General features: G+C 49.6%; 107 protein-coding genes, 2 pseudogenes and 1 riboswitch (1 of these 110 only partly in view). Of the genes and pseudogenes, 29 read left to right on the forward strand and 80 right to left on the reverse strand.

Features of this window, described 5'->3' with window-relative positions; all coding sequences use genetic code 11:
* Positions 1-2,356, reverse strand: a pseudogene (locus AC3WT9_RS08920) (xyloglucanase); the annotation flags it as partial.
* 214 nt (positions 2,357-2,570) lie between these two features.
* Positions 2,571-3,821 carry a purple acid phosphatase family protein gene (locus AC3WT9_RS08925; RefSeq protein WP_341378285.1) on the reverse strand — a complete coding sequence of 417 codons (1,251 nt, stop codon included), beginning with the start codon at positions 3,819-3,821 and terminating at the stop codon, positions 2,571-2,573.
* A gap of 278 nt (positions 3,822-4,099) precedes the next feature.
* Here AC3WT9_RS08925 and AC3WT9_RS08930 point away from each other — a divergent pair, with 278 nt between their 5' ends.
* The 3 genes from AC3WT9_RS08930 (at position 4,100) to AC3WT9_RS08940 (ending at position 7,596) form a co-directional block, all read left to right on the forward strand.
* Complete coding sequence (locus tag AC3WT9_RS08930) at positions 4,100-4,813, forward strand: polyphosphate polymerase domain-containing protein (RefSeq protein WP_492407542.1); 714 nt, start codon at positions 4,100-4,102, stop codon at positions 4,811-4,813.
* Between the two features lie 95 nt (positions 4,814-4,908).
* Entirely contained in the window at positions 4,909-5,568 is a 660-nt protein-coding gene (locus AC3WT9_RS08935; RefSeq protein WP_341380360.1) for a DUF4956 domain-containing protein, read from the forward strand.
* Between the two features lie 21 nt (positions 5,569-5,589).
* Positions 5,590-7,596: a CotH kinase family protein gene (locus tag AC3WT9_RS08940; protein WP_492407543.1), complete on the forward strand. Its 2,007-nt coding sequence runs from the start codon at positions 5,590-5,592 to the stop codon at positions 7,594-7,596.
* Between the two features lie 724 nt (positions 7,597-8,320).
* Here the strand turns inward: AC3WT9_RS08940 and AC3WT9_RS08945 are convergent.
* The 3 genes from AC3WT9_RS08945 to AC3WT9_RS08955 are packed head-to-tail and all read right to left on the reverse strand — an operon-like array spanning position 8,321 to position 10,459.
* Complete coding sequence (locus AC3WT9_RS08945) at positions 8,321-8,971, reverse strand: YcnI family copper-binding membrane protein (RefSeq protein WP_341378282.1); 651 nt, start codon at positions 8,969-8,971, stop codon at positions 8,321-8,323.
* Positions 8,972-8,999: 28 nt separating this feature from the next.
* Positions 9,000-9,665: a response regulator gene (locus AC3WT9_RS08950; protein WP_341092295.1), complete on the reverse strand. Its 666-nt coding sequence runs from the start codon at positions 9,663-9,665 to the stop codon at positions 9,000-9,002.
* Entirely contained in the window at positions 9,662-10,459 is a 798-nt protein-coding gene (locus AC3WT9_RS08955) for a sensor histidine kinase (protein ID WP_341092294.1), read from the reverse strand. Before AC3WT9_RS08955 ends, AC3WT9_RS08950 begins: the two co-directional genes overlap by 4 nt.
* A gap of 271 nt (positions 10,460-10,730) precedes the next feature.
* On the opposite strand from AC3WT9_RS08955, the gene AC3WT9_RS08960 reads away from it, so the two are divergent.
* The 4 genes from AC3WT9_RS08960 (at position 10,731) to AC3WT9_RS08975 (ending at position 14,103) form a co-directional block, all read left to right on the forward strand.
* A complete protein-coding gene (locus AC3WT9_RS08960) occupies positions 10,731-11,426 on the forward strand; it encodes a response regulator transcription factor (RefSeq protein ID WP_341378281.1) in 696 nt (231 codons plus the stop codon).
* Positions 11,419-12,513: a sensor histidine kinase gene (locus tag AC3WT9_RS08965; protein WP_341092291.1), complete on the forward strand. Its 1,095-nt coding sequence runs from the start codon at positions 11,419-11,421 to the stop codon at positions 12,511-12,513. Before AC3WT9_RS08960 ends, AC3WT9_RS08965 begins: the two co-directional genes overlap by 8 nt.
* Positions 12,514-12,700: 187 nt before the next feature.
* Positions 12,701-13,567 (forward strand): M15 family metallopeptidase, encoded by an 867-nt coding sequence (locus AC3WT9_RS08970; RefSeq protein WP_341378280.1) that lies wholly within the window; start codon positions 12,701-12,703, stop codon positions 13,565-13,567.
* A 38-nt stretch (positions 13,568-13,605) separates the two neighbouring features.
* Positions 13,606-14,103 (forward strand): VanZ family protein, encoded by a 498-nt coding sequence (locus AC3WT9_RS08975; protein WP_341092288.1) that lies wholly within the window; start codon positions 13,606-13,608, stop codon positions 14,101-14,103.
* 39 nt (positions 14,104-14,142) lie between these two features.
* Here the strand turns inward: AC3WT9_RS08975 and AC3WT9_RS08980 are convergent, their stop codons facing one another.
* The 7 genes from AC3WT9_RS08980 to AC3WT9_RS09010 form a co-directional block, all read right to left on the reverse strand.
* Positions 14,143-15,138, reverse strand: coding sequence for a DUF3558 domain-containing protein (locus tag AC3WT9_RS08980; RefSeq protein WP_341378279.1), 996 nt, complete (start codon positions 15,136-15,138; stop codon positions 14,143-14,145).
* Positions 15,139-15,161: 23 nt separating this feature from the next.
* A complete protein-coding gene (gene cysK / locus AC3WT9_RS08985) occupies positions 15,162-16,082 on the reverse strand; it encodes a cysteine synthase A (protein WP_341092286.1) in 921 nt (306 codons plus the stop codon).
* 284 nt (positions 16,083-16,366) lie between these two features.
* Positions 16,367-20,218: a galactose-binding domain-containing protein gene (locus tag AC3WT9_RS08990; RefSeq protein ID WP_341378278.1), complete on the reverse strand. Its 3,852-nt coding sequence runs from the start codon at positions 20,216-20,218 to the stop codon at positions 16,367-16,369.
* A gap of 1,115 nt (positions 20,219-21,333) precedes the next feature.
* Positions 21,334-21,813 carry a DinB family protein gene (locus AC3WT9_RS08995; protein ID WP_341092283.1) on the reverse strand — a complete coding sequence of 160 codons (480 nt, stop codon included), beginning with the start codon at positions 21,811-21,813 and terminating at the stop codon, positions 21,334-21,336.
* A 165-nt stretch (positions 21,814-21,978) separates the two neighbouring features.
* Positions 21,979-22,740: a GNAT family N-acetyltransferase gene (locus tag AC3WT9_RS09000; RefSeq protein ID WP_341378277.1), complete on the reverse strand. Its 762-nt coding sequence runs from the start codon at positions 22,738-22,740 to the stop codon at positions 21,979-21,981.
* Positions 22,741-22,760: 20 nt separating this feature from the next.
* On the reverse strand, positions 22,761-23,459 hold the full coding sequence (locus tag AC3WT9_RS09005) for a Crp/Fnr family transcriptional regulator (RefSeq protein WP_341092279.1): 699 nt from the start codon (positions 23,457-23,459) through the stop codon (positions 22,761-22,763).
* Positions 23,460-23,548: 89 nt separating this feature from the next.
* On the reverse strand, positions 23,549-25,048 hold the full coding sequence (locus tag AC3WT9_RS09010; RefSeq protein WP_341378275.1) for a DUF4153 domain-containing protein: 1,500 nt from the start codon (positions 25,046-25,048) through the stop codon (positions 23,549-23,551).
* A gap of 113 nt (positions 25,049-25,161) precedes the next feature.
* Here AC3WT9_RS09010 and AC3WT9_RS09015 point away from each other — a divergent pair, with 113 nt between their 5' ends.
* Positions 25,162-26,838: an ABC transporter substrate-binding protein gene (locus tag AC3WT9_RS09015; RefSeq protein WP_341378274.1), complete on the forward strand. Its 1,677-nt coding sequence runs from the start codon at positions 25,162-25,164 to the stop codon at positions 26,836-26,838.
* 80 nt (positions 26,839-26,918) lie between these two features.
* Here the strand turns inward: AC3WT9_RS09015 and AC3WT9_RS09020 are convergent, their stop codons facing one another.
* Positions 26,919-27,413 carry a DinB family protein gene (locus AC3WT9_RS09020; RefSeq protein ID WP_341092275.1) on the reverse strand — a complete coding sequence of 165 codons (495 nt, stop codon included), beginning with the start codon at positions 27,411-27,413 and terminating at the stop codon, positions 26,919-26,921.
* A 148-nt stretch (positions 27,414-27,561) separates the two neighbouring features.
* Between AC3WT9_RS09020 and AC3WT9_RS09025 the strand changes: the two genes are divergently transcribed.
* Positions 27,562-27,786: a DUF2651 family protein gene (locus AC3WT9_RS09025; RefSeq protein WP_341378273.1), complete on the forward strand. Its 225-nt coding sequence runs from the start codon at positions 27,562-27,564 to the stop codon at positions 27,784-27,786.
* A 68-nt stretch (positions 27,787-27,854) separates the two neighbouring features.
* Here AC3WT9_RS09025 and AC3WT9_RS09030 read toward each other — a convergent pair whose 3' ends face one another.
* From AC3WT9_RS09030 to AC3WT9_RS09055, 6 genes and pseudogenes are all read right to left on the reverse strand, one after another.
* Positions 27,855-28,298: a GNAT family N-acetyltransferase gene (locus tag AC3WT9_RS09030; protein ID WP_341378272.1), complete on the reverse strand. Its 444-nt coding sequence runs from the start codon at positions 28,296-28,298 to the stop codon at positions 27,855-27,857.
* Positions 28,299-28,318: 20 nt separating this feature from the next.
* A complete protein-coding gene (locus AC3WT9_RS09035) occupies positions 28,319-28,867 on the reverse strand; it encodes a histidine phosphatase family protein (RefSeq protein ID WP_341378271.1) in 549 nt (182 codons plus the stop codon).
* Positions 28,868-28,870: 3 nt separating this feature from the next.
* Positions 28,871-29,356, reverse strand: a complete 486-nt coding sequence (locus tag AC3WT9_RS09040) for a hypothetical protein (RefSeq protein ID WP_341092269.1) — start codon at positions 29,354-29,356, stop codon at positions 28,871-28,873.
* Between the two features lie 31 nt (positions 29,357-29,387).
* Positions 29,388-29,933: an AAA family ATPase gene (locus tag AC3WT9_RS09045; RefSeq protein ID WP_341092268.1), complete on the reverse strand. Its 546-nt coding sequence runs from the start codon at positions 29,931-29,933 to the stop codon at positions 29,388-29,390.
* A gap of 164 nt (positions 29,934-30,097) precedes the next feature.
* Positions 30,098-31,507, reverse strand: coding sequence for an NAD-dependent malic enzyme (locus tag AC3WT9_RS09050; RefSeq protein ID WP_341378269.1), 1,410 nt, complete (start codon positions 31,505-31,507; stop codon positions 30,098-30,100).
* A gap of 161 nt (positions 31,508-31,668) precedes the next feature.
* A pseudogene (locus AC3WT9_RS09055) lies at positions 31,669-31,752 on the reverse strand (TetR family transcriptional regulator); the annotation flags it as partial.
* A 74-nt stretch (positions 31,753-31,826) separates the two neighbouring features.
* Between AC3WT9_RS09055 and AC3WT9_RS09060 the strand changes: the two are divergent.
* The gene (locus AC3WT9_RS09060; RefSeq protein ID WP_341378268.1) at positions 31,827-32,819 is read left to right on the forward strand and encodes an acrylyl-CoA reductase family protein; all 993 of its coding nucleotides are present in this window, start codon (positions 31,827-31,829) and stop codon (positions 32,817-32,819) included.
* A 72-nt stretch (positions 32,820-32,891) separates the two neighbouring features.
* On the opposite strand, the gene AC3WT9_RS09065 is transcribed toward AC3WT9_RS09060, so the two are convergent.
* The 11 genes from AC3WT9_RS09065 to AC3WT9_RS09115 form a co-directional block, all read right to left on the reverse strand.
* Entirely contained in the window at positions 32,892-35,231 is a 2,340-nt protein-coding gene (locus tag AC3WT9_RS09065; RefSeq protein WP_492407544.1) for an ABC transporter permease, read from the reverse strand.
* A gap of 1 nt (position 35,232) precedes the next feature.
* Positions 35,233-35,994, reverse strand: a complete 762-nt coding sequence (locus AC3WT9_RS09070) for an ABC transporter ATP-binding protein (protein ID WP_341378266.1) — start codon at positions 35,992-35,994, stop codon at positions 35,233-35,235.
* A gap of 98 nt (positions 35,995-36,092) precedes the next feature.
* The gene (locus tag AC3WT9_RS09075; protein ID WP_341092257.1) at positions 36,093-37,352 is read right to left on the reverse strand and encodes a HAMP domain-containing sensor histidine kinase; all 1,260 of its coding nucleotides are present in this window, start codon (positions 37,350-37,352) and stop codon (positions 36,093-36,095) included.
* A complete protein-coding gene (locus tag AC3WT9_RS09080; protein WP_341378265.1) occupies positions 37,349-38,032 on the reverse strand; it encodes a response regulator transcription factor in 684 nt (227 codons plus the stop codon). The genes AC3WT9_RS09075 and AC3WT9_RS09080 overlap by 4 nt, the downstream gene beginning before the upstream one ends.
* 149 nt (positions 38,033-38,181) lie before the next feature.
* On the reverse strand, positions 38,182-38,925 hold the full coding sequence (locus AC3WT9_RS09085; protein ID WP_445935330.1) for a cupin domain-containing protein: 744 nt from the start codon (positions 38,923-38,925) through the stop codon (positions 38,182-38,184).
* Positions 38,926-39,095: 170 nt separating this feature from the next.
* Positions 39,096-40,688, reverse strand: a complete 1,593-nt coding sequence (locus AC3WT9_RS09090; RefSeq protein ID WP_341092254.1) for a sensor domain-containing diguanylate cyclase — start codon at positions 40,686-40,688, stop codon at positions 39,096-39,098.
* A 186-nt stretch (positions 40,689-40,874) separates the two neighbouring features.
* Positions 40,875-41,429 carry a YfiT family bacillithiol transferase gene (locus AC3WT9_RS09095; RefSeq protein WP_341092252.1) on the reverse strand — a complete coding sequence of 185 codons (555 nt, stop codon included), beginning with the start codon at positions 41,427-41,429 and terminating at the stop codon, positions 40,875-40,877.
* Positions 41,430-41,516: 87 nt separating this feature from the next.
* The gene (locus tag AC3WT9_RS09100) at positions 41,517-42,191 is read right to left on the reverse strand and encodes an HAD family hydrolase (protein WP_341092250.1); all 675 of its coding nucleotides are present in this window, start codon (positions 42,189-42,191) and stop codon (positions 41,517-41,519) included.
* A 102-nt stretch (positions 42,192-42,293) separates the two neighbouring features.
* Positions 42,294-43,034, reverse strand: a complete 741-nt coding sequence (locus tag AC3WT9_RS09105) for a GTP pyrophosphokinase (RefSeq protein ID WP_038590140.1) — start codon at positions 43,032-43,034, stop codon at positions 42,294-42,296.
* A 203-nt stretch (positions 43,035-43,237) separates the two neighbouring features.
* Entirely contained in the window at positions 43,238-44,272 is a 1,035-nt protein-coding gene (locus AC3WT9_RS09110) for an HD-GYP domain-containing protein (protein ID WP_341378264.1), read from the reverse strand.
* A gap of 161 nt (positions 44,273-44,433) precedes the next feature.
* Positions 44,434-44,895, reverse strand: coding sequence for a hypothetical protein (locus AC3WT9_RS09115; RefSeq protein WP_341378263.1), 462 nt, complete (start codon positions 44,893-44,895; stop codon positions 44,434-44,436).
* 199 nt (positions 44,896-45,094) lie between these two features.
* Between AC3WT9_RS09115 and AC3WT9_RS09120 the strand changes: the two genes are divergently transcribed.
* Positions 45,095-45,400, forward strand: a complete 306-nt coding sequence (locus tag AC3WT9_RS09120; protein WP_341378261.1) for a Dabb family protein — start codon at positions 45,095-45,097, stop codon at positions 45,398-45,400.
* Positions 45,401-45,404: 4 nt separating this feature from the next.
* Here the strand turns inward: AC3WT9_RS09120 and lepB are convergent, their stop codons facing one another.
* Genes lepB through pgsA form a run of 4 tightly spaced genes read right to left on the reverse strand, consistent with a single transcriptional unit; the run spans position 45,405 to position 47,826 of the window.
* Positions 45,405-45,899, reverse strand: coding sequence for a signal peptidase I (gene lepB, locus AC3WT9_RS09125; RefSeq protein WP_341092243.1), 495 nt, complete (start codon positions 45,897-45,899; stop codon positions 45,405-45,407).
* Between the two features lie 21 nt (positions 45,900-45,920).
* Entirely contained in the window at positions 45,921-46,322 is a 402-nt protein-coding gene (locus AC3WT9_RS09130) for a DUF4265 domain-containing protein (protein WP_341092241.1), read from the reverse strand.
* A gap of 30 nt (positions 46,323-46,352) precedes the next feature.
* Positions 46,353-47,219: an SDR family oxidoreductase gene (locus AC3WT9_RS09135; protein ID WP_341092240.1), complete on the reverse strand. Its 867-nt coding sequence runs from the start codon at positions 47,217-47,219 to the stop codon at positions 46,353-46,355.
* A gap of 16 nt (positions 47,220-47,235) precedes the next feature.
* Positions 47,236-47,826, reverse strand: a complete 591-nt coding sequence (gene pgsA, locus AC3WT9_RS09140) for a CDP-diacylglycerol--glycerol-3-phosphate 3-phosphatidyltransferase (protein WP_341378259.1) — start codon at positions 47,824-47,826, stop codon at positions 47,236-47,238.
* Between the two features lie 249 nt (positions 47,827-48,075).
* Between pgsA and AC3WT9_RS09145 the strand changes: the two genes are divergently transcribed.
* Complete coding sequence (locus AC3WT9_RS09145) at positions 48,076-48,888, forward strand: hypothetical protein (protein WP_341092237.1); 813 nt, start codon at positions 48,076-48,078, stop codon at positions 48,886-48,888.
* A gap of 61 nt (positions 48,889-48,949) precedes the next feature.
* Here the strand turns inward: AC3WT9_RS09145 and AC3WT9_RS09150 are convergent, their stop codons facing one another.
* The 15 genes from AC3WT9_RS09150 to AC3WT9_RS09220 form a co-directional block, all read right to left on the reverse strand.
* Entirely contained in the window at positions 48,950-49,741 is a 792-nt protein-coding gene (locus tag AC3WT9_RS09150) for a lipid II flippase Amj family protein (protein WP_038590118.1), read from the reverse strand.
* Between the two features lie 149 nt (positions 49,742-49,890).
* A complete protein-coding gene (locus AC3WT9_RS09155) occupies positions 49,891-51,402 on the reverse strand; it encodes a serine hydrolase domain-containing protein (protein ID WP_341378257.1) in 1,512 nt (503 codons plus the stop codon).
* Positions 51,399-52,754, reverse strand: a complete 1,356-nt coding sequence (locus AC3WT9_RS09160) for an FtsX-like permease family protein (RefSeq protein ID WP_341092235.1) — start codon at positions 52,752-52,754, stop codon at positions 51,399-51,401. The genes AC3WT9_RS09155 and AC3WT9_RS09160 overlap by 4 nt, the downstream gene beginning before the upstream one ends.
* Complete coding sequence (locus AC3WT9_RS09165) at positions 52,729-53,505, reverse strand: ABC transporter ATP-binding protein (protein WP_341092234.1); 777 nt, start codon at positions 53,503-53,505, stop codon at positions 52,729-52,731. Before AC3WT9_RS09165 ends, AC3WT9_RS09160 begins: the two co-directional genes overlap by 26 nt.
* A 138-nt stretch (positions 53,506-53,643) precedes the next feature.
* Positions 53,644-54,738 carry a sensor histidine kinase gene (locus AC3WT9_RS09170; RefSeq protein ID WP_341092232.1) on the reverse strand — a complete coding sequence of 365 codons (1,095 nt, stop codon included), beginning with the start codon at positions 54,736-54,738 and terminating at the stop codon, positions 53,644-53,646.
* Complete coding sequence (locus tag AC3WT9_RS09175) at positions 54,735-55,460, reverse strand: response regulator (RefSeq protein WP_341092231.1); 726 nt, start codon at positions 55,458-55,460, stop codon at positions 54,735-54,737. The genes AC3WT9_RS09170 and AC3WT9_RS09175 overlap by 4 nt, the downstream gene beginning before the upstream one ends.
* Positions 55,461-55,702: 242 nt before the next feature.
* Positions 55,703-56,101 (reverse strand): ribosomal maturation YjgA family protein, encoded by a 399-nt coding sequence (locus AC3WT9_RS09180; RefSeq protein WP_342481705.1) that lies wholly within the window; start codon positions 56,099-56,101, stop codon positions 55,703-55,705.
* 24 nt (positions 56,102-56,125) lie between these two features.
* Positions 56,126-56,599: an NUDIX domain-containing protein gene (locus AC3WT9_RS09185; protein ID WP_341092227.1), complete on the reverse strand. Its 474-nt coding sequence runs from the start codon at positions 56,597-56,599 to the stop codon at positions 56,126-56,128.
* A gap of 305 nt (positions 56,600-56,904) precedes the next feature.
* A complete protein-coding gene (locus AC3WT9_RS09190) occupies positions 56,905-57,474 on the reverse strand; it encodes a putative ABC transporter permease (RefSeq protein ID WP_341378256.1) in 570 nt (189 codons plus the stop codon).
* Positions 57,475-57,619: 145 nt separating this feature from the next.
* Positions 57,620-57,814 carry a hypothetical protein gene (locus AC3WT9_RS09195; protein WP_038590093.1) on the reverse strand — a complete coding sequence of 65 codons (195 nt, stop codon included), beginning with the start codon at positions 57,812-57,814 and terminating at the stop codon, positions 57,620-57,622.
* A 55-nt stretch (positions 57,815-57,869) separates the two neighbouring features.
* Positions 57,870-58,643, reverse strand: a complete 774-nt coding sequence (locus AC3WT9_RS09200) for an NAD-dependent epimerase/dehydratase family protein (RefSeq protein ID WP_341092222.1) — start codon at positions 58,641-58,643, stop codon at positions 57,870-57,872.
* Positions 58,644-58,776: 133 nt separating this feature from the next.
* Positions 58,777-59,004, reverse strand: coding sequence for a hypothetical protein (locus AC3WT9_RS09205; protein ID WP_341378254.1), 228 nt, complete (start codon positions 59,002-59,004; stop codon positions 58,777-58,779).
* On the reverse strand, positions 58,988-59,227 hold the full coding sequence (locus AC3WT9_RS09210) for a cellulase N-terminal Ig-like domain-containing protein (protein ID WP_445744964.1): 240 nt from the start codon (positions 59,225-59,227) through the stop codon (positions 58,988-58,990). Before AC3WT9_RS09210 ends, AC3WT9_RS09205 begins: the two co-directional genes overlap by 17 nt.
* Before the next feature lie 222 nt (positions 59,228-59,449).
* Positions 59,450-60,553, reverse strand: coding sequence for a Gfo/Idh/MocA family protein (locus AC3WT9_RS09215; protein WP_341092219.1), 1,104 nt, complete (start codon positions 60,551-60,553; stop codon positions 59,450-59,452).
* A 27-nt stretch (positions 60,554-60,580) separates the two neighbouring features.
* Positions 60,581-61,240, reverse strand: coding sequence for a ThuA domain-containing protein (locus AC3WT9_RS09220; protein WP_341092217.1), 660 nt, complete (start codon positions 61,238-61,240; stop codon positions 60,581-60,583).
* A 156-nt stretch (positions 61,241-61,396) separates the two neighbouring features.
* Here AC3WT9_RS09220 and AC3WT9_RS09225 point away from each other — a divergent pair, with 156 nt between their 5' ends.
* From AC3WT9_RS09225 to AC3WT9_RS09240, 4 genes are all read left to right on the forward strand, one after another.
* Positions 61,397-62,230 (forward strand): helix-turn-helix transcriptional regulator, encoded by an 834-nt coding sequence (locus AC3WT9_RS09225; RefSeq protein WP_492407545.1) that lies wholly within the window; start codon positions 61,397-61,399, stop codon positions 62,228-62,230.
* Positions 62,231-62,377: 147 nt separating this feature from the next.
* The gene (locus AC3WT9_RS09230; RefSeq protein ID WP_341092214.1) at positions 62,378-63,409 is read left to right on the forward strand and encodes an ROK family protein; all 1,032 of its coding nucleotides are present in this window, start codon (positions 62,378-62,380) and stop codon (positions 63,407-63,409) included.
* Between the two features lie 89 nt (positions 63,410-63,498).
* On the forward strand, positions 63,499-64,698 hold the full coding sequence (locus AC3WT9_RS09235; protein WP_341097638.1) for an MFS transporter: 1,200 nt from the start codon (positions 63,499-63,501) through the stop codon (positions 64,696-64,698).
* A 323-nt stretch (positions 64,699-65,021) separates the two neighbouring features.
* Positions 65,022-68,546: a CBM35 domain-containing protein gene (locus tag AC3WT9_RS09240; RefSeq protein WP_341378252.1), complete on the forward strand. Its 3,525-nt coding sequence runs from the start codon at positions 65,022-65,024 to the stop codon at positions 68,544-68,546.
* A 90-nt stretch (positions 68,547-68,636) separates the two neighbouring features.
* On the opposite strand, the gene AC3WT9_RS09245 is transcribed toward AC3WT9_RS09240, so the two are convergent.
* From AC3WT9_RS09245 to AC3WT9_RS09270, 6 genes are read right to left on the reverse strand one after another with little or no spacing between them, the layout of a single operon-like run.
* Positions 68,637-69,761, reverse strand: coding sequence for a DUF4432 family protein (locus AC3WT9_RS09245; RefSeq protein WP_341092210.1), 1,125 nt, complete (start codon positions 69,759-69,761; stop codon positions 68,637-68,639).
* Positions 69,751-70,458, reverse strand: a complete 708-nt coding sequence (gene pgmB / locus AC3WT9_RS09250; protein WP_341092209.1) for a beta-phosphoglucomutase — start codon at positions 70,456-70,458, stop codon at positions 69,751-69,753. The genes AC3WT9_RS09245 and pgmB overlap by 11 nt, the downstream gene beginning before the upstream one ends.
* The gene (locus tag AC3WT9_RS09255; protein WP_341378251.1) at positions 70,439-72,700 is read right to left on the reverse strand and encodes a glycoside hydrolase family 65 protein; all 2,262 of its coding nucleotides are present in this window, start codon (positions 72,698-72,700) and stop codon (positions 70,439-70,441) included. Before AC3WT9_RS09255 ends, pgmB begins: the two co-directional genes overlap by 20 nt.
* A gap of 52 nt (positions 72,701-72,752) precedes the next feature.
* Complete coding sequence (locus AC3WT9_RS09260; RefSeq protein WP_341097637.1) at positions 72,753-73,577, reverse strand: carbohydrate ABC transporter permease; 825 nt, start codon at positions 73,575-73,577, stop codon at positions 72,753-72,755.
* A gap of 20 nt (positions 73,578-73,597) precedes the next feature.
* Positions 73,598-74,473, reverse strand: coding sequence for a carbohydrate ABC transporter permease (locus tag AC3WT9_RS09265; protein WP_341092206.1), 876 nt, complete (start codon positions 74,471-74,473; stop codon positions 73,598-73,600).
* Positions 74,474-74,506: 33 nt separating this feature from the next.
* On the reverse strand, positions 74,507-75,853 hold the full coding sequence (locus AC3WT9_RS09270) for an ABC transporter substrate-binding protein (RefSeq protein ID WP_341378250.1): 1,347 nt from the start codon (positions 75,851-75,853) through the stop codon (positions 74,507-74,509).
* A gap of 319 nt (positions 75,854-76,172) precedes the next feature.
* On the opposite strand from AC3WT9_RS09270, the gene AC3WT9_RS09275 reads away from it, so the two are divergent.
* Positions 76,173-77,996 carry a sensor histidine kinase gene (locus tag AC3WT9_RS09275; RefSeq protein WP_341092202.1) on the forward strand — a complete coding sequence of 608 codons (1,824 nt, stop codon included), beginning with the start codon at positions 76,173-76,175 and terminating at the stop codon, positions 77,994-77,996.
* 1 nt (position 77,997) lies between these two features.
* Positions 77,998-79,626 (forward strand): response regulator, encoded by a 1,629-nt coding sequence (locus AC3WT9_RS09280; RefSeq protein WP_341092200.1) that lies wholly within the window; start codon positions 77,998-78,000, stop codon positions 79,624-79,626.
* 142 nt (positions 79,627-79,768) lie between these two features.
* Here the strand turns inward: AC3WT9_RS09280 and AC3WT9_RS09285 are convergent, their stop codons facing one another.
* Entirely contained in the window at positions 79,769-79,942 is a 174-nt protein-coding gene (locus AC3WT9_RS09285; RefSeq protein WP_173139976.1) for a hypothetical protein, read from the reverse strand.
* A gap of 100 nt (positions 79,943-80,042) precedes the next feature.
* A complete protein-coding gene (locus AC3WT9_RS09290) occupies positions 80,043-80,945 on the reverse strand; it encodes an ArsR/SmtB family transcription factor (RefSeq protein WP_341092199.1) in 903 nt (300 codons plus the stop codon).
* 154 nt (positions 80,946-81,099) lie between these two features.
* Between AC3WT9_RS09290 and arfA the strand changes: the two genes are divergently transcribed.
* Positions 81,100-82,608 carry an arabinosylfuranosidase ArfA gene (gene arfA / locus AC3WT9_RS09295; protein WP_341092195.1) on the forward strand — a complete coding sequence of 503 codons (1,509 nt, stop codon included), beginning with the start codon at positions 81,100-81,102 and terminating at the stop codon, positions 82,606-82,608.
* A gap of 10 nt (positions 82,609-82,618) precedes the next feature.
* On the opposite strand, the gene AC3WT9_RS09300 is transcribed toward arfA, so the two are convergent.
* The 3 genes from AC3WT9_RS09300 to AC3WT9_RS09310 form a co-directional block, all read right to left on the reverse strand.
* On the reverse strand, positions 82,619-83,308 hold the full coding sequence (locus AC3WT9_RS09300) for an LrgB family protein (protein ID WP_038590072.1): 690 nt from the start codon (positions 83,306-83,308) through the stop codon (positions 82,619-82,621).
* On the reverse strand, positions 83,305-83,715 hold the full coding sequence (locus AC3WT9_RS09305) for a CidA/LrgA family protein (protein ID WP_341092194.1): 411 nt from the start codon (positions 83,713-83,715) through the stop codon (positions 83,305-83,307). The genes AC3WT9_RS09300 and AC3WT9_RS09305 overlap by 4 nt, the downstream gene beginning before the upstream one ends.
* A gap of 238 nt (positions 83,716-83,953) precedes the next feature.
* On the reverse strand, positions 83,954-84,634 hold the full coding sequence (locus AC3WT9_RS09310) for an NAD(P)H-dependent oxidoreductase (RefSeq protein WP_341378249.1): 681 nt from the start codon (positions 84,632-84,634) through the stop codon (positions 83,954-83,956).
* 148 nt (positions 84,635-84,782) lie between these two features.
* Here AC3WT9_RS09310 and AC3WT9_RS09315 point away from each other — a divergent pair, with 148 nt between their 5' ends.
* The gene (locus AC3WT9_RS09315) at positions 84,783-85,157 is read left to right on the forward strand and encodes a winged helix-turn-helix transcriptional regulator (protein ID WP_038590065.1); all 375 of its coding nucleotides are present in this window, start codon (positions 84,783-84,785) and stop codon (positions 85,155-85,157) included.
* A 53-nt stretch (positions 85,158-85,210) separates the two neighbouring features.
* On the opposite strand, the gene AC3WT9_RS09320 is transcribed toward AC3WT9_RS09315, so the two are convergent.
* Positions 85,211-85,588, reverse strand: coding sequence for a YkvA family protein (locus tag AC3WT9_RS09320; protein WP_341378248.1), 378 nt, complete (start codon positions 85,586-85,588; stop codon positions 85,211-85,213).
* A gap of 25 nt (positions 85,589-85,613) precedes the next feature.
* Positions 85,614-86,585, reverse strand: coding sequence for an acetylxylan esterase (locus AC3WT9_RS09325; RefSeq protein ID WP_341378246.1), 972 nt, complete (start codon positions 86,583-86,585; stop codon positions 85,614-85,616).
* A 100-nt stretch (positions 86,586-86,685) separates the two neighbouring features.
* Here AC3WT9_RS09325 and AC3WT9_RS09330 point away from each other — a divergent pair, with 100 nt between their 5' ends.
* Together AC3WT9_RS09330 and AC3WT9_RS09335 are read left to right on the forward strand one after the other, a co-directional pair.
* Positions 86,686-87,522, forward strand: a complete 837-nt coding sequence (locus AC3WT9_RS09330) for a sugar phosphate isomerase/epimerase family protein (RefSeq protein ID WP_341092185.1) — start codon at positions 86,686-86,688, stop codon at positions 87,520-87,522.
* Between the two features lie 207 nt (positions 87,523-87,729).
* Positions 87,730-88,830, forward strand: coding sequence for a glycosyltransferase family 4 protein (locus AC3WT9_RS09335; protein ID WP_341092182.1), 1,101 nt, complete (start codon positions 87,730-87,732; stop codon positions 88,828-88,830).
* 91 nt (positions 88,831-88,921) lie between these two features.
* Here the strand turns inward: AC3WT9_RS09335 and AC3WT9_RS09340 are convergent, their stop codons facing one another.
* The 4 genes from AC3WT9_RS09340 to AC3WT9_RS09355 form a co-directional block, all read right to left on the reverse strand.
* A complete protein-coding gene (locus AC3WT9_RS09340) occupies positions 88,922-90,151 on the reverse strand; it encodes a beta propeller repeat protein (RefSeq protein ID WP_341378244.1) in 1,230 nt (409 codons plus the stop codon).
* Between the two features lie 20 nt (positions 90,152-90,171).
* Positions 90,172-90,543 (reverse strand): hypothetical protein, encoded by a 372-nt coding sequence (locus AC3WT9_RS09345; RefSeq protein ID WP_341092180.1) that lies wholly within the window; start codon positions 90,541-90,543, stop codon positions 90,172-90,174.
* Positions 90,544-90,772: 229 nt separating this feature from the next.
* Complete coding sequence (locus tag AC3WT9_RS09350; RefSeq protein WP_341092178.1) at positions 90,773-91,174, reverse strand: hypothetical protein; 402 nt, start codon at positions 91,172-91,174, stop codon at positions 90,773-90,775.
* 4 nt (positions 91,175-91,178) lie between these two features.
* Positions 91,179-91,583: a hypothetical protein gene (locus tag AC3WT9_RS09355; protein ID WP_341092176.1), complete on the reverse strand. Its 405-nt coding sequence runs from the start codon at positions 91,581-91,583 to the stop codon at positions 91,179-91,181.
* 174 nt (positions 91,584-91,757) lie between these two features.
* On the opposite strand from AC3WT9_RS09355, the gene AC3WT9_RS09360 reads away from it, so the two are divergent.
* Positions 91,758-92,519: an SGNH/GDSL hydrolase family protein gene (locus AC3WT9_RS09360; protein WP_341092174.1), complete on the forward strand. Its 762-nt coding sequence runs from the start codon at positions 91,758-91,760 to the stop codon at positions 92,517-92,519.
* 430 nt (positions 92,520-92,949) lie between these two features.
* Here the strand turns inward: AC3WT9_RS09360 and AC3WT9_RS09365 are convergent, their stop codons facing one another.
* Positions 92,950-94,071, reverse strand: a complete 1,122-nt coding sequence (locus tag AC3WT9_RS09365; RefSeq protein WP_492407546.1) for a glycosyltransferase — start codon at positions 94,069-94,071, stop codon at positions 92,950-92,952.
* A 259-nt stretch (positions 94,072-94,330) separates the two neighbouring features.
* Between AC3WT9_RS09365 and thiD the strand changes: the two genes are divergently transcribed.
* Positions 94,331-95,143, forward strand: a complete 813-nt coding sequence (gene thiD, locus AC3WT9_RS09370) for a bifunctional hydroxymethylpyrimidine kinase/phosphomethylpyrimidine kinase (RefSeq protein ID WP_341378241.1) — start codon at positions 94,331-94,333, stop codon at positions 95,141-95,143.
* Between the two features lie 221 nt (positions 95,144-95,364).
* Here thiD and AC3WT9_RS09375 read toward each other — a convergent pair whose 3' ends face one another.
* The gene (locus AC3WT9_RS09375; RefSeq protein WP_341092171.1) at positions 95,365-96,276 is read right to left on the reverse strand and encodes a hypothetical protein; all 912 of its coding nucleotides are present in this window, start codon (positions 96,274-96,276) and stop codon (positions 95,365-95,367) included.
* A gap of 225 nt (positions 96,277-96,501) precedes the next feature.
* Here AC3WT9_RS09375 and AC3WT9_RS09380 point away from each other — a divergent pair, with 225 nt between their 5' ends.
* Positions 96,502-97,320, forward strand: a complete 819-nt coding sequence (locus AC3WT9_RS09380; RefSeq protein ID WP_341092169.1) for a serine/threonine protein kinase — start codon at positions 96,502-96,504, stop codon at positions 97,318-97,320.
* A gap of 4 nt (positions 97,321-97,324) precedes the next feature.
* Here AC3WT9_RS09380 and AC3WT9_RS09385 read toward each other — a convergent pair whose 3' ends face one another.
* From AC3WT9_RS09385 to AC3WT9_RS09425, 9 genes are all read right to left on the reverse strand, one after another.
* Positions 97,325-97,573, reverse strand: coding sequence for a hypothetical protein (locus AC3WT9_RS09385; RefSeq protein ID WP_341092167.1), 249 nt, complete (start codon positions 97,571-97,573; stop codon positions 97,325-97,327).
* 153 nt (positions 97,574-97,726) lie between these two features.
* Positions 97,727-98,218 (reverse strand): GNAT family N-acetyltransferase, encoded by a 492-nt coding sequence (locus AC3WT9_RS09390; protein ID WP_341092166.1) that lies wholly within the window; start codon positions 98,216-98,218, stop codon positions 97,727-97,729.
* Positions 98,219-98,356: 138 nt separating this feature from the next.
* A complete protein-coding gene (locus AC3WT9_RS09395) occupies positions 98,357-99,712 on the reverse strand; it encodes a glycoside hydrolase family 30 protein (RefSeq protein ID WP_341092165.1) in 1,356 nt (451 codons plus the stop codon).
* 47 nt (positions 99,713-99,759) lie between these two features.
* Complete coding sequence (locus AC3WT9_RS09400; protein ID WP_341092163.1) at positions 99,760-101,412, reverse strand: type 2 periplasmic-binding domain-containing protein; 1,653 nt, start codon at positions 101,410-101,412, stop codon at positions 99,760-99,762.
* 83 nt (positions 101,413-101,495) lie between these two features.
* A complete protein-coding gene (locus AC3WT9_RS09405; RefSeq protein WP_341092161.1) occupies positions 101,496-102,383 on the reverse strand; it encodes a carbohydrate ABC transporter permease in 888 nt (295 codons plus the stop codon).
* Between the two features lie 14 nt (positions 102,384-102,397).
* Positions 102,398-103,321 carry an ABC transporter permease gene (locus AC3WT9_RS09410; RefSeq protein WP_341097636.1) on the reverse strand — a complete coding sequence of 308 codons (924 nt, stop codon included), beginning with the start codon at positions 103,319-103,321 and terminating at the stop codon, positions 102,398-102,400.
* Positions 103,322-103,492: 171 nt separating this feature from the next.
* A complete protein-coding gene (locus AC3WT9_RS09415; protein ID WP_341092158.1) occupies positions 103,493-104,503 on the reverse strand; it encodes a LacI family DNA-binding transcriptional regulator in 1,011 nt (336 codons plus the stop codon).
* Positions 104,504-104,655: 152 nt separating this feature from the next.
* Complete coding sequence (locus tag AC3WT9_RS09420; protein ID WP_341092154.1) at positions 104,656-105,231, reverse strand: acyl-CoA-like ligand-binding transcription factor; 576 nt, start codon at positions 105,229-105,231, stop codon at positions 104,656-104,658.
* 86 nt (positions 105,232-105,317) lie between these two features.
* On the reverse strand, positions 105,318-107,690 hold the full coding sequence (locus AC3WT9_RS09425; RefSeq protein ID WP_341378238.1) for a PEP/pyruvate-binding domain-containing protein: 2,373 nt from the start codon (positions 107,688-107,690) through the stop codon (positions 105,318-105,320).
* A gap of 896 nt (positions 107,691-108,586) precedes the next feature.
* A riboswitch (cyclic di-AMP (ydaO/yuaA leader) is annotated at positions 108,587-108,724 on the forward strand.
* Between the two features lie 131 nt (positions 108,725-108,855).
* On the opposite strand from AC3WT9_RS09425, the gene AC3WT9_RS09430 reads away from it, so the two are divergent.
* Entirely contained in the window at positions 108,856-109,992 is a 1,137-nt protein-coding gene (locus AC3WT9_RS09430) for a KamA family radical SAM protein (RefSeq protein WP_492407548.1), read from the forward strand.
* Positions 109,993-110,046: 54 nt separating this feature from the next.
* On the opposite strand, the gene AC3WT9_RS09435 is transcribed toward AC3WT9_RS09430, so the two are convergent.
* A complete protein-coding gene (locus AC3WT9_RS09435) occupies positions 110,047-111,120 on the reverse strand; it encodes a helix-turn-helix transcriptional regulator (protein WP_341378236.1) in 1,074 nt (357 codons plus the stop codon).
* 129 nt (positions 111,121-111,249) lie between these two features.
* Between AC3WT9_RS09435 and AC3WT9_RS09440 the strand changes: the two genes are divergently transcribed.
* Both AC3WT9_RS09440 and AC3WT9_RS09445 read left to right on the forward strand, forming a co-directional pair.
* On the forward strand, positions 111,250-111,981 hold the full coding sequence (locus AC3WT9_RS09440) for a class I SAM-dependent methyltransferase (RefSeq protein WP_341378235.1): 732 nt from the start codon (positions 111,250-111,252) through the stop codon (positions 111,979-111,981).
* Positions 111,978-113,099, forward strand: coding sequence for a saccharopine dehydrogenase family protein (locus AC3WT9_RS09445; RefSeq protein WP_341378234.1), 1,122 nt, complete (start codon positions 111,978-111,980; stop codon positions 113,097-113,099). The genes AC3WT9_RS09440 and AC3WT9_RS09445 overlap by 4 nt, the downstream gene beginning before the upstream one ends.
* Before the next feature lie 14 nt (positions 113,100-113,113).
* Here the strand turns inward: AC3WT9_RS09445 and AC3WT9_RS09450 are convergent, their stop codons facing one another.
* Entirely contained in the window at positions 113,114-114,148 is a 1,035-nt protein-coding gene (locus AC3WT9_RS09450) for a HAMP domain-containing sensor histidine kinase (protein ID WP_341378233.1), read from the reverse strand.
* Positions 114,145-114,819: a response regulator transcription factor gene (locus tag AC3WT9_RS09455; RefSeq protein ID WP_341092137.1), complete on the reverse strand. Its 675-nt coding sequence runs from the start codon at positions 114,817-114,819 to the stop codon at positions 114,145-114,147. Before AC3WT9_RS09455 ends, AC3WT9_RS09450 begins: the two co-directional genes overlap by 4 nt.
* Before the next feature lie 143 nt (positions 114,820-114,962).
* On the opposite strand from AC3WT9_RS09455, the gene AC3WT9_RS09460 reads away from it, so the two are divergent.
* On the forward strand, positions 114,963-115,343 hold the start of the coding sequence (locus AC3WT9_RS09460; protein ID WP_341378231.1) for an ABC transporter ATP-binding protein/permease. It continues 1,980 nt past the right edge of the window; 381 of the gene's 2,361 nt are visible here — the first part of the coding sequence; the start codon lies at positions 114,963-114,965; its stop codon lies off the right edge, out of view.

Below are 115,343 nucleotides of genomic sequence, written 5' to 3' on the forward strand. Positions count from 1 at the left end.
TGGCCGTGACCGGCGTAATGGTGGATCCGGCAGCCGGAGGATTCACCGGATCAGCATAGAGTGTGCCCCGGCCGTTTGTTCCGAGATATACCCGGCCGTATATTCGCGGATCACCGGTTATGGCCATGTTGATCTTCGCATACTGGTGGGCGTCGTCATTGATCCGGACCCAAGATGCGCCAGCATCATCGGAGCGGAAGACCCCTCTGACGCCATCGATTTGAGCAACCGAATATAGTGCCATATAGCTCTGGCCCGGTGCAGCCTTACCGTAGCCGATCAGATCCGCTTCCTCGACATTAGACAGCTTGGTGAAGCTGGTTCCAGAATTCACAGAATGCCATAAACCGTATTTGTTCTCGACTGTATTGCCTCCGGCCAGCCAGATATCGCCTTCAATGCCCGGCACTGCCTTCAAGCTGATCTGCGCCTGGTTCGGCTGCAGGCCGTCTACATTATTAGTCGGGAAACCCGCTGCCGGTGTAGCGGTAAAGGTAGCTCCGCCGTCCACACTGACATAGAAGATTCCGGCATAGAACGCATAGAACTTGTTCGCGTTTACACGGTCGGAAGCGATTTTGGCTCCGGCCGGTACCCCGCTGCTTGCCGTCCAGGAGTTGCCCGACGATTTGGTGTAGTAGACACCGATATCGGAGGTACTCCACAAGATGGCATTACCGCTGGCAGATACGGCGACCTGGCCTTGTCCTGCCGTTGTTTTGGTTCCATTCGACGGTTCGGCATTCGGCATATACCAATTAGAGCCGCCGTCATTCGAAATCCCAAGCGATTTCATGCTCGGTGTCTTTTCCTTATCGGCTCCGCCAACGCGCACAACGAACGCCGGACTGAGCTCCGCATAATCAATACTTGTCGTTGTCGCCCAGGAAGGGCTCGTTTGGAACTTGACCGGCGCCTGGGTCACATCTTCATACCGGAAGCCCGAGACGTCACCAAGCGCCGTGATCAGATGCGCACTTCCCGACGGCGGGCTGATCAGTCCGAGCACAGCAGTCTCCTCTACGCCCTTGGCCATGACCGAAATATTGACCTTGCCGCCTGTATCCCAAGCAGTCAGGTTATTCGAGCCGTAGATTGTAGCTCCTGTTCCGTACATCATCCGGTTGGAGTTGAACGGGTCAATCTCCAGGTCTCCCATCATCCAGCCGAGCTTTGGTGAAGGATCAAGTGAAGTGGAGGTCGTTCCATGATCCAGCCAAGGTGCTGCGGTAATGTTCATTGCGAATTTATAGGTCCGTTCCGGATAGTTGCCCCAATCCCAGATCCGGCTCCAAGTCGCTCCGCCGTTCGTACTGCGGAAAACAACCTCATCCGGCCACCAGGCATTCAGACTGGAGACCATCACCGTATTCGGATTCTGGGCATCGACAGCAAGTCCTCCGAAGCCGTACCAATTATCTGTTCCGGTCGTCGGGCTGATGTTCGTCCAGGCACCGCTGGTTTTATTAAATTTCCAGACTTCACCTTTGCTGCCGTCATAGGGCCCTACGCCATTGCTGTACGTAATGTACAGATCCCCGGTTGAGGAAAGCACGCCATGATGAGGCAGAAAACCGGTGGGCTGTCCGGGAAGCGCGGACCAGGTAACGCCGCCGTCGGTGCTGCGGTACACGCTGCTTGCCGTATCCGCTACGCCGACATAAATCGTTCCCGTAGCACTGCCGGGTGTGCCTGTGCTTTTGTCAAAAGTAATCCAGGATAATCCGACGAGGTCATTGCCGTAATCGAGCGTCGGGTTCTGAATATAAGTGCCTACGTTAGGAAAAGAGCTTACTTTGGACCAGGTTACTCCCGAGTCCGTACTTTTCCACAACCCGTTGCCGCTGCGTGCCCCGAAGAACAGGATGTTGTTCTTATTGGGGTCGATAACCAGACGCTCACCGGCCGAACGGCCGGGCATATTGCCGCCAACCTTGAACGGCAGCGCTGTCGTCTGCCACGTATTGCCCCGGTCGCTGGAACGCATAATCTGCCCGTTGCCATCCCAGTGGTTCGTGTACGTGCCGGTAGCCATGTATACTTTGTCCGGATCGACAGGGTCTGTAGCCAGCGCATCCACCCCGTTTTTGTTCCAGTCGACCCAGCCCACGGCATCACTGATGGAAATCCAGCTGCCAGTGGCCTGATTCCAGCGGTAGGCGCCCCCGATGTCGGTACGCGCATAGATCAGATTCGGTTCAGTTTGGTTAAAAATAATGCCCGGCACAAACCCTCCGCCCGCACCGGTAACGACACTTTTCCAGTTGTAAGCTTCACTTGCAGCAGCATGGGCAGCCGCCGGAAAGGCGGTAAACAAAGAGCTAGACATCGCAGCCAGCAGGACAATTAATCCCATTCTTCGGATACGGTTACGAATCACGAACCACGCCTCCTATGATTGCTTTACTTTGTTAACGTTTTCATTATAGAGTGTAAGCAGGATTCATAGTGAGGGAAAATGGTTCAAACTTGGAGAATTCCGTCTTCTGTTATCGTACCATTTTCACACTATTTATTACATTTATAGTAAAAAAACTCCCCTGACGGAATGTCAGAAGAGTCTTACTATCTTAATGCTTTAGCAGAAACTCGTCGAGTTTGTTGCCGTCCACATCATAGGCCTGGTAAGTCAATGTATTTCCGCTGACCGTAATTCCGGCGTACATCTGCTTATTGTTCTGGAAATGAACCTGATGATAGTACTGATCCTCTTTCTTCTCATTAAATTTTGCGCCGGAGGCGTTGGTCACCACGTACACCGTTCCTCCTCCGGTACCAGCAGAATTCCCGCCCTCCGGGACAACTTTTCCGGCAAGCAGCGGATACGATCTGGAATATTCATGATTATGTCCCTGGAGCACCAGATCAACCCCATACTTGTCAAATATCTCTGTCCAATCCTCCAGCTTCTTATACATGTTCCCGCCATATGCCGGACGGTGCAGCGCTACGATTTTCCACGGTTTATCTGTAAGGGCCAAATCCTTCTTCAGCCACTTGGCCTGGCTCTTCAGGTGGCTCTCCGTATTCAGTACCGTCACATGCACAGGTCCATAATCAAAAGAATATGAGGTTCCGGCAATGGATTCCGGGTCGCCGTTATCCGGAAGGTTGAAATGCGAAGTAAAGCTTGCTGCCTGCCCTTCGACCTCATCATGGTTGCCGGTGACAGGCATCAGCGGAATGCCCGGCACAAACCCCTGCACATTGCCGAAAAAGTCATCCCAGGCACCCGAATCCTCCGGCTCTTCCGTCAAATCCCCGTTATGAACGATAAACTTTGCCGCCGGGAAGGTCTGGAACGCCTTGTCCAGTATATTGCCCCATAATTTGAAATCCGCCGCCGTCTCCCCTTGTGAATCGGTTACATTGATAAAGGTTACGCTTTCGCTGTCCGCTTCCGCCGTGGTGAACGTAGCTGCTGTGCTCCATTCGCCTTCTTTGCCGCTGCCTGCCCTGTAGGTATACAGCGTTCCCGGTTCAAGCCCGGTCACTACAGCTTTATGTACGCCTCTTTTGCCCTCATCTGTTTTGATCACGCTGTCTATGGCCTGCACCTTGACAACATTCCCTGCTGTAAATGCGGCGCTTTTTCCTTTTACAACCTCAAGCCGTCCCTCCGCACCCGGAGCTCCGGTAAACCAGGTGAACGCACGGCTGGTCTCCGCATCTTCTTTAAAGGTACTGACCAGATCATACGGAGCACTGCTTTCCTCAGGTCGGGCAGTCCACTCCGATTTAAGCCATTCCAGACCAAGGGCCAGCAGGATCAATACAACTACGATGATTACAACAATAATTAACACTTTAAAATCCTTCATGCCTATCCCTCCCTCACCGCTTGCTTTCCAATAAACAACAGTCCGGATTCTAGCTTTCTGTCTATAAAAGATAGCCTTCCTCATAGACAGAAGTCAAATAACCCTCCCTACAACCTCACATAACTACGTCATTTGTTAACGCAGTGTAATAACTTTCAGCTAACGTTCAGGCAGATTTAAGAAAATCATAAGGTCAGTCACTTAATATGGGTTCAGCAGCAAGATTTAGGCGCAGCGGTGACCAAAGCCAAACTTTTGCGAGAGAAATGGGGTGTGAGATGAATAAGAAGCTGCAATTCCGGCATGAATTGAAATTTTTCATTAACTATCATCAATACCTTATATTGCGGCAGCGGCTGCAGAGCTTAATAGATACCGATCAGAACGCCAATGACAGCGGGGAGTACCATATCCGCAGCCTGTATTTTGATGATATTAACAATTCGGCACTTTCGGACAAGCTGGGCGGACTTAGAGAACGCACCAAATACCGGATCCGCATCTATAACGTACAGGACGATGTCGTACACTTTGAGAAAAAAATCAAAATGGACGACTACATCGCCAAGATCAAGGAACCGCTGACCCGCGAAATGTATGATCAGATTATGGCCGGCAATTACGAGGTGCTGAACGTTCCGCAAAGTCCTTTGTTTATGGAGCTCTATAACCAGATGCGCCACAATTTGCTGCGTCCCAAAGTGATCGTCGATTATGTCCGCGAACCTTACGTCTGCCATAACGGCAATGTGCGGATCACTTTTGACAAGGAGCTGCGTACGGGACTGCATGAGACGGATATTTTTAATAAAGAGCTTCAATCGGTCCGGGCGCTTGATGAGAACTTCATTATTTTCGAGGTCAAATTTGATGAATACATACCGGAGTACATCAAAATTGCACTGCAGCTAAACGGCTTAAACCGGCAATCCGCTTTGAAATACGTCATTTGCCGCAAATTTCTAAAAACCAATAATTGGGAGGATTATTAATGAGCATTTTATCCACACTGGGGGCAGCCACGGCCACGCAGACTATAGCTGCAACCGCAGGGCAAGAGAACGATACGGCCACAACTTTTTCCGATATGATTAAAAATTCGGTCGTAGACAACTTCGTTTCCGATATCAGCATCTCCAAAATCCTGATCTCGCTCGGCGTCGCTTTTCTGATCGGATTCTTCATCTACCTGCTCTACAAACGTGTGTTCAGCGGCGTATTATACTCCAAAAGCTTCAACGTGTCCCTGATGGGCATGACTATGATCACCGCAACTGTCATTATCGCCATCAACTCCAACCTTGTGCTCTCGCTCGGTATGGTCGGCGCTTTGTCCATCGTCCGTTTCAGAACGCCGATCAAAGATCCAACGGATCTGATTTTCCTGTTCTGGGCAGCCGTTGCAGGGATCGTTACCGGTGCAGGCTTTTTCACGCTGGCGATTATCGGCTCGATCATTATCGGCCTGATTCTCTTCCTGTTCATTAAACATTCTTCAGTCGAAACTCCGTACCTGCTGGTGCTTAACTGTGAAGGCGATGACAGCGAACGCGAGGTGCACAGCCATCTGACCAAAGCTGTAAAACGTTACAACATCAAGCAAAAAACCGTAAGCGCAGGCAACATCGAGCTTACGCTTGAGCTGCGTCTGGACGACAAGGAAGGCGGCTTCGTAAACACCGTCTCCGATATTACAGGGGTCAAAAATGCCTTGCTGATCAGCTATAGCGGCGACTATGTATCTTAATGAGGAAAGGCGGTGCTGAAGATGAAAGCACGCGGTAAGCTGACCCTGCTGATTCTTTGTTGCCTGCTGCTGGTTATCGCTATGGCGGGTTGTCAGATTGCAAATCCTTCTGCGGACAATAAAAGTACTACGGATACGCAGGAAAAAGCGGTATCAAGCGAGGAACAAAGTCTGGATTCGGAGGTGTTCCCGAAGGACAAGGTTGTTGATGTTAAAATCACACTGGACCCGGATGATTTCCAGGATATGCTGGACAATGCCAGCACCGAGGAATACAAGACAGCCTCCGTGGAATACAACGGGATCAAAATGGACAATGTGGCCGTGCGCACCAAAGGCAACTTAAGCCTGCGCAGCGTTGTGCAGATGGCGGACTCCGACCGTTACAGCTTCAAAATTTCTTTTGACGAGTATGTGAACCAGAATTTATTCGGCATTACCAAAATCAACCTCAACAACAATTACAGCGATGCCTCCTATATGCGGGAGTTTCTGACCTATGAGCTGGCGGAGAGCATCGGTCTTCCGACACCGAAATACTCCTTCGTCAACGTCTACGTCAACGATGAACTGAAGGGTTTCTATCTCGCGGTGGAACAGATCGGCGACGCCTATCTGGAGCGCAACTTCGGCAATTCCTATGGTGCGTTATATAAAGGCGTAATGACCGGCCAAGGCAGTGATTTGACCTGGCTCGGCGACGATGCTTCACTCTACACGGGACTTGAAATGAAGTCCGAAAAATCAAACGATGACATTGTGGTCGACATGCTGGATGAACTGAACAACGGCACCGACTATAATAAGTATATCGATATCGACGATGCTTTGGGGTATATTGCACTGAATGCCGTAACCGGCAATATGGACAGCTATCTTGGAGGAAACAAGCAGAATTATTACCTCTATGAAGATGAGGGAATCTTCTCGATCCTGCCTTGGGATTATAATATGGCTTTTGGCGGGATCGGCGGCTCGGATGTGCTGATTGACGAACCGACCCAAGGCGCTCTTGCCGAACGTCCGCTGGTGGCCAAGCTGCTGGCTAACGAGGAATACAAAACGAAATATCATGAGATAATCCGCGAAATGCTGGATGGTTATCTGCAGAACGATACGTTCAAGGCGCGGATTCAGGAGCTGGACACGATGATCTCCAGCTACGTGAAGGCTGATCCATCCGCCTTCTACACGTTCGAGCAATACGAGAGTGGGATTACCTCCGTGGAGACCTTCATGTCCACCATGGCCAGTTCGGTCTCCAAGCAGCTGGACGGCACCCTTCCTTCCTCCGGTGACGGAACGGGAAGCGGCATGGGCGGTGGTTTTGGCGGCGCAGGCGGGCAGGCACCACCGGGTGCGAATGGCGCTGGCGCGGCGGCTCCGGGGCAAGGCGCCAACGGCGCAGCGGCTCCGGGGCAAGGCGCCATCGGCGCGGCGGCTCCGGGGCAAGACGCCAACGGCGCAGCGGCTCCGGGGCAAGGCGCCATCGGCGCGGCGGCTCCGGGGCAAGACGCCATCGGCGCGGCGGCATCCGGGCAAGGCGCCATCGGCGCGGCGGCGACGGGGCAAGACGCCAACGGCGCAGCAGCGACGGGGCAAGACGCCAACGGCGCGGCGGCGCGGGGGCAAGGCGCCAACGGCGCAGCGGCTCCGGGGCAAGGCGCCAACGGCGCGGCGGCGCGGGGGCAAGGCGCCAACGGCGCAGCGGCGACGGGGCAAGGCGCCAACGGCGCATCGGCAGGCGGGCAGGCCGCGCAAGGCGGTGCGCCGGGTGCCATGGGCGGACCGGCGATGCCTCAAGGCGGCAACGGTCCTGGCGGTGATATGGCCGGTCTCGGTGGCGGCATGGGCGGCGGCTTTGGTGGTGGTGGCTTTGGCGGCGGCATGGGCGGCGGCGAGTTTGGCGGAGCTGGCGGTTCGCAGCAACAGGGCAGCACAAGCGAGGCCATCACAACCGGCGTGTCCATCGTTGTGCTTCTGCTTGCAGCAGCGTTCATCACCTTCTACAAACGCAAAAGTCTGTAAACTGTGCAAGCTGAACTTAAGAACTAGGTAATGTAATGTAAACCGGCGAATACCATAAATTAAGGTTAGTTGGGTTCACCGGAAAAGATTCTTAAGTTCACTTTGTATTTAACTGTATTTCATACAGCTATTATCCAAGATATTGCATCGAATCGAAGAATAATTGCACTGTGTGCACTTAAAGTGAGGCATTTGGAATAAACGGGTATTATTTGATATTTTTAATTGCACAAAATACAATTATTGCTTAAAAACCTCAAATATTGGCCATTTTTATTGTACAAAATACAGTTATATCGGCAGGACGCGGCTCTGCAACCCTCTCAGACATATGTCCGCGCAGCCTAGCAACAACTAAATACTGTGGAAGGCAACTTCCAGGCAAGTGGAGCCTCAGACGGGTGATCGTCTGAGGCTCTCTTGTTTTTTTGAATATGTTAGCTGCCGTATGGAGTATACTTCGGATCTTATCCTGAATATTCAGCTGCAAAGGCACATTGTGATGCGAAAGGTTCATTGGAAGGCATATACTATCTGTTATTTTCTGACGGATGATGACTCATGCCAAATTATAGGACTCCCTCCTACATGGCCATACACACCAAAAAGCTCCGCGCCTTTGACAGAGAGTGTCAATGCGCGGAGCCTTTTTGCAACAGCATATTCCTTTGGAAATGTGACAGAAGCTATGTTCCACCTGCATTCCGCAAATGTAAGTCTTTCCTTATTCCTTCCGCCCTCTTAACAAACTGATGGCAGCCAGTAAGAAGGACAGCAATGATATCCCCAGAGCAATATAGAGCAGCGGTGAGGTACCTGAGGATTTATCGATGTCCTCCACAATGGCTTTGTGCTCATCCATGCTCATGGAGTCACCCGTGTCCGCCAATCCGTGGGAGTGACTGTCTCCGTTGCCGGAAGACTGCACAATCGAAGTTACGGAATGCGGCGTTTCCGAGCCTTCTTCACCGGACCACTGCACCAAACTGCCGTCAGCATAATGCTGGTAAGCATTCCAGGCAATATCGCCTGCGGCCTCCGGGTTCTTGGCCGTGAAGTAGAAACGCTGAAATTGTCCGGCTTGAATGCCTTCACCGGTTGCGGTCCAGCTGACTTTATTGCCTTCGATGGTTACATTCCATCCGGGGGTTGCCTCATATTGCTTGAACTCCGCCCCCTCCGGGATGCGCAGGTCCACCTGAATGGTAGCGATATCCTTCTCCGAAGGCACTTTCAGTGTATAGGTCTCCCATGCACCGGTACTGGATTCTGCCGGAGCAACGGTCACATGTGCGCTGGCTACAGCCGCGAACAGCATCAGTGCGACCACGGAAGGTGCGGCTAAAGTCATCAGTTTACGCAGCATTTTATTCATGTGTGTATATTTCCCCTCTTCTCAGTTTCTATGGTTTCTTCGGAAAATCCCGCTCCCGCGAGGCCAGTCCCTGCTCCAGGGCATACCGCGTCAGCTGCGTACGGTTCTGGAGCTGCAGCTTTTGCAGGATGTTTTTCAGATGATTTTTGACCGTATGCTCCGAAATCCCAAGTTCAGCCGCAATCTCCCTGTTGGTTGAACCGGAGGAGACACAGCCCAGTATTTCCTTCTCCCGCGCCGTTAATGCTTCCCCCTCTTCCTTGACCGATGTAACGGCAAACTCCTTCAGAATCTGAAAAGCCAGCTCCCGGCTCAGCGGAACCTCCTCACTGACAATTGCCAGCAAATATTCGATCCAGGTCGAAGGAGCCAGGTTCTTCAGCAGATATCCCTGCGCCCCCTGCTTCAGTGCCTCGAACAGATAGGAGATTTCATCAGAAACGGTCACGATGACGATTTTGACATAAGGGTATTCCAGCTTGATCCGCCGTGTCGTCTCCAGTCCGTCCATCCCCGGCATCTCAATGTCAATCAGGATCAGATCCGGCATCCATTGTGCGGTCCAGACCATAGCCTCGGCCCCGCTCGCCACTGCTCCAATGACCTCAAAACGCTCATCCATCGCCAGAATCTCGCACATCGCCTCACGCGCATGAGCATGATCGTCCACAACCAGTACCCGGCAGCGGTTCATTCGGCGTCTCCCCCTTTCGTTATTTCAACAAGGGTCCCGGCGGCATCCGATCCCAGCGATAATCTCCAGCCCATCCGTTCTGCCCGTTCTCTCATAATCTGCAGGCCATAACTGCCGCTCACTGCAAAAGGGTCCTCATGCTGGATACCTGCACCGTCATCCGTGACAGCTACTCTCCAACGCTCCCGGCCGCCTTGCCCGGATATGGCTACTTTGCCCGCCCGTGTATGCTTGCGCACATTAATGATAGCTTCACGGATGCAGGACAGCAGCTCCGCCTTTTCAGCGGAAGTGAGTGCTTTGTCGTCCAGACTCCAGTCCAGCGACACTTCTATCATCACCTCACTTGCCATCTGCGCCAGCTGCTCCTTAACGGACTGCTCCAGGGTGAAGTTCTGCGCAACGCTGACTGGAACCTTCAGGTTCGCAATGGCCTGGCGTACATAAGAATTGACCTCATGCACTGTTTTTTTGATCTGCTCAATGCTTTCTCCGCTCACCTCACCATTCCTGCGGTTCTGCTCCAGACGCTCAATCCGCACGGACAACAGAAACAGCGACTGCGCCATCCCGTCATGCAGCTCTTTGGCCAGACCCTCACGGGCTTCCATGGCCGTTTTGACCGCCCGTTCCTGCTCCAGCTCCCGCTGGTTCCGTTCCAATAACGAGAACAGCGGCAGCAGCAGCACGATGCTGAACAGGAATACAAGCACAGGCGTCAGATAATTCCCCATGTCCATAGAGATATAAGGCATCAGAAACTGGTGGCGCACAATCTCCCAAATGCCGACCATCACTGTCGGAAGCAGCAGAATAAGCAGCTTGATTCTCGTATACGTTGCTGTCCCCTCCCAAATCTTAATGTATAGAATAGCATTCCCAAGGTAGCGCCGGCATGACTCTTTCGGGCTATACCCTCTTTGAAATGTTACAAATATAAGTATTTAAAATATTAACATTACGAAAAATCGCCGCTCGCGAAAGCCTAACCGATAAGGTAAACTAGGAGCAAAGCGTTAATCGAAGTCCACATTACATGTTAACTTATACAGGAGCGAAACTGAAATGAAACGAATTACGATTCTAATCGCCGATGACGATGCCGAGATCGCCGGACTGGTTGCCTTACACCTGGAAAAAGAGGGCTACTATCTGATCAAAGTATCTGACGGACGGGCTGCCGTACAGGCGGTCCAGACCCACTCCATTGATTTGGCAATTCTGGATATTATGATGCCCGGCCTGGACGGGCATGAAGTCACCCGGCAGATCCGCGAGCAGCACCAGATGCCGATCATCTTCCTGAGTGCCAAAACCTCGGACCTGGACAAAATCACCGGCCTCGTAATCGGAGCCGATGACTATATGACCAAGCCGTTTAATCCTATGGAGCTGGTCGCCAGGGTGAACGCTCAGCTGCGCCGTTCCATGCAGCTGAGCCGGCCCGTCTCCGGCAGCAAGGCTGTGCTCGAAGCGGGCGGATTGATCGTTGATCCTGACTGCCGCACCGTGACGTTATACGGGAACAACATCGAGCTGACGCCCAAAGAATTTGATATCCTGTATCTTATGGCCAGCTACCCCAAGAAGGTCTTCAGTGCCGAGCAGCTTTTCCAGCAGGTGTGGGGTGAAGCCTATTTTGAGAGCGGGAACACAGTGATGGTGCATATCCGTACCCTGCGCAAAAAGCTTGGCGAAGATCAAAACAAAAATAAATGGATCAAAACCATTTGGGGAGTAGGTTATACATTCAATGGCTAAAATGATCCGCAGCTTCCGCTTTAAAATGATCTTGATGCTGATAATGAGCATGTTTTGTTCGGGTGTCCTTACCTTTGCGCTGTATAAAGTGCTTCAGCTTTATTACCAATCAGAGGTTAAGCTGGAGGACAAGCTGGCCCGGTTCCGTTATATGATCGGCAGCGTCGGCGATCTCAATTTCTTTCTGATCTTATTTATTCCGCTGGCCATCCTCTTTTTCTTCCTCTTTACCAAACCCTATGCCACCTATTTCCGGGAGATTTCCAAGCATATTCATTTGCTGGCAAACGGTGATTTCAAAAGCAGGCTCAATCTCTCATCGAATGACGAGTTCGACGATATTGCCGCAGACCTGAATCTGGCGAGCGAAATGCTGCAGAAAGCGGTGGAACGGGGAGATTTTGCAGAAAACAGCAAGGACAAGCTGGTCTTGAATTTGGCCCATGATCTGCGTACTCCGCTGACCTCTGTGCTGGGTTATCTGGATCTCGTGTTGAAGGAAGGTCAGCTCTCTGCAGATCAGATCAAACATTATACGACCATCGCCTATACCAAATCCCAGCGGCTTGAAAAGCTCATTGATGAGCTGTTTGAAATCACCAGAATGAACTACGGTATGCTTACCATCAACAAAGAGCTGCTTGATCTGAGCGAACTGCTGAGCCAATTAAACGAGGAATTATATCCTGCCTTTGAGAGCAATGGACTGACAGCCCGCCTGAACATCCCTCCCCGGATTGAAATAAAGGGCGACGGTGAACTGCTGGCACGCGTATTCGAAAATCTGCTGACCAACGCGGTCCGGTACGGCAAAGAAGGACAATATGTGGATGTCAGCTGCAGCCCGCAGGCGGAGGATATCGTCATTCAGGTGATCAATTATGGCGGCAGCATCCCTGCAGAACAATTGCCCCATCTATTCGATATGTTCTATACCGGAGACCGGGCCCGCAGTCACCAAGAAGGCGGAACAGGACTTGGCCTGTTCATCGCCAAAAATATCGTAGAACAGCATGGCGGCAGAATCTCAGTGCAAAGTGACATCATCCGCACTCTTTTTGAGGTTCGGCTGCCACGGGAGCTGTAAGCTTTTCGTTACACGGATTTCAACATGCTTATTATCAAATGAGAAATGCTTTGCGGGAAATAGAAGGATAATCTATAGTTTGAAGCATATAAATTAGTATATTTTTAAGAAAAACTTTATCTTTACCCCACTTCTTTTTAAACGCTCTCTCTTATCCTTAAAGAATGAACACAAGGAGGAGACAGAAATGAAGAAAAAGAAGTGGGTTTTTTGGCTTGTCATCCTGATGCTGCTGGGCTATGAAGCTGTCCACAAGGAAGCGGAAATCACAGGAAATGATCTTACGGACAGGAGGTCCAAAGTGATCACAGCGGGTCCCGGCCGAACCGACATTACAGTTATTTCTATAAAACAGATCTACCAGGGAAACCTGTTACTCGTCAACAAGAAATATCCAGTACATAAATCAGGGGTTACAAAGGACATAGTTAACCTGCATGAGCATCCTGAGCTGGTGCAAGGATACGGGCTGCTGGACAACACGATTATGCTGTCGCAAAGCGTGGTGCAGCGCTTCTCAGAGATGATTGAAGCAGCTGCCGCCGACGGCGTTTCGAATTTTCTGATCAGCAGCGGGTACCGGGATACAGAAGAACAAAAGCAGCTTTATGAGGAAAAAGGCGCCGAATACGCGCTGCCGCCAGGCCACAGCGAGCATAATCTTGGCTTGTCGCTGGATATCGGATCTACACAGACGGCGATGAACAACGCACCTGAAGGCAAATGGCTGCAGAAGAACGCCTGGAAATACGGATTTATTTTACGCTACCCGGGTGACAAGACAGCCATTACTGGCATTCAGTATGAACCCTGGCATTTCCGCTATGTCGGTTTGCCGCACAGTAGAATTATGCAGGACAACCATTTCACACTGGAAGAGTATCTAGAATTCCTTAAAGAGCAGCAAAGCTATTCGGCAACGGTGGATGGAAAGCAATACGAGGTATCGTATCATCCCGTTACCGGCAATACACCGATCCCGGTACCGGCTGACCGCCGTTTTGAGCTGTCGGGCAACAATATGGACGGGGTTATTTTGACCGTGTTCCCCTGACGGGCATGGGAGTAATCAAAGGAAAGTGAGGAGAAGAAATGAAGCGTACACAAGCTACGAGAGAGATTGCAGTGCAGATATTATTCGCCTTGTATGTCTATGCGTTGTTCAAAATCATTTTATTTAAGTTCAGCTCCATAAATTTCATCTTTCTCTGGGATCAATTACAGCGCAGTCCGCAGAATCTCGACCGTGCGATGCAATGGGGAAATTTCATCCCGCTGGCCACCATCTCGAACACATTCGATAACCTGACAAGTCACACACTGCTCAATGTAGGCGGAAATATCGCTTTATTCCTGCCGTATGGCATGTTCCTTATGCTCCAGTCGGGCGGTCAGAGAATTTCGTTATTGTATGTGTTAATTCGCTCCCTGGGTTTAAGTTTGCTGTTGGAGTGTGCACAGGCTATTCTCTCTATCGGTACCTTTGATGTCGACGACCTCATTTTGAATACCCTTGGAGGAGTGATCGGCTATAGTATGCTTCTACTGTTCGCGCACAAGAAAAAGGTCCAGCCCGCCAAAGAGTCATGACGGCTGGACTTGTATAAAACAGATGCACATTTACAGCAGCTACAAGGGCGAGGTATAACGGCTGTATTGTATATCCAGCTCTTTGAAGGCATCCCCTTTCCGGGACAGGAAAAAGGAGTTAATCCCCTCTGCGCCCCACCAATTCAGACCGAGCAGCAGTCCATCTGTAGTCTCGGCAGCAAATAACAGCGAGAACATCTCCGGCATGACCTCACCGCCGTCATCTACACGCCATACTGAATATTCATCCTCCTGAACAACGGCGGGATAATCCACGAACTTCAGCTTCCCGCCATCCTCTACAACAAGACTGAACAGCATGTTCTTGTTCTGTCTCACGAATTGCACCAGGTACAGGGCACGGTCCGGCGGCAAATCCGCCAGCTTCCAGGCTAATTTGATTTCCCGCTGTTTAGCCGCAGAAATGCTCTTTCGCAGAGGATCATCAGCGGTGAGCTGTCCGCGATCTGCTGCTGCCGGCTGAATCTCAAGCAGCGACTTGAGCTTAAACTCAGCGGAATCGGCCAAATAGTAGGTTTCATCCGGGGTTGCGCCGCCTTCATCTACCGAGTAGACATACCCCCGCAGATTGGCAAAATTATTCGCTGACTCCCGGCCGTTACTGTTCTCGCTCCCAGCCTGCCATTTCTCGAACGTTAACGTGAGAATTTGGCCGTTATTGCCGACAGCCGTGTTCAGGGATTTCATCTGTTCCATCTCACTGTCTTCTTCCCGGGTCATCAGGATCTGCTTCCCTTCTGCATCGGCAAACCCGAAAGTGGGATGCAGCCTGGCAGTCTCCATGTACTCCTTCGATGCTGAAGCCGAGCCCTGAGGGTTCGTAGTTGTTCCACCATCGGTTCCCTTGACCGGCGGTGAACTGGCTTCATCCGTAACCGCCGGAGACGGCGTTGCACTTGCTACTACGGCAGACGGCGAGGAAGTGGATGTTGTCCCTTCCTCTGTAGCCGCATTTTGCGCAGAACACCCTGTTAGCAGCACGCAAGTAATCACTATACCCCGGAAAAGCTTCATTCTACATTTCCCCCAGTGAAGTATTAGAATATCCCCATGCTCAGGTAACGCTCACCGGTATCCGGAGCGATACAGAGGACACGCTTGCCGCTCCCCAGATGCCGCGCTTCCTGCAATGCCGTCCACACCGCCGCTCCGCCGGAAGGGCCAATCAATATCCCCTCCGTGCTGGCCAGCGCTCTCACTGTTTCCAGTGCATCCTCGTCGGACACTTGGACGATTTCATCATATACATCCGTGTTCAGGATAGCGGGGACAAATCCCGGGCTGGTTCCGACCAGCTTATGCGGGCCGGGCATGCCGCCCGAAAGCACCGGTGAGCCTTGCGGCTCCACCACAACGATCTTGATGCCGGGCAGCTCCCGGCGCAGCACCTCGCCGGTTCCGGTAATCGTGCCTCCGGTTCCGGAAGTGGCGACGAACACATCGAGCCTGCCGTCCATCTGGGCCACAATTTCCGGTGCCGTTGTCGTGCGGTGGATGTCCGGATTGGCTTTATTCTCAAACTGCTGGGGAATGAAGCTGTCCGCGATTTCTGCGCCAAGCTCCAGCGCCTTGGCAATTGCGCCCGGCATCCGCTCCGCCGCCGGAGTCAGTACCACTTCAGCACCATATGCCTTCAGGATATTAATCCGTTCCTTCGTCATATTATCCGGCATGATGAGAATCGCCTTATACCCCTTTGCCGCTGCGTTCATCGCCAGCCCGATGCCGGTATTTCCGCTAGTCGGCTCGATAATGGTTCCGCCGGGTTTCAGCAAGCCGCCAAGCTCAGCTTGCCGGATCAGATTATATGCGGCCCGGTCTTTCACGCTGCCGCTGGGGTTGAACATTTCCAGCTTCACATACACTTCCGCATCATCCGGTCCGGTCAGGCGGTTCAACCGCAGGGCCGGCGTATCGCCGATCAGTTCCGTAATATTATTGACTACAAGGGGTGTCATGGCAAACCCTCCTAACAGTTTTGTGAGCGCTGCATCCGTGACTATCTCTTCAAATAAAACTGGCATCGGAAGCATGGGCTTTACTTCTTATACTTTGTAACACCCATTGTAGGCTATGGCCCGGCTCTTGTCGATTGCCGGGAATCGTGGCTGCTCATGCCGCTTCTTTATTCTGCGGCAAAAGGCCGCCCCCTTGTGTCGGCGGGAGGCGGCCCTGCTAGCGAAACGGCACCGCTAATGAAAGCAGCAGCACTCCGTTTCTATGGGTCTGTTCAGCTGGCTGTCTAAGGATTAACGTTGATCGTAAAGGTGGACGTATTATTTTTAATAGGAGTGACTGTATTGGTAATCTTCAAGTTGTTGAAGACTACCGAACCCATTGCCGGGCCTTGACCGGCTTCCGCCGATTCATTGGCCCAAATGCCCACTCCCGACTTGGCGTCAAATGCGTCCCCGCTCTTCTGCGCACCGGAAACCGTAATATTGGAGAAGATTGTATCCGCGACAGGGAACTGCGGTGAAGAGCCCACATAGTTGGTCTGAAACATAATGCCGTGGTAAGTCGGATCGATAATGTCCACATCATTGACCCGGATGCCCTGGAACACCTTCGATGCCGAGAATACCCAGATGGCCGGGAAGGTCTGGCTGCCCCAGAAGTGTCCGCCTGCACGGACAATCGAAATATTCTGGAGGTTCGTCGTCGGTGAAGCGCCAAATCCGTTCATCGGATACCCGAAGTCGAGTGAGCTGATGGTAATCCCGGAATAGCATAACGTGTCGGCAATATAAATGTTGCGGAAGGTATTGGCATAACCGCCATAGACCGCGACACCGGCTGCACGCCAGGTCAGGATCGAGGTCAGATTCTCATAGACATTGTCCTTCATGTCCGAACCGCCGGAATCAATCGCCGAGAACAGTGCAAAGCTGTCATCTCCGGTGGCCCGCGCTTCATTGTTGGATACGAGATTATTGGTGCTGCCGTTTGTCATATTAATGCCGTCGGCAAAGGTATTGCGGATACGCGAGTTTTTGATCACCATGTAGTCGGTATTCGCACCCCAGAACATGCATACTTGATGCTCGGTCCAGATGTTATCAATCGTAATGTTCGACACATTGGAGAAATCGAACACTTTACCGGGTCCGTCGATCCGCGAAGTATAATTGCCGAAATAAGCGAAGCCAGAGAAGGTCGATCCATTGGCGGAATCGGTGGCTCTGAATCCGACATCCGTATTGGACTGGCTGACTGGAGCATAAAACCGGGTGTACCACGGTCCTGCACCGACGATCTTCACGGCTTTGCCGTAGACCTGAAACTTGCTTGAGGTTTCGTAAGCTCCGGCAGGCAGATATACCCCCTCAAGGTTGCCGGTGTTATCCATACGGACTTTATCCAGCGCATTCTGCACATCCTGATGGCTGAATCCGGCAGGAACCGCATATTTAGCCGGGTCCGGATTGGCTATTGGAGACACCTGCTCCAGACTGATAAAGTCGATGGCATACTTCGAGGTGTTTGCCGCATCCTTTTGCAGCCTGATCGTGCTTCCTTCCGGAATGGTGCTGTCGAACATAATGTTCGCTTCATCATAGATATGGCGCGGGGAACCGGAGCCCGGGGAGTTGCCGGGATTAGTTTCCGGGCCGTACAACCAGGCATACTTGGAGGTCAGGCTGATCGCCTTGTTGAACACTCCATTGACGTAAATGTTCAGTGTGGCATTGGTTCCGTCACCGCTGGCCGAATCCGGAATGGAGAACCGGGTAACCAGCGTATTGGTACTGGCCTTTGTGGTAAATTCCACATAGCTGCCGGTCGTGTTCAGTGTTACCGCCCTCCGGCCCGAAGCTTCACCGGCCAGATCGCCGATGGTGCGGTTCGGGGCAAGCTTAACAGCTCCGCCGCCGACAACACCATCCTCGGCCTCATACATGTCGTAAGGCATGTTCGCCCCGCGGCCGACAAACAGCGGCTGGGTCTGAATATTGTTGGCCTGTTTCACCGGAAGCTCATTGGTATCCACGGCAATTTCACTCTTCACCGTGTACTTGCCGTTCGCAGCAGTCCATGTGCCCAAAGTGACCGGAGCCGTTGTGGCACCGCTGGCGATTACTCCGTTGTAGGACCCGGTTAAGGTTTTGACCACGGTATTGGTGGTGGCATCGGTCACTGTCAGCGTTATGTTATGTGCACCGCCGGCGGAAGCTGCTGTCCCTTGGTTTTTGATGGCAACCGAGAAGGTTACGGTATTGCCTCCGGCCGGATTTCCCGGGGTCCAGCTTACCGGGGAACCGAGCAGATCGGAGCTTGATGCAGGTGCAACAGTAAGAGAAGACGGATGGATGTAGCTGTTATTGCCTTCGTTCAGTTCAATAACAGTGTTGCTCTCATCCACCTTGGCGCTCAGTGCAAAGGTGGCCGCATCTTGGGCACCTATGTTAAGCGAGACATTGGCTGAGGCTCCTGCGGCAAGTTCCCCTACCGGAGCCGTCCCTACCTTGGTCGTGCCCAGATAAAAGCTGACATTTGTCGCTGTGGATGCTGCGGTTCCGGCATTTTTGACGGCTGCGGTTAAGGTGATGGCATCCGTTTCCACCGGAGCAGAAGGGCTCCAGGACATTGCCGTCACCGTCAGATCAGGATTCGCTGCCGGCGTGCCTGTAATTTGAAATTCTGCAACCTGGCCGGCATTTGAACCGGAGTTGCTGGTGAACTTCAGTTGAAGCTCACTGGCCGTTGCCGTAACCGGAATGGTCACTGAATTGCCGCTGGCCGGATTAAAGGTATACAGGGTATCCGGAACGAGACTTGTAAAGGTGGAGGTTACCTGATTGTGTCCCAATACCTCAATTGTTTGGGTACGGGTTGCCCAGGCCGCCGCCGGATTCAGCTTCACGACAACAGAAGTAATGCTGGCATTGGCCCCAAGATTGACCGTCAGCGTATTCGGATAGCTGGCAGCCCCGCCCTCCCAGTAAGTGGTGACATCGCCGTCATTCGCATGGCCAGGAACAAACGTAAATATGGATGAGGAAGCATTAATGGTTTTGCCGATGGCCAGATTCGATCCTGGACCTGTGCTTGGGGTAGCTGTAGGTGAAACCGTTGGTGTGGCTGTAGGCGTTGGTGAGGGTGTTGCTGTTGGGATTGCTGTCGGTGTGGTTGTTGGTGTTGGTACGGTTGTTGGTGTCGCCGTAGGTGTGGCCGCCGGAGTAAGAACCAGATGATCCATATTAACATTGCCGGTATCTCCGGAATCGTATTTATAGGAAATCGTGTTGTTGCCGGCAGCCAAAGTTAATATTTCATCTTGTGTGGACCAAGTGTCCCAGTTCGCCAGATTGGGAAACGAGGTCTGCTTAACCTTTGTTCCGTTCACATAGACACTTAATGTTCTGGTGCTGCCTGAAGCGTTGGCATACCTAAGCGAAACATTGTAGCTGCCTGCAGTGGCAGCAGTAACCGTAAAGGCTGTGGTTGCACCTTGTACGAGATATCCGTCCACAAATGCCGAGCCTGTATAGCCGGCATGGTCGGTGTTTGTCTTGGCTCCACCGGATAATGCGGCAGCTTCCGCTTCATAAGTGCCGGTTGGCGTTATGTTCGTCCCATAGACCTCAATCTCGGATACCTGTGCTGCCTGCCAGCCCGTATTTGCGGTAAAGTTTAATTTGATGTATCTGGCGTTTGCTGCGGTAAAATTAATGGTTACCGTGTTGGACCCGCTTGACGGATTAAACGTATAGCTCGCCGATGCCGCAAGGTTGCTGTACGCAGAATCATTCGTGCTGCCTTGAACAGCTAACGTTTGCGTTCTTGCCTCCCAGGCAGCAGGCAGCTTCAGTACCACCTGGTTCACACTGCTACTTGTGCCCAAATCTATCTTTAACCATTGCGGAAAAGCATTGCTTGCACTTTCCCAATACGTCCCTTGATTGCCGTCATTGGCATTCGCCGCCACATAAACGTCGCCGACCGAGCTTGCGGTAATTGTTTTGCCCTGCACCAGATTGGCTGCCGCAGAGCTTACAGCCGGAAACAGCGCCAATTGCCCTACAAACAACGCAACAATCAAACCATAGATGAGGAATGTTTTCCTGGCAGATGCCTTGTTTCCTGTTAACATACACAACCACCTTCCATAATGTTATGGATCATGTTAAAGAAAGCGTATGCATAAACAACTTGTTTCCCCCTTCACCTCCTTGATTCAAAGGCTACCCTCCTGCCCGCAATAATCCAATTTCAATTAGCCAGCTGCAGCGTCTCCCAATGCTGTACATCCACAACAAAAAGCACGATCTATTCCTTGCGTAAACATGCAGAACTACTAGCCGCAATCGCAAGATACACTGACCGAACTCGGAGACTGACTATTAACTAACTAATTATGGTAATAATATAAGATATAACTAGATTTTAACCAATGGCCGTTTCTATGCGTAGTATGTGTAATATTACGTTCACATTAATTGTTATTCTTTTCTACCCGGCCAAAATAAATCTTTCTCGGAAGATTCAGATGATCAGAATCTATAACAAGTTCATCTAATTCTGGAACCGAATTTTTGGTAAGCATCAGCCCGTCAATTGTGGAATTAATAATCTCCAGCGCCGAACAGTCTAACAAGGCCAATGCAGCTGGTGACAGCCCGCAGACTTTGCCAAAACGGGTGGAGTAAAGATCCAAGCTTATGCCCAAAACACACCTACTCTAAATTACCCTGATACTGGAATAAACTCTCCATTCATATATAGCAGCCTTTAAAAAAAGTGACCCCGCCGTCATCCGGCAGGGTCAAGGTCTATTGTAAGGGGGTCATGTGTTGAATATACCGCCTGAAGCTTAAAACCAACTGAAATGAAGGTAAAGATTTGCTGAAGAGGCGGCGATGAAAACGAGAATGCCACTGCGAAGCCAAGTAGTATTTTGCGCGAATTTTTGTAAACATAGGTGTTTCCTCCATATCCGTATGTATTCTTTGCTGATACAACCACACTAAATCTGTTATGTAACCAGCAGCTCGGAACCGCCTCTTCCTATGTATCTTTAAACATTTCCTCTGCCCTTATCCTATCTCCCCAGCCTTAAGCTGACCTGAGTTTGAACTGAATGTTCGCTTAAAGTGCGGAGGTGAATTGGATGTCGGGATTCAGCCGCATAACAAAGAAACGGATGCCGTCCTTTGTAGAATGGTATCCGTTTCAAAGAGGAATATAAGGTTAAATTGTTCTAAATGATCAATCCCATATCTTAGGGCGGTCAACTCCCATGGTTCTCATATAATCTAACAGCTGACCAGTGTGAACAGCTTCGTGGTAAGCAATGCGTAATAACATATCTCCAAGCGTTCTAATATAACCGCCTTCATCATAAAGGTCTATTTCTATAGTTTCTAAGTCGTTGATATTAATTGCCTGTATGTACTTCAGGAATTCTTCACGATATGGCTGTGCAAATTCAAGTTCATCGTCTACGGATATGAATTTCTTTGCTTCAAAGGGATTAAACAGATTAGAGAGTGCTTTACCACCTCGCCCTATAAGAACTTGATGAAAAAGAAATTCACCTTGTAATAAATGTCTAATGATTTCACCACAAGTAAGGGCGTGTTCATCAGGTTTCCAATTTAACATTTCATCGGGTATAGCATTCCATACTTTTATACTTCTACGCCTAACTTCTTCAAAATTTAAGATGATTAAATCAGTTGCATTCAAGAAAGTTCCCCCTTTGCTTCTATGATCAGGTAAATTATACCAATCTAATTTTTGTAAAACAACAAATTTTAGAAAACATTCTTCAATAAAGACCGCCTCTCCATCCTAAACATGGAAATGACGGCCCTTAACTGTATACATTAAACAAAAAAGCTGTCTCCCGCCTCACCCTTTCACACTTCTCAGCTTCTGTGCAAAGGAACGCGGCGTAAGCCTGTGATAGGAAATCAGTTCTCCGTTATAGATCACATTAAAAACGCCATATGGAGTCGGCGACAGCTCCATCATCTTTTCGCGGCTGTCCATATGAATGACTTCGGCCTTTATATTCAGCGCAGCTGCCGCTTCCAGCACATTTGCCGTTGCCACCTCAATATAAGGACATTGATCGCTCCGCAGAATCGTCAGTCCATCATCATACCGCGCAAGCCGGGCATCCCAATCCCGGGGGAAATAGGGTGCAGGAGCATTGTCGAGCTGATATGTATAAAGCTCAAAACCATACGGTGCGGCATCCACGGCCACAAATCCGTTCCTGCTGAAAATTTCCGGCCCGGGCGCCCAGGAAGTATCTGCATTCGTAATAACAGCTACACCATGCTTGCCCTGGACCCGGGCATCCTGAATACATCTATCGATCAGCGCCGAGCCCAGCCCTTGGCCTGTTAATCCGGCCCAGAGGCACTGAATCACGAGATAACCCTCGGCATGAAGCACTCTCCAGGCCTGTTCCCCAGGCATATACTCGATGAAACCAACGGACCTCGCGCCTTCCTTCACCAGCACATACTGCAACCCTTCTTTCAGCTGCCCGGCTGCCCATTCCGCCTGATTCCGGTAGCCCGCAGTTTTAGGCATACTCCGCAGACAATAGCAGCCCGTTGTGGATAGGCCTTGTTCATCTAACTGAATCCATTCCAATGCCATTCCGCTCTCTCCAATCCCGTTTATTCATATAAATTCCCGTTCGCAAGCCGGGCCAGCTTAGCTTCATCCATTACACTCAAACGGCCCTGTTTGCGTTCAATGATGCCATCCTCAATGAACCGCCGCACAATCCGGTTCAGATGGCGGTAGCTCGTTCCGAGCAAATCCGCCGTCTCCGTAAGACTTGCCGTGCGGAGCTCCTCCACACGATGCCCGCCGACGCTGTCCGCGAACATAGACATCAGATAGCTGGCAAACCGGTTCTCCACCGGGTAGAGCAGATTCAGCGCGGAGGTCTGGCCGAGCGTGTACAGCTTATGACTTAGCTCTCCGACCAGAAAACGCAGCAACGCCGTGTTCTCTTCCATCTCTTTCAGCAGCAGCTTTCTTCCGGCCACCAGCAGCAGGCTGTCGCCAACAGACTCCACCTCATTTTTAACCGGATACTGCCGCAGCAGCTCCACGTCCCCAATCACGGACATCGGTCTGGCAAACCGCACCAGCATCGATTTTCCGTTGGGGAGCAGCGTGTGAATTTTGAGCTTCCCTTGGACCAGGATGAACATGCTCTCCAGCCGGTCTCCGACCGAGCAGACCGCCTCCCCGTCGCCGTACCGCCGCAGCTCCATTCTTTCAATGACCTCAGTGCTGAACATCTCTTCCAGCCCGTTCTTCCCGGCCAGTGTACGGACAGCCTCAAGATCCAATATTGTGTTCATTCCGTGCTTCCTCCTTGACCTCATGCTGGCTTCAATGTACCACAATATATAGTAGAGTATAACCCGTCCCCGATTTCAAAATAAAGCGTCTATTCCGCGAAATATTGCTCCAGGGCCTGCTGCGCCCGGTATTTGGATATATTGAAGGACGGCCATTCTTGTTCAGCAATTGTGTTGCTCTGCCACTTGTCACGCAGGTTCTGATCCAGCAGCCCATCCTCTTTCTTACTGAATTCAATCAGCTTCGGGACCGCACCCCAGGACAGTCCGCTCAAATAGGCAGCATCCAGCTTGCCGCTGGCTTCATACCGTTCCATATTTCTGCCGGCAATGATCCCGTCCATCCCAATATAATTCATCAGCACGTACGCAAGCAGACCAAGCACAATATAACATTTGGCCAGCGGGAAGTTCACCCGGCTAATCCGCACCGCCGCAATGACCAGCAGCAAACCGAGAAAGATCATAAAGGCGTGCACGAGAAAGCGGATATAGGTGTAGCCGTAGGCTTCCTCATACAGTGCCAGACGGGAGTAGGCAGAATACAACATAACCATGGAGCACAGGACCAAGGTATAGAGCAGGACGTTAATGATCTTTTTCAGCGTTTTCTTCACTTCCCCTACAGACAGCAGCGACAAGAGCAAAATCGCAAAGTTGATGGCTGTAACCAGAATCAGCTCGAAAAATCCGCTCCGGGCATAGTCAGCATACGTGCTGCCTTCCGGCAAAACCCCATCCCATGCACCAAACAAATATGAAAACTGCACGCTTACAAACAACACATACACGGTATTGATCGACACAAGGATCGTAGTGACAATTACCGGATCAATGGAAAAGGTGAAGGGTTCAAGGACCGGCTCGCCGTCCAGCGGCGGCACGCTCCAGTCATAGTGTTTAGGATCGGCGAACCCTTGGGCAAAACCGAATAGTCCCATTCCGAGCAGGATGATCCATAAGATACGGCCTAAGCCGTCACTGAATGAAATCCGCTCCAGCAGCGCCGGTACGTCCGCCAGTATCTTATGAAATACACCGTCGGCTGAAGAGAGCAGTGAGATTACAATCAGCAGCAGCGGGCAGGAGATGAGCAGTCCAATCAGCACTTTGACCAGCATCTGCTTGCGCTCCCCTTGCAGATTCCTGCCTCCTGCTTTTTGGATAATCTTAAACACTGTTGGCCAATGCCGCAGGCTCTGGGCAAAAAAGTGCTCGGCCGCAGCCCCAATCAGTGCTAACCGGCTCCAGGACGGAACACGATAGCTTAGCATATAGGTCATATGTAAGAAAATCAGCGCCGGAATCACCAGGAAATTTAGCCCGAAGAAAAACCAGTTTGCAAACAGTGCGTACGTCAAGGAGAGCAGAAATATGGCTCCCAGCCAAACATAGCTGAACCACGTGTTCTTACGCAACCTATCCTTGGCAACATAGAGCATAAAGATATAGAGCAGGCATACAAAAATCGGTACAGAAACGCCTGCCATCTGGCCGTAGAACAGATATTGATGCACGTCAGCCAGCAGAAATGCAGCAATTAATGCGTAAAGCGGCCGCATTGCTGTAACCGCATTTTCATCCTCCATGGTAAATCCCCCCATTTTCTTGCTTTCTTATCCCAATTTTAGCTGATAAAATAAGAAGAAAAAGAGAAAGAAATGAGTTTATATTTCCTATTTTAAGAAAGGAACAGCCGACAATGAAACTGCACAGCCAATTTCTGAAGCTGCACTCCCATCATGGGGGAGCGGCGGAAATCATGGTCACCCTTGATGAACTAGCTTTAACTCTGGGCTGCACCCACCGCAATGCATTGCATGTTATCAATAAAATGTCGGAGCAGGGCTGGATTGTCTGGACGCCCAGCCGGGGGCGGGGCCGCCGGTCCTCCCTGAAATTTCTCACGGATTCCGAGTCTATCGCCCTGCAATCCATGAAGCAGGCGATCAGCAGCAGAGATATCCGCAGCGCCATGGAGGGCATCCGCGGACACGCCCGTTCCTCCTCGCTGCAGGATTCCCTGCAGGGCTGGCTGATGTCCTACTTCGGCCATCACTCCGAGATCCGCAGCGACAAACGGATTGACAGCTTACGGCTGCCGGTCAACCAGCAGCTCCATACCTTTGATCCGCTGTACATGAATTTATTGGCGGAGTCCTTCGTGTCCAGCCATGTGTTCGACGGGCTGGTAGGACGCGGCGGCGAGCGGGACGACATCCTTCCCGGGCTCGCCCATGCCTGGGATGTAGATGACAGCCGCACCAGCTGGACATTCCATCTGCGCAAGGATGTCTTCTTCCATCATGGGAAGGTACTGGCTGCTGAAGATGTTGTCTATTCCTTCAAACGGATGATGACTTCGTCGCACCGGATGCTGTACAACTCTATTTTTAAAGAGATTCAGGAAGTGAACGCCCTGAACGTTACCACGGTGCGATTTCTGCTCAAGAAACCCAATGAGCTCTTCCTGCCTTTCCTGTGCACAAGCCGGGCAGCTGTCGTTCCAAGAGATCTGGAAAACCAGGATGAGAGCAGCTTTGGGCGCAGACCGGCAGGCACCGGACCGTTCAAGGTAGCGGAGATGCATGAGGATTCCTGCGTACTGGAGGTATTCCCGTATTATTTTCAGGGCCGCGCTCATCTGGACCGGGTAGAAATTCTCTATGTACCGTGGGGGATAAGTAATTCTTCTCCGGAGACAAGCACCGGCTTCCACATTGTTACGAATCCTTCTGTCTCTGACCCTTCGGCCTGGAGCCGGATTCATTCCGAGTCCTCCGTACGGAAATTTATGACCTTCAATACGAAAAAAAAGGGACCGCTAAGCGACCCCCTTCTTCGGGCAGACATTGTATCCTGTTTAAACGCGGATGTGGAGACGCATGGACCACAGCAGCACGAGCCTCATCCGGCAGCGCTGCAAATTGCCACGATCCCGCAATATTCCGGTGATGCCGAATTCATTGCCGCAAGGCTGAAGCGCCAGGGTTATGCCTGCACGGTACTGACCGTCTCCCCGGAGGAATTCAAAGGCCCGGTCCGCCTGCAAGCCGACCTGATTGTTTTCTCCCTGCTCCGTGATCAGGATGAACAGCTCCGGCTGTTCGACCTGTATCTGACGCTCGCGCAGCATATCGAGCCGCGTACCCGGGCCGATATCGAAGGCCGGCTGAGCCTCATTTCCCGCGAGCCTCATTTCCAGGCCAGAGCCGAAGGCTTCAAGATTATCGAAGACAGCCTGATCCGCGATCATCAGCTGCATATCCTGTACGAAAAGCCCACCGAAACGGCTTACCTTCCCTCCGTGCGCGGTGTAACCTTCAACAGCCAGGGCTGGGTCGACCTGCGCCATCTATGGTTCCCGCCGGAGCTGTAGAGCCTCTAAGGACAGTTAGCCTGCTCATTCCAGTGGCCGAAGGGACGACGAGCGGACCAGACCTCCACAGGAGTTAAAGTTCAATTCTGTCGGCCCGGCAGGCTGTCCGCTAGCCCTTTGCCGATCACATTGGCGGAAGGCGGCTGCTTCCCGAGCTCTCTGGCCCAGACGGAGAGCTGCCCGATATGGTGAATTTCATGAGCGATAACATGGCGCATAATTTCGCCCCAGGCATCAGTAACCACCGATCCGTCACTGCGCTCGTCTACAAAAACATTACGCTCCAGACCTTCATGCCAGGCCAGCACAAAGTCTTCCACCCCGGGACGAAGCTTTGCATCCAGCTCCCGTACCTTTTGCAGGCTGCTGTATAGGGCAAAATCCTCCTGAAAATCCGGCTTGCCCCCCATCACCATGATCCAGCTCCACTCTACATCGGCAATATGAAACAACGTCTTCAATATTCCGCCAACGCCGCCTATACGTGGCTTCAGCAGTTCCTCTTCCGGTATTTCCTCACACCACTTGTACCACTGCTCGCGAACCATCCAGTTATAACGGAAAAACGTCTCCATCCAACCCCTCCATTAGTGTTAATTTCATCACACTTGCAGACAGTTTAACATATAGCAGAACCGGCATGGCATGGAAAAAATAATTACACTTGTCATACAGCTTCTTCCAGGAAAAAGTATATAATTATAGAATATTTTATAAAGAGGAGTGAATCCGTTGCTTTTGGTTTTTGTAATCTGTCCTATAATCGTTATAGTCACTTCAATTGTTGGTTTTATGTTGATTAGAAGATGGTTCGTAATGCCGTTATTAACTTTTATTGTTTTCACAGTACTAACTTTTACCGTCTTCAATGAGTCCTTTTTCATTTGGGCGTTAGTTTATGCAATATTATCAGTCATCGTAGGGTTAATGATGAAGCCAAAAAGGTGAAATCAGCAAACGTGAGTATCCATCAAAGATAAATTCAAAAAATGCCCACACGGCCCTCCTCCCTCATGTTAATGTGAGCTTAGATGCTTGCGGTACCCTTCTACCTTCTCATCCCGGTAGCCCATTGACTCATAGAAGACATGCGCTTCCTTACGCTGCTCACCGGAGACGAGGATAATGTAATAGCAGTTTCTCCCGTGGGCGGCTTGCTCAATGGCAGTCATAAGCTTTTTGCCCAGACCCTGGCGTCTCGCACGGGAGGATACGACTACATTCTCGATCACCATAAACGGCCGGCAGTCTCCGACGAGATCCTGGCATTCGATCCCCATCAAGGAGCCGAGCAGCTCCCCGTCCACGTACGCCCCGAGCAAGATGTACCGGCTGTCTGCCTTTATCCTGTTAAAAGCTTCTGCCAGCTTCACTTGATCTGTTCGATGGCCTATCAATTCACTGTACAGCTCATTTAATGCCTCAAGAGCATCCGCTTCAATTTCCTGTATGGTGACCATTTTGTGCATCCCGCTTTCATTTAATTTTCTATCTTCTCATATGTATAAAGCTGCCCATTTCGCGGATGTCCCATCCGCTTTCCTTGATAGGATCTGCGCCGCAGTTCCCGCTCCAGCTGCTTCATAAAAGCGCCGTGTGTGACGATCAGCACACCAGAGCGCTGCGGTACTGACTCCAGGAGATCGACAGCCGCTTTCACGCGCTGACTGGTTGTCCGCCTGCTCTCTGGCTGGGAGCGGTGACCGAATATCCAAGACAGACGTCCTAGAGCCAACCACAAGGGTACCGGCAGCCTGGGACCTGATTCACTAACCGCAGCCACTCTAATTTCTCTCAGCTGCTCCGTGAATGTAATGCTGCCTGAGTAGATGCTGCGGGCAGTATCCACCGCTCTGGGCAGATCGCTGCACAGGCAATGATCCCACCGTTCTGAAGGCTGCTTCCACTTCCCGGTCCGGATATCCGCTGCATCATACAATCTCACCCATTCATTGAACTGACGGCCGTTCACCCAGCCCTGCAGCGGCGGAGGCTCTACTTTGAAATGTCTGACCAATCCGAATTTCACCGTCTACCACCCGCCTGAATCAACGGTATCGACTTCAATTCCTTTTCCAGCTGTCAGATGAAGGTTCGCATTGCCCTTGCCTTTGTTTCCGACAATTTTAATCCGGCTGTTTCCTTTGATAAGCGGCAGTTCCATCGAACCTTCAGCGCTGCCTTCGGCAATGACTACGGTTTCCTCTTCAGGAGTTATGAGTATGACTTTAAACTTACCTTTGGTGATATCCTGCTCAAACTCGATGTCAAGCTTGCCTTCCTCCGTTGCCTCAATGCTCCACAAAGTATCCGATCCATAGAAGCCGGTAAACGTAAGCTCGGCATCCTGTGCAGTCACTTCACCTTTTCGATCCTTATATGTAAGGCTGTCTCCGCTCTGCACGATCTCCTTGTTGTTTCCATACACATCCTTCTGTTTCTGGTTGACACCGCAGCCGGCAAACACCACAGCAGCCAGAACCACACTAAGACAACAAGCAATCCTCCGGTTGTACATCTTATACACTCCCCATGATTACATTCAACTTTTAACTTTTATATGGACTGGACAAATAGCTCAGCACAGCCTCCACACGTTCATCTACCGACATTTCTCCTGTCAACCGCAGTACCGGACAGCCCAGCTCAGACATCCATTCCTCATGCAGTGTTCTGCTCCTGACCTCCACACCTGCCGTATCATATAAAGCAGCCCATTCCAAAAAAACCTGCACATCTGTAAATTTGCTCCCACCCGGCAGGCTTTCCTTCCCGTACCGCTCGTATTCTCTTGCCTTTAAGCGCTCCAGCCGGAGCTCCGGTGGAATCCACAGAAAGATTACCAGGTCAAAATAAGCGCGAAGTTCATCTCCCCAGCCACAAACAGCTCCGGAAAGTATCCATGGTCCGGCATGTTCCAAGTCCCGCTGGATTGCAGCCAGCCTCTGCGTTTTGTCACTCTGCTTCGTGAATTTGTGCTCCCAGAAATAGTCATCGCTATCCAGATGCACATGCGGCAGCTTCTCTGCCAGCGCCTGACCGAGCGTGGTTGTGCCGGATCCGGAAGCCCCCATAATATGTATCCTGCTAAACATGGCTCCTCCTGAACATGTAATGATTATTTATAATTGTATAATTTTTCACATAAAAGATACAGCGGCACATTTCACTCCCCGGCGGCAAATATTGAAGCGGACGCAAAGCAAATAACCCGCGAGACCGCTGTGGCCGCAGGTTTTTCGCTTGCTCATTGGTGACCTCAGTCCGAAATATCCGGAGGAATACGGCGCGCCGTACCGGTAGCGATAGCTGCCTTGATCACAGCCAGCCGTACCTGCTCTACCACTTTCTCATTAAAAATACTCGGAATGATATACTGTTCATTCCGCTCATCCTCCTGTACAACCGAAGCAATGGCCTGTGCTGCAGCCAGCTTCATCTCCAGATTCACCTCTCTTGCCCTGCAATCCAGCGCTCCACGGAAAATGCCCGGAAAACAGAGCACATTGTTGATCTGGTTCGGATAATCGCTTCTTCCGGTCGCCAGCACGCGGGCATACGGTTCGGCCAGTTCAGGCTCGATCTCTGGATTGGGATTGGCCATGGCAAAGACGATGTTGTCCTTGGCCATGCTCTGCAGGTGGCTGACGTTCAGAATGCCTCCGCTGGATACGCCGATAAACACATCCGCCCCCTGGAGCGCCTCCGTCAATCCGCCGGATAAACCCTCAGGATTGGTATTATCCGCCAGCCAGCGCCATTCGGCATTCCCGTAAGCTTGCTCTCTGCTGAGAATCCCCTCCCGGTCAACAGCATAAATGCTGCGGGCTCCCGCTGCCAGCAGCAGGCGGCAGATGGAGACGCCGGCTGCTCCAATGCCGACCACGACAATTCTGCAGGAAGCGATAGGCTTGTCCACCACTTTCAAGGCATTTAACAGTCCTGCCAAAGCCACAACTGCCGTGCCATGCTGATCGTCATGAAACACAGGGATATCCAGCTCGGCAGAGAGGCGCCGTTCAATTTCGAAGCAACGGGGTGAGCTGATATCCTCCAGGTTGATACCGCCGAAACCGGCAGAAACCGCTTTCACAATCGCGATGATTTCCTCCGGATCCTTGGTGTCCAGGCATAAAGGAAACGCATCGATATCTGCCAATTGCTTAAAAAGCATCGCCTTGCCCTCCATGACCGGCATGGCCGCCTGCGGTCCGATATCACCTAGGCCGAGTACCGCAGTTCCGTCGGTGACGACGGCAACCGTGTTTCTTTTCATCGTCAGCGAATAGGCTTTACCCGGATCCTCGGCAATCGCCATGCAGACGCGGGCAACACCAGGTGTATACACCAGTGACAGATCCTCCCGGTTCTTGATCGGCATTTTGGGCGTGATCTCAATCTTCCCGCCAAGGTGGGCCAGAAACGTCCGGTCGGATACATTGATAACCTTAATCCCCGGCATGTTCGACAGTATCGTAATAATCTCCTTATTGCCCGCATCCTGGACGTTTACGGTAATATCTCTTGTCGTCACATCCTTGCCTGCACGGATGACGTCAATGGCCACAATATCCCCGCCTGCTGAAGCAAGTGCTGAAGCAACATCACCAAAAGATGCAACCGATTTGCGGATTTCCAGACGGATTATCATCGTTGTTGCAATGGACATAGAGTAAGCCTCCTTCTCTAAGCGTTCTATACCAATATACTACAGTTCACAGAATGTACAAAAGAAACTTTTCCGTGGAACTATTGGTCCCACGTTCACAATGTAAGCGCCAGTCATAGGTTCATCCCGGTACAGGAATCCGGCTCGCCCCGGCCAGCCCCCTTATACTCGAAATAGTAATGCACGACCCCTTTGCTGACTTCGGTATGATCTGCGATGTTCTGCAAGGTCACGTAATCATAGCCGTTGACCGGTCAGAATTAATATTATATAACTGACTTACCAATCACAGATCGCAGAAGAACAGGAGCGAAAACTTATGCCTGAAACATTTCAAGCTTTGGTTGTGGACAAAACAGACACGTTTTCAGTAGTTGTACAACCGGTGACACTTGGGGAATTGCCTGCCGGAGAGGTGCTGATCAAGGTATCCTACTCCAGCGTCAACTATAAGGACGGCTTAGCCAGCATTCCGAATGGAAACATTCTCCGCAATTATCCCTTCATCCCGGGCATTGATCTGTCCGGAATCGTTGTATCTTCAGCAGATAGCCGATTCCAGGAAGGACAACCCGTCATTGCCACCAGCTATGGCATCGGCGTATCCCATTTCGGCGGCTTCAGCGAGTATGCCCGGATTCCTGCCGAATGGGTCCTTCCGCTGCCGCAAGGTCTTTCCCTGCGCGAAGCGATGATCTACGGCACCGCCGGATTAACGGCTGCCTTATCGATTCAAGCGCTGGAGGATAACGGAGCAGCGCCGGACAAAGGCAAGCTGCTGGTAACCGGTGCAACCGGCGGTGTCGGCGGAACAGCCGTGGCGATGCTGGCCCACAAAGGATACGCGGTCACAGCCAGCACCGGCAGAACGGATGAAGCCGGTTATCTGCAGACCCTGGGTGCAGCCGAGGTTATCTCCCGCGGGGACGTCGGCGATGGTACAGGCAAGCCGCTTGACAAGCAGCTGTGGCAGGCTGCCGTTGATTCCGTAGGCGGCGGCCCGCTTGCGGCAGTGCTCAGCAAGATCGCCTACGGCGGCGCCGTTGCCGCAAGCGGATTGACTGCAGGAACGGCAGTCCCGACGACCGTGATGCCTTTTATCCTGCGCGGTGTAAGCCTGCTTGGCATTGATTCCGTCTCTTGCCCTATGGAGAAGCGGCTGAAGATTTGGCAGCGTATGGCAAGTGATTTAAAGCCTGCGGTACTGGAGGAACTGGTCGACCGGGAGATCGCCTTGAGTGAGCTGCCCGCTGCATTGGAAGACATCCTCAAATCGGATACCAGAGGCCGGGTACTTGTCCGCCTCTCCTAGTCCTAATACAACAACAGCCACCCGGGAAATCATACCCGGGCGGCTTTTTTCGTTTAAGCATAAAGAAACTGTCTACTCTGTGATCAATTCATAAGCAGTAATCCGTTTGATCCGGCGGGAGACCAGCATGGATATGAGATAAGCGAACAAGATAAGGCCTATGCTGAGTCCTATGATCATCGGGGTCTGTATAATAAAGTTCACCTGTGCGATTCCTGCACTGGAGAGCAGCAGTTCGAGCATGGAATTGGTATAAAGACCGCCTAGGCAGGCACCGATAAGAACGCCCACCGATACTACAGGGAGAAAGCTCATAGCTATCTGCGATCTCAATTGGAATGTCGTATAACCTAAGGCACGCATTATGCCCAGTTCCCGCTTCCGTTTCAGGATACCTGTCTGAATTACCAGGTAGAGAATTAAGCTAACAGTAAGTACAGTAATTGCCAGAATCACAACCATAAGGGTGAAAATGGCCGATATATACACTTTCATCTGATCTGCAATGGACTTTTCGGCATTGGTTACAGACTGAATCATATCCTGATATTGTGATTTCACTGCTTCAATAAACTCCGGAGGGGTAATGCCATCCAGATACACATTAATAATCATCGCCTGCTGGCCTGGCATCAGCCGCTGCACACCTTCAAGCGCCAGGGATGCATCTGTGCTTAAGGATTGGCTCAGGCCGGTGATCAGAAACGGTTCGGACACTTTGCCCAAATCAACATTTATCGTATCCCCGATACTTTTCCCCAGCAGCCTGGACAAAGTGCTGGTAATCACAATTTCGTTATCATATTTCGGCTGGCGGCCTTTCACTACTGTGTTATTCTCCATCTGCTCATAATCATCGGAGAAATCAGACGACACCTGACGACCGTTGATCGTTACCGTGAGGTAATCCTGAAAGATCGCTTTTTCGACGCCGTTCATCCCTTTAATCTCCTTCAGCAGCCGTTCACTGTCCTGCCCCTGCTGAACTTCAATGCCCACACTGGGTGTTTCGGCACCGGTCATTTGAAGGAAGGCCGTTTTATCCTGGGCAATATTATAGTAGAACACAGCCGAAAAGACGGAAGCAAACGTAATCGCCGTTATAATACAGCCAATCATCAGGTTCTGCCGGCTATTGGCAAGCATTGTTTTGCAGGCCAGCAGAAATTGCAGGCCTCCCTTGGCCTTATGCAGTGGAAGGTGATTGCGCTTGAAATTATGTGCCAGAATCCCGCCCCGCAGCGCCGCGACCGGCTGCAGTCTGCGTACACGCCAGGCTGAACCCATCGCCACGGCCCACACAAGCACCATAAGGATAGCAATACTGAGCAAACAGTTGCCTAATGGGGTTCCGCCAGGCCAGCGTAGACCCGTCATCATAGCGATGATACCTCCGAACGCTTGAACCGCAGCGTAGGAAAGCGCTACACCCGCAACGCTCCCGGCAAAACCGGTCAGCGTAAATTGCAGAGCAAAAGAGGATGAAATCTGCCGGCTCGTATATCCCAGTGCCTTGAGCACACCGATGTTCACTATTCCCTCTTCGATACTATCCGCAATGCGAAACTTGATGACAATCAGTGACACCACCACAATAATGGCTGCAAAAACAATCAGAATCATCGCGACAATATTGATCATAAGCGTAGAACTTTCGGCCTGTCCGATATCACCGCTCCAGTAATTGATATCGTTCGAGTCGTTAAGCTCCGGAAACTCGGCGCTGTAATCTCTTAAGAATGATGCAGACTGGCTGCTGTCCTTGAACACCGCTGACTGGAGGATCCCCTCTGCATCAGTTCCCAGCTTGTGTTGAAGCTCACTGTAGGTGGTGTCCGGCAAATAAAACTTCATCAGTGCCAGATTTGGCTTACCCATGAGAGTAGACTCGAAAAATCCGGTAATCCTGTAGCTGTAAGTCACATTCTGATAGGTAAGACTGAAGGAATCACCCAGCTGGTAGCCTCCGCTGGCTTTCAAAGAATAGGGGGCGTAGATACCAGCCTCATCATTTGCCGGCAAAGACTCAACCAGTTTGAGCGGCGCGATAGTGCGGTTGTTATCTGCATTCAGAAGTGCGACACGCAGACTGAAATCATTATCGATGCTTTTGTCGTAGCGGAACGCAGCCTTGGGGATGAGAATGATCCGTTCCGTTTCCTGTTCCTTTACCCCTTCATAGGATTTAATATAGTCCTCAGTAGAGGGCTTGAAATGAGAGGCTGACATCGTAATCGCTGCATGCGCATCATGCAGCTCATCGGCCTTCTTCTCATAGAACCTTCCCATTGAGGAGACAATTGTGATGCCGATATTAAGCAGTAATGAAGCCGTCAAAATCAGGATAAACAGGGAAAAGGCTGCTCCTTTTCTTTTTTTGATATTGGCCCAGGAGAGGTTGAGAACGTTCATCTTACCACCCCATTTCAGCAAGAAAGGCATCCAGCTTGTCATGCCTTGCCTGTTGCTGCCCTCCGTCATAAGCATCCAGCCGAAGATCACCGCAAATCATCCCGTCGCGCAGGTACAGGACCCGGTTCCCGCGCAAAGCCGTTTTGAAATCATGGGTCACCATAACAATGCTTTGTCCGCTCCGGTTGATCCGGGTCATGATATCGAGCACATTGGTGCTTGATGCTGAATTCAACGCTCCCGTAGGCTCGTCCGCGAATACGATCTTGGGATCATTGATCAGCGCACGCACAATTCCGGCCCGCTGGGCTTCACCGCCGGACAGCTGCGAAGGAAACTTGCCCCATGCGGCCTCCTCCAGCCCTACCTGGCTAAGTAATTGCTTCGCTTTAGCAGTCAGCTCCCGCTTATTCCGGCTCACCAGCAGAGCGCTCGCAAGCATATTATCGAGCACACTCATGTTGTCGAGCAGATAGATTTGCTGGAAGACAAATCCGCAATGGTTTCTGCGGAAAATGGCAAGCTGGTCATTGCTCAGCTTGGCGATGTTGGCTTTCGCGAAATGAACTTCACCAAGCGACGGTCTGTCCATACCGGACAGGGCATACAGCAGTGTCGATTTGCCCGAACCCGAACTGCCCATGATAATCGTGAAATCCCCTTCCATCAGGCTGATATCCAAATTTTTCAGCACATGCTGCTGTACTCCGCCGGAAGAGAAGCTTTTACATAATTTTTCGGTTCTGAGAATTGTATTCTGCATGAATGGATCATCCTTTGTTCAGTAGTAGCTTGCAGATCTATCATACACAATCAATTCTTAATCCTTCTTTGCCGGAACCTTAACCATTCCTTAATTGTTTACACCAGCTTTAATCGCAGGCTGACCGTAAAGCCGCCTTCACGATTGCTGCATTCAATCTCCCCTTGCATGCCCTTCATCAGGTATTTGGAAATATAAAGACCGAGTCCCGCTCCCGCCTGACCGGTAATATTTTGTCCCCGGTAGAATTTGTTGAACAGCAGAGGCAGCTCATCCGGGTCTACACCTTTGCCGTAATCCATAATATCAATTTGTAAATAACCGGAGGTTAGGTAAGTAACAACAGTTACCGCAGTATTTGCATATTTATAGGAGTTGCTAAGGATGTTGTCAAAAACCTGCTGGAGTCGCAGCGCATCCGCATAAATCATACACTCCGGGATCGGGTCGTGAAATATCCGGTTATCCAGGTCGGCATTTTGCAGGATATCATCCAGGATACTGCTGTATTCCTCAGTTCCCTTAACCTTTAATTCCTGCAGCTCCTCCAGTGTCGCATGAAACATATCCGTTACCATAAGATCTATCTGCTCGGCTTTGGCGTTAATCATGTTCAGCTGCCGTATGTCCTTCGCGTCCATTGCGCGAAGCAGCATCAGTTCGCTGACCGCCTTAATCGAAGCAACCGGGGTTTTTATATCATGACTGAGGCTGGCCACCAGCTCCTTTTTACTGCGGTTGGCTTCATATTCGCTTTTCCTGGCCGCAGCAAGCTGTTCGCGCATAATGTCAAAGCTTTCGGTAAAAACGCCGAACGGATTGTTTTTGTTCATGTTGAGCGGAACTTCCAGATTCCCCCGGGCCACGTTCCGTGCAAAACCCTGCAGTTTCTTGAAGGGTGAGATAAAGGCCCGCTGCAAATATAAAGCATATAGCCCGCCCAATACCAGCATCATGAAAAAGCTGACCGTGATGACCGTCGCCAGCTGGTGCTTGTTCTGCTGGAGCTTTACGCTGTAATCCTCACGGATAATGAGCTTGCCTGCCGTCACTCCCTGCACCGTTACGTCAAAGATAGCATCCCTGTTGCGGATGGCATCATTCAGCCCCGTAAACATTCCGTCCGCCGTTTGGTAGCGCAATATGCCCTCTTGATCCAATATAGCGAATTGCTGCGTGACACCGCTGTAATCTCCTTGCTCAATCCGCTCCCAGTTCTTCTCAACGGTCTTTAGCACATCGTTGGCCATAACCATATCCAGCCTCGTGTCAATGCCTTTCAGGATGATGGACAGCGAAAAAACAACTCCTGCAATAAAAACGGCAAGCATGGTCAGGAGCACTCCCCTGGACCTCATCGCGGACTATCCTCCAGCACGTAACCCTTTCCCCATACGGTCTTGATATACTGCGGCCTGTTGGGATCGTATTCGATCTTTTCACGCAGGTGGCGGATATGCACATTCAGCGTTCCATCACCGGTAAACGAATCTTCCCATACTTTGGCGAACAGCTCTTCCTTCGGCACCACCCGGTTCTTATGCTGTGCCAAATAACAGAGCAGCTTGTACTCCATGGTTTTGAAACGGATCTCCTCTCCGTTTACGAGAACACGGGAGAGCTGGGTATCAATCTGCACCTGGCCAAACATCAGCTGTTCCGCTTGATCCTTGTTACCGTAACGCTTCAGCACCGCCTTTACTTTCGCCAGCAGCACACTGAGTGTATAGGGCTTATGGATGTAATCGTCTCCGCCTATATTAAGCGCAATCAGAATATCATCGTCGCTGGAACGGGCACTTATGAACAGAATCGGGATCTGCAGTGTCCCTCTTAGTTTTTTGCACAGATCAAAACCCGAGCTTTCACCCAGGTTAATATCCAGGAGAATAAGTGACGGTTCATGCTCCTGCACAAACCGCTCACATTCTGCCGCACTGGTTACATAAGCGGTCCGAACCTCAAACATATTTAGATACTCACAGGTAGTTTCCGCCAGCACGGCCTCGTCGTCGACAATTAAGACATCATATCTCATTTTGCATAATCTCCATCTATCGTTAAAATTTACAAGCGTATTATTCCCTCTCTACGATACCATGAAAATAGAGTCAAAATAAATAAACCCGTCAATTCGACGGGTTCAGGATAGCGCTGAGGCTTTAGTTGGATGGACGTGAGATAAGTTTACAGATTCTCCGGAGGGTTCACCACATTCTGATAAACCGGATAGGCCTGGGCATAAGGCTGCTGGTGATACTGCTGAACATAAGGCTGGCCATAATAGCCGGGATTGGAGAATGGCTGGTACCCGAAGGAGTGCGCTTGCGGAACATGCATAGGCATGTGAGGAGCCATATTAGGGGCTGCGATATTTTCACCTGCCATCTTTGATGGTTCACAGCAGTCCGCGGGCGGTCCGATAAAGGTACCCGGTTGAAGCGGAGCCAGTGCATCCTTCACTTTAGCTTCGTTAAGACAGTAAGTATGGGCAAGTACATTCGCCGGTGTGAGACTCAGAATGTCCGAACCCAGAATTACTTCCGGGACAGGTGCATTAAAGATAGCCAGCAGATGGGTGCAATCCATCGTTGCGACCTCATAATGCCACCACCCCTGCGGCACATTCGCTACTTGACCGGGGCAGATCGGGAAATGCAGCAGCTCATTCGTAAAGGGATTGATTATGGAAACCACTGCCGCACCTGAGATGCAATAGACCAGCTCCGCAGCATTTTGATGATAATGCGGTTCGACGACATTGGATTTGCTGAGGAAAATATCGAGCAGAGAAGTATTCTCCAGGGTGTTCAATTCCTTTATCGACAAGGTATTGATATAGTTATTGGCGTCCTTCTTAAACGTTGTATTGCTGTTTACATCAAAAGTAAACTGTGTATTGGGAGACTTGTAATCCATGTATGACGTCACTTTGTAATCCTTCCCTTCTGCTGGCCGTTATTTATTCGTTCTCCAGTAGGATATGTTTCCGCCCAGGCCCAGGTGACGACTTTCTTTCTCCAAGCTTAGGCCCCTGGCGGATAAAGACTTGCGTATCTTATATAACAAAAAGTATCCTCCACACTGGAAGATGCCAGTACCTATTCACCGGCGATAATGGTCCGGTTTCTGCCTCTATTCTTGGCTGCGTAAAGTGCCCGGTCCGCCTGTCCCAGCAACTCTTCCAGCGAGACACCGTGCGTGGGATAATGGGCAATTCCCTGAGATGAGGTTACCCGCATAGCCAGAGGAACCTCGCTTTTTTCTAATGTCTTGCGGATTCTTTCGGCGACGATATAAGCATCCTCAGCCTTTGTCCTTGGAAGCAGCACAATAAATTCCTCTCCGCCGAAACGGCAGCATATATCTCCTGGACGGACATTGGCCATGAGAATTCGGGCTACCTGGCGCAGCACCTCATCTCCAGTCAAATGGCCGTACGTATCATTCACAAATTTGAACTTATCCACATCCAGAACGATCAAAGAAAAAGCCATTCGCGCGGCGATCCACTGATTCATACTGATTTCCAGTGATCTTCGGTTCACTAGTCCTGTCAGCAGATCGGTCATCGCCTCCTGGGCCAGTTGATCATTCTGCTTTTGGATATCTTTCCAGGCCATAACGACTGCTTGGGTCAGCAGATCCGCTTCCCGGTTCCAATGAGATTTCAGTTCAGGCACCCCGATATTGTCTTTGCCCATCTTGTTCACCAGGTCAGCAAGAAACACGAAGGGTTTGGCCAACTGGTGGGCCAGCAGAAAAACAAATATCAGCAAAATTACAAAAGGAATAATCGTATAAGCAAGAATTTTGCGCATATGGGCCATTAGTTGTTCCTGAATGAAATCTACAGGTGATACAACGACAATTCCCCAGCCATTCGCCGGAACGGCGGAAAAGCCGGCTAGCATGGACTGCCCCTTTACATTTGGCGCCTCCATTTGTCCGCTTTCACCGTTCATCAGCTTCTGTACCACCTTATTAGCGCTAACATCTTCATTCATCCGCCCTTTATCGGGATGGAACAGCACATGCCCTTCAGAGCTGACGATGTAGTAATATGAACCGGAATCATCTATGTTATTATTCCCAAAAATCATATTGAGGATATTGAAGTCCTGCAGATAGACGGTGCCTCCGAGCACTCCAAGATATCCCTTGTCTTCGCTGTACAGCGGCTCACTCATAAAGAAAAGCATTCTTCCCGTTGAGATGGTGGTGTACGGTGCGGATAAATATGAGTTTTTTAACCGCAGCGCCTCCTTGACCGGAGGAGAGACTATCGGTTGCCCGACGATCCCCAGCGATGCAGGTGAATTGTTAAGAACCACGCCGTCAGCGCTTATCACAATTATCGAATTAAAATAGTTGCTGCTGTTGCGCATTAGCTCTAAATAGCGGTCAATAGCCCCCGGCTGTGCTGTCTCAAGCTTGGAAATCTGATCTGCGCTATACAACAGACTGCTGCGCATGGAACGAAAAAGTGAATCTACTGTCTTGCTCATTCTCTCGGCATTGGACAGATTCAGATTAAGTGTAGTTTCCATCAGTGATTTTTTCTTGGATTCATATGAACCGATGAGCAAAATCGTTGTTGTGAGCAGAAACACGAGTGTTACCAGGGCAATAAGCAGCCAAGTCAGACTAAGCTTCTTTTTGGACCGGGCATCTGCTCCCCGTGGTAAAGACATTCCTAAACCTCCTTGTATTCGCGAGCCTATTTGTACTAATTATAAACGAATGCGAAACAGAGTCTACCTGCATTTTTTTTCCATTTTCCGCACCTGCCGGCACTTCAGCCGCTGCTGGCCGGACAAAATTTAAGAGCAGGCGGCGGGACGTATTCCCCGGCCACTTGCTCTTTTTAATTGAGCCGATTACCAGCCACTTCGAAGTACCAATGAGCTGATTTGAGCGGTATGATGACGGTTATGCCATACATATCTTTGGACTGCCGCATCGAGCGTCATTGTCCCGAGTCCCAGACTTACAAAGGTTCGATTATAGTCCGCTTCGTGCATTGCATCCAGCAAAAGCGCAAATCTCCCGTTGAGGTGCTTCAGCAGCTGAAGAGAAGATTCAATGGGCTCCTCCAGATAATCGCTTTGTTCCGCCCATAAGTCCTGCCGGTACGAAGGTATCTCGGGGGCATCCTCAGTCAATCCCCGCTTAAAACGCAGATAGGCATACATATTCGTATCTGCCAGATGATGCACCACTTGCCGTACGCTCCACCCGCCTGGCCGGTAGGGTGTGTTCAGCTGCTCCAGTGTCAGCGGCTCTACTGCTTTGCTTAAGACCTCCGCCAGCTGGCGGATATCTTGAGCCGACTGCTTCCGTGCTTCGCTTGTCCGGCATTCTGCCGCTTCGAACCTTCCGATAGGGTAGCGCAAACGATCCATTTCCTGATCTGTTGATGTATAGTCCCCCATAATAATGTCCCTACCCTTCCTATAACTTTAATGATAAAAAGGAGAAACCAAAACGGCCCCTCCTTTACGTGCATAAGTCGCACAGCTTTACAGCAAATCGTAAAACTCGTCTAAATTCTCCACCGTATAATCCGGCTTCACCTCATGGTTCCAGACCTCTTGATTCCGGTTAAGCCAGCAGGCCTTAAGGCCCGCTCTTGCCGCTCCCAGCACATCCGAAACAGAATCACCAATATGGATAATCTGTCCGGGTTCTACCCCATAATGCGCAATAACCTCGTCAAACATCCGGTTATGGCTGTCATTTTTATACGACAGGTACTCTTCTGAAGTAAACAACCTGATTGGATAACTCTTGTAGAAATCGGGAAGCATCTCCACATCTGTATCGCTGACAATACACACTTGATATTCTCCAGTGATCCGCTGCAAAAAATGCTCCGTCTCCTCATACAACTCGGACAAACGGTGTTCAGCAAATAAAACATCTACTGCCTGCAGGTAATCATATTCCATCGCCTCCTGCTGAAACACTTTCTGGAAGCTGTCGCTGTATATCTCTTTGCTCGTCCAGTAGACCCCGGAATCGCGGATTGTTGTGGCGGCCTTGTAATAGTAGCTTAACAGCAGCCCGCCAAGCTCTGCCGCCCGTTCCTCGCTAAAGCGCTCCTGCAGGATCGGCTTCCACACATTTCCCGTCCGCCCCTGAATATTTACCAGCGTTTGAAACATATCCAGGCTAACTACTTTATATGGTTTCATGAACTTCCTCCTACACATTAAAGCGTGCAGTCACGAACACTGCCGGTGAATTCCAGTAAATATATGTACATGCTATAAGTATCAGCACTGCTTAGACTATGACTAATTCCCTAACAGCTTGATGAAATCGGCGGGCAGATGTAATTGCTGGTTGTTAAGGATGATCCGGCGCAGCTCTTCAAAGGAATCGTCCTCCTGGGCGTCCTTAATCTCCTGAATCTCGCGGTGCAGGCGTTCCATTTGCAGGTCAAGATCAGCTGCTTTATCGGCAGCTTGTTTGAGTTCGCGGGTCAGATGTTCAGGCACCGACTGGCTGTATTTATAGAAAATTTTGTGTTCAAGGCTAGCCCAGAAGTCCATCGCAATTGTACGAATCTGCACTTCAACACATACCAGCTCTGTGCAGTCCGACAGAAATACCGGAACCTCCACTAACAGATGCAGGCTCTGGTACCCGTTTGGTTTCGGATTCTTAATATAGTCCTTAACCTCAAGCACCTTCAGATCATCCTGCTTCTGCAGCATTTCACTGACACTGTATATATCCGAGATAAAAGAGCAGGTGATTCGCAGGCCGGCGATATCCTTGATGCTGGATTTCACAGCAGCCAGCGAAAGCTCACTGTTCTTGCGCAGCATTTTACTCATAATGCTCTCCGGGGATTTGATCCGTGATTTGGTATGCTCTATCGGGCTGTAGTCATGAAGGATCTGAAACTCCTGTTTCAAAATTTCAATCTTGGTCTCCATTTCCTCCAGAGCGAATCTATAAATCATCATAAAGCGGGTCAATTCGTGTTTGATCTGTTTTAAATTCTCCATCTGGTTGTTGTCGACATTCATAATTAGTTCTCCTCTTCTAACTTCTACAAGTCCCGCATGTCCATTCGGCTGCCGTTCCCTATAGTAATCTTTCATTCATCATAGCCAATCTACCGGCTGAATTCAAATCCAGCGACGCACAAAAAGGCTATCTGACGGGATCTGCTACAGACCCCTATCAGATAACCTTTGCTATGAGCTGGCTTGGTGATACCCAATACCTTCTAGATAAATACCTCTTCAACCGACAGGCTGCGCTCCCGTGACAAATCTCTGAACGTTTCGTTCACTTTTACCAGCGGCTTAAACATATCCAGCGGATTATTCATTACGATAGTGCCTATTTCCCCGTTGCTAAGCCGGACATTCTTGCCTACGAAGCCTGGCAGCATATGTCCTGTAAGGGCCTGTACTACATTACCGTTCAGCTTGCCGAAGCCCATCTCATGCACTTGGCGCAGCACGGTAACCAATCCCTGTTTGGGCTGGTTCAGTCGCGAAGTTGTAAGTCCCATGTAAATGTTTGCTACAGTGACGATTTCGGTATACGGGTGAATTTCACCTTTACGGATCATGTTCGGATAACCTGAACCATCCTCAAACTCATGATGCTGCAGTGCTACCAGCGCCGTACCTTCATCCTTCATAGAACTGCGGATGATATCGTAGCCGTGGGAAGTATGGCGTCTCAGCTCGTCCTCCTCGATAGCGTTCAACAGTCCAACTTTATTCAGTATGGACAATGGTACCTGGCTCTTGCCGATATCATGCAGATAGCCGGCACGGCTGATCATGTACCGTTCCTCTTTGGAATAGCCAAGCCAGGAAGCAATATAATAAGACAGCATCCCGACCAGCAAAGAGTGTTGATAAGTGTCAATATCGTCCCGGTCAAGGAGGAGCAGCAGAGAAACCACATCTTTTTGCGCATCCAGTGTTTCCAGCAGCGGCCGCAGTGTGCCGTCCACCATGGACGGGCTAAAGCTTCCCTGAGCCAGCGCCTCCATAAAAATAGATTCGTAATTTTGTATCGCGAGATCAAAATCCTCATTCAAACCGTGGTTTAAATCCGCATCTTCCCCATCACGGGACAGCAAGCGCGCCTCAATATCCACATAATCTATTTTGTGCCGCATCAGGATGGTAATTTCCTCCCGTTCTACGACAGTTCCCTTAGGGAGAACATGCAGGCCCAGACTATTGAAAGTGTCCGTGATAAGGCAATCGCCATTTTTGAGATCTGTGACATGTACTTTCAAAAGTATCAGCACCCCTTCTTATGTACAGGAATCAATAAATTCCCAGAGCTTTACTTGATCATAGTCAAAAGTGCTCAAAGTAACAATATGGTGAAAGTCGCATTCACGCCGCCGGCATAGTTCAAATGTACCCCCTACTTTAGCCACCCACCTGTATGATTTTACATCCATTTTAAAAATCTTTTGTATTTTAGCTGGATCCCGTTTACTTCAGCCCAACTGGTCAACTCCTTCATCGCCTGCTCCCGGTCATCCATAAATCTGAAGCATAGATTGAAAGGTACGATTCGTTTGCCTCTTGGCATAATACCGATTAAAGGACCATCAATCATAATCCACTTAATCTCTCCCGGCAACAGCCTTCTATTTCGGAGAAAGATGGACTCTCTCCCCCATTTGATTTCAGTTGCCTTCCGCAACGCATGAAACATAAAAAACAGCAGCAGCAAACCGCAGACGCAGAGCCAAGTTACTACGAAATAGCTAAGTGCGGGGTGCGTATGAACCGTGTTAGCTGAATTTATATGAATCATATAAATTTCGATGACGATCACGAAAACCATAGCCAGCATTGATCTTAAAGCTAAGGGAAATTTGATGCTTGTTGCAAAAGTATCCGGCATAATGTACTCCTTTCAAGAAACGGGTATTGTATACTGTAACTGCTCTCCACAAAACTAAGCGCTTGCTTCCGAAGCAGTTTTGTGTGAAGTTAAACCATGGAGCGATTGCTCACAAAACTAAGCGTATGCTACCAAAATAGTTTTGTGATGAAGTTAAACCATGAAGCGGTTGCTCACAAAACTTTGAGGAGGATGTAGCATGTTCGAGCATCTCGTTATTTTTAGATTCAATGAGCATTATGAACCACAAAAAGAAGCGCTGCTGATGCAGACACTTCTGGGTTTAAAGGATCAAATACCGGGGATCGTGGACCTTACGGCAGGGATGAATGTCACGGAAGAGACTGAGAATATGCATGGATACACACTAGGGCTTCGCGTGACCTTTACAGATCAGGAAGCCCTCCGCCAATACGGGCCGCATCCGGCACACCGCCATTTTGTTGAACTGCTTGAGGGGATTATTGAAAATGTCGTAGTTGTTGATTATCCCCTCGCTAAGTAACGGGTTAGAAAAGATCACTGATATCGACGAGCATCTTGCCGATCAGCTTATCCTTGGCCACAAAAGGCGTCGGCCACAAATGGGCATCATAGCTGACATTCCGGTTGTCACCGAGGAAAAAGTAGTGGTCTGCAGGGACGGTGACCGGTCCGAAAGTATAGTTCATCGTTTCCTTAAGATACGGCTCGTCGATCTTCTCACCGTTTCTGAACAAAGCTCCATCTTTAATCTCAACGGTGTCTCCCGGCAATCCCATCAGCCGTTTGACGTATTTTTTCTGCACGCCCTCTACCGGCGGAATAAACACAACAATATCACCATGTTTGAGCGTGGTCAGCCAGAGCATTTTCTCTACGACAAGACGGTCGTTAACCTCGATCGTTGGATCCATTGAATCGGTAGGCACGCGCATCGCCTCAGCTACATAAGTACGAATAAATAAGGACAGGACAACCCCGATTAGGATACTGGGCACCCATTGCTTCAGAAACTTTTTCATTTGCCACCTCAGTTGATTAGTTTAGAGTTCAAATCGTTCAATAATCCGGGCCATTTCGCCCTCGACATCAATCCCAGAGTTATGGGGCATATGGATGACAAGCAAACCGCCGAAGATCTGCTCCGTTCTCCCCTCGTCGTCCTCGATGCGCTGCTTCATATCCCGGATTTCCTTCGAGCTTGCCGCTTCCTTGCTGAGCAGCCAGGCATATCTTCTGAACCCGGATTTTTCCACCGTCTCCACGTAATATGAAATACCCTGCTTCTCTTTCACTCTGATGATGTCGCCTAGCACGATACCCGGGTTAAAGATCGGTGTCTCTTCAATGCGGTATTTATCCCGCGCTACCGGGGTCACATCAAGGATTTCAATCTCACGGCCAAGCTCGTCGAAGCATATGTGCAGCCCCACGGTATCCGGCATGGTCACACCCCAATTCTTATGATGTATAGCTTATTTCAGTTTTGCGAGCGACCGGGCGATGATGCGCTCCAGCGTTTTCCAGGGCAACAGCATTTTACCGAGAATCAGGGTTCTTGTCCCTTTCCCAACCGGATAGCGGAGCTTCGGTGCGGACATTGCGGCAATACGCCCGATCAGCTCAGCCACCTGCCGGGGATCGGGAGCCGTCTCTGCGGTTCTCCGGGAATAGCGCAGCACCTCTTCCAGCTTCTCCTTGTACGGTGAATCGGCCAGGCTCTGAATTCCTGTAATCCCTTTGCCCCAGATAGGCGTGCGGAAAGATCCGGGCTCCACCAGCACAACTCTGATGCCAAATGACAACAGTTCCTGGCGCAAGCTTTCGCTGAAGCCCTCAACCGCGAACTTTGAAGCAGCATATGGTGCATAACCGGGAAATCCGAACAGTCCGCTCACGCTGCTGACATTAATAATAGTGCCCGTCTGCTGCTTGCGCATCAGGGGAATGATGTTCTTGGTGACCTCCACAAGCCCAAAAAAGTTGGTATCCATCTGCCGGCGCCACTCCTCCATACTTACTTCCTCCATAAAGCCGCCAACAGCAAAACCTGCATTGTTAACCAAAACATCGACCCTGCCGAACTTCTCAATAATCTCCGAGACAGCCGATTCAATGGATGCCGTATCTGTCACATCCATTGTTACCAGATGAATCTGCCCTAGAACTCCGGCTTGCTCAGCCTGTTGCACCAGCTCGTCTTTGCGGCTTAAATCCCGCATAGAAGCGATAACCTGATATCCTTTCTCCGCAAGGGTAAGCGCGCTGAGCATCCCAAACCCGCTGGAGGTTCCAGTGATAAGCGCTATTTGGTCATAGGGTTGTTTGTTAGCGTGGATCACATATACCTCCTGCTGTTCAATGTTGATCAAGCTTCAGAATACGGTAATTGTTCTTTATGTATAGATAACCCGAATAGACAGTCAGGACAAGCGCACAGTACATTAGCATCTGATCAATGCGGATAGCCGTGATGAGGCTGAGTGGCCAATTGTTTAACAGGACTGCGGAGATCGCCGCCACTTGAAATACCATTTTCAGTTTTCCGGACTTATCGGCCTGCAGGGCGATTTTTTGCGCAGATGCCGTCATTCTGATCCCTGTTATAATAAACTCTCTGCCGATCATAATAATGGCAACCCAGGCAGCGATATCGTGCCGGCCCGCCATTAAGATCAATGCTGCCGAGATCAGCAGCTTGTCGGCCAACGGATCCAGCAGCTTGCCAAGGTTCGTAATCTGATTATATTTTCTTGCAATATAACCGTCCAGTTTATCTGTAACCGAGGCAAGAATAAATACGGCTGCAGCATAATAAACTCCATACTCATCAATATGCTGCAGAAGAGCTAATTTGCTGACTAACCCATCCGGATATATAGGAAACAGCATTACAAAAACCGGAATCATTAATATGCGCGTCACGGTTATCTTATTCGCCAGATTCATCTACGCCCTCCTTGTATATTCTTTCACTCATCATATCATAGAATAGGTTATATCTGGAAATGTAGTCAAATCAATAAAACGAACTGTCGTTCCATTTGACTCTTGACTATCCATTAATTTCAAGCTATAGTGAGTAACAAATATACACGTTGAAGCGGGCGAAGCACCTCGCAGGACAGGCATTAATGCCTTTCTTGGGGGTGCTTTTTTTGTACGCTTTAACGCGAATTCAGACAGGAGATGAAGAAGATGATTTATCCGGCAGGCAAGGAAAGCTCCAGGAACAGAAGGGCAGTGCCCGTTTATTTCAGAAGATTGGCCGGTTTGCTAATTGTATTAGTGCTCCTTACGGGCAATAGTCCGCTGGCCGCAGCAGCAGGAGACTGGGACTCCGCGCTGGAAGAATTTCATGATTTATATGAAGATTACACCGGACTGCAGGTTACGCTTAAGGCTGAAATTCCGAGGAATCAGACGCTCCGCAAACAAAATACCAGCGAGCTTTCCGCGATTAATTCGCAGCTTCAGTCCATTAACCAGACGCTCCTCAACAGACTGAAATCCGAGGCCGAAGCGATGCAGAAGAAGCATGCACCGTTACTGGAACAGTACACGACACTCGGCAAGCAGGCTTCAGCCGCCCGTAAAGCCAATAATCAGAAGTCTGCCGCTTCCTTGAATCTGAAGCGCAATAAACTGAAGACATCTGCAACTGCTGCCCGTGCGGAGATCAAAGTGAAGACTACAGCCCTTGCTGAAGCGCGGAAGTCTACCGCTGCCAAAATCAAACCGGCAAAGGATGCCCTTGCCCCGGTTTCTGCACTGCGGAAGCAAATTACTGCGGAGAACAAAAAAGTAAGCGAGCTGCAAGCTATACGCTCTGAAGCTGACAAACGTTATAAAGCTGCTGTCAAAGCAGGAGACGCTGTTGCAGCCGCTGCGGGGATGAAGCTGTCTTATGCCAAGATGAGCGAAATACGTGTCATGGTTCAGCAGATGTACAGCTGGGAGCAGAAGATATCGGCTGCGCTCCGGACAGCGGAATCCAAGATTCCGAAGTAAAGCTGCTGTCCAAAGAAACAGCTACACTGCAACGCCTGCTTCGGCACAGTGTGGCTGTGCATTATATCAGCTGTACCAGCCAGCTGATGAAATAAGAAGCAGGCTCGAGCACAAGCTGGCCCAGCAAGGTTCCGAGGAAACGTGCGCCCATCAGCAGTACATAGATTTTTCCCAACTGGTCGCGATATTCCAAATGCTCCGTAGCCTTGTGCGTGATAATGCCAAGCTGCGGATCAATGAAGATGGTCAGCAGGATTGTAGCCAGCCCGTTGATAAGTCCTGAAGCTTGAGAGGCGGTTGTGCTGAACTCTGGCGATAAATGCGCCGCGTATAATGAGGAGAGCACCCCTACGGTATAGAACGCAGTAACAAAGATATTCATGATAATAAAACGTTTGGGAATGCCTAGATATCTGAAGCTGGGCAGTTTTATTTTCGGTTTTTTGATATATTTCCGCGTGTTCTTAAGCTGGCCGATGGTGACGCTGGTCAGCAGCTTCGGAATAGAGCCTTCCACCTCCAGCTTGGAAATCACTCTTCCAAACAGGCCCACGAAGGTAGGGAATATGGCAATCGCTATCAAAGTGCCAAGCGATGAAGCCAGCATGATGATCCGCAAATAATTGATCAAGGGAAAATCCGGGTGTGTTTTGGCAAAGTCAACAAATTTGGCGGTAAGCGGTGCTTGGATCATATTAGCCGTTCTGGATACTAGTACAATAATTCCGGTCAACGATAATGCTATGGCGATCTTGTTCAGCTTCACTCCGGCAAAGCGAACGGAATACGACAGGGTTTCTGCCGTATGAATGATCATTGTCAGCAGGCATACCACGATTAGACTGTTTGTCATTTGTCGAAATCATCTCCATTTATATAATTTATCTAGTTCATTCTGCATCCTCCTGAGGTGTTTGAAATTACGCAAGAAAACGAGAGCCCGGGTGGATCGAATCGTCCATCCCAAAGTTCTCGTACCTCTTGAACAAGCTTACTTTGACTTTATGATATTTTCATTTTCTTTGAAAAAATGAGCATTAATCCAAAGATATAATAGATGATGCATACGACTATAGCACTACAAAAAGTCACCCAAATCGTAGTAGGAGCCCATACTTTTATAAATGGCCAAGGCAATCCTCCAAGTAAAATTTTCGGAAACATGATAATTAATGTTAAACCTGCCGCAATGATCAGTGTATGTAGTACTAGCAGCAAGGTCCTTTTTACATTTAACTTTATCCAAATCCGTTGTTTTTGAGCGAGTTTCACCATGATTCTTATTATTAAGACTATGAATAAAACACCCAAACAGCCGACGACTAAACATACAATTGTTAAGATTCGGTCTAAATTTTGGTAGCTGTCAGAGGGATTGCTGGTTACGTCCTTTCCTTCCCACAAATCCATAACGCCTTGACCTATTGCAGTTGTAAAACTCGTTTTCATATTGGTCAGGATGGCTACCCCTACCTGTTCATCGGGCTGCATAATGAAGTACGATGTATATGTCGGATTCTCTCCGGCATGAGATATATATTGTTTATCTTTTTTGGTCTGGATTCCCCATCCGCTGGCATAGTAAGTATCCACATCAAAAGGCTCTACAGTTCGGTCAGGAACATGTGATTCTTTTATTAGCTGTTTATCCATAACATTGCCCGGATCAGTGCCTAGCTGCAGATTCATCCATTTCGCTATATCGTTCGCATTACTGATAATATATCCAGCTGGTATATTCCCTCGATATATTGGTGGTGAGTAGGCTTGTGCTTTCATAAATCCTATTTTATATCCGGTAGCCAGCTCTTTGGACTGGGATTGATGCAGCCCAACGAACGAATCCTTCATTCCGACCGGTTCTAAAATATGCTGCTTCATATAAATATCATAAGGCATCTTTGTTACACTCTCGATCACGAGTCCCAATACATCATAATTGATTGTTGCATATTCGAAGGAGCTTCCCGGTTTCCGATTTAGCTGCTGATCCAGTAATGTTTTAACGGTTAGTTCTAACGTTTCATTTGTATTACCTTCAGGAATGCGGGCTATTGTATTCGCTGCTATTCCGCTAGTATGATGAAGGAGCTGATTTAGAGTGATTGTTTGCGGCTCACCATTATAAGTTAATTCCAACCACGGTATATACTTCTTTACATCATCGTTTAGTTTTAACACCCCCTCTTTTTCCAATTTCAAAATGGCCAGACCAGTGAAAGCTTTCGTTGTTGAACCTATTTCAAATAAAGTATCACCGGTTACTGGTTTTTTTGTCTTTACATCCGCGTAACCGAAACCTTTCTGATATATCGTTTTCCCCTTCTCTACAATGACTAGTGAGATTCCCGGAGTTTTACTCTTACTTCTTTGTTCTTCTACAAAGTGTTCGATCTTCTGTATTTTTTTATTTGATTCGCCTGAGTCGGCGTTAGCTGTAGTCTGTGAATAACCGCTAGTCGACAGAAGAAGAATAGCGATCATTATAACAACTATTTTTAATGACGATTTCATAACTGATGCTCCTTGGTCAAATTTATGATTTTCATATAGCTACTACAGGCAACTAGGAAATAAATCGTCTGCATGGCCATATAAATGCCGATGATGACGAACGAATAAACCCAATTGGATACCATAAGCAGGTTGTCTAGTGCTTTGAGAGCGACTAGCGCATGAACGATGCCGACGAGACAGGGCACAAAGAATAGAATACCAGTCTGCGTAACAACAATTCTCCGAAGCTCGCCTGAAGACATCCCTATTCGGGTCAGCGCCTTATATTGCGCCTGATTTTCCTGCAGTTCCGTAAACAGTTTAAAGTAAATCAAGCTGCCGGAGGCTATGAAAAACAGCAAACTGATGAACACCCCAATAAACATCGTTAGCGATATCACTCCTTGGGCATCATCATACTGCGTCTTGATATCGTCCAGTTGCACCGCAAGTCCAAGCATATAAATCGTACCGGAGGCCGTTAAAATAACCGCACTTAAAATCGATACAATAAACAGCATTCGTGCATTCTCCTTCAGCTTTTGGTCAAGCTGAGCGAATACGATCAGATTCGTTCGGTTGTAGTATATGGCTGTACAACTTTGGATAAATCGAAGCAGCAATCCACTAAACTGCGTAAATAACAGGTAAGTTCCAGGCAAAATGGTAAGCAAAATATACAGCGCCAGCATGTTGAAGTTCTTTGCATTTAACATTAGAGCCATAGTATATGCGGCTGCTATGCATACGACCGAAAGCACAGCAAGCCATGGCGAATAAACGAGTTTCTCTTTCGAGCCGCCCGCTGCATTAAGCAAAACAACAATTTCCGTACGTCCCGCCCGTATCGCCGTTCCCAAGGAAATGAGTGTGAACAGCATGAAGAAACTACTTGCCGTCATGCATACCGAACGTAGCGGTATGGCAACCGGGATCGGATCTTTCAACCCTAACAACACAGCGAGTGCCATAAAGAATGGCTTGCTGAAAAAAATGCCCAAGCCGATACCAGCCCCAATGGCCATAATCGTTATAACTGTACTTTCTAAAATAATAAGTATAAGAAGCTGCCGATGCGTCATTCCAAACAAAGAAAGAAGACCGAATTCCTTCCTCCTCGACTTCAAAAACGCCGAACTGGAATAAAGTACAAACAGAAACGAGAAAACAACGATAATGTATTGGCAGAACAACATCCCCTGTTTTACTTTCACAGACCCTAAGATATGGCCACTCGCGAGGTCGGGATGAGCAAGAAACGCTGCATACATGTAAAAGATCATTACAGAGAACACACAACTCATAAAAAATGCGCTGTACGACCGCCAGTTGCCGCGAATGTTGCTAAGCGCGAGCGAACGGAACGTCATTAAAATTCCCTCCGAGCACGCTCAGAGCGTCCAATATTTGTTGGAAAAACGTTTGTCGATTGGAGCCCCGCCGAATTTCCGTGAAGATTCTTCCGTCCTTAATAAATACAATACGCTGGCAATAGCTTGCTGAGAACGGGTCGTGGGTCACCATTAACACCGTTGCCTTCCATTGTTCGTTCAACTCCTTCAACGAATCCATTACATCCTTCGCCGACTTCGAATCCAGATTGCCGGTCAGCTCATCTGCAAGCATTAACGAAGGTTCATTAATGAAGGCACGTGCAATAGCCGCTCGCTGCTTCTGACCACCAGACACCTCATACGTACGTTTGTTCAACAGTTTAGCAATTTCTAACCGCTCGGCTAGCATATACAATCTATGTTCGATTAACTTAGGGGCCACCCCTTCTAATACAAGCGGCAAGATAATGTTTTCTTTGATGGACAGCGAGTCCAGCAAATTGAAATCCTGAAAGATGAACCCAAGCTCGCGCCTTCTGAAAAACGCCAAATTTTTATTGCTGAGCTTGCTCGGATCAATACCGTTAATTTCTATGTATCCGGCCGTCGGACGATCAATTACTGCGAGCAGATTAAGCAACGTTGTCTTGCCGCTTCCGGATGGCCCCATAACACCGACAAATTCGCCGCTTTCTACACGTAAATCAATGTCATGTAAAGCTGTACAAACAACATTGCCTTTGGAGCTGTAAATTTTACTCAGTCCCTGCGCTTCAAGTAAAGTCATTATTCAATTTTCCTCCCCCCGTTTCAGTCTGCATAGTCTGTTGTCTTAACAAAATTTAGTATAGCGGGCCATGCTCGCTGAACCCATCGATTTATATTACAAAATCACGCTTCACACATAACAAAGTTGTCACATAGCCTACATGCTTTTTCCTGTTTTTCCGCCTAGAATATGTATGCTCTCAGGTTGAAAAGTGATTGTAAAAGTCGTACCCATGCCTAGTTCCGACGTTACCGATAGTACGTGACCTAGTCTGCCGCACACCTGCTTCGCCAAATACAATCCCATTCCCGTCGATTCTCCTGCAGATTGCCCATTCTCACCGGTAAAGAAAGGATCAAATATTCGTGGTATATCGTGCGTTGCTATGCCGCTCCCCTCATCTGTTATGCTAATTTTACAACCTGTTTCTGTATTCTGCTCTAAGTGAAAAACAAGGCTTTTCATGCCTTGTTTGTGTTTGCTGTATTTAATTGCATTGCTGACTATTTGATTTATTACGACTGTTATCCACTTCTCATCCGTTTCCGGCCATGCTTCACCATCAATTTGCGGTATTACGGCATGACGGATACAAAGCCGCTTGTGTGCAATCAGAACTTCACGAATTACATTGTGCAGCGGGACTTTTTTGAGATGAATATCCATTTCGAACTTATCGAGACGCGCAGTATACAGTAGCATCTCCAGACCTCTCGTCATTCGATCAGCCTCTTCATGCAGACTGAGAATAAGCTCTTTCTGCTCCTCTTCAGAAGAAGGCATCTGCTTCAGGCTTTCTTGCAAGAGTATATCTATAACCGATAAAGGAGTCTTCATATGATGCACCCACTGCAGAACAAAATAGTTGTGGAGCTCTTGCTGGCGGCGATATGCTCCAAGTTTATTCAAATAAGCGCTGTTTTGCCGGTCTAACAAGCGTATGACCAGCTGCTGCTCTGCCGTAACGGCTGACTGCACGATCGCTGCCGCCTGTAATTCATCAGATCCTTCAACCGCATTTCTGAGCTGTTTGTGATATTCACGATTTCGAATATAGTCAATAACCAATCCAAGTACCCCAATAAAAGCAGCTGCAGCCACAAAATAAAAAATCGTGCTCTCATCCATCATTCCAGGATAACGCGCATTTTCCAGCAGCATTAAGCAGGCACCAACCCCAATAATTGCAAACGTAGATAATACAAAAATTAGCCGATCACGAAAAAATAAAGCAACCGATCGCAATCTCATGAGCCAAGCTCCCCCTGCTCCTCGCCCAGGGCCAGTTTATAACCCATACCACGAACCGTCGTGATCGCATTAGGCAGACCAAGTTCCTCCAGCTTCTTCCGCAACCTTGTCACGTTGACCGTTAACGTGTTGTCATCGACAAACTGTGCATTGTCCCATAACTTCCCCAGAAGTTGATCCCGCGAGACGGTTCTTCCATATTGCTGCATGAAGCATTCAGCTAACAACTGCTCATTCTTTGTAATCTGGGTTTTCTGATCTTGCCATATAAGTTCATTACGGCTTAGATTCAGTCGTAAACCATGTGCATTAAATTCACTGTCGGGCAGCAAGACAGTCCCGTTAGAAGCCGAATAATCCCCGTAAACTCTCCTTAGAATACTTTTTACCTTCGCGATTAAAAGGTCTAAATGAATTGGCTTCGTAATGTAATCATCACCGCCGTTCTCTATGGCCATCACCTGATCCATCTCACTCGCCCGCGCAGATATGAAGATGATCGGCAGGTTGGAGCGTGTACGGATTTGTCTGCACCAATAATAGCCATCAAAGTACGGCAGATTAATATCAAGCATGACCAAATGTGGATCATACGCCTCAAATTCAGTAATTATTTCGCGAAATTGCGTTACACAAGATGCTTCAAATCCGTATTTCTCCATATTCCTTTTTAGAAGGGCACTAATTTTACTATCATCCTCCACAATGAAAATCCGGTACATACGATTCCTCCTTCAAGCTTTCCCTGTAAGCCAACTATTAGTATAGCAAAATGTTGAAACACACAAGAATAAAGAGTATTTGCCCCCTTCAGAAACACATGCGCTAACAATCGCTCAGGGTTGAGTGGCTCTGTTTCTTGTGATATCATCCGTCCAGTTGGCAGGAAGATCAAGATTTCAGCTTGGAGAAGCTTCTACTGAATATTGGTATAAGGATGGCTCTGATTGAACAGTTCTCGACCCTATCCTTTCCTTTTAGTACGAATTCTTGCGCAGCCAAAGCGGTCCGCCACATAAGAAAACAAAATCCCTGCTGAATATCTGATCAAATCAACCCAGAGGAAACCTTTGCCGAGAATTAATCCTCCCAATAAAGTGGCACGCAGCTCACTAATCCATATTTCTTGGTAGAGCTGGCTAAATTCGATGCCAAAGCTGAAGCCGAAACTCAGCACTACTGAAATCCACCGTTGTTGCCGGGTAAGCAATACGCGAAAGGCAAAGTAAATCATCGCCGCCCACAGCGCATCTCCAAAATGTCTTGAGATAAACAGCGGCAGCTGGTCTGCAAATGCTCTGGAACCGAATCCGAGCACCATCATCATTAGCATAGCGAAGCTGTAAGCAAGTTTTGCTCTCATGTTGTCCCTTTCCGGATTCCCGTTCTATTCAAATATCGCATGCCCGTTACCGGAATCCTGCATAAAAATCTCCCGGGGATAAGGGATGGCAATTTCGGGCAGCTCCTGTTCCTTGAAAAATTTAAATTCTTCCGCCTCTCCGTCCATGCTTCTCGGCGTGCCTTTGACAATCGAGCATTCAAACACTGTTACCGAGTACTCGACCATGTCCCCATTACTGTACTGGTATGCATACTTCTCCCCGCCGAATACCCCAATGATCCGCCCGGGTGTCACCATCAGCCCCGTCTCTTCAAAAACCTCTCTGCGCAGCGCCCTGGATGGAGTTTCACCGGGTTCAATGGCTCCGGCAGGCAAGCCCCACAACTGCTCTTTTCCTTTACGAATAAAGAGAATCTCCTCGTCGTCATTTCTGATTACTGCCGCTACAGATGGTACCATCAGCAGCCCCGAGCCTGTCTTCTCACGCAAAGCACGGTAGTATTCCGAGATTGGCATGTTCATTTCCCCCTTTATGTAACCTTGCCAGACTAAGTCTACAGCTCATCCTTGCGGAAGGAAATAATGTTGATCTTCTCTTCCTTGGTAGACATCATGGATAATTGGCAGCATAATAGTTCTACTGTATTTCATGATCCCTTTCATAATTCCTCCTGTCAGGATGTAATTTGATCATCCTCTGTCTCTATATTTGACACCACTGCCAGAGATTCCTTGTCTGAAAACACAAGAAAGAAACGGCTTGACCTACCCGATAGGGAAGATAGCCGTTCCTGAGAGAAACATGATTCAGTTGTTCATTTCTAACCTTCCCCTAACTCCAGCCCCTTCAACCCCCGCCGCCGGACCCGGCAAGTCCAAAGTAAATCAGCAAGAAACAACAGGGCAGCCATCGGCAGCACCATTCCCCATAACGGTTCAATGACCGTGTACAATCCTTCCATCACTGGCTGGAGGAGGTATATGCATGCTGTAGCCAGCCCCCACCAGTATAAGGAGAATTTCAGGCAGATATGCCCGTGCAGCTGGTACGGCAGCTCCTTATAATCCCACCATTGCCTGTGAAAAGCCGCTTTCAGCAGCCACCCGCTTGCATACTCCACTGCTGAAGGAATGATCAGCGCAAGCACAAGTAATAGCGGAACCGGCAGCTGTAAATCCTTCGCGGCCAGCAGGAGCAGCGGAGCACAGCCGTACATCGGCTTAAAAGGCCCCTTCAGAAACCCCTCTTTACGAAAGGTTCCCTGACTATAGAGATTATACGATCCTTCCAGCACCCAGCCCAGAAAGGAATAGACCATAAAGTAAAAGAAATATTCTCCCGCAACTGCAACAGCTGCATAGCTGTCCAGCGGTAGCACCGGTGTAATCACGATCTGTTCCGCCCCCTGCCTGTGAGGATTACCACACATATATTCGGGAGCTAGTATGCCATTCTGGAACTGTTGTTATGCAAAAAAACATAACCCTCGCGGGTTATGTCCAGAAACCAAAATATGACCCCGGCGCTCCGCCGGTTTATTCTTTAAGATTCTTAACATGCTGTTCCTTGAGCATTGGTGTCAGCGACTCGCCATCTGTCTGTCTTCTTAGTGTCTCCAGCTTCATATCGCTGCGTACACCAAAGTCCGAACCGTACTTTTTCTCAAGGTTGCCTGCCTGCGCTTCCCCGCGTTTCTGCCGATACCGGCCGTTCTCGTTCCGACTACGCATTTCATTTCCTCCCCGCAATTGAAATTGCTTGAGACCCTAGAAATCTGCGATGCTCTTACTTTACCCCTCCCTGATATTCCGTTTCATCCTGACGTACATTTTTGCCTTCTGCCTTGGCCTGTTCTAGCAGCTCAGCCGCATCATCCTGAGGCTTGTATCCGAGCAGTTCCTCCAGATACCCGATGGTATAATAGTTGTCAGTATTCGCAGAGGTCCCATACAGATTCAAATATTTCAGTTCCTCATCCGCCTCAATGCAGCATTCTACTAATTGCAGCAAATCGCGTTCAGAGATCCAGATATGTCCTGCCCGTTCCGAATGGGGGCGGTCGTCTCCGGGAAAGTTGCCGATCCTGATATTCAGCGAAGAGATTTTGCCTTGGTCTGAGTATAGGCGGCCGAGCAGCTCGATATAACATTTGCTTAACCCGTAAAAGCTGTCCGGCCGGTAAGGGTCACTTGGACCTGTTTTCTCATCGGTCTTGTAATATCCGGTCGCATGATTAGAGCTGGCGAATACAATGCGCCGCACACCGTTCTGTACAGCCGCCTCAAATAATTTGTAAGCACTCCCTACATTGCCTTGAAGCACCTTACCGAGGAAATCGTCATTATCCTTAATCCAGGCAAAATGGAGTACCGTATCAACACCCTTGGTAAGCTCTTCCAGCCGGTCTTCATCCGCGATATCCAACTGAACGATCCCTTGCTCTTCGTCCGCTTGAATATCCGCTCCTACAACATCATATCTGCCGCTTTCTTTCAGCCCCTTGAAGAGTGTATTGCCAATTCTTCCAGCCGCTCCTGTTAGCAAGAGTTTGCGTTTCATTAGTTTCAAGCCCCTTTCCAGCCTACTATCCTATGCATTATTAACCGCTGGAGAGGAAAAGATTACAATTGACTCAAATTTGCGGGCTCCGCGGCTGGGCCAGAACAGCATACGTGGTGTTTCCGGTTAGTTCCTAATACATCAATGCTTCAATCGTATTATTACCCATGGCTTCATACGTACCCCACTTGGGTTCATCGCTGGTATTCCAGAATTGCCCGTTGGCATAATTCTTTTTTAAGTTCAGATGATTATTCATACGGCTTGCGGCCGTATTCTTATAAGCCGGGTCAAGGGATGCAACCTCATGGTTTGCCCAGGCTGCCGCCCAGGCCATATCATCTTTATAATCCGTAAGCACAGTTTGCACCACCCGCGTCGCCCCAGCTCCCTTTACTGGCTGTGGAAATGGTAGCATTTAATACCGAGGTATTATTTGAATTGAAAACATCATTTCTGACTCCGCTCAAGTTTGTGCTTGATAATACGATGGCTATTTTACTCGCAGCCGGACTGTATCCAACCTGGTTAACCCTTATAAATATGCCGCTTGCATTTACTTGAACCGAATCAGATGAATTCATTTATTTGTACACGCCCTTTCAATCTCATATTTTCACGTGTGCCTTGGATCGTTGTACCCTCATTATGACTGGTCTTGAGCCCGCTTGCATAAATTCCTATACAATACAAAAAAGCAATCCCGTTCCCGGAAGTACCGGAAACGGGCATTGCTTTTTGAGAAAATAAGAATTATTATGCTTCACAATAAATTATCCTTATCTTTTTCTCGTTTTGTATATTTGTTACTCCAGATACCCTTTAACCAAACCCAGCGGCAGCAGCTTCGGCTGCTCGCAGCTGGTGGACAGCTCCGCATAGCGCTTGGTATCGGAGCTTGTATGGAACGCATGCATCATTTCAAGCACATGATTGGCCAGCTCGCCGTTTGCACGCGGGGTATCTCCTGTCCCGATGCAGCGGGCCATATCCGCCACGCCAATACCTCTGCTGTTCCCGGCATAATTGTAGATCAGCGGAATCTCCTGAAACTCTGTGCTGTGAGCCGGACGCAGCAGGATCGGACCGCCGAAGGTGTTAGGGTCCGGTACGATCAATGTACCTTGCGATCCGTAGATTTCGATCCGCGGCAATGTGCTGTGCCAGACATCGAAGCTGGTAATCATCGTTGCCACGGCACCGCTGACGAACTCAATGGTTCCGGCAACATGTGTAGGTACTTCTACATCAACCATTTTGCCGAACTTCTTCTCACTGGTGATCGTCCGTGTGGGAAAAGAGGTTTTGGTGATGCCGCATACCGTTTTGGCCGGGCCAAGCAAAGATACCAGAGCCGTAAGATAATACGGTCCCATATCAAACATTGGGCCGCCTCCGGCCTGATAGTAGAATTCAGGGTCCGGATGCCAGCTCTCATGACCATGGCAGAGCATGAAGGCCGTTGCTGCTACCGGCTCTCCGATATAGCCGTCCGCAATCAGCTTGGCGCAGGTTTGCAGACCGCCTCCGAGGAAGGTGTCAGGCGCACAGCCGATGAACAAATTCTTTTCCTGTGCCAGACGGACAAGCTCTGTTCCATTCTCAAGCGTTAACGACAGCGGCTTCTCGACATACACATGCTTACCGGCTAATAAAGCTTGCTTGCACACATCGAAATGAAAATTAGGCGTGGTCAGATTAACGACAATCTCAATCTCATCCGAAGCAAGCAATTCCTCTGTCGTCCATACATGAGGAACTCCGTATTTCTCCGCTGCCTGCTGTGCCCGCCCCAGATCCAGATCAGAACAGGCATAGACCTCCGTGTTCACAAAAGTTCCGGTCAAATTCTCAAAATAAATGCCGCTGATATTCCCGCAGCCGACGATGCCCACCTTCACTTTACGCACAATGATTCTCCCCTTATTATCACGGTTTTAGTTGGCAGCCCACAAAAAGCCTTTACGCATCAGTTCCTTGGCTTCCGGAATATCAAAAACATCCGCATGATGTCCAAGTGAATTATAGAATACCTTGCCCTTGCCCCATTTCTTCGTGTATACCACTGGCATGGTGATGACACCGTTCGCCGAATGCTCCCCTTCGCTCAGCACAAAAGTAGTTGTAGCCAGTACGTCTACCGCTGGATCTACATGCAGATAATACTGTTCTGACTTCACCATGAAATCCGGGATGCCTTCCACAATCGGACTGGAGCCGGATCTCACAATATTCACTTCATAATCCACTCCATCGTTGAAGGGATGTGCCACCCACTGCGATCCGGTCAAAAATTGCCATTCTGTATTATTACGGAAGGAATCGCACATCCCGCCATGACAACCGGCAATGCCTACCCCGGAAGCCACAGCTGCAAGAACAGACGACACCTGTTCATTCGCGATTTCACCCATTGTCCACACCGGCACAATTAGACTTAATTCCTTAAGCGCCTCGGCGTTATTGAAGCTGTCCAACGTATCCGATACCTCAACCTCAAACCCTTCGGCCTCCAGAATGCCGGCAAAAATCGCTGCAACCTCATTCGGTTCATGACCATCCCATCCGCCTTTTACAATCAATGCTTTCTTCGCCATATCAAGCTCTCCTTTTTGTCCTGGAATCAATTACCGTGTCTACCTGAAGAAATTGTAATCCAAAAGGGTACCGGCTGCTCGCCATTTTGCTTGAATGACTGGTCATTTTTTGCTAAGTTTATGTGTAAATAGCGGAAGATTGGAACAGGAGAAATTATGAGAGCTTTTCACGAGAACCGAACGTATGGATCAGCTTTTCCCTTCACTGCATTTGTGAGTGCAAATATAGATTTTCTGGCCCACTGGCATAATGATCTGGAGATTATCTATGTACTGGAGGGTTCGATCCGGATGGGGATCAACTCGGAAACACGGGTACTTCTGGCAGGAGATCTGGCCGTTTGCAGCAGCGGAGATATTCACTACTATGACAGCAAGGACAACGAATCGAAGCTTATCTTTGTTATATTTAACCCTTCCCTGATCGGGTTTCCTGCAGGCTGGCCCCTGAATATGCGGCTCACTTCCCCTTTTAGGGAGAACCGTCCAGCCACACCGGAAGATGAGGTCATTAACAGCCGCCTGTCCACGATCATGCAGGAACTGCTGCAGGAACATGTTCAGAAGCTTCCGCATCATGAACAGCTTATGATCGGTTTGCTGCACGAGCTGTGCGCATTGATTCTACGGAATATGCCTCTGGACATAGTCAATCCTCATAAGGATAAGCGGCGCATTACGAATATGAAGATCATGCAGGAGGTCCTCGAATACCTCGACGTCAATTACATGCATCCCATCACACTTGCCGACGCAGCACGTCACGCCAACATGAGCCTGTTCTATTTCTCACGTTTCTTCAAAAGCATCTCGGGCATGAGTTACATCGCGTACCTCAATAGTATCCGGGTCAATCAGGCAGAACGGCTGCTGCTGAGCACGGACAAAAGCATTCTGGATATCGCGCTGGTATGCGGTTTCTCCAATATCCGTACCTTCAACCGTGTATTTAAACAGGTCAAGCTGCGGACACCGAGCGAACTGCGTTAGCGCTGCGTTACATCGCTATCTTCATGTTTTCAAGTTCAATCCAAATAATAATGTCTTGCTTCTTCGCAGAATAGTAACTACAATACACTTGTTAAAACTCTTTTAAAAAATAGCATGATAATCAATATTCCAAAGGAGGGTTCCTAGATGTCACAACCATCCCACAATACACAGCTGGTGAAGAAAATAAATGTTGAATTGGTTAAAAGCATGCTGCGCACGTCCGGCACAGGCACGAAAGCATCCATTGCAGAGCAGACCAGATTGAGCGTGGCCACATGCGGCACGATCTTGAATGAACTGGTCCGTACCGGTGAAATCCTGGAACTTGGATGGGAGGAATCAAGTGGCGGCAGACCGGCGAGAAAGTATCAGTTCAACGCGGATTATTCCTTCATGATCTGTATGATCGTGCGTTCCGAGGGCGATGTGCAATCCGTTAGTTATGCGCTGGCGAATCTGAACGGTGAAGTCATAGAGCAAACAGATAAGGTGCTCAACCAGATTAACGTGGCTACCCTCACGGACTGGCTCGATCAGATCATCGAAGCTCACCCTAATGTGCAGGCGATTGGCATCGGCATCCCCGGGGTGGTCCAGCTGGACCGGATTGGAATCTGTGATGTGCCGGAGCTGGCCGGCCAACCGCTCGGCATACTGCTCAAGGAACGCTACGAAGAGGTCGAGATCATCATCGAGAATGATATGAATCTGACCGTTTACGGACTGTACCAGAAGCTGTTTCCGGACGAGGAGAACCCCTTTGCTGTAATGACTTTTCCGAAGAACCATTATCCGGGGGCCGGCTTCATGGTGAACGGGCGTCTGCTTAACGGAAGCAGCTTCTTTAGCGGCGAGGTGTCCTATCTTCCTTACGGCATCTCCAGAGAGGAGCAACTTACACTGGTTCAAGGCGCCGGAGACCTCAGCCCGCTGGCTGTCCACGCCCTGGTATCCATTATCACCATTATTAATCCTGCTACGATTGTGCTCACCGGAGATAATATGTCGCCAGTGATGCTGGACGCACTGCGCAGCGGCTGTCTGAAGATTATTCCGCCGGAACATATGCCTGTGCTGATCATCCAGAACAATACCCGGCAGGAATACATGACAGGACTCATTACAGCAACTATGGAAAGCCTGACCTACCGGTTCCAATTGGTTGAACGGAAATAAAGAACGCATAAATCTGACAATTCAGGAGGCCGTCAACTGTGAAGGCTCAAGCAAGCAATTCTGCAAGCAAACGGAACTACATCTATATCATGCAACTGGTGACTATCTTTCTAGGTTTCATCGTATTTGGAATCTCTGAGAATATTAAGGGTCCTGCGATTCCGCGGATCCAACTCGATTTCAACCTCGATGAGCAGCAGCTCGGCACACTGCTCTCTCTGAATGCGCTGGGGTATCTGATCGCTTGTTCGTTCACTGCTATTCTCGTTCGTAAATGGGGGATCAAGGCGGTCAGCATTATTGCCTTCGCTTCTATGGTTATCTCGGGTGTGCTGATCTTCCTGTCACATACATATCCGTTATTTGCCTCCTCCTACTTCCTGATGTACATCGGGAACGGGATGCTGGAAATTGGTCTAGCAATTCTGGGAGCACGTATTTTTGTGAAAAACACGGGGATGATGATGAATTTATCCCACTTCTTCTATGGACTAAGCTCCACCGTAGCCCCGCTGCTTGCTACAGGGGTAATGTCGCTGAGTGTGTTTGGACATCTGCTGGACTGGCGGGGAATGTATCTGGTCATGTTAGCGCTCTGCTTACTGCCGATTCTGTCTGCGCTGCGCAGCACCTTTCCCGGTGATGATATGCCGCATGAAGACCGCACCCCCTTCAAGACCCTGATGCGTGATCCGGCGCTCTGGATGATGGTCATGATTCTATCGTTCGGCGTCGTTTCCGAGCTTGCGGTGGGCGGCTGGCTGGTTAACTTTCTGGAAAAAGCTTATGCCTGGGATACCGTCAAGGCCTCCGGCCTGCTCTCATCCTTCTTCCTCCTCTTCTCCCTGGGAAGATTGCTGATCGGCCCGCTGACGGACAAAATCGGCTTTGTGCTCTCCCTGATTATCTTCTCACTGTTCTCGGCACTTTGTACCTTTGTAGCCCTGGCCGGCGGGGAAAGCCTCGCCTTCCTGTTCGCCTTGTCCGGAGCAGGAATCGCCATCATCTATCCTACTGTTATGGCCTTTATTGCGCGCCGCTACCCCAATGGAAGCGACACCGCCATTACCTTCGTTGTCACCCTGATGGGACTCGGAAGTGTCATAGGCAATTATCTGATCGGCTGGGTTATTGAAATCGTCAAAGCCATGTATGGCAGTACAACAGAGCTTGGTCTGCTGCGCGGCCTGCAGGCAGGATATGGCTTCATCGGATTATGCGCTGCAATCTGCTCGGTGTCAGGAATTGTGCTGTATCTGTATCTGAAGCGGAGACAGGAATTGATCTGAGGCATTCCACACATAACAAGGATAGCTTGTGCCCGTATTGGGCCAGCTGTCCTTATTTTGCGTCCGCGTAACAGATACGGCAGTCAAAATAACATAAGAAAGCTAAAAAAAGTGCAAAAAGACCGGATTCCGGTTCAAGACTCTTCTCCGGCAAATATAATCCCTCAAAATATCGCAAAACATGATGCAGAAAAACGGTTCCGCTTTTATTTTATAATGGACGTGTAGCGCTACAAAAGTAAGCGGTTTCATCGGGCAACCCTTAACCTTAAGGAGGCGCGTCCAGCCGGAAGCATTAAAATTGAGCAGAGAAGGAGATTACGATGAAGAAAAAAAGTTTATTGATCTTACCCTTTGTGATAATACTTTCATTAATGCTGGCAGGCATCTCTAGTGCAGATGTAACCTCTAACTATGTTAACCCGCTTATGGGAGGTGCTGATCCTACAATTGCCAGGGCTGCGGACGGTTATTACTATTCAGCTTTTTCTGGCGATAATAATATCACATTAAAAAGACATGAAACCATTCTCGGCGTATCCACTGCAAAAAGCAAAATCGTTTGGAAGAAACCGAGTAATTTTGGGTTTGTGTGGGGTCCATATATATATAGACTGGAAGGAAAATGGTATCTTTATTTCTCTTCAGGTCCAGAGAAAAGCTTTGGATATGGACATCCAAGTTCCTACGTCCTGGAGAACTCCTCTCCCGATCCTTTTGAAGGAACCTGGGAGCTCAAGGGAGAATCCGCTAATGCAGACAGCGATGGTCAGATTACCACCAAGAAGGGACTTCTGAATACGCAAGGCTATGGTTTGGCATGCGGCGTTGTATCCATTAAAGGGGAAAGCTACTTCACCTATACAAAATACTACTATTTCCCTGACCCTAATGATCCTGCAAAAACCAAATTTGACGAGAGTCCAACGATTGTCAAAATGAAGAACCCGTGGACATTGGAAGGCGAAGAAGGTACAGTGGCAATGCCGCAATATGACTGGGAAAAGCATCACGACAGTATAAATGAGGGCGCTGCAGTAGTTGAACGAAACGGCAAGATCTATTTCGCCTATTCCGCAAGCAGCTTTATGAATGATAACTATTCTGTCGGCGTATCCGTAGCTGATGCAACATCTGATGTTATGAAAGCCGAATCCTGGAAGAAACATCCTGAACCTGTCATGAAACGATCGGATGAAAACAGTTCTTATGGACCGGGATCGCCTTTGTTCCTTAAGTCCGAGGACGGTACAGAGGATTGGATCATGTACCATGGCATACCGACCCATGGACAAGGCGGCGGAAACAGAGGAATAAGAGCTCAACGTATAAATTGGAATGATAATGATTTCATAAATCCCGGAATTCCTTCAAATCCCGGCACCGTTCTGGGCAGACCCTCAGGAGAGGAAAAAAGCGAAATTTATGAAGCTGAGGATGCAAGGTTGTCAGGAGTTTCAAAAGTAGTTGGAAAAAGTGCTTTTGCTTCGAGCAGCGTATATGAAAAATTCAATAACAGCAGTGACAATGACTATGTGGAGTTTACCGTAAACACGAACGCTACAGGAACCTACTCCCTGGATTTCAGATACAATAATAATACGGCGAATGCTGTTACCATGAAATTAGGCGTCAACCAAGAGGCTGCCCGGGATCTTTCCTTTGCCTCTAATGCAGGATTTGCGGCAAACTTCGATATTAAATCAGTATATAACATTAAGCTTAACGCCGGAAGCAACACGATCCGTCTTTCCGGCAAGAGTCCTTTGGCTCTGGATGCCATGATTATAAAAAGAAACACCCTGTATGAGGCAGAAAATGCCGTGCTGTCCGGAAATGCAAAGGTAGATTCAGATCATCCGGGGTACAGCGGAACCGGTTTTGCCGGAGGATTGTGGATTTCCAACTCTGCAGTCACCTTCAAGGTAAATGCCGCTGCTGCAGGCAGCTATTCGGTTAAACTGGGCTACAGCTTAGGGTTTAATGATGACAGAACTCTGAGTATGTATGTAAACGGGCAAAAAATTAAGCAGGTAGATTTCTTTAGTTTAAAAAGCTGGAACAACTGGGCCGGCCGTTATGACAATGTTTTCCTGAAAGAAGGGGAAAATACGATCATGTATAAATATGACGCTGGCGACACCGGCAATGTCAATCTTGACTATATAACAGTAACCGAAGCAGCTACCTGGCATTATGGAGCCGAAGATGCAAAAATTACAGGCCCGAATGACGCTGCAGTCGTTTACGCAAAAGACGGCAATATGGGGACCGGTTATGTAACCGGGCTATCCAGAGCGAACTCATCCGTGGAGTTTTCTGTAAATGTTGAAAATGCGGCGTCTTATGATGTGAAGCTGAGATATGCAAAAGAAGCTGCAGGTACAACCTTAGGCCTGTATTTGAATGGCACTAAGATTAAACACATCACCCTCCCGGTCACCGGCGGACTTACTGTCTGGAAGGAGCAGCTTGAGACTTTAAGCCTGAAAGAGGGGAAAAACACGATCACGTATAAAAATGAAGCGGACAATTCAGGCATAATAAATATTGACAGTATTCATCTTAACAAACGTACTCCCTGGAGGTATCAGGCAGAAGAAGCAGCCAGATCAGGCAGCCTGAAGATTGCCAAAGATCATTTATGGTATGAAGGCAACGGATTTGCAGGCGGATTTGAGCAAACAGGTGATGCGGTCAAGTTTGAAGTAAATGTCCCCAATACGGCTGCCTATTCGTCAACATTGCGATATTCCGGCGCTCAGAGTTCCAATATAACAATGACGATGTATGTTAACGGACAGAGAATTAAACAAGTGTCCTTACCTCCTACAGCGAACTGGGATACGTGGACTAACAGAACAGAGTCAGTGAACTTAAGCGCCGGAAAAAATACAATTGAATTTATCCGTGAAGAAGGAGATACCGGAAGATTCAATATCGACAGTCTCACCATTGATAAAAGCAGCGGCGGATTTATGAGTTCGACTGCCAAGAAAATTATTCCTGAAAAAATGGTTAAAATCCAGCCAAAGCACAGCGGAAAAGCGTTGGATGTGGACAGAGTTTCCAGTAATCCGCTAGCGGTGATTAACCAGTGGGCCAATGGCGACGGAAATAATCAGCTGTGGAGATTTTTGGATCTCGGTACAGGATATTACCAAATACAGTCAGTTCAAAGCGGTCATGTTCTCGACATTCTTCCCGGTTCAGCCATACAGCAGCTCTGTCAGAATACAAAAGCTTCTGGATCCATACCGGATACTCAGCAGTGGAAGCTGGAAAACAGCGGTGACTACTATAAAATAGTTAACAAAAGTAATAATAAAGTAATCACTGTAGAAGGAGCATCCAAAAGTGACGGTGCAGCAGTAAGGTTAGCTGATGACCAGGCCAAGGATAATCAACGCATGAAAATTGAAATTCGCAACCTCAGCAATAGTGAGATCAGCGCATTGACCGGACTACAGGCATCTGACACCGCCGTAAGCGAAGCTGATCCGGAACTGAGTCCCGAAGGTGCAACTTATGATCTGCGTGCACCCGGTGATGTAAGCACCGGTATCACATGGAATATTGCAAGCTCTGTGACCGGAGTGGTATACAATGAAAATCCGGTTACCCAGGATGGCTACTTCATCACCGGAGATGTTTTGACCCTCCGCAGCGATTATCTGAGTGCACTTGGACTTGAAAGCGGCAACCAGGCGGAATTTATAATTTCCTTTGATAAAGGGAATCCGTTCAAGTTCACCGTCAACATTGTTGACAGCTCCGCACCGGTCACACAGCATCCCAGTCCACTAACTGCAAAAGCAACCTTTGAGGATAACCCTGCTGAAAACTAAAAGTTAAATAACCAGTCACCGGAACTCCGCCGGTGACTGGTTTATTTCGTTTTATTTGAACCTAGATGGAGTCTGTGCTCCTGACATGATTCACTTTGCCGCACTTCGGATCAAGCCCGTAAGGGTTGTAATCTCCTGCGGATCACGAGTCGCCCCCAAGATGATCCAGCCGGTACACTGGCCGCGGGGCCCGATATAGACAATTTCACCGTCTATCGTTTTTTGCTTCAAGGAATTGGGTCTGGTTTTACAAGGCTCTAGAGCATACATGCTGTCCCCGATCGCCCGTTTGGCAACTAGTGAACGGGGATAACATTGCAGAGAACGAATCACATAAGCCGCGGCATCTTGTCCTGTGTTCACCAGCATTTCGGCCGTCAACTCCAGGCCCCCGCCTGCGGCACCACAATAATCGCGGACCTGCGGCAGAACGGCCAGCCCTTCCACGGGTTCAGGAACATATTGATAACAGCGGATCGGGTCCAGCCTGGTTCTCGAATCGTAAATGGCAAAAGGATCCTTCTCAGGCGGAGCAGAATCGCGGAGCAGCATTTTGGAGGACGAGACCGGCAGAACATAACTTCCGCCTCCCGATATAAAAGCCCCTGCCAGCTGGATATGATATCCGTCATCAACCGGTTGGGCGGTATCCGTTAAATTCCGCACCGTATCCTCCCGGAACAGCGCAGCTGCCCTGTAATTTGTTACGATCCGGATTGTTTTTTCATACACAGGCGATGCTCCATATCCTCTCACGGGAACGTTGCCCTCCAGACAGATTTGCCGCTCATCCCAGATCAGCCGTACCGATTCCGGCAACGCCGGGGAATAAGACCCGGTCCCATGGACGGTTCTTACCTGATCCGGGGTGCCGAAGATTTCAGGCCCTATAGCAGCCACGGCCGCATAGAAGCCTGAATCCCAGCCCGAATGCTCATTGTCGGACAGATCCACGTGCTCCGGATGCAGCAGATGCCGCTCATCACGCTCCCAGCTGATCTTCTCAGAATCCAGCCTGATTTCCCCAATGTCCATCCCCCGTTCCAGAATCACTGTAAAGACAAGTCTGCCATTGGATATAGTCAGCAGATTAAGCTGTGAGCCAAAGCAATCTGTAACAAGCGTAAGGGTGACAAATCCGCCTTCCGGCAGCGCCTGCGGAATACCCGGCTGCATCCGTGTCAGCGTCAATACGGTTATCCGCTCATTGTCCATTCGGGCCGTCTCCCCATCCGGTGGAACCGGTTATCCCCATATGGCTCATCAGAAACACGGGTTCAAGCTGTTCAAAGCTGGTGATGGTAAGATGAGCGCGGGTAAGCAGCCGCCCGTCTCCGATGCCGACAACGCGCATGCCCGCCCGGATTGCACCTTCTACACCGGCTGCCGCATCTTCAAAGACAAAACAGGCGGCCGGGGCTACACTGATCAGCCGGGCGGCCTGCAGGAATACCTCCGGATCCGGCTTCGCCCTGACAATGCTGTTCCCGTCCACCACCACGTCAAACAGTGGCCTGATGTTCACTTGGTCCAAAATAAAAGGAGCGTTTTTGCTTGCCGATGCAATCCCTGTTTTGATTCCGCATGAGCGCAAATGGCCAAGAAAGTCGCGGACACCGGGCAATACATCAGCGGGCGTAAGCGTTGCCAGGAACTCCTTGTACCACTCATTTTTCCGGGAAGCCAGCGCCTCCTTCCGCTCCGGCGTTACCTCCGTTATCCCGCCGGCCAGAAGCAGAAGTTCAAGCGACTCCATGCGGCTGACGCCCTTCAGCTGCTCATTCTCTCTTTCGCTGAAAGCGAACCCTAACTCCCCGGCAAGACGCTTCCAGGCATTGTAGTGAAATTTTGCGGTATCGACAATGACCCCGTCTAAATCAAAGATGGCTGCCTCAAATGGTTTTGCTCGCAATAGCTTCCTCCCTCCCGTCCAGCTTATGCACTTCATAAGCACCTGGATTAACCGTTACCCGGTAGCGCTCCCCTCGCCAAACGATCTGGAAGCTCAGCTCCTCCCAGCCCTCAGGCAGCCGGGGTTGCAGGTGAAGGGTCTCGCTCCACATCGCACTCGTCAAACCGGCAAAGCCGTAAACGATGAGCTGCCACAGGCCCCCGCAATTGGCGATGTGAATCCCCTCAGCAGCACCCTTTTTCTCCAAGGAGAGATCGATAGCCATCACCTGCTGCAGAAAATCTCCCGCTTCCTCCTTTTGATTCAGCCAGGATGCCACAATGCCGTGAACCGCCGCTGACAAGGAGGAATCATGGGTCGTGATCGGCTCATAATACGCATAGGACGCTTTCATCTGCTCCCGGGAGAATTCCTGTGGAAACAGCAGCATTAATTCCAGAACATCCGCCTGCTTTAACGCCTTGGAGCGATAATTGCGCTCCTGGGAAATAAAATGGCCAAAGGGCCTGGACCTGTCGGTCCAGAGACTTGCAAAATCCACATCTGCATAGGAGCCGAAATCGTCGGATTGCGGAACAATCTCCGTCAGGCTGTCATAAGGCAGCCTCAGCTTCTCCGCCGTGTGCCGGAAAAGCTCCCGTTCACCGGGACGAATATCCAGCAGCTCTGCCGCTGCCGCATAGCTGTCCGGCTTACTGCCTTGCAGGCTGTCCAGACAAGCAACGGTCTGCTCCAGGCTGAATTTGACCATGCGGTTGGTGAAGGCATTGTTGCGGGTAAAGGGCAGATATTCGTCCGGCCCCATAACAGCGAGCAGCTCGCAAGCCCCCTCCCGGTTCCAATCCACCCGGTCACACCAATAACGGGCCGTCTCAACCAGAATATCAATGCCATAGCGCTCCAGAAATTCATTATCTCCTGTAGCTCTCACGTAGTGGAATAACGCATAGACTATATCCGCTGTTATATGTATTTCGTGATCAGCGTACTGCCAGTTGGCACATTGCTCTTCCCCGCTTAGCGAGGACTCCCAGGCATACCGCGCTCCCCGGTATCCATATTTCCGTGCATTGCATCTGGCTCCTTCGAGCGTATTGTAGCGGAACAGAAGCAGATTGCGGGCAGCCTGCGGGTTGGTGTGCAGGTAGAAGGGCAGCAGGTTGATCTCTGTATCCCAGAAATACCTGCCGAAATAGGCCTCGCCGGCATAACCTTTGGCACAGATCGCCACCCGTGCATCCTGTTCCGCATTGGAGCGGATCAGATGATACAGAGAAGCGCGGACGCTTACTTGTGCCAGATCATCACCCTTAATGCGGATATCAGCTGCCTGCCACTTGCTCTTCCAGCTGTCAGCATGCCGGTTATACAGCTGGTCACAGCCTAAATCGCGTGCGCGGCTGAGCTGCATTAGCGCCCTGCTGCGGGCTGTTCCCTCCTCCATATCCCGGTCCGTCGTTACCGCAGTCAGCTTGCTTACAGTCAGCCGGTCACCGGTCTGCAAGCTGCATTCCCCGCGGAGCGCAGCCATCACCCGGGTATGTTCTGCCTGCCAGTTCACCGCTTCAGAGGTTTCCAGCGCGGACAGCATGAAGATTTGATTGCCCTCCTCCGTCAGGGTTTCGAGTGACAGGCTGCCCTCTGATTCCGCCGAGGGAACTATCCGGGCAAAATGATTCATTCCATTGGTGCGCACATCAGCCCGGAGGGTGGCTTTCACCTCCAGCCTGCCTTCGCCTGACAGCACCTCAAGCTGTACCCGCTGGACGCAAAGATGGGGATCCGCCATGCTGATGTACCGGTTAAAGGTACAATGAAGCTGCATGCCCTCTGCCGTTTCCCATATAAATGAACGATGAAGGCTTCCATCCCGCAGATCCAGCCAACGTCTGTAACCGCTGATCCGGCAGCGGTCCATATTCAGACACTCGCCTGCCGACCGAAATTCAAGCCCCAGATAATAAGGGAGATTGACAATCTCCTCCTTCAGCAGCGGATGCCGGCCGACAATGCCCGGAATGAAGGTTCCCTGCTTGGACTTGGGATGCCGCGGCTTCTCAAGCGTGACGTTATCGGGAAAGCGCAGATAATCCTCATCCTGGGGCGCATCGCTGCATCCCTCCTCAAAACTTCCACGGACATGCATGTAGCCGTTCCCCTGGGTAAAGAGCCCCTCATAATGCTTATGCAGTCCGGCCTGATACCCGTTTTCTTTCAGGCACCACAGGTTTTCCTCATTCATCTGCAACCCCTCAGTTTCTCCTGTATTTTTCCTTCAGTCACCATCCGGTTCATCATCCCTTGACCGCTCCCGCTGCAAGTCCGGATACAACCTGCTCCTGCAGCAGCATATAAACCAGGATACTCGGAATAATGACGACCATCGTGGCCGCAAACATGACGCCGTAATCACTGGCAAACTGGCTTTTGAAATAATAGAGCGCAAGCGGCAGTGTCCGGCTTTGATTGCCCGTCGTCAGAATTATAGCGAATTGAAATTCATTCCAGCAGAGCAGAAACTGCATCACACCCGCCGTGCCGAAGCCCGGCTTCGATATGGGCAGAATAATTCTGAAGAATGTCTGGATGAAGCTGGCACCATCCAGGTAAGCCGATTCCTCCATTTCCTTGGGAATTGTCAGGAAATAGCTTGATAGAATATAGAGCGAGACCGGCAATCCAAAGCCGGTATACACGATAATAAGTCCAATCAGCTTGTCGTACAGCCCAAGCGCGTTAACCGTCAAGTATAGCGGCTGCAGCATCGCTGCGCCGGGAATCAGCAGAGAAAGGGAGAACGCTCCCATCAGCAGCTTCTTGCCGCGGAATTGAAAGCGCGCCAGGACATAGGCTGCCATTCCGAGCAGAAGCAGGTTCAATACTGTTCCGAAGATCCCCACGATTACACTGTTGACGTAGAACCGGGAAATCGGCGCAATTTTGAAGGCCATGGCGTAATTTGAAAAGCGGAAGCTGCTTGGCCAGCCGAGCGAATTGCTCAAAATCTCGGCATTGGTCTTAAACGAAGCCATCAGCACCCACAGGAACGGACCCAGCGACAACAGGACAATCAGGAGCACAAACCCGTATTTAAGTACAGCCAAACCTTGTTTCAACATTCTCACCCCATCCGCTCCATTCAGTTTTGGGAGCTGCCTATTCTGAACAGATTTCGGCACAGCAGGACAAAGATCAAGCCAAAGCCGATTAGGAAGACGCCCACTGAATTGGAATAACCGAAGTTGTTGTCCATGAGTGCGGTCTTGTAAATATAAATGGGCAAATTCATTGTTTCATTGCCGGGTCCGCCGCCAGTCGTCATCAATATAATATCCATCTTCTGCAGCATGCTTGTTCCGGCCAGAATCACGCAGGTGCCGATAATATTACGCAGCATCGGAATGATGATGTACAGATTGATCTTCAGGTTGCTGGCCCCGTCGATACGCGCCGATTCAAAGAGACTTTCCGGAATGGCTGCGATCTCGGCCAGGATCAGAATGGTGACGACCGCCGCATAGGGCAACCAGGTCATAGTGACAGAGAAGAAGGCTGTTGCATAATCCATGAACCAGTTCTGAGCATAATCCGCATTCCCAAACAAACGGGCAATACTGTTCACCGCACCGAACTCAGGATTGAGCATACACAGAAACAGCATACCCACAGCTGCGCCCGAGATAATGTTGGGAAACATGTAAACCGTGCGTGCAAACTTCCAGTAGAATTCTTTCATACTGAGAATAATTGCGAAAATTGTGCCGGTGGCCACGTGGATTGTGGACTGGAGCACAACCCAAACACCTGTATTCAGAGCACTCTTGCGAAAATCAGAATCGTCAGTAAACAGCTGAATATAGTTAGCGAGACCGGTAAACACCGGTTTTCGTCCGGCCGACCATTCCGTAAAAGACGTACCGAACAGAATGACAAGCGAGACGGCATAGACAATAATAAACAATGCTACAGTCGGCAACAGGAAAAGCGCGATATACCCCCTATTTTTCCTAACCATCCATATAGTCCTCCCCAATCCTCAGCTTACTGTTTATTTATTTTTGGCTGCAATATCCGTCAGTTCCTTGGCAATCTCTTCTGCCGTTGACCGGCTGGAGACCAGCTTGGGATAAAGGTTCTTCCAGGCATCCGTTACGTTCGGATAGACGATGGAGTCAAGTGTTCGATAATGAAGCTGTGTCTTTTGCGCTACCGTTATAGATTCAACAATAATCGGATATTTCTGTTTAAGAGCATCCGAAGGCTGAATCTCATTCGATACCGGCATCACATTTCCATATTCAAGCGCGATGGCCTGTCCCTCAAGCCCCGTCTTGAAACGGATGAATTTCTCAGCGGCTTCGCGGGTTTCCGGCGTTTTGGCTCCGATCATATAGCCAACCTCATAGGTGGAAATCAGGCTGTTATTCGGATACGCTGCAACACCCACTTTTTTATCGAAATCTTTACTGCTTTTAGTCGGATCGCTGAAATCTCCAATCATCCAGGGACCATTGGCAATCATAGCCGCCTTGCTCTGACAGAAGGCGTTGGCTGCATTGGCATATCCGGCGCCAAGCGCATCCTTAGTCGCATACTTCTCCAATATCTCCTTCATCATGGTAAGCGCCTGAATCATTTCGGGCGTATTGAAGTCGGCAGGGTGTAGTGTGTTCATGAACGATTTGCCGTTATCCCCGTTAGTGCCGATCATGGCAGCAAGAATCAGATTCGTCGTCCAGGCATTCTCCCCGGTCATCAGTGCCAGTGGAACAAAGCCAGCAGCCTTCAGCTTCTCGTTGTTGCTCATGAATTCATCCCATGTTTCCGCCGGCTTGATCCCTGCCTGCTCGAACATTTCTTTATTGTAGAAATAACCGATATTCTGCTTCTGATCGCTGATCGACCAGATCTTTCCGTCCCGGGTATTGGAAGCAAGCGCATCTTCTCCGATGGCTGCCTTCCATTCCGGGTCCTTGTCTAAATAATCATTGAAAGGGGTTGCAAGATTACCTTTGATTAAAACGTCATTAATTCCGTCTTTGCCCATGACGACATCCGGAACATCTCCGGAGGCTGCCAGAATTTTAATTTTGTCAACATATGCGGCATCACTTGGTATTTCTTCAACCACAACCTCCACTTCATTACCATACTTGGCATTAAACTGCTTGATCTGTTCTTCCTCCATCTTGGCTGACGCATGCGTGCCGACCCGGAATGTAAGATAAGAAATTTTCACCGGCGCCTTGGCAGCAGGTGCGTCATTTCCCGAGTCTGCTGTTACGGCCGCTCCGCTGTTCTCTGCTGAATTCTCTGATCCGCATGCTGTAATGGACAGAGTCAGCATCAGAGTGCCTGCTAAGGTAAAGCCCGCTTTGTACAAAGATTTTCTCACAATAAATCCCCCTCTAACTAATTGATGGCTTAATGCAGGGCATAACCCTGCGGCCAATTACGGTTGTTTACAGCTCTCATTGTAAAACAAAGAAAAATGCGAATGAATTCGTTTTTCCGTATGATCTTTTATAATATCTTGAGCAAATAAGGCAAGGCAGCGGGATGAATGAAAGGGTTTTCAGATTTCTTTAACTCTTTATCGTTTTCTTTACTATCTGGCCGGAAAAGGCTGTATTTCAGTCTGCTCGGCTATCCGCCACAATGAAATGATTATATAATGGCTGTACTATAGAATCATCAACCAAGGAGCAACCTGCATGCCCAAAGATCAGATCCTGCAGCGGTTCAGCCTTCGCCACATTTCCGGATGTTTCACCAGCATTCCGGTAAGGAATAAAATTGTAATCATCATCTTTCTGCTGATTCTTCTGCCGATGACATTCGCCGGCTGCTATTTCTATTGGAACATTTCCCAGATTCTAACGAGAAATGCCAATGATAATCTGTCCCTTCTGATCCGCCAGACCAACGATAATATTGAGAAGTCCTTCCAAATTATTGATAATACCTCCCTGCATTTCCTCTCCAATAAAATGTTAAGAAACTGGTTAATCGACGATGTGTCTCTGAGCGATGACTTCTACAAGAAATTCGTCAATAAAAGTGAAATGGAAGAGGATTTGAAGTACAGCCTTATGTTCAACAATGCTTGGAATATCAGCCTGCTATCAACGGCCTATGTATTTTTTGATACCGACAACTATGTATCCGTTCTAAAGTCACCGCCAAATATTGAGCAAATTAATATGAACAATCTCGCTGTCTATCAATCGGTTAATGGCAGAATGGTTCGCGGCAAGGAAATTCTTACGCCAAGCCTCGGCGACCCCACCCTCTATTTCATACGGGTGATGTCCAATATCAACCTTCCCGAGCAGCGCCTTGTGCTGATCTTCGGCACGAATGAAGCAGATTTGGCAGAAGAATATTCCGGGCTGCTCGCCTTCCCGGGCGCTATGGCCTACATTATTGATAACCGGGGAGTCATCTATTCCAGTGCCCATAAGCAGGAGCTGGGTTCCATCGTTTCTCCTGACGTGTTGGAGCTGAAAGATAATACAGAAGTAAGTGAAGTGAAGCTAAACCAGGAGATCTACCTGGCAGCTTCCCGTAGCATCGGCACCACAGGGCTTACCTTTATTGCAGGCATTCCCAAGAAGCAGGTACTCGCCAAATTGTCCGGGAGCATGCGCAATTATATTTGGATTATCGCGCTGATTGCTTTCGTATCGCTTGCAGCAGGCGTTCTGCTGTCTCTTCGCTTTACCCGGGTCGTCCGTGATCTGCTGCGGAGTATCCGAAAGGTAAAGAAAGGGGATTACAACACAAAGATGCCGGCCTACAAAGATGTGGAGCTCAATCAGTTGAGTACCACCTTCAACAACATGACGGACGAAATCAATTATCTCATCAAGGAAGTGTATGAGAAGCATTTGCTGGTCAAGGAGTCAGAGATCAAATTCCTGCAGGCTCAGATGAATCCTCATTTTCTGTTCAATACGTTAATTACCATCGGCTACAAAGCGAAATTATCCAAAGATGAGACCGTTTACAAAATGGTAACCTCCCTTACAGAACTGCTTCAGGCAAGTATTAATTCGAACAGTCTGGCCAAAATCCCGATTCGTCAGGAACTGGACTTCATCAGATTTTATCTTTATCTGCAAAAAGAAAGGTTTGAGGACAAACTGGAGTATTCGGTCCAGATCGAGGATGATGCCATATTGGATCTGCTGCTTCCCAAGCTGAGTGTTGAACCCCTGGTGGAAAATGCCGTGGTTCACGGTGTAGAAAAAAAGCTGGGCAAGGGAATCATCCACATCCGCATTTACCGCCGGAACGATTCAGTCTATTTTGAGATCACGGATAATGGCAGCGGATTTGAGCATGTGCCCCGGAATTGGAGTAATTTCGAAAGCCTCACCATGCGCAAACAAGGCCACAACAATATTGGCCTGATTAACACGCATAAACGGGTTATGCTGATCTACGGCGAGCCTTATGGAATTAATGTCGAGAGCGAACTTGGGGCAGGAGCCAAAGTCACCCTGCACATACCGGCAGATCAGGGGGAACTATAACATGTATAAGGTCATGATTGTTGATGATGAGCCTGTTATCAAAAAAGGGCTGAAGTGCTTTATTGATTGGGATGTTCTTCAATGCGAGGTCATTTGTGAGGCATCCAACGGGATGGAAGCCGCAGAGCTGCTGGGCTATTATGATATCGATATTATTGTAACGGATATCCGTATGCCAGGGATGGATGGTCTTGCTTTATCGGATTATGTGCACCAACACTTTCCGCAGATTAAGGTTATTATTCTTACTGCCTTCGCAGACTTCTCCTATGCCCAAACGGCCATTCAATATGAGGTAGTCGATTTTGTAGTCAAGACCAATCCCACTGAGCAGATTCCTAGGGCCATTGAAAAGGCCACGCGGCTGCTGGAAAAGGACCGGGAGCAGAAGCAGAAGGTTAGGCAGCTGGAGAGCAAGCTCAACGACAATCTGTCCGAAATCAGTGAAAAATTTCTGAAGGAGGCCGTCGACGGCTTGATCAGCGACGAAGCCGGTTTAATCAGCCGCTCAAGCGAGCTGGGCCTGCAATTAGAGAACTATTTCGCGGTCTATATGGAGGTTAAGGAGATGGCGGGGGCAGGCCCCTATGCCTATGCCGGTGCCCCGGCGAATGACCATTACCGGTTCCTGGCCTCCATCCGCCAATTCCTTGCACTGGCCTTCGGGGAACAACCTTCTTATATTATGGCCATGGAAAAAAACACCCTGCTGGCTATTGTCTCCATGAGCGGCGGCAATGCAGCAGTCTCCACACAAGCCCTGCTCACGATTAGCAATGAAATCCTTGCCATGGCGGAGAACTTCAGGCAATGCCATGTCAATATCGGCATCAGCTTGATACACCGGGATGTGCTGACGCTGTCAAGGGCTTACCTTGAGGCCAAAGAGGCGCTGCAAGGCAGCTTTTATAACGATAATTATGTGGCTGTTTATATGCCTCATTCGAACCAGATAGTTACTCCCGGAGCTCCTCCCCATCACGCTGCTGAGCAAATTGTCGGATATCTGCAGCAAGGACAAAGCGATCAGGCAATCCAGCGGCTGGATCAGCTGCTGGAGAGTTACAGAAGCATTAAAGAGCCTATCGGGAATGTAAAGGTAGCCTGTCTGCTTATCGGTTCCTACTGTTTCCGTCTGCTGAGCACCAGTCAGCCCTTCGCGCCGGAGATGGATGAAAGTCAATCCGCAGTGTATAAGCAAATCCAGGAGAGCAAGAGCATTCAGCTGTTGGCAGATATCCTCAAGCGCCTGATCCGAAGCTGCTCAAAGGCAATGGCGCTGAATGACAGACAGCCCAATTACATCGTTATCGAATGCCAGAAATATATAAGGGAGCATTACAACCAGAACCTGAATCTGCAGATTATTGCCGACCATATCCACATTAACAGCAGCTACCTCAGCCGCCTGTACAAAAAAGTTACCGGTGAGTCCATCATCGACGTGATCAACAAGTACCGGATTGAAATGGCCAAGAAACTACTCAGGAATCCGGCGAGTAAAGTATTTGAAGTTGCGGAAGCAGTCGGTATTGAGACCCCTGCTTATTTCACCCATGTGTTCTCCAAATACACAGGAATGAGTCCCAAGGAATACAAGCTGAATTATTCACAGACCGAATTGGGATAAAAGGTGTAGCTTGTAGCGTCCATGAAACTCAAGCGCTGTCCCTGCAGAAATTCCATGGAACAGCTCCAGGAAATTGTTTATTTCCTAAGCTAAAATACAGACTATCCCCGAAAGGATAGTCTGCTTTGGCAGCTCACTTGGATTAATTTTTGGGGAGCGGGTCTGGATGCGCCGATTCTGCAGGTTTAGCCACCCAGTCATCAGCCTCCGGTTCGATATCGACGCCATTCTCCATCTTTTTGCGCTCGGCGAGAGAATCACCGTCTTTGTTTTCTTTATTGCGGAGATCCGCTTCGTTTTGCGTGTGATCTGACATGTGAATTCCTCCTAGACTTTTTTGGGCCACATAGTTATAGTTACCCGTTGACCTGGTTTGCAAACATTTTGCAGGATAATCCTGAATTATTGCACATCGGCTATTCGTAATATACCCGGAAGACAATGTCCTGCTCATAATTCCCGAATCCGCGGCCAAACAGGGTTAAACCGCCCCGCCTTCGGGTGGTGTCCTCCGCAGTAAGCCGGAAGATCCAGTGATCCTGCTCCCAACCCGCATCTTCAATAGTGACCGCAGAGATCTGCTGTCCGTCCACATATGTACCGCCTTTATTAATCCTTAGGACCTTGAGCAGCCCATATTGGTTGACATCCGAGTTCCACCAAGCCGGAGTAAGGCGTCCTCTCATTACCCCGAAGTCACCGGGACTGGTCCATTTCCCCAGCTCCATACCATTCAAGGTAAAGCTGATGTCCGAAGGCCATTTCTCGTTCACATGCGGTGCCTCTGAGCCGATTTCCATAGAGATCTCGATTTCCTGAACCGTCTGGTCCATAAAAAGATAGTTAGGAACCTTGTACTCGGCGTAACCTTTGGCAAACCATAAAATCCCCGCATCTACCCGTTCCGGATCTAGAAAATAACGCGGATCATCATAATACCCGATCAGCTTTTCCGTTGTGGCAATACCGCAGGTCGGCGAAGCTTGCAGATCGGTATAATGTCCGACAGGCACCGACACCTCGACCACTTTTCTGGCGATCCCCTTTGAACCCGACAGCTTAATCTGCAGGAAATTGGCTGACAGTGAACAGAACTTGTAGGTCCCTCCGTCGATTCGCTTCATTTGCGAGCTTACAATTCCTGCCTTTTGGAGCTTGGCGACATGGGAGCTCACGATTGCACTACTGAGATAAAGTCTGGCTGCCAGCTCTTTAATATGCATTTCCTGCGTGCCAAGCAGTTCAATAATCCGCAGTCTGACCTCACTGGCCAGCGCTTCATAGACCTTAAGGGATTCTGAATCCGTTGTTAAATACATATCCCATCCTCCATTATCCGTAATTGAATTAACATTTTTATTAATCCTTAATATTTATATTGCTTAGTATAGCTTGATATACGTATTATGTAATCAGTTATTACTTCAACGGATTAATATAATCATTAATCCTAAACAAAGGAGCAGGAAATTCATGACGATACAATCCTCGATGATTGTCGATAAGGATTTTAAGCTGGCTGAGGTGGACCCGCGGGTCTACGGTTCTTTCATTGAACATCTGGGACGGGCTGTCTATGGCGGTATTTACGAACCAGGACATCCAACAGCAGATGAGAACGGCTTCCGCGGAGATGCCCTGCAGGCCATCCGCACGCTCAATGTCCCGATTATCCGTTATCCCGGCGGAAACTTCGTCTCAGGCTACAACTGGGAAGATGGAGTTGGTCCCAAGGCTGAGCGTAAGCGCTCTCTTGAACTCGCCTGGTGGACGACCGAAACCAATCAAATGGGTACTAATGAATTTGCAGAGTGGGCTAAGCTGGCAGGTTCCGAAGTTATGATGGCCGTCAATCTCGGTACCCGCGGGATCGATGCGGCCAGAAATCTGGTCGAGTATTGCAACCATCCCTCCGGCTCTTACTGGAGTGATCTGCGGATCTCCCACGGTTATGCAGCCCCGCATGCCTTTAAAACCTGGTGTCTCGGCAATGAAATGGATGGTCCATGGCAGATCGGGGCCAAGACGGCAGTTGAATACGGGCGCCTTGCCAATGAAACAGCCAAAGCCATGCGCTGGGTGGATCCTTCGCTTGAGCTTGTCGCCTGCGGCAGCTCAGGCAGCGGGATGAACACCTTCGCCGAGTGGGAAGCTACTGTGCTGGATCTCACCTACGATAATGTGGATTTCTTGTCTTTGCATACCTATTACAATAACAATGAAGATGATACCCCCAATTTCCTGGCCCGCTCCCTGGATATGGACCAGTTTATCGACAGTGTAGCCGCTGTATGCGATTATATCAAGGCCAAGAAAAAGAGCAGGAAAAAGATTTATCTCTCCATGGATGAATGGAATGTGTGGAAGTCCCAGGGTTCAAGCCGCGCCGAGCAGCATTGGCAGGTCGCCCCGCCGGAATTCGAGGATGTGTACACGCTGGAGGATGCGCTTGTTGTGGGTTGCTGTCTAATCTCTCTGCTGAAGCACGCGGACCGGGTGAAGATGGCCTGCATTGCCCAGCTTATTAATGTCATTGCACCCATTATGACCGAAAACGGCGGCCCGCTCTGGCTGCAGACCACGTACTATCCTTATATGCATGCTTCCGTCTATGGCCGCGGGACCGTTTTGCACCCGCTCATTTCCAGTCCGAAATATGATTCCAAGGATTTCACCGATGTTCCCTATCTGGAAGCAATCAGTGTGTACAACGAAGAGCTGAACGAGGTAACTGTGTTTGCCGTTAACCGCCATCTGGCAGAAGGCTTGGAGCTAGCTGTGGACCTGCGCAGCTTCGGGGCTGTTACCGTGCTCCAGCATACCGTACTGGAACATGAGGATATTCATGCAACGAACACCCGAAGCAACCCCGGGACGGTCCTGCCGCATGACCGCGGCACTGCCACAGCAGACGGCGGACGCGTAAGCGCCCTGCTTCCCAAGGCTTCCTGGAATGTGATCCGGCTGCAGGTGAACGGCTAGTCCAGAGGTATTAATGATACATGATCCAGGCCACGAGCGGTCCGATAATGGAGCCGACGATAGCGCACACCGTCATCGCTACGGAACTCATGGAGACGGACTGTTCGCCATATTCCAAGGCTTTTGCCGTACCAAGTGCATGTGAAGCCGTGCCCAGACCGATCCCGATGCCGGACTCGCCCCGGATGCGGAACAGCTTGATGATGTAAGGACCGCCGATGGCTCCGGTGAATCCGGCAATCATCACAAATACGGAAGTCAACGAGGAATCTCCGCCCAGATTGCTGGAGATTTGAATCGCTACAGCAGTCGTAATCGATTTCGGCAGGACTGAAAGAACATATAATTTGGAAAACCCCATTCCTGCCGCCATCAGCAGGCCGCTGAACATCCCGACCAGAAGTCCGGTTACCGTACCCCCAAGCACTGCGGGAAGGTTCTGCCACAACACATGACGCTGTTTGTACAACGGGTAAGCGAGAGAAACAACTGCAGGTCCAAGCAGCTTGTTGATCCACTCGCCGCCGATCATATAAGTGTCGTAGGAAATATGAAAGCCCATCAGCAGCACAACCACTGTAAAGGTTGCCGTCAGGGCCGGTAGAAGTACGGGGAAACGATAACGTTTGTAAAGCATGGACATCAGGAGATAAATTCCCACATTAAGCAGGATAAAGCCAACTGCGAGCAAAAATCTCATGCTTCCTTCCCCTTCTCTCTAAGGCTTCCGGCGCGGTAGCTGTTTCTGCGTCTGGCGCTGCGGCCGGTGAACCACTGGCTGGAATGGGCCGTTACGACCATGGTCAGCACACTGCTCACCACGAGAATGGCAATCAGCAGGAGTCCTCTGCCGCTGAAAATATCGAGGTGGTTCATAATCCCGGCAGTCGCCGGAATGAAGAACATCGGAAGATAGGCCAGAATAAAGGAGGAGCCATTCTCAATCAGCTTGAGCGGCACGATTTTGCAGAGCAGCAATATAAACAGAAGCAGAAGCCCGACAATACTGCCCGGAACCGGGAGATGCAACAGCTTTTGCAGATAGTCTCCGGCCAGATAGAACGCGTACAATATTCCGACCTCGGCAATAATGCGGATGATTTTCATGATGCAGGAATCCCTTCAGTCTTAAAATGAATATCCTATGTAAAAATACTGACTATATTAGAGTAGCAGAACTTTCAGTAAATTTTCAATTATTTTTCGAAGCTTCTATGTATTTTCATGAGTGTAGATCAAAATAAATCCTTATATCCTAAAAAGAAACCTCTCCAGAGCGGGATCGTGTTCTCACACTGCCGCTCACATGGAGAGGTTTTTTCTATTTACATTACACCTCTTTACATTACACCCACTGAATCACTTGCCCGGCAGTTTGCCGAGTTTTCCCGCGCGGCTCATTGATCCGGTAACCAAAGGCCACCATACAGGATATCCCAAAATGCTCAGGGTCCATAATACCTTCAGCAGCCAGTACCTCTTCAAGCTTCGCCTTGTCGAAGCCTTCTATCGGGCAGGAATCGATGCCGATCATCGCTGCGGCGGTCATCATATTGCCGAGAGCCAAATACGTCTGGCGGGCCCCCCACTCGAACATGGCCCGTTCATTGTCTTTCAGCCCAAAGTCGACTTTCAAGAAAGTATCGTAAGTCTGCTGCTTACCTTCAGCAGCTTCGGGCGGCAGGTTCTGCACCTGCTCCATCATACGCCGGATATGATCCGATCCGGCGGCCATATCGCCGGGTTGTCTGGACAAGATCAGCACAAAATGGCTGGCGGTTGGCAATTGTCCTTGGGCCCCCCAGGCAAAGGGGCGCAGCTTCTCGCGGATTTCCGGGTTCTGCACCACAACAAACCGCCAGGGCTCAAACCCGAAGGAGCTTGGAGACAACCGTCCCGTCTCTAGAATAAACTGAAAATCATCTTCGCTGATTTTCCGGCTGCTGTCAAACACTTTCGTCGCATGTCTGAATTCAAAGGCGGATAGGATTTCATGCTTGGCTGCTGCTATCGCACTGGCTTCCATTTTACATACTCCCTTTCTATAACTGGACAAGTTAAGTTTGACTGATTATGGCTTACAAGCATAATATTAAAGTATATATAATGGAATTTATAGTACGCACATTTTTGTTATGTAGTATACAAATTGATACTATAGGAGTGATCCCCGGATGCGAGATCGAAAAGGCGGATTTGGCCAATGCCCGGACGGCAACGAAACAGCGTGCCCCGTAGAATTTACGCTCGACGTTATTGGCGGCAAATGGAAGGGTGTGCTTCTATACCATTTAATGGACGACAAGAAACGGTTCAATGAATTCCGCCGTATCTGTCCCGGCATTACCCAGCGGATGCTGACCTTGCAGCTCCGCGAGCTGGAGGAAGACGGAGTGGTGCACCGCGAGGTCTACCATCAAGTGCCGCCAAAGGTCGAGTATTCCCTGACTGAATTCGGCCGGACACTGATCCCGATCATTATGCTGATGAGGGATTGGGGCGAGGAATACAAAATAAAACAGCTTTCCAAAGAAAGCTGCCCTAGTTGATTCAGAATTAGGGGTGCAGGCTTGATGCTGCACCTTTTTTTGTATGAACTGCTTTATTTATCCCCGTTGAAGAAAACCTCTGACTTCTCCCGGTGTTCATCCGTTACCTGTCCGGCGATTGCCCGAATGCCTGCCGCAATAATAGCTGCGTCATCTGTCAGTCCCAGACCGAGCAAGGCATCAGGAATAGCATCAATCGGAGAGATGAAATAGGCTAATGCTCCGAAGGCAATACCTTTTGCCCACAATGGAGTTTTGGCGTCAATGGCGCAATAGTACATCGCAATCGCATCTTTGGTAAAAGGAATTTTGCCGGCGAATTTTCTGGTTTTGCTCCAGAAGCTCTTCTGCACCAGCCTCTCATTCTCTTTGCTGTATTTGAAATGGTCCGCTACGAGTTCTGCGGGAAGCTTGTTTCCGTCCTTTTCCATTAGCGATCCCTCCTGTAATTGTAGACTAATCCTGGGCTGCCCCCAAATGCCGCTGAAAAAATATCGCCTTCTGACGGTTATGGAACTCGCCGACCTCATGTCCGGAGAATGGGTAATCCCAAATTTCTTTGGGCGCCGTAATGCGGTTATACGCAGCATAGATCGTTTCCGGCATACATACCGTGTCCTTCCAGCCGACAGACATCATTACAGGTGCAGTAAAGCGGTGCGCCAGATTCACAATATCGAAATAGGCAAGATTATGCAGAATGCGTTCCAGATGCTCCGGGTATCGCCTGATATAATCGGCGATCTCTGTCAAAGAGCTGGTTGAATTCAGCACCCCGAAATCCAACCGGCAAAGATTCGGAATGTCGGCAGCGACCGCAGCGACACGCGGGTTCAGCGCGCCTGCCAGCAGGGAAAGCCCGCCTCCCTGGCTGCCGCCGGTAACAGCGATGCGTGAGGGATCTATGCCGGGCAGCTGCGCGGCGGTATCCACGGCCCGGACGGCATCCATCGCCGCAGCCATGTAGTAGGAGTGCTCCTTCTCCAGGATCCCCTGGGTGATCCAGCCTTTGGCAACACCGCTGCTCTGGGGCAGCAGGTTTCCCGTCTCACCCAGCTGGCCCCGCACATCTACAGCCAGAACAGCATAGCCGAGAAGCACCCATGAGGCATAACGTTCCGGGTATCCCCGGTCCCCGGTATAACCCGGAAATGTAACGATACAGGGCAGCGCCTGCCGGGCTTCTGCATTCCAGGACGGCTGAATATGCCAGGCATGCACCGTGGTTTCATCAAATCCCTTGAAGCTGACTTTGTTAACCTCCATGCCCGGATAGGGAGTTTCTTCGGGAACAGTGGTAATGTGCAGCGGCTTCTGTTCATATTCCGCAAGGATTCCATCCCAGTAATTGTCGGCTGACTGTGCATCAAGTGTCGGTTCAGGACGGCAGTTTTCCAGTTCCTGCTTACGCAGTTCAATAGTATTCATAGCATAATCTCCTAGTCGTAGTCTTTGTTATTGCAAGTTCTTGTAAGCGTTATTAATATTAATAGTAATAATAATATAAATCCAGAGAATTCAAAAGGAGATGTTCATCATTCGATACGGAACTTTGGCGCATTCAGCAGGTTGTCTGCCGCTCCAGACCTTAACCTCCACACTGCAGGCCCACAATATCAGCTTCGTGCAGCTCGCTCTGTCCAAGGCAATACAGGATATCGACACTTCCCCCGGCAAACTGAGTCCCGGCTTGGCCAATTATATCGGCGAGCAATTCGACAAGGCAGGAATCCGTATCGGTGTTCTCGGCTGCTACATCAACCCCGTTCATCCGGACCCGGTGGTCCGCAGGGCAGAAATCGACCGTTTCAAGGAACACTTGCAGTTTGCCAGACAGTTCGGCGCACCGATGGTAGCTACAGAAACCGGGGACCTGCATACGTTTAAAGAGATAGAGCCTTACCGTTACGAGGAGATCGGTTGGGAAACGCTGCGGACTACGGTGGAAGAATTGGCCGAGGAAGCGGAGAAATGGGGCGTATTTCTGGGGATCGAAGGCGTCAGTACCCACACCTTATCCACCCCGCAAAAAATGCGCCGCCTATTGGATGAGGTGCCTTCCAGCTCCATAGGCGTCGTGTTCGACCCCTGCAATTGGATCGGTTACGAGGTGTCCCGGCAGGATGAAATTGTGGACAGCGCCTTCAGTCTGCTGGGTGACCGGATGATCCTGGCCCACTTGAAGGATATCTACCGCGAAGGGAACCATGTCCGTCACGGAAAAGCGGGCCAGGGGCTGTTCCACACTGCTGAATTCCTGCAAAAGCTTCAGACCTTCAAGCCTATGATTGATGTCTCCCTGGAGGAAATCACTCTACCTGAAATTCGGGAAACAGTTGCCCTGCTGACCGCTCTCGGGAATTGATTAATTGTAAAGCTTCCAGTTCAAAAGATGCGCGTCTTCCTCCTGCAGCCGCGAGCTTCCGGACAACGGACCAGCTCTCGGCTCTTCACTCATCCTCATTTTGATTAATGACCGGATACCCGGTACTTTTCCTGCCCTTCTGAATAAAATAGTATACAACAAGCATCGCTGCTGATGCTGGATTCTCCAGAAGGGAGGCGATCATCGATGAGGTTCACATTCCCCATTCTCACCTTATGCCATGGCGGGGCACAACGGATGCTGGTGGAGCTTACCAACGGTCTGACAGCTTTGGGCCACCAGGTTGTGATTCTCATGCCGCTGGAGGGGGACATCTCCTATGAGATCCACTCCACCCTGCTCCGCACCGACCACACGGTGCTGCGTGAAACTGACTTTCCCGCCAGCGATGTCATTGTTTCCAATTTCTATACCACTGTGCCTGTGGCCGAAGCCGCCAGCAAGAATGGAAAGGGAATTCATGTACGCCTGTCCTTATGTTACGAGCCGCTTTTTTTGCCGGAAAATCATGTATCCTTTCCCAGTTATCATACCACCGGCAAGCTGATCGTTCTATCACAGTGGCAGAAGGAATTGATTGAATTAAATCATGGGATTTCAGGAAGTATTGTGCCTGTCGGCATCAGCTCCTCCTTTAATAATATGCGTATCCGCCACAAACTGCAGGAGCCGCTGAACATTACCGCTATTCTGCGCAAGGTTGAGAACGGCTTCTCCTGGCATCGCGAACAGGATTATCTGGTACAGCAGCTGGATATCGTCAAACAGAATCTTCCCGGTGTAAACATCAACTTCATCAGTCCGCCGGATGAATTCTATACCTCGGATTCCCTGCAGCAGATGAAGGCCAGCGGCAAATACCGCTTCTTCACACCTCAGAATGATGAAGAGCTCTGCTATCACTACAATGGTGCGGATATTTTTGTCAGCTCCAGCATTTTCGATACCGGGTCCCTTCCGGGACTGGAAGCTATGCGCTGCGGAGCGGCGCTCGTCTCCGTGTACTCCGGCGGCAATCTGGAATATGCACGCCATGAAGAGAATTGTCTGCTCTCCTTCCGGCACGAGAACCGGCTCGCCGAGGATGTTATCCGCCTGAGCCAGGATCATCTGCTCAGAGCCCGGTTAGCCATGCAGGGAGAAAATGATTCTGTCGGCTGGACCTGGGAGAACAGCGTCAGAATCATGGAACAGAGTATCAAAAATTTCCTCCAAGGCACACCTGTTGACAATCAGCCCAAGTCCGCACTGGTGCGTAGGATGAACAGCTTTAGGGCAGGCAGGTAATAACGATTTCCTCAAAAGCAAAACAGCAGCGCAGCTGCCCGATTGTGGCGTTGAGCTGCTGTTTATGCTGTTGCGGCTTACATACATATGTTCAATTCCCGAAAATAACATCCTGTTTTCCAAGCCGCGTGTCGTTCCATACAGCTCCCAGTGTATCCGGGAAGATCGTTGCCGCTGTAATGTAATCACCGATTAGCGGAACGGGTGTAGGTGAATTCCCGTTCGGATTTGTGGACACATCCGTTACTCGCCGGTTCACAAAGGACAAGCCGCTGTTGATGGATTCCGCCACAAAGACATCCAGCAGGAAACCATCCAGACGGTTCGTATAATAAATTACCCGCACTGTTCCGTTGGAAGGTGACACCGTAATCGATGGTGAAAAATTCTGCGAGCCTGGCGGTGCGCCCGTAATGTTGACCGGCTGGGACCAGAGTAAGCCATCTTGCGACCGCGAGAAAAAGATGTCTGCATACCCCAGCCGGAAATCATTCCAGACCGCATACACAAACCCGCCAAAGGGTCCGGCTGAGATATCCGTCCCGAGGCTGAGATTCGTCTGCACTCGGAAAGCATAATTCGGTACGGGCAGCGGACTTGGCACAGGCACTGTATTGGCAATAAATGTAGCTCCACGGGTAACCGGAGGATTAAAGGTGACTCCGCCATCCAGTGAAACCCGGATATAGGCATATTTAGGTCCCGCCCCAAGCTGAATATAACCGACGTATACCTCACCGGCGAGTCCGACTGCCAGAGCAGCACGCTCAAGCCTCCCTCTCGGATCTGATATACGCTGCGGAGGTTCCCAGCTAACTCCCTGATCCAAGGAACGTTGAAAGAAGATCGCAGAGTTCAATGCTAGATCATAAAGCGGCGTGTAGCCTACATAGGCATTTCCCAGGTACGGACTGGAGGGTGAGCGGTCCACGGCAAGAAATGGCTCATCATTGTGGATATAGAGACCAAAACCCCGCCGGACAATAACAGGGGGGTTAAAGGTCGCGCCGTTGTCGAAAGAGGTATAGGTCGCAATGGTACCGTCATGGAACTCATTAAAAAAATGAACGGCAACAATAAAGGTATTCGGAAACGTATAGTCTATGGTGGGTGCTTCAGCACTCACATACCCCGGAGCCTGCGGCAGAATAGTAGCTGACCATGTCTGCCCCCCGTCAATAGACCTGTAGAATCCGGTCAAAGCTGTACCTGTGCTGTCATCCACCGCCACCGCGCACAGAATATTCGGACTCAACGTATTGACTGCGATGGAAGGTTCAATATGATTGCCCGGAAGCCCGGCGGTAACATTGACATTCACCAATTCGTATCACCCCATTTTTAAGTAGAGATAATTGTTAAGCGGTCAATGTATGTAAGCTCCGGCTGCAGAATGTTTTCCAGGACATTCCCTGCAGCGTCCAAAGCAAACACATTCACGATAGTATTAACAGCACTATAGAAATTGATCTGGGCTTCATAATAATCAGCGAGATTCACAGAAAAGGTCTGAACGACTAACTGCTGGGGATTGACCTGAAATAAGGCCTCGCCCACCGGGACGCGGGTAAAATTGCTGCCCCGGAAATGAAAAATTTGGTAATTGATGTTAATTGAGGATACAATCGAATCATTCAGGCACGAAATCTGTATTCGGTCGATATGGTTGAGTCCGGCCGGCGGGTTGTAAACCGCCCCCGTTGTAAAGGGCATATTTTCTGAACTCCTTTCCGTCTGCTGCAAGCAGAGAGTTTCCCGCAGGACAACGCACAGCCCCTCCTTCGTAATCAGGAATAATACAATTCCATTCATGTGTATGTGGATATTATTTGTCCAATGAGAGAAAACTTTGCCCAACCGGTGAGTAAACGGAAATTAATAATAACGGTCTGGAGTATAAAAAAACTGCCAGGAGCATGATTACTCCGGCAGCCTCCAAAAGTTAAAGTATAGAAAGCCCCGAGAATAAAAGCGGCCCGATAATAACCGGCGGGTTCACCGTACCGATTGAAGAAGCGGTTAAAGCATATCCATAATATCCGGCAGAGATTCCGCTATCTGCAAAAGAGAAATGAACGGCTTCAAAGTCGTTTACTGCCAGCCCGCTGGATCGAATGGTGAAAACCTGCACCGCATTGCGCGAGATTGTAAAAATAATGTCGGAGCTGTTTGGTCCACTGCTTTGAAGGCCGATGGTGGCTTGAAGCAAAACTGAGCCGTTAGCGCCTACAGATAAACCGAATTGTCCCAGAACAGTGCTGTTAGGCAAGCTGTTTACGGGCAATGATGCGGACTGGCTGAAGCTCGCCGGGATGCTTTTTCCGAAATCAATGAGTTGTGTCATGGCGTCACACCAACGATAGTCCTGAGAAATCTACAGGACCTACCAGATTTGCAGAATTAAGCGCAGCATTGTTAACAATCGAGACAGTCAGTGTATAGGCAAAATATCCGGCAGGCACATTGGCATCCACAAAGGAGAAACTGATCGGGTCAAACTGTCCGGCGTTCAGTGCACTTGCCCGAATTGTGAAAATAGCGGCTGCCCCGCGCAAAATCGTGAACAGCAGGTCCGGACTTCCGAGTGTATTTTCAACGCCAACCGAAGCATTAAGCAGGACACTGCCTCCCTGCGCTGTCGCGAGTCCAAACTGGGTCAGTGTATTGCTTGAAGGAGCACCAAGGATCGGCACGGAAATCGACTGGCTGAAGCTGGATATTGAGCTTTTACTGAAATCAACAACCTGGGTCATTACAAAACGCCTCCTTGTCACAAATTTAACTCTATATAGGATATGGCATTATTAAAGAAGTGACTGGACCTCTTCAGCCCCTAAATCCATGACATATATACATAGGCAATCCTTGGACGAATGGATTACACTAAGATTAAATACAATATAGCTATCGGAGGTGAGGCTAGTCATATGAACGTATCGGACAAACAAACTGCCGTGCCTGAGTTTAAATATATGGTGAGCGGCGATTCCATCTCCAAAGGGGTGGTCTATGATGAAGCGAGAAGCAAATATGTCATTCTGGAAGAAAATTACGTGTCGCTGCTTCAGGGCAATCTGAAGGGCGCGCTGCGCAATACGGCCAGATTCGGCAACACACTGCTCAAGGGCTTCGGCAATCTGAAACGGGATGTGCTGAAGGAGAAACCGGATGTGGTACTGATCGAATACGGGGGAAATGACTGCGACTTTCATTGGGAGGAAATTATGAATAACCCTGAGGCAGAGCATAACCCCAAGACCGATTTTACGGCATTCGAAAAAATGCTGCTGGATATGATTGATTTCCTGAAGAGCCAGGGGATTATGCCTATTCTGATGAGTCTCCCTCCGCTGGATGCGGACAGCTATTTCAAATGGGTCAGCGGAAACAACCCGGCGTCGGAAGTGAATATTCTGAAATGGCTCGGCAGCATCACTAAAATCTACTGGTGGCAGGAAAGATACAATTCCACGATAATCAAGGTCGCCGAGAGCACCCGAACCAAAATTATTGATGTCCGGGGCGCTTTTCTCCAGCAGCCGGATTTCACCAAGTTCATCTGCCGGGACGGAATTCATCCCAATAAAGAAGGACACCGCATCATCTTTGATAAGGTGCTGGATTTCATCCGAAGCAGTGAACCCCAGCTGCTGGTGGACAGCACCGGACAGGCTGCACACAGTCATTAAAGTCTAAAAGGCCTGCTGCATAGGATAGATGCAGCGGGCCTTTTGCCGCCTCTTCAGGGATTATGGGCTGGAAACTACCGCAGGCAGCTGGCGGAACAGATGGTTCTGTCTCCTGCATTCAGAAAATGCTGTTCCAGTAAACTGGCTTATTAGGTTTGCTGTGTCTACCGGACTCAGGAGCCGCAATCTTACCAGGAACGTGCTGTATTCCTTGCCGGCGGACTGCATAGCCGTTATTCTCGCCAAAAGGCGGCTATTTATCGCCAAATGTAGAGCATAACGTCCATGAGGTCCGATTCCCCGCTGAATGATGCTTTTTATCCGAAATAGCTGCATTGGAGTCCGGATGCAGCCGCAAAGTGCAAGCAGGTCTGCTCAAAAGCCCCTTATTCAAAGGGCATAGCGGCCAAGGAGCTGGGCGGGCAACACGTTATTCCGCTTCCTTCTCGGCAGCTTCCCGTGAATACAGCTCTACATAATTGTCTCCGAGCACATTTTTGAAATAATTGCGGTTGTAGAGCATACTGGGATGGACGGGATGATAAAGCAAAGCGGCTTCATTGAATAGATTAGCTTTCTCGCGCTGGCCCAGCCGGTCATAACATAAAGCAAGCTGAAGATTCGGTACCCAGGTGGCAAACGCCTCGTTCTTCACACCCATAGAATCATTATTCCGCGGGAGTTTAATCGCAAGCTCATACCAGTAGACAGCCGGGAGCAGCTGGCCTTTCTCTACATGCCAGGCACCTAGCCGGCAGCAAAACTCCGCCCGGGGGGTATCATACTGCAGCGTGCGGCATAACGACTGGAAGGCTCCCTCCCTGTCTCCCAGCCGCTCCCGGCATTCAGCCAGCCTAAGACAGGCCTGGTAATTATCTTCAACCCAGCCCAAACCTCCGTCGAGGAACAGCTCATAATAGCGGCAGGCTTCCTCATAAATTCCATGGTCGCGCAGCTCGTTGGCATAATAATACTGGTCGCGCGGCGAGAATACCTCACCCTCCGCGACACGTTTCTGATAAATCCGCAAATTGCGGTCCGTGTATACTTTGTCTTTTTCATGAGTGATGCAGACATCACTGCTGTAAGCGGGCCCGTAGACCTCCAGATACTCGTGCACCGGACCTATCCACTTGAAATTGCAGCTTCTGCGGACCAGCCGGTTGCGGCGCAAAGAGGTGACGACTCTCCCCTCTTCGTCAAAAGCCAGATTGTACTGCATGTTCACACTGTCCACACCGTCTGGCAAGCTGTGCTTCAGCTCCCTGAACCGTGCATGATCCACGTCCTTCAGGTAGTCATCGGCATCCAGCCAGAAGATATATTGCTTGGTAGCTTTGCTGAAAGCAAAATTGCGGGCGGCTGAGAAATCATCAATCCAGGTAAAATCATAAATAACCGCCCCAAAGGACAATGCGATCTCTTTGGTGTTGTCCGTTGACCCGGTATCCACAATGATGATTTCATCAGCAATCGCCCCTACCGAAGACAGGCAGCGGGGCAGGCTATTCTCCTCGTTGCGGACAATCATGCATAAGCTGATTTCTATCATGGTACCCTCCTCAAAGTTTTGTGAGCACACGCTTTTCTCCTATATTGATATGCACCGCAGCAGGAATGGAACCCTTGCTCCTACCTATGACATTTCCGCATTCACCACTGACCCTAAGGCGAAAGCCCGGAGTGAAACAAGCGCAGTGTGCTTTTTTGAGGACGCTGGCGGTGTTTTTTGTTATAATATCGAAAGAGTTTAAAATGATTCCCTCTGAATCAGGCTTTAGAATTTCATATACAAGAAGGAGACGTTACCTTTGTCAAAGATCATAAAAACCCTAACCATTGCCGGCAGTGACTCCAGTGGAGGCGCAGGCATTCAAGCTGATTTAAAAACCTTTGAGGAGTATGGCACCTACGGCTTCAGCGCTTTAACGACCATTGTCACCATGGACCCGGATAATGGCTGGCACCATAATGTCTACCCGATTGACTCTTCCATCGTGGCGGAGCAACTGAAAACTATCTTTGCCGGCGGACCTGTGGACGCGATGAAGACAGGGATGTTGGGCAGTGTGGATATTGTGCTTGTTGCGGAAAAAGCGATCAAGGAAAACCTCCAGACCAATGTGGTCATTGACCCGGTTATGGTCTGCAAAGGTGAAGACGAGGTGCTGAACCCGGAGAGCGCAAATGCCATCCGCGATCTGCTGCTGCCGCTGGCTGCCGTAGCCACTCCTAACCTGTTTGAAGCAGGGGTGCTCTCCGGACTGGGCAAGCTCACAACGATTGAAGAAATGAAAGAGGCTGCACGCCTGATCCATTTACTGGGAACCCAAAATGTTGTTGTCAAAGGCGGGAAAGCGCTAGGTGGAGACCTTGCGATTGACGTCTTCTTCGACGGCTCCGAATATACTGTACTTGAGACCGCCAAGATTGAACCTGCATACAATCACGGAGCAGGCTGCACGTTTGCAGCTGCCATTACCGGCGGCCTGGCGAACGGCCTGTCCGTGCATGACGCAGTAGTCAAAGCGAAGGATTTCGTCTCCGCAGCCATCCGCAGCGGTTACGCCTTCAATCAATATGTCGGCCCTGTATTTCATGGCGGTTACCGCCTGGAACAGTAGGACAAGCCGGGCTGTAGGACTGCACAGGCAGGGCTGTAATTCCCTGACTGAATATGCGTCCCTCAACCTGCTACCTGCTTGGTATACGCATAACAAAACCGTGCCCTGTATAAGGTGGCACGGTTTTTGTTTGCCTATTGTAACAAACCGTTATCGCGCTGCACAAAGCAGCACAATAACGGTTTGTTCTATACAATCGAAGCTTCAGAGAACCTCAAGGCTTATTTTTGAGCGGCTGACTTCCCGGCGATCTTCTCGATGAACGAAATGAGCTTGTCCTTGTTTTCATCTTCACCAAGGACCCCAATGATGATGTTTTTGGAATTGTGGTTGAGTGGAAGCGCGGAAACAAACGGTGAGTCTGTAATGTCTACTCCGTACAGCTCCTCCTGTCCGCTTTCTTCATTCTTCCCCCATTTCAGCCGTGAATCGTCTTTGGCAATTGCCCCGTCTGCTACGACGGCCTCCAGATTCCCGAAGCCATCCTGCCCTCCGATCCATTCCAGGGTTGCTTCATCCAGAATGAGAACATCCGGCTGATTCGCCGCCAGTTCTACAACGGCCTTCTGCATGTAGTTCATATCAAACGTATCCGAACCGGGTCCTGTTTGCGGGAGATAAACGATACTGGCCTCCACCCGCTTCCAATCAGGGTATTGGGCGATAACTGCCTTTTCCAGATCATCCGTCTTGCCATCCGGGTCCTGAACCCCGAAATTGCCCAGGAACATGATTTCCGCATCAACCGGGGGCAGAGAGGCGAGATATTTCTTATGCTGCCAATTGTTATAGAGCGCGTTCCCGCCTACAGCCAGTACAATAACGATAATAATGGATACAATTACATGTGTCTTGTACAGGCGCATAAACCGTTCCCATTTACTCGCAAAACCGGAAAGCTTGCCGTATTTCGCCAGTCTCTGCTGTTCGGCTTCCTGAATCTCCTGCTCGTCCAGACTATCCAATATAAACTTGAAGGCCTGAAAATCTTCCTCCGGCGCCGACCTTTCATCATCGGAAGCTTTGGAACGCCGCCGTTTAAGCAGCAGATCAAACCGTTTATTTATCTCTTCTCTGGATACGTTTTCAGACAATCCCACTCGTTCATATGCCTTCTTCAGCTTCTCATTCACATTAAATTTCTCCTTTGGTATGTATGATGCCCGCCTTGCTTCGCCGCTGCCGTCTCTGTTCTTAGCTGCGTTTACTCTTTCATTATATATTTTACTGACACCGGACACAATTTCTCTCTGAATGTTCTGATAACTGACCGTTCAGCAGCGGGAATGGCAGATGCCCCAAGGCCAATGATATAATTTATAAATCATGAGAAATGAAGAAGACGAGGTAACATCAACGTGTATAAATATCTGAAAAGCTTCCTGCAGGCATGGGCGGACTATCCACTGGAGAAAGGCAGTTTTATCGGTAAGCGGTACAGAATAATAGCACAAATTGGCATTGGCAGCTACGGAATTACTTACCAGTGTATGGACGAACAGGAGCAGCAGATTGTAGCTGTGAAGCAGGCCAAGCCGAGCAAGAAAGGAATCGGCCAAAAGATGCTGGCCTGGGAACGGGAGGTCATTTCACAGCTGGAGCATCCCTTCATCCCGGCCTGCCGCGATTATTTCAGCGAGAACCGCTCCTATTGGCTGGTGACAGATTATGTGGAAGGCCAAACCTTAGAGGATCTGATCTTTGCAGATAGCCGGACTTTTGGAGAACAGGACACGGTGAAGTGGACACTGGAGCTTATGAAACGTGTGCAATATGTTCACTCAAAGGGTTTTGTTCATCTGGATATCCGCATTCCAAATGTGATTATGCGGGGTGAAGACCTCTATTTGATCGACTTTGGATTAGCTGCGCTGATCGGCGGTAATAACACAGCAGCCCGGCAGCAAACACAAACAGGCTCCAACAGCATAACGCCGTCGAAGCCTGCAACCATACAAGGTGATCTATTTGATATCGGACATCTAATGCTGTTCATGCTCTACTCCCGTTTCAGCCCCACATCCGGTGCAGCTGAAGGCAACTGGATGGAGGAGCTTGAGCTCTCACCACAGCTGGAGCTTATTCTCATCAGGCTGCTCGGTGAAGGTGTACCTTATCAGAGCACCTCCGAGTTTGTCTCCGAACTATCGGCAAACCTCCCCGGGCTGAAGTCTTAACCGCTCAGCTCGAATGGCTGCCGTATCTATTCTTATAATATTTATGCCCTTTATGACCGCTGCCATGACGGTAGTCCGAGGAAGAGCCTCCCCGGGATCTTGGTCTGTCACTGCTGGAATGACGGTAAACCTGTGTTTTCTTATCGGAGCTGGAATGACGGGCATACCCTTGCCTTCCCCGTTTGCTGCTAGAGTGTTTATGCTGGGAATGCTCAACGGAATGAATTACCTTTTTCAGCAATTTCTTAAACATACCATCGCCTCCTCTGTAAATTGGCCAAGACCTTATGTTCGTCTCAGGGTACTACATGTATATGCAACAAAAAAGCTGGGGTTTAGAATATACTAAAATTAGAACATATTTTTTGCCCTAGTGCAAATTTGCAGGGATTTGACCGGTTCGGTATCAGCTTGGACACTCCATCAACATAAACACCATTTCGTGTTTTCCATTGTTATTTACGAACTCCCCTGCCGGCTTAAAGCCAACACTGTTATATAAAGCAATGGCCCGCTTATTAAACGCGGCCACGCTTAATCTGAATCGCTCAGGGCCGTACTTCCGCCGGGCAAATTCCATACCGGATTCCAGAAAATCGCGCCCTTTGCCTTCTCCGGTGAGTTCCGGCTTTAAGCCAAGACCGATATCGAGCACCTTGTCACCTATGTACAAACCCTCACGGATTCCACCGGGAACCTGCGCGTTGCGCCCGTAACAGAAAAACCCGGCCAGTTCATTCTCAGGGCTGATCACAGCATAATAGGAGCCGTCCAGCAGTTCTTGAATGTCTTCAGGATCGTCAGACAGATTGTACATCGCATACGGCGCTTCATAGCTCCATTTCACGATTTCCCGCGCATCCAGCTCTTCCATGAGCCGGATTTTATAATGCAGCATCTCATCTCTCCTTTACAATAAACAGTCACTTATCCTCTACCTGAGTTTACACGGTTTACGGTACAGAAATAAACCGGCGAGAATATTCTCTCGCCGGTTCGCTCCCTAAGGAGCCGATAGGACCCAGCTTCTGCTCGCTTATTCAACGCTGTCGCTGATCAGGATGGACAAGGCATTCTTGGCCTCCAGACGGAAGGTTAACAACTCTCTTCCCTGCAGCTTCACAGCAACATTCTCCGCCTTCCCGCTGTCATTGAACAGCACGGCAGCAATGGACTGGTCCGTATTCTTGAAGGCAACGGAACGAATCACCTCGTTGCCCGAAGCGGATGCAATGCGCACCGCTTGCGGGCGGATAATTTTGCTGAAATGAGCCAGCGCGTAATAATCCAGCGTATACACCAGCTCCCGGGTCTGCTGGTTGACCTGCACGATTCCGCGGCAGGTGCTTGTGCCAAAGCCTGGGACCGTAGGGCCGTTATGTTCATCCAGTGCCATATTCCACAGGATAAACGATTTGCTGTGATGTTTTAGAATTTCAATCCCGGTCCGCATGACATTCGAGAAGGCCTGCTCAAACGGCGGAATCCATTCTCCCCCTGAGCCTTCGGTAAAATGAACCTCTTTGCCGGCAAAGGCTTCAAAAACCTCCGATTGGGCCGACGGTTGCCCGCCGTACCAGTGCCAGGCCACACCGTCTACCTCTTCGTTCGCCTGCTCTAATACTGTCAGAGGATAGTCGGGGCGGTCCCAGTTGTGATCATAGCTAAGAATTTTTGTCTCCAGCTGATGTGCTATAAATGCGGGTTTTAAATGATTTTTAATAAAATCAATTTGCACCTCGGGTTGCATCAGCATACTTGGGTAATGTGTCGGTTCGTATAAGGGTTCATTTTGCGGGGTGACCGCATAAATTGGCAGCCCTTTGTCAGCATAGGCCTGAATGTAACGCACGAAATAGTTCGCATAGGTGCCGTAATGTTCTTTTTTCAATTGTCCGGCTTTCATCGATCTATTCGTTTTCATCCAGCCGGGAGCACTCCAAGGTGAAGCAAACAGCTTGATTGCCGGATTCAGCTTCAAGGCCTGCTGCAGTAAAGGGATGATATCCTCTTCATCATGAGCCACTGAAAAACGGGCCAGCTCCGGATCGGTTTCCTGTTCAGGCAGATCATTATAGCTGTATAAGGTTCGGGCATAATCGGATGCCCCCATCGGATTTCTTAATACAGACAGGCCAATTCCGTCCTGCGGATCGAACAGCTTGGTCATGACCTCTGCTTGCTGCTCCGCATCCAGCACCTGATGGATCAGATAAGCAGCCGAATCCGTAAAGGAAGCACCGAAGCCATCCATCTGCTGGTAGGTTAGGTTGTCATCAAGGGCAACTACACTAATCTCCACTCCCGAAAGAGCAGGCAGCAGCTGCTCCGGAGACTGTTTCTGGAATAGCTCGCCTTCACCCTTGGACTGGTAAATCAATAGCTCACGCATGTGTTTCCCTCCAGTTTCTATATTTCGGACTCAGGCTTGTTCACAGATTATTTTATGCCCAATTTTTCTTTGTTCAGCTTCATCTTTTCACTGCGGATTTCCACGATCTTATCCCAGCTGTTGGCATCCAGGAAGGATTTGTAGCCTGCAAGGATACTGTCGAACTCGGCTTCGCTCTTTGACCGTATCATGCTTACCAGCGCTGTGTTCCAGTTCGTATTAATTGCTGTCAATGCCCGTGCTTCCGGGGTACCTTGGTCAGGGTTAATGTTCTCAAGAATGAAATGCGGTTTCAGCTTGCCTTTGCCCCATTCCTGCATTTGTTTAATAGATTCAGGGAATGCGTCGTCGCTGATAGATTTATGACGGTCATGCCCGAAGAACATAAATTCACCCATCCGGTAGTCTTTCTTGAATTTATCCGCATTGTTGAGCTGCAGGTCTTTAATGGCAGGCAGCAATTCCACCTTGCCCTGATCGTTTTTCTTATAGGTTTCGCCTTCAATACCGTAGTTCATCAGCATCTGGCCTTCTTCGCTGAGCAGGTAGGTGAACAGCTGAATGGCTTTGGCCGGATCCTTGCTGTCTTTTGTAATGTAGCTGATCATCCAGCCGGTAATCCCGGACTGATTCAGGGTTGGCTGATTTCCAACAGTGCTTTGCGGACCGTCAATGGCAATATACTCCTTGCCCGGGTTGCCGCTCATGAAGATTTGCAGATTGCCGCCTTGCTGAGGTGTGCCGTCAAGGAAAATGGTAGCGTATTTGCCGGACTTCACTTTTTCCTCAAAAGCGGTTCCGTCATCGGCAAAGCTGTCATCGCTGATATTCCCGTCCCGGTAGACGGCATTAAGCGTTCTCAGCCAGGCCAGATAATCTTCATCCAAATTGCGGTTGTAGAATCCGCCATTGCTGTCTTCCAGCGGCACCCCGATAAAGTCCTGCAGCACATCGCCCAGGGATCCGCTGCCTTCACCGATAGAGTTGAAGCCGAAAGGAATCATGTCCGGGAACTGTGTTTTGATTTTGTCCAGTACACTCTTGAATTCTTCCGGGGTGCCCATGCTTGGCTTTCCAAGTGCTTCGTATACATCCTTGCGCACAATAAATGCGGTTTTGGCCGGGATGTTACCGCTGTCATAATCGGCCTGCGTATTGGAATAGTTCGGGTAGCCATAAGTTTTGCCATCCTTCAACTGAAACCAGTTCAACGTGTCCTGGGCTGCAACCTTATTGAAATACGGATCATATTTTTCGGCCAGATCATTTAACGGAACCGCCCAATTTGCGGCTTTTTGCACGATTTGGGAGTTCGAGTCAAAGATAGTCAACAGATCCGGCATTTTGCCGCCGGCAAAAAATGTGTTTAATTTGGTATCGTCACCGGTAATGAATTTAATATTAATATTCAGATCCTCTTTGATCTTCTTGGTCACTACATCCTTGCCGAAATCGGTGTTCCACCAGTCTGCATTCACATACCAGGTAAGCTCAGTGGTTTCTTCCTTTTTGTCCAGCGTCCATGCCGGTTTTTCCGGGTCCGGTGTGTAACGGTCTTCTATGGATACCATGTTATTTTTAGATCCGCTTTTGGAATTGCCGCCTGATCCGCAGCCGCTGACTACCAGCATGACAGCCATCAGTGAAATACACAGCTTGAGCCCTTTTGTAGCGAATGCTCTGTTCATCTTTTTGTCCATTGTGTAACCTCCCATTTTTTGTAAACGCTTACTTGAGACTTCACAACTGTCTGCTTTTTTCTCTACTGCTCTGCAAGTGACCTCTACTCTTTTACCGCCCCCATCATCATGCCAGAGATAAAGTACCTTTGTAGCAATGGATACATTACAACAATCGGCAAGGTGGTAATGACAATTGTCGCAAGTTGAACCCCTTTGGTGGTCGTTTCGATCACAGCTGATCCTCCGATATTCTGCATGGATTGCGTTTGAGACTGCACAATAATTTCATACAGCTTCATTTGCAGCGGATATAAGTTTTGATCGGTAATATAAAGTTTGGTTGTCATGAAGTCGTTCCATTGTCCGACACCGTTGAATAAGGCAATCGTAGCCATAGCTGGCATGGACAGCGGGATGAATATTTTGAGAAAAACACGCCAATCGCCAGCGCCGTCGATCTTGGCTGATTCTTCAAGCGAATCCGGCACATTTCTGAAGAAATTCATCAGTATGACAACATCGTAATAGCTGAAGAGTGCGGGAATAATGTAGACCCAGAAGCTGTCGAGCATCCCCAGGGATTTGATCAGCAGGTAGGTTGGAATCATCCCGCCCGAGAAAAACATGGTGATGACGCCCATAGCCACGTACAGCTTGCGGCCGCGTAAATACTTTTTGCTGAGCGCATAACCGACCATCGCACAGAAAAATACATGGGTAATGACGCCGATCAGCGTTTTGGACACCGAGATAAAAAACGATTGCCAGATGCTGCTGTCCCGGAAGACGGCGCGGTAATTTTCCATTGAGAACTCTTTGGACCAGAATATAAACCCGCCTTCCGCCAGCGCCCGGCCTGAACTGAGTGAAGAAATAATGACATTCCACAAAGGGACTAGAATAACAACGGTAACAAGCACTAGCAGCGTTATATTAATGGCATCGAAGATTCGGCTGTCGAGATCTTCCTTAACCGCCTTTCGATTCATGGGAAGGCCTCCTTCTATAGGACTGATTGATTGTCATTCAATTTGCTGGTAATCTGGTTGGCGGTCAGCAGCAGAATCACCGATACAATGGATACGCCCAGCCCGACGGCGGTAGCATAGGAGAAATCCCCCTGTGTCATCCCCATACGGTACACGTAGGAGTTGATGACTTCCGCTTTAACCCGGTTTTGCGAATTCATGAGTACGAGCGTTTGATCCAGGTTTGATCCCAATAAACCGCTTACAGTTAAGATCAGATTTAGACTGATAATAGGCTTCATGTTAGGCAAGGTAATATTCCAGATTTGTCTCATCCGGCCTGCGCCATCAATTTTGGCTGCTTCATAATAGGTAGGATCGATCTTGGACATGATGGCCAAATACAGAATCGTTCCCCAGCCTGCCTCTTTCCAGATATCCGACAAGGTGGCAATCCACCAGTACTTCCCGGCATCCAGCAGAATGTTCTGCGGCTTCGAGATAATCCCCAGATTAAGCAGCAGCTCGTTGAACAGTCCGGTAGTCGAGAACCAGGTAATCAGCATGCCGCCGAGCACGATCCAGGACAAAAAATGCGGCAGATAGGAGATGGTCTGTACAAATTTCTTGAAACGTCCCATGTTCAATTCATAAATCATAATGGATAGAATGATGGGAATAACAAAACCGATGGCCAGCTTCAGAAAGCTGATTCCCAAGGTGTTGATGACCGCGTCCCAGAAGTATTTGTCGGATAGAATGATTTTGAAATTATCCAATCCTACCCAAGGAGCAGTATCCAGCGTATCAATGACCGTGTAATTCTTAAAGGCAATAGACAAGCCGTAAATCGGAATGTAGCAAAAAATAATCATAAAAATGATGCCCGGGAGAACCATGGACTGAATCTCCCATTGTCTCTTATAATCAACCACGAATTCTTTGATCTTTTGCCCCATTGATCTCTTCCCGGCTGACGGTATGGTGGCTAATTTATTCACATTCCGCACTCCCCTCGTATGAAAGTCCAAGCTATAAAAACGTTTTTATTTTTGACAGTAAAAACCCCCTAGCGCATAATTATAAAAAGAGTCCGGAATTGTTGCTCCCTTGTTGCACTCTATCTCTGCTTAATTCCGGCCGATCTTCACTTGACTAGAACCCCGCACGACCAGCTCCCCGGCTAATTTCTGTGCCTGTCCCTGCTCTTTCTGCTGAATCATACGGACCAGGTGGTCTATGGCCATAATTCCTTGTCTGGCGATCTGATTGCGCACCGTGGTAAGCGGTGGTGAATAATACGGAGCGATATCAATATCATCGAAACCTATTACGCTGATGTCCGAGGGGACTTCGTAGCCATAGGTCTTCAATGCCTGAATACATCCCATCGCACTCACGTCATTTCCGGCTAAAAAGGCATCGGGTATATCGTCAGGATTGAGGTGGAGATAGGATTTCACGGCAATATAAGTACTTTCTTCCTCAAAATAACCTTGCAGAATATACTCATCCTTAATCGGCAGTCGTGCCTCACGCAGGGCTGCCAGATATCCTTCCTTACGCTGAACACTGTCCAGCATCGTATCCACCCCGGATATGTAAGCAATTTTTTTGTGCCCGAGATTGATCAAGTATTTGGCAGCCTCATAGCCAGCGATATAGGAATCGAATATCACACTGCCCATCGTTTCGTTCTCGATCACCCGGTCCAGGAATACCGTCTTGATCTTGTCTTTCAGCATCACGTTAATGTCATCGTCATCAATTTTGAGTTCTTCGTAAATAATGACCCCATCCACGCGCCGGCCCAGGATATTGCTCATAATTACTTGTTTATCTTTGGTAACAAACACATTCAGTCCGTATCCTAAACGGTCGCACTCACGGGCCATGGTTTCAACCAGCTTATAAAAATATGGACCCGTAACACTTGTAGTGAAGAACCCGAGCATTTTGGTCGTACCGGACTTTAACAGCTTGCCGTTCAGGTTGGGAATATAATTCAACCGCTGAGCAACCTTGAGCACATGAGATTTAGTCTCCGGACTCAGCACATCCACATCATTCAACGCGTTGGACACAGTAGAAATTGAGACGCCAGCCTCTCTGGCAACGTCCTTGATTGTTATCTTTGCCATGAAATTCGTCCTTTGTTATAAAAACGTTTTTATAAATTAAAATTATCATAAAACCGTTTTCATTTCAATAGCTAATTTGAAAACATTAACAGCCCTCCGGCAAACCGAAGGGCTTGGTGAAACCCTACTTCTCCACAAATAGAAGCAATTGCTTACAACGGCAGTCCATCCTCCAGCTTGCTCAGCGCTTCATCCAACACTGCCGCGAAATCCTCTTCCGGGTGTTCTGCATAATGAAGCATGACCGAGATGTTCACACCGATGACCGCTCCCGCAAAAGTGCGAACTGCGAGATCATTCGGCTGACGGCCAACACGCCCCGCTACCATCTCCGCAATCAGCTGCATCATCTGCGTCATGCTGTTCATCATTGCTGACCACAGCTCAGGAATCGCAATCACAAGCTGATTCCGTTCGCGCATCGTAGCCAGCTCATCTTCCGACATATCTACTACCTCGGACATCATGGCATTTTTCAGCGCCTGGAGCGGACTAAGTTCGGACGGCTGTGCCTCAAAGGCAGACACGAGCAGAGGATCATAATTATCACGGGTCAGCACATCCTCCTTGCTTGAGAAGTAGCGAAAAAAAGTGCTGTAGGAAATTTCAGCAGCTTCGGCAATCTGTTCCACAGTGGTTGACTTATAGCCTTGCTCACGGAACAGCCGCAGGGCATGCCGTTGAACCTCTGCCATGGACTTCGCCTTTTTACGTTCACGCAATCCCATGTTTCGTTTCCCGCCTGTAGGCATAGTACACACATCCTGTCCTGTTAAAATTAACTTGTAATGAACTTTCCCCTTATTTCCATATGTCAGTTCACAATAAGTTCTACTACTCCCTGTCCTCCGTCCACAATTACACGGTCGCCTGTCTTCAGTCTTGCTGTCGCACAACCGCAGCCGACAACAGCCGGGATACCCAATTCTCGGGCTACGATAGCCGCATGCGACAACGGCGCACCGATGTCGGTTATAATGGCCGCAGCTCTCGGAAACAGCGGTGTCCAGCCTACATTAATCGTCGAAGCCACCAGAATTTCACCGGCTTGAAACTGCTCTCCCTCTTCCGGTTTGGCCAGTACACGCACCCGCCCTTCAATCCTTCCAGCGGCTCCGGCAGAACCCTTCAGCCTTTCGCCATGAGGGTGTTCAGATAAGGGAACCGGTCGGGAAGCATCGTAGTAATCCAGCCGCCGTTGCGGATCCTTGGCCCACTTGAACGGTTCAAAACGTCCCCGGAGCATCGAAGGCAGCGGCGGCAATGACTGATACCTTGCATACGTTTGCTTGCGTGCAGAAAAATATTGTACAGCAGTCAGATTACCTGTGGCAAGCCAATCCAGAATCTCATCCAGATATAGAAAAAAAACATCCTCTCCTATTCCCGCAAGCTCACCTGCTTTAAGCGCAAATGCGCGGTTCACCCGCATCGTTCGGGTCCATTCGGAACGGACGGCTTCCCGCAGGCGCGGGCCCTCTGACACTGCCTCTATCCGCCGGGCAATCCGCTTGGCCTTTGCCGGGAACTGCTGCTCGAACGCCTTCAAGGCTTCTCTGCTCCGGACCCGCTGTCTCTGCAGAATGTCCTCCACGTCCATAGGGGCCTTGCAGAACTCAGCGATCTGCTTGTCCAGCCACGCGTCATCTTCTCCCGGGTCAGGATACGATAATTCCATTTCATTCGGTCCCCGGTGGCCATACTTCACAAGGTATTCCTTCCGGCTCATTTCTCCCTTTATTACTCTGGAGATTCCGATCAGCGGCCCCAGGCTTTCCAGCTCTACGGAGCCCCCGGCGTTGGACAGCAGCCTATTGGCCTCTTCTTCTCCGGCCGCCTCGCTAAGCTGCTTATGCAGCTTCTCAAACTTCTGCATTTGGGCAGAGGGCGCTTCCAGCGCCGACCACAGCGCCGTGACATTCTGCGGCCACAGCTCCTGCCTCCAGAGTGACAGCAGTTCCTCCCGGGTTGTTGCCGCTTGGAGTCTGGTTGTCAGCCGTCTGCACCACTCCGGTGAATCTTCCAGGAACTGCGGAAGGGTTCTAACGGTCTGGCGAGTTTGTTTCATACTATGCATCATCTTGGGAAGCACAGTCTTGAGCAGCTCCCGTTTGGTAAATGGATATACCGGCAGAGCCATGCCTTCAGGAAGCTCTCCAAACACCCGGCTCATTTTCTTCCATATCGGCTTGGTATTCAGTCCAAATGCCGAGAACATCGATACCGAAAGACTAACATTAGTGTACACCCTTCCGCAAATATTGCCGGACATCACATAATGCCCCGGAATAATATTGTACTCTTCATCCAGGGAGCGCAGGATAGACCAGGTCAGAGGAGTTAAGACACCGGAGATGGATTCGCCCACATTGGTATTGGTCCAGAGAAAATCACCAGCCAGCGAGTCGTTGATCTCGAATGTATTGCGGTTTCCCGGGTTCAAGGTCGTAACCGGTCTCGTCTGCAGGAGGTAGACCCGCCCCTTTGCGACCGCCCACTCGATATCTTGGGGAGCTCCAAGCTCCTTCTCCAGCCGGCATGCATACCGGTATAACTTGGCTGCATACCGCTTGAACTCACCCGGGCCTTCATATCTGCCCCGGTTCCTTGCCAGCGTGAAGGAATATGCGTCGCTCTCGCCTGAAACTAACTGTTCTCCCAGCCCATAGACATAATTCCCCGGCAGAACCGTGCGGCTGCCTGTTATGGGGTCAGCGGTGAACAGGACTCCGGAGATTTCCGAGTGAATCATCAGCTGCACGACAATGGCAACCTTATGGGAGGAGTCCATGTCCTGCATGGAGCTGTAGACTTGAACCCGTTCGCTATCCTTTGAGTGATACACCGTGTACATCGCTTCACGAATCTGTTCATCTGTTTCCACGTTCAACACCGTTTCGAATTCCCCGGCAAAAGATGCCTCCGCCGAATCTTCACTTAAAGCCGAAGATCTGACAGCAAATCGTGCATTCTTATGTATCATGCGGATTTTCTGCAACCTGGCTGCACTTTCAGTCCAAGCCTCTTCCTTTAATTTATCGCTTTCAAAGGCCGAAGGAAAGACAACAAATCCCTCCGGCACAGGATATCCCGCCTGAAGCATTCTGGAGAGCATCGCTCCCTTACCTCCTGCTTCGACATATTGCTCCGGGCTTAGCTCGGCGAATCCTCGGATCATCTGTCCCATATCCAATTGCTCCTTTTGATATATTTGAAACTTTATTTAATTTGATATTTAGTTTCATTTAATACTTTATTCCACTATTGTATTAAACGTCAAGCTTTACTTCATCTATCTAGGGCGTGTCTTCAAACCGCTTCCCCGTCAAAACCTGCTGCTGTATGCCCTAAGGAATCATGGGTACAGTGCCATTTTCTGATCACACGCGGAGAAAGGCGTTTCGCCACCAGGTAGTTTTTTCGGTGGAGGCTTACGTCTCGGTGTTTCAAAGACTTCACTCTTCTTTCGAAGGCTTGTGTGTGCGACTGGAAAGTGTATTCTTGGCTCTGAGTACAAACGGACCGAGTTGCACTTATTTGGGGCTTTTATCCTGTTACAGGAGGAACGGACTCCAGCGCAGTTATTTCTCCCTGATGGACGTTTTTAAAGAGAATGCAGAGCAGTAAGGTCGCCTGGGTCCGCAAAAGAGAATAAACAGGGATTTTACTCTCCAGAGCTCTTCCAATTTGAAGACATGCTCTAGTTGATTAATTCCGTCAACAAAAAGGGTGTTCTCAGCAGTTATGAAATGGCTGCTAAGAACACCCTCGTTTGGTGAACAGGATAAACATGAGCACTTGGTGCGAATACTCCGCGACCGGACCGTTGGTCCAATCACTGTGTTCCACACTTTTTTTGAACTTGTTTTGCAAAATATATCAATGGTTCCGATAGGTAATATCTAGCCCATCGAGATATTAACATTCCAGAAGGAGGTTGTCTTATTTCAAGTCATGAACAAGATCAGCCTTCGGAGCTGCAGGAACAACTCACCCTACTCAATTTTTTGCTGATTTGGCTTGGTCCTGTATCCCTTGCCGCGGGCAAGTTTAGCTTTGACTTTTCAAAACTTCCTGGGTTATACTTTACCTACGCTTAATTTCCAGCCTTTGGCAGGAAAGCGGGGGAACCAGTCTTTTGGGGCGAATCATTCACAGAATGTAGGGTACCATCTTACCCGAGTCCGTCAGCTAACCTCGTCAGTAGTGGATGGGTCTGCTTTTTTAGGTATATTCATAACCAGAGACCCTTGCTAAGGGTCTCTTTTTTGTATTCTCATGACCCTGCTGGCAGCAGTTTGGCTATCGACCTCAAGGCTCCCTTTTTTCTCACACTATGAGACCAAGGAGAGATGCAAGTGCAAAGGGTAAGGTACATAACGGATATCAACAAGGTTGCCATGCTGTCTGAAACGGAGAAAGAAAAGCTGAAGGAGATCACCGGCAAATTTGCCTTTCGGGTCAATGACTATTATCTGTCGCTGATCGACTGGGACGACCCGGGTGATCCGATCCGCAGGCTCGTCATTCCAAGTGAAGGTGAACTTGAGGAGTATGGCTGCTGGGATGCATCCGATGAGGGAATGAATTATGTAGTGCCGGGATGTCAGCACAAATACAGAACAACGGCCCTCCTGATTGTCTCCGAGGTGTGTGGAGCTTACTGCCGCTACTGCTTCCGCAAGCGCCTGTTCCGCAATGATGTGAAGGAAGCACAAACCGATGTGGCTCCTGGGCTGGAATACATCAGGAATCATCCAGAGATCAATAATGTGCTGCTTACCGGCGGAGACAGCCTGATTCTCTCTACCTCTAAGCTGCGCTTCATCATCGAAAGCCTGAGATCTATTGACCATGTGAAGATTATCCGGCTGGGCTCCAAAATTCCCGTATTTAATCCCATGCGCATTTATCAGGACGAAGAACTGCTGGAACTAATCCGTACCTATTCATCGGAGGACAAACGCATTTACGTCATGGCGCATATTAATCATCCCCGGGAAATTACGCCCGAAGCCAAACATGCATTCAGAGCACTCCATAATGCCGGGGCAATCGTGGTTAATCAGACGCCGGTGCTGAAAGGCATCAACGATGATGCGGCGGTACTCGGAGAACTGCTCGACCGGCTGTCCTGGGCCGGAGTCACTCCCTATTATTTCTTCGTGAACCGGCCCATTGCCGGCAACCGCGAGTTCGTTCTGCCGCTGGAGCGTGTCTACAACATTGTTGAGGAAGCCAAGGCCAGAACCTCAGGTCTGGGTAAAAGAGTCCGTCTATCCATGAGCCACTCCTCCGGTAAAATCGAGATACTGGCGATTGAAGACGGCAAGGCCTATCTGAAATACCATCAGTCCAGAGCGCAGGAGTACGGCAAATTCATGATCCTGGAATGTCCACCGGATGCGGAATGGTTCGATGATCTTCCCGGCAGCGAGAAGCACTGGACCCACCCTACTTCCACTTCCCAGATCCCGCAGCTCCTATAAAAGCCAGCACAGTCCCCTTGTATCAGCATCGGGACTGTTTAGCGTGTTTACCGGCTATTCCATCCCCTGTGAGAACAGCTTGCTGATGAGCGCTCTCCGGCTGGAAACGCCGGTCTTAGAGAAGATGGATTTCAGGTGATCCTGTACGGTGTACGCAGAAATATGCAGCGACTCTGCCAGCTCCTTAGTGGATAATCCGCGGGAGAGCATCTCGGCCAGCTGCTTCTCCCTCGCGGTCAGCTGGCAGGCATCGGCCAGCAGCCGGAAGATCTCCGAGGACTTGGCATAGACAAAAGCAACAGCCAGCTCCGTCTTCTTGCCGCTGCCTTCAAGCCTGCTGGCCGTAACTGTCAAGTATGCCCCATCCTCGACGCGCAGGCATAATTTCGCCTTCGAAGGCAACCCTCCTGGTTCCGTATTCTCACCAAGTGCCCGCAGGCATACGGCGTTGACCGGCCGGGGGAGAACACCGTGATCCAGCCGTTCCAGCTGCTGCAGACGGTTCAGCCAATATTGAGCCGCACTGTTCGCGCTGACCGGAAGCAGCTGGTCCGTCAGAATCATGATTCCACTGTCCTCCGGTGCGGTATCCATCCGTCCCAGAGGGGGCTCGGAGGCATAGCTGCGGAGTGCGCCGGCAATCAGCGGAACAACAGATGATATCACTGCACACTCGTGCTCTTGAAATGGAGGTTCGTGCTGCGACCGGAACAAGGTTAAGAACCCCCAGCAGCCACCGCCTTCAACCAGCGCAGCCCGGAGCTCGTCGCCCAGGCCCGCAGGCTGGAGGACGTTGCGGTAACGTTCACTCCGCCCGGGCTGCCCTTCCGTTACACCACTTAAACAGGCGACCGGCACTGCCGCAGCGGCCAACTGCTCATATTTCATATAATCCTCATGCAGATATTCGTATTCAAACAGCTGCGGGTGCAGATCCTCAAGACCCCGCTCTGTGATCGCCCCGGTGGACAGCAGCGTATGCGGGTCCACGGTAGTGCAGCAGGCAGCGGTAAACGGAATGTACTGCCGCAGCTTGGAGATTACCGCCTCCCTATATTGCGGAGATGTCATTCTCATCTCCTGCCGGTTGATTTCCAGCGTCCTCAAGCCTTTTAGAACCTCGCTCATCCTGATGTCCTCTCCAAATCCCACATATGTGGGATAGCCTATTCCGTGTTTAATCCTGATAATTAGTAATAATTCTTATTATATATCAGGAGAACTCACATTCAAGCTATAGAGACAGGAGCAGATATCATGCAAGAGAAACATTTACATCATGCCAGAGACTGGGAGCATCCCGATGTTCAGCATTACGAGACAACAATCGCTGCAAAAATACCGGGGTATCCTCTGCTCTATGACATCATGGAGCAATTGCTGAGTGCACACCTCGGCGGTGAAACTCCGGCAGACCTGCTGATTGTCGGGGCCGGAGGCGGTCAAGAATTGATAACCCTCGGCGCTCAGCATGAGCACTGGCGGCTGACTGGCATTGATCTGTCAACGGCAATGCTTGAGCTTGCCCGGCAGCGGATGCAGCGCACGGAGCTGGCCGCTGAAATCACTCTCCAGCAAAGCACGGTTGATGAACTGGACAAGAACAAGCTGTTTGACGCCGCCACTTGCATGCTGGTGCTTCACTTTGTCAAGGAAACCGGACAGAAGCAGCGGATGCTGGAAGAAATCCATAGCCGGCTTCAGGAGGGGGCGATACTGGTTGTGGCAACCTTAAGCGGGGACGTCCGTTCTATCCCCGGGTCCTTGCCGCTGAAGGCGTGGAAAAACCACATGCTGGCTGGCGGGATTTCCGGGCAGGAATGCGAATGGTTCGAGCATTCCATCGGTGAAACCTCCTTCCCCATTCCGGAATATGAACTTCTAGCGTTGCTCGCAAGCAGCGGGTTCTCCGGTGTCACCCGCTTTTTCAGCTCCTATCTGATTGATGGCTGGTTTGCTGTGAAGCACGGAAAAGAGGTTGCGGAATGAAAACAGATATAGTGGTTGTCGGCGGGTATGGCCATGTCGGCGCAGAAATTTGCCGGCTTCTGGGAGAACAGCATCCTGGAGTGGTATATGCGGCGGGCCGAAGCCTGGAACGTGCGGAACAATTCTGCAGGACGAGTGGCGGCAAAGTGAAGCCGCTGCGACTTAGTGTGGGAGAAGCGATAGATGAAGAACTGCTGAAGCGGACCAAGCTGGTGGTCATGTGCCTGGATCAGCAGGATACCTCGTTTGCGGAGGCTTGTCTGCGCAGCGGAACCCATTATGTCGATGTGTCGGCAAATGGGGAATACTTCCGGCTGCTTCAGAGCCTGGGAGACACAGCAGCCGGGCTCAAGGGTACAGCTGTTCTAAGCGTGGGGCTTGCTCCCGGCTTAACCAATCTGCTATCCCTCAAAGCGGTGAATGAACTGGATAGATGTGAGCGCATCGACATCTCCATCATGCTGGGTCTGGGCGACAGTCACGGCCAAGCTGCCCTGGAATGGACGGTTGATAGTCTCGGCTCTGCCTTTGAGCGTGTGGAGCAAGGACGCAAGGTTGCCGCAAGGAGCTTCACGGAACGCAAGCAGGTGAACTTCGGTGGTACGCCGGGAACGCGCAAGACCTACCTTTTCCCTTTTTCCGATCAGCAGATTCTGCCCTATACCTTGAAGGTCCCTTCTGTCGCTACACGTTTATGCTTTGATTCCCGGGCGGCCACCTCCGGCATCGCTCTTATGCGAAAAATTGGCTTAACCGCCCTCTTCCGCAACAAAGTCATCCGCAAGCTCACAGTCCAGGCTTTCGGCAAACTTCGGCTGGGTTCAGAACAATATGCGGTCAAAGTCGATGCTTATGGTGTTCGGGGCGGTAAAGCTGTTGTCATGGAAGCCGGTATCGAAGGAATACGGGAATCCGTAATCACTGCCAGAGTGGCCGCCGGGGTTGCCCTGAGTGTATATGAGGAAACCCATCCGGCGGGAATACATCATATTGAACAGCTGTTCAAGCTCAAGGCAAACGGTACGCAGCTCTCCTTGAGTTCAGCAGCCGGAGCCTCCGGCAGGGCCGAATACCCCCTTGACGGGCTTACGTTCTGGTCCGGTGTCCGCTCGCAGTAAGAGGTTCCCGATCTTTATTCTCTTGGCAATTCAATAAGGAATGTCGAGCCCTGGCCCGGCTTGCTGCTCACAATAATCCGTCCCCCGCAAAGGTCGACAATCCGTTTGGCCAAAGGCAATCCGAGCCCGTTCCCGTAAGAAGCCCGTGCTTTATCGCCCTGATAGAACTTTTCAAAGATATGCCGCTGCACCTCCGGGGTCATGCCGATTCCGGTATCGGTAATTTCAACACTCACGTTCTGGGGGGATTCGGTCAAGGTGACGGACAGGTTCCCGTATTCTCTTGAGAATTTTACCGCATTCCCCAGAATGTTAATCCATACCTGCATCAGCAGCTCTTCGCTGCCGTAGAAGCCAGTCTCCGCCAACTGAATCTCCAGATCCAGCTGTTTGCCGCTCCACTGCGGCTCCAGGAGAAGAAGCGCCTGGCGGATCTGCTCATCCAGACTGAACTCTGTTTTTTCAATGATGATTTCCTGGTTCTCCAGCTTCGACAGCTTCAGAATATTGTTGGTCAGCATGGATAATTGCCTGGTGCTGCTAATGATCTTGCCCGCGTATTCCTCTCTTTCCTCGGCCGGAAGATCCGAATTCTGCAACAGTGCAGCATAGCCCTCAATGGCTGTGATAGGCGTCTTGAACTCATGGGATACATTCGTGACAAAATCGGTTCTTAGTGTTTCAATCCCTTGGAGCTCTTGAACCATCTTATTGAAATCCTTGGCCATCTCCCGGAATTCTTCAATCTTAATATTCTCATACAACTGAACATTAAAGTTGCCTTTGGCGACTTCCTTGGTTGCTTCTCTCAGTCTGTTGATGGGAAGCAATATTTTTTGCCCGATGACGGCAGTGATAAGCGTTCCAGTAAGGATCCCCGTAAGCAGTACCGCTGCCAGAAATCCGAAGGCGTGGAATTGGCCCGGCTCGATGATTGTGAACCTCTTTATAACGAATATAATAGTCATCATAAAGACCGCAGAAGACAGCATGATCATAAATACCAGCATCACAAAGGCGAACCATAAATTGCTGAACCTCTTTTTCATATATGCTTCACCGCCTTATACCCGAGTCCCCGGACCGTTACAATCTCAAACTCCATATATTCCCTGAAACGTTCCCTCAGCCGGTTGATATGCACATCCACTGTCCGGGCATCTGTCTCCGTATCCATTCCCCAGATTTCATCCATCAGCTGCTGCCTGGTAAATATCTTGTTTGGATAAGCAATCAGCTTATATAGCAGGAAAAATTCTTTCTGCGGGAGAACCGTACTCTCCCCATCCCTGTAGACCGTTACAGAATCATAATCAAGGGTCACCTCGCCCACAGTCAGCTTGCGTTCATTGACAATCTGCGCCCGGCGCAGCAAAGCCCCCACCCGCAGTACCATCTCATTGATATCAATAGGCTTCACCATATAATCGTCTGTGCCGACCAGGAACCCTTTCTGCTTGTCCTGAAAGCTGTCTTTGGCAGTAATGATCAGCACAGGCAGATTATTATTGGATTGCCTCAAATGCTCAATCAGCTCGTAACCGTCCACTTGCGGCATCATAATATCAGAAATAATCAAATCAATATATTCTGCTTCCAAAATATCCAGCGCACTCTGGCCATCCTCTGCTGCAAGCACCCTGTAGCCATGTTTCCCAAGCACCGTACAGATCAGCTGGCGCAACGTCTCATTATCTTCCACAACAAGTATAGTAATCATGAAATCACCTGCATTCTTTAGCCTTTGATTGAAGTATAGTCTTTCCCTGTAGCTGGAAGCCAGTTGATGTTCAGTTCATATTCGTATGATATGCTGTCAGCAATTCATCAAGCTAGCTTTATTTGAAAGGAAGGTTTACAGATATGCTTCAGCTAAAAAACATCAGCAAGAGCTACACGACAGGTGATTTCACACAGGTAGCGCTCGATAAGGTCAACCTCAATTTACGGGAAAATGAATTTGTGGCCATCCTGGGTCCCAGCGGCTCGGGTAAAACCACCTGCCTGAACATCATCGGCGGGCTGGATCAATATGACAGCGGAGACCTGATCATTAACGGTAAATCCACACAGAACTTTCAGGACAGCGATTGGGATGCTTACCGTAATAATAGCGTCGGCTTCATCTTTCAAAGCTATAATCTTATTGCGCATCTGAGTATTATGGACAATGTCGAGCTGGGAATGACCCTCAGCGGTGTCCCCGCAGCCGAGAAACGGCAGAAGGCAAAAGAGGTGCTGGAG

Source organism: Paenibacillus sp. EB106-06-01-XG199 (assembly GCF_058791575.1).

Excerpts from the sequence above, each read along its gene's own strand:
- AC3WT9_RS08980 (WP_341378279.1), bottom strand. The coding sequence starts at position 15,138 with ATGAAGCTTTTCCGGGGTATAGTGATTACTTGCGTGCTGCTAACAGGG.
- AC3WT9_RS09430 (WP_492407548.1), top strand. The coding sequence starts at position 108,856 with ATGCAAGTGCAAAGGGTAAGGTACATAACGGATATCAACAAGGTTGCC.
- AC3WT9_RS09275 (WP_341092202.1), top strand. The coding sequence starts at position 76,173 with ATGCCCAAAGATCAGATCCTGCAGCGGTTCAGCCTTCGCCACATTTCC.
- AC3WT9_RS09360 (WP_341092174.1), top strand. The coding sequence starts at position 91,758 with ATGAACGTATCGGACAAACAAACTGCCGTGCCTGAGTTTAAATATATG.
- AC3WT9_RS09000 (WP_341378277.1), bottom strand. The coding sequence starts at position 22,740 with ATGGCATTGGAATGGATTCAGTTAGATGAACAAGGCCTATCCACAACG.
- AC3WT9_RS08970 (WP_341378280.1), top strand. The coding sequence starts at position 12,701 with ATGAAGAAAAAGAAGTGGGTTTTTTGGCTTGTCATCCTGATGCTGCTG.
- AC3WT9_RS09160 (WP_341092235.1), bottom strand. The coding sequence starts at position 52,754 with ATGACGTTCCGTTCGCTCGCGCTTAGCAACATTCGCGGCAACTGGCGG.
- arfA (WP_341092195.1), top strand. The coding sequence starts at position 81,100 with ATGACGATACAATCCTCGATGATTGTCGATAAGGATTTTAAGCTGGCT.
- AC3WT9_RS09300 (WP_038590072.1), bottom strand. The coding sequence starts at position 83,308 with ATGAGATTTTTGCTCGCAGTTGGCTTTATCCTGCTTAATGTGGGAATT.
- AC3WT9_RS09450 (WP_341378233.1), bottom strand. The coding sequence starts at position 114,148 with ATGAAAAAGAGGTTCAGCAATTTATGGTTCGCCTTTGTGATGCTGGTA.
- cysK (WP_341092286.1), bottom strand. The coding sequence starts at position 16,082 with ATGACACCCCTTGTAGTCAATAATATTACGGAACTGATCGGCGATACG.
- AC3WT9_RS09400 (WP_341092163.1), bottom strand. The coding sequence starts at position 101,412 with ATGGACAAAAAGATGAACAGAGCATTCGCTACAAAAGGGCTCAAGCTG.
- AC3WT9_RS09210 (WP_445744964.1), bottom strand. The coding sequence starts at position 59,227 with ATGAATTCATCTGATTCGGTTCAAGTAAATGCAAGCGGCATATTTATA.
- lepB (WP_341092243.1), bottom strand. The coding sequence starts at position 45,899 with ATGAAAAAGTTTCTGAAGCAATGGGTGCCCAGTATCCTAATCGGGGTT.
- AC3WT9_RS09150 (WP_038590118.1), bottom strand. The coding sequence starts at position 49,741 with ATGACAAACAGTCTAATCGTGGTATGCCTGCTGACAATGATCATTCAT.
- AC3WT9_RS09255 (WP_341378251.1), bottom strand. The coding sequence starts at position 72,700 with ATGAATGAGGAAAACCTGTGGTGCCTGAAAGAAAACGGGTATCAGGCC.
- AC3WT9_RS08975 (WP_341092288.1), top strand. The coding sequence starts at position 13,606 with ATGAAGCGTACACAAGCTACGAGAGAGATTGCAGTGCAGATATTATTC.
- AC3WT9_RS09440 (WP_341378235.1), top strand. The coding sequence starts at position 111,250 with ATGCAAGAGAAACATTTACATCATGCCAGAGACTGGGAGCATCCCGAT.
- AC3WT9_RS09325 (WP_341378246.1), bottom strand. The coding sequence starts at position 86,585 with ATGAATACTATTGAACTGCGTAAGCAGGAACTGGAAAACTGCCGTCCT.
- AC3WT9_RS09005 (WP_341092279.1), bottom strand. The coding sequence starts at position 23,459 with ATGAACACAATATTGGATCTTGAGGCTGTCCGTACACTGGCCGGGAAG.
- AC3WT9_RS09230 (WP_341092214.1), top strand. The coding sequence starts at position 62,378 with ATGTCACAACCATCCCACAATACACAGCTGGTGAAGAAAATAAATGTT.
- AC3WT9_RS09445 (WP_341378234.1), top strand. The coding sequence starts at position 111,978 with ATGAAAACAGATATAGTGGTTGTCGGCGGGTATGGCCATGTCGGCGCA.
- AC3WT9_RS09065 (WP_492407544.1), bottom strand. The coding sequence starts at position 35,231 with ATGAACGTTCTCAACCTCTCCTGGGCCAATATCAAAAAAAGAAAAGGA.
- AC3WT9_RS09390 (WP_341092166.1), bottom strand. The coding sequence starts at position 98,218 with ATGCTGCATTATAAAATCCGGCTCATGGAAGAGCTGGATGCGCGGGAA.
- AC3WT9_RS08960 (WP_341378281.1), top strand. The coding sequence starts at position 10,731 with ATGAAACGAATTACGATTCTAATCGCCGATGACGATGCCGAGATCGCC.
- AC3WT9_RS09195 (WP_038590093.1), bottom strand. The coding sequence starts at position 57,814 with ATGCGTAGTCGGAACGAGAACGGCCGGTATCGGCAGAAACGCGGGGAA.
- AC3WT9_RS09350 (WP_341092178.1), bottom strand. The coding sequence starts at position 91,174 with ATGACACAACTCATTGATTTCGGAAAAAGCATCCCGGCGAGCTTCAGC.
- AC3WT9_RS09100 (WP_341092250.1), bottom strand. The coding sequence starts at position 42,191 with ATGAAACCATATAAAGTAGTTAGCCTGGATATGTTTCAAACGCTGGTA.
- AC3WT9_RS09080 (WP_341378265.1), bottom strand. The coding sequence starts at position 38,032 with ATGAGATATGATGTCTTAATTGTCGACGACGAGGCCGTGCTGGCGGAA.
- AC3WT9_RS08925 (WP_341378285.1), bottom strand. The coding sequence starts at position 3,821 with ATGAAGGATTTTAAAGTGTTAATTATTGTTGTAATCATCGTAGTTGTA.
- AC3WT9_RS09045 (WP_341092268.1), bottom strand. The coding sequence starts at position 29,933 with ATGTTTAGCAGGATACATATTATGGGGGCTTCCGGATCCGGCACAACC.
- AC3WT9_RS09415 (WP_341092158.1), bottom strand. The coding sequence starts at position 104,503 with ATGGCAAAGATAACAATCAAGGACGTTGCCAGAGAGGCTGGCGTCTCA.
- AC3WT9_RS09020 (WP_341092275.1), bottom strand. The coding sequence starts at position 27,413 with ATGGAGACGTTTTTCCGTTATAACTGGATGGTTCGCGAGCAGTGGTAC.
- AC3WT9_RS09175 (WP_341092231.1), bottom strand. The coding sequence starts at position 55,460 with ATGTACCGGATTTTCATTGTGGAGGATGATAGTAAAATTAGTGCCCTT.
- AC3WT9_RS08955 (WP_341092294.1), bottom strand. The coding sequence starts at position 10,459 with ATGGTCGGCATTTGGGAGATTGTGCGCCACCAGTTTCTGATGCCTTAT.
- AC3WT9_RS09280 (WP_341092200.1), top strand. The coding sequence starts at position 77,998 with ATGTATAAGGTCATGATTGTTGATGATGAGCCTGTTATCAAAAAAGGG.
- AC3WT9_RS09320 (WP_341378248.1), bottom strand. The coding sequence starts at position 85,588 with ATGGAAAAGGACGGAAACAAGCTTCCCGCAGAACTCGTAGCGGACCAT.
- AC3WT9_RS09105 (WP_038590140.1), bottom strand. The coding sequence starts at position 43,034 with ATGAATGTCGACAACAACCAGATGGAGAATTTAAAACAGATCAAACAC.
- AC3WT9_RS09235 (WP_341097638.1), top strand. The coding sequence starts at position 63,499 with ATGCAACTGGTGACTATCTTTCTAGGTTTCATCGTATTTGGAATCTCT.
- AC3WT9_RS09265 (WP_341092206.1), bottom strand. The coding sequence starts at position 74,473 with ATGGTTAGGAAAAATAGGGGGTATATCGCGCTTTTCCTGTTGCCGACT.
- AC3WT9_RS09030 (WP_341378272.1), bottom strand. The coding sequence starts at position 28,298 with ATGGTCACCATACAGGAAATTGAAGCGGATGCTCTTGAGGCATTAAAT.
- AC3WT9_RS09425 (WP_341378238.1), bottom strand. The coding sequence starts at position 107,690 with ATGGGACAGATGATCCGAGGATTCGCCGAGCTAAGCCCGGAGCAATAT.
- AC3WT9_RS08930 (WP_492407542.1), top strand. The coding sequence starts at position 4,100 with ATGAATAAGAAGCTGCAATTCCGGCATGAATTGAAATTTTTCATTAAC.
- AC3WT9_RS09145 (WP_341092237.1), top strand. The coding sequence starts at position 48,076 with ATGATTTATCCGGCAGGCAAGGAAAGCTCCAGGAACAGAAGGGCAGTG.
- AC3WT9_RS09090 (WP_341092254.1), bottom strand. The coding sequence starts at position 40,688 with ATGTCTTTACCACGGGGAGCAGATGCCCGGTCCAAAAAGAAGCTTAGT.
- AC3WT9_RS09335 (WP_341092182.1), top strand. The coding sequence starts at position 87,730 with ATGAGGTTCACATTCCCCATTCTCACCTTATGCCATGGCGGGGCACAA.
- AC3WT9_RS09245 (WP_341092210.1), bottom strand. The coding sequence starts at position 69,761 with ATGGACAATGAGCGGATAACCGTATTGACGCTGACACGGATGCAGCCG.
- AC3WT9_RS09115 (WP_341378263.1), bottom strand. The coding sequence starts at position 44,895 with ATGCCGGATACTTTTGCAACAAGCATCAAATTTCCCTTAGCTTTAAGA.
- AC3WT9_RS09225 (WP_492407545.1), top strand. The coding sequence starts at position 61,397 with ATGAGAGCTTTTCACGAGAACCGAACGTATGGATCAGCTTTTCCCTTC.
- AC3WT9_RS08990 (WP_341378278.1), bottom strand. The coding sequence starts at position 20,218 with ATGTTAACAGGAAACAAGGCATCTGCCAGGAAAACATTCCTCATCTAT.
- AC3WT9_RS08935 (WP_341380360.1), top strand. The coding sequence starts at position 4,909 with ATGATTAAAAATTCGGTCGTAGACAACTTCGTTTCCGATATCAGCATC.
- pgsA (WP_341378259.1), bottom strand. The coding sequence starts at position 47,826 with ATGAATCTGGCGAATAAGATAACCGTGACGCGCATATTAATGATTCCG.
- AC3WT9_RS09285 (WP_173139976.1), bottom strand. The coding sequence starts at position 79,942 with ATGTCAGATCACACGCAAAACGAAGCGGATCTCCGCAATAAAGAAAAC.
- AC3WT9_RS09260 (WP_341097637.1), bottom strand. The coding sequence starts at position 73,577 with ATGTTGAAACAAGGTTTGGCTGTACTTAAATACGGGTTTGTGCTCCTG.
- AC3WT9_RS09200 (WP_341092222.1), bottom strand. The coding sequence starts at position 58,643 with ATGAAACGCAAACTCTTGCTAACAGGAGCGGCTGGAAGAATTGGCAAT.
- AC3WT9_RS08940 (WP_492407543.1), top strand. The coding sequence starts at position 5,590 with ATGAAAGCACGCGGTAAGCTGACCCTGCTGATTCTTTGTTGCCTGCTG.
- AC3WT9_RS09410 (WP_341097636.1), bottom strand. The coding sequence starts at position 103,321 with ATGGGGCAAAAGATCAAAGAATTCGTGGTTGATTATAAGAGACAATGG.
- AC3WT9_RS09315 (WP_038590065.1), top strand. The coding sequence starts at position 84,783 with ATGCGAGATCGAAAAGGCGGATTTGGCCAATGCCCGGACGGCAACGAA.
- AC3WT9_RS09220 (WP_341092217.1), bottom strand. The coding sequence starts at position 61,240 with ATGGCGAAGAAAGCATTGATTGTAAAAGGCGGATGGGATGGTCATGAA.
- AC3WT9_RS09010 (WP_341378275.1), bottom strand. The coding sequence starts at position 25,048 with ATGGAGGATGAAAATGCGGTTACAGCAATGCGGCCGCTTTACGCATTA.
- AC3WT9_RS09060 (WP_341378268.1), top strand. The coding sequence starts at position 31,827 with ATGCCTGAAACATTTCAAGCTTTGGTTGTGGACAAAACAGACACGTTT.
- AC3WT9_RS09330 (WP_341092185.1), top strand. The coding sequence starts at position 86,686 with ATGTTCATCATTCGATACGGAACTTTGGCGCATTCAGCAGGTTGTCTG.
- AC3WT9_RS09455 (WP_341092137.1), bottom strand. The coding sequence starts at position 114,819 with ATGATTACTATACTTGTTGTGGAAGATAATGAGACGTTGCGCCAGCTG.
- AC3WT9_RS08965 (WP_341092291.1), top strand. The coding sequence starts at position 11,419 with ATGGCTAAAATGATCCGCAGCTTCCGCTTTAAAATGATCTTGATGCTG.
- AC3WT9_RS09165 (WP_341092234.1), bottom strand. The coding sequence starts at position 53,505 with ATGACTTTACTTGAAGCGCAGGGACTGAGTAAAATTTACAGCTCCAAA.
- AC3WT9_RS09240 (WP_341378252.1), top strand. The coding sequence starts at position 65,022 with ATGAAGAAAAAAAGTTTATTGATCTTACCCTTTGTGATAATACTTTCA.
- AC3WT9_RS09385 (WP_341092167.1), bottom strand. The coding sequence starts at position 97,573 with ATGTTTAAGAAATTGCTGAAAAAGGTAATTCATTCCGTTGAGCATTCC.
- AC3WT9_RS08950 (WP_341092295.1), bottom strand. The coding sequence starts at position 9,665 with ATGAACCGCTGCCGGGTACTGGTTGTGGACGATCATGCTCATGCGCGT.
- AC3WT9_RS09070 (WP_341378266.1), bottom strand. The coding sequence starts at position 35,994 with ATGCAGAATACAATTCTCAGAACCGAAAAATTATGTAAAAGCTTCTCT.
- AC3WT9_RS09130 (WP_341092241.1), bottom strand. The coding sequence starts at position 46,322 with ATGCCGGATACCGTGGGGCTGCACATATGCTTCGACGAGCTTGGCCGT.
- AC3WT9_RS09420 (WP_341092154.1), bottom strand. The coding sequence starts at position 105,231 with ATGGGATTGCGTGAACGTAAAAAGGCGAAGTCCATGGCAGAGGTTCAA.
- AC3WT9_RS09290 (WP_341092199.1), bottom strand. The coding sequence starts at position 80,945 with ATGTATTTAACAACGGATTCAGAATCCCTTAAGGTCTATGAAGCGCTG.
- AC3WT9_RS09170 (WP_341092232.1), bottom strand. The coding sequence starts at position 54,738 with ATGAGATTGCGATCGGTTGCTTTATTTTTTCGTGATCGGCTAATTTTT.
- AC3WT9_RS09095 (WP_341092252.1), bottom strand. The coding sequence starts at position 41,429 with ATGGGGGACTATACATCAACAGATCAGGAAATGGATCGTTTGCGCTAC.
- AC3WT9_RS09075 (WP_341092257.1), bottom strand. The coding sequence starts at position 37,352 with ATGAGGTCCAGGGGAGTGCTCCTGACCATGCTTGCCGTTTTTATTGCA.
- AC3WT9_RS09305 (WP_341092194.1), bottom strand. The coding sequence starts at position 83,715 with ATGAAAATCATCCGCATTATTGCCGAGGTCGGAATATTGTACGCGTTC.
- AC3WT9_RS09180 (WP_342481705.1), bottom strand. The coding sequence starts at position 56,101 with ATGAGAGCAAAACTTGCTTACAGCTTCGCTATGCTAATGATGATGGTG.
- AC3WT9_RS09435 (WP_341378236.1), bottom strand. The coding sequence starts at position 111,120 with ATGAGCGAGGTTCTAAAAGGCTTGAGGACGCTGGAAATCAACCGGCAG.
- AC3WT9_RS09355 (WP_341092176.1), bottom strand. The coding sequence starts at position 91,583 with ATGACCCAGGTTGTTGATTTCAGTAAAAGCTCAATATCCAGCTTCAGC.
- AC3WT9_RS09155 (WP_341378257.1), bottom strand. The coding sequence starts at position 51,402 with ATGAAATCGTCATTAAAAATAGTTGTTATAATGATCGCTATTCTTCTT.
- AC3WT9_RS09405 (WP_341092161.1), bottom strand. The coding sequence starts at position 102,383 with ATGAATCGAAAGGCGGTTAAGGAAGATCTCGACAGCCGAATCTTCGAT.
- AC3WT9_RS08945 (WP_341378282.1), bottom strand. The coding sequence starts at position 8,971 with ATGAATAAAATGCTGCGTAAACTGATGACTTTAGCCGCACCTTCCGTG.
- AC3WT9_RS09050 (WP_341378269.1), bottom strand. The coding sequence starts at position 31,507 with ATGTCCATTGCAACAACGATGATAATCCGTCTGGAAATCCGCAAATCG.
- AC3WT9_RS09395 (WP_341092165.1), bottom strand. The coding sequence starts at position 99,712 with ATGCGTGAGCTATTGATTTACCAGTCCAAGGGTGAAGGCGAGCTATTC.
- AC3WT9_RS09185 (WP_341092227.1), bottom strand. The coding sequence starts at position 56,599 with ATGCCAATCTCGGAATACTACCGTGCTTTGCGTGAGAAGACAGGCTCG.
- AC3WT9_RS09345 (WP_341092180.1), bottom strand. The coding sequence starts at position 90,543 with ATGCCCTTTACAACGGGGGCGGTTTACAACCCGCCGGCCGGACTCAAC.
- AC3WT9_RS09120 (WP_341378261.1), top strand. The coding sequence starts at position 45,095 with ATGTTCGAGCATCTCGTTATTTTTAGATTCAATGAGCATTATGAACCA.
- AC3WT9_RS09015 (WP_341378274.1), top strand. The coding sequence starts at position 25,162 with ATGAAACTGCACAGCCAATTTCTGAAGCTGCACTCCCATCATGGGGGA.
- AC3WT9_RS09365 (WP_492407546.1), bottom strand. The coding sequence starts at position 94,071 with ATGATAGAAATCAGCTTATGCATGATTGTCCGCAACGAGGAGAATAGC.
- AC3WT9_RS09040 (WP_341092269.1), bottom strand. The coding sequence starts at position 29,356 with ATGTACAACCGGAGGATTGCTTGTTGTCTTAGTGTGGTTCTGGCTGCT.
- AC3WT9_RS09310 (WP_341378249.1), bottom strand. The coding sequence starts at position 84,634 with ATGGAAGCCAGTGCGATAGCAGCAGCCAAGCATGAAATCCTATCCGCC.